Origin of the sequence: Asticcacaulis solisilvae, assembly GCF_017875235.1 — a bacterium.
GTDB lineage: Bacteria > Pseudomonadota > Alphaproteobacteria > Caulobacterales > Caulobacteraceae > Asticcacaulis > Asticcacaulis solisilvae_A.
Map to the genome: position 1 here is coordinate 57,672 of NZ_JAGGMI010000003.1, position 113,655 is coordinate 171,326.

Below are 113,655 nucleotides of genomic sequence, written 5' to 3' on the forward strand. Positions count from 1 at the left end.
CGCCGAGACCAGGTCGAACCCTTCGTTGACCGCCGCGTTCTCAAACACCCGGTCGCCGACGTGATCGACCGAATAGTGGTCATTGCCCTTGCCGCCGTACATGACGTCGTTCCCTTCGCCGCCATAGAGGGTGTCATCGCCGTCGCCGCCGTAAAGCGTATCCCAGCGCGAACCACCTTCCAGACGGTCGTTGCCTTCGTTGCCGGTAAGCAGATCCGAACCCTCGTCGCCATAGAGGGTGTCGCTGCCCCAGCTGCCGGTCACGGTGTCGTGTCCCGCGCCACCGTTTAGCGCCACGTTCCCGTCGCCGCTCGAAGTCATGCTGTCATTGCCGTCGTCACCGAAGGCGTAGGCTGACCAAGGGGTGGCAATATGGATGCTGTCGTCACCCGCGCCACCCCGCAGCCAGGTTGCCTGCCTGATGGCGTCGCTGGGCAGGCTGGTATCGCTGAAGGCCAGAAGACTGTCGTCGCCGTCGCCGCCCACCAGGGTCGCGTCATCGCCAGCCATCAGGGTGTCGTTGCCCGCGCCGCCTTCGAGAATATTGGTGCCGGGACTGACGCCGTATTCACCGCCGATATCGAACAGGACGTCATTGCCGTCGCCGCCCGTCAGCGTATCGCTGCCAAAGCCGCCCTCCAGGCTGTCGTCGCCGCCGAAGCCGGAAATGACGTCGTCGCCCGCAAAACCGGTCAGGGTGTCATTGTCCTCCGTGCCGTTGATGACCGTAGCGATCAGATTGATCATCCGGTCGTCGAAGTCCAGGTATTCGATGCCCGACACGGTCATCTGGCCTTCGTCCCAGGTAAGCACGTAGGTTTCATCGCCGGTCTGCGCGATGCCGTACTGCGTACTGTCGCCGGCCAGCACGGCCACGTCGTCACCCTCGCCGCCGATAACGGTCGAACCGTCTCCGCTCAGGAAAACCGTGCCGAAGTCCGGGGACCAGTAGGCGCTGGCGACTATGCTGTCGTTGCCCGCGCCGCCGTCCAGCAGATGCTCGTAGCCCGGCGCCGCGATCAAATCGTCGCCCTCACCGCCCAGAAGCGTCCCGAAGCCGTACAGCGTGTCATTGCCCGCGCCACCATCGCCACGGCCTGCGACATCGATATAGTCATCGCCCTCGCCGCCCGTCAGGATGCCGCCCCCCAGGTAGTCACCCAGCATGTCGTTGCCGTCACCACCGTTCAGGGTGTCAAAGCCCTCGCCGCCATACAGGCTGTCGTCACCGCCCAGACCGTTGATGATGTTGACGAAAGCATCGCCCACCAGGAAGTCGCCGTCTTCCGTGCCGTCGATGATTCCGATGCCGTCGAGCGCGATCGTGTCGTCATCGAAGGCCACGAATTCGACGCCTGAAAGGGCCGCGCCCTCTACGGTGTTTTCGCCGATGCGGAAGCTGTCGGCGCCGGTGCGTACGATGACGAAGTCCGCGCTGTTGCCCGCAACCACGAGCGTGTCACTGCCCTCACCGCCCGTCACGGTCGAGCCGATCAGACCGTTCAGGGAGACAAGATCGTCGCCCTCACCACCGTCGATCACAAAACCATCTCTCTCCACAGCGATGACGTCATTGCCATCGCCGCCCATAAGGGTGGTCGCATAGCTGGCCGACAGGGTGTCGTCGCCCGCCCCGCCCGACAGCACACCGACGCCCGACAGCGAGTCATTGCCGTCGCCGCCGCTGACGAAATTGACCTCGCTGGACTCGGTGATCCAGATACCGACCGTGTCGTCGCCAAGCCCGCCGTCCAGACTGGCCCCGCCCAGCCATGCACCCTCAATGACATCATTGCCGTCGCCGCCCAACAGGGTGTCACGGTCGGAAAAATAGACCCTGATGCTGTCATTGCCGATGCCGCCGTCGATGCGGTTGTCGCCGCCATCGGCCGACAAGGTGTCGTTCCCCGCGCCGCCACTGACGACGCTGCCACCATTCAGCCAGCCGACGGCGAAGTCGTCCCCGTCATCGCCATTCAGGACATCGCCGAGCGCCTGCCCGCGTATCGCGTCGTGACCGTCGCCGCCCGATATGCTTCCGCTGGCGTAGACGGTGTCGTTGCCGGCCCCGGCCAGCACGCAGTTGCCGCCACTGGCGTGCGTGTACAGTTCGTCATTGCCGTCGCCGCCGAACAGGGTGTCCGAGCCCGAATAGCCGCCGCTCAGCAGGTCGTCGCCACCCTTGCCATCCAGCCGGTCATTGTCCTCGCCGCCTGAGATCGTGTCATTGCCTTCGGTGCCGTCGCTGACGGTAAAGACCGCGCCGTTCAGCGCCACGGTGCGGTCAGCGAACTGAAGCGTCTCGACGCCCGATACCGGGATGACGCGTTCGCGGAACTGGACCGTATAGTCGCTGCCGTCGTTGCGGATGATGACCTCGCTGCTGTCGATCCACAGGAATTCGATCGTATCGTCGCCAAGCCCGCCATTGATCGTCGCGGGCGCGACCCAACCGGTTTCGGGGACATAGAGGATGTGGTCATTGTCATTGCCGGCATCGACCTCGGTTGGACTTTGCGAGCTCATGGTAATCGAGTCGTCGCCATCGCCACCGATCATGGTGCTGCCTGTGTCGAGCCGGTCATTGCCGGCGCCACCATCGAGCCAGCCGTGGCCGTTCAACCAGTCATTGCCTTCGCCGCCCGTAACGGTGCCGTCGGACGTACCCGAATGCCAGATCGTGTCGTCGCCCATCCCGCCGTCCAGGCTGGCGTCGTAAACGATGCCGCCAACCTCGATCCAGTCATTCCCCTCCCCGCCCAGCAAGGTAACATTCGTGACGGGGTTGTACATGCTGCTGCCGTTAAGCTTGAGCCGGTCATTGCCGTCGCCGCCGTCCAGAACATCGCCCGAGACACTGCCCCTGATGCTGTCGTCGCCGGCCAAGCCGTAAAAGCTGTCAGCCAGCGCATCGCCGTCGCCCACCAGTGTGTCGTTGCCGGGTGTGCCGTTGATATCTGCCATGGGAAATCCCCCCTGATCCATGTCGGGAAAAAGAAACGAGTTGTGCGGAAAAGCTTAGACACGCCCGAATCCGGGCTCCCGTCAGGATTGCGGAACATGGTTAACGAGAGATGACCAAGGCGGTAAAAAAAGGCCGCCGGAAACGCCGGCGGCCCTTGTTTCATCAGTGTCAGGACTATTGTCACACGAAGTGGATGTCGTCCTTCGTCACGGTCGCGCCGCCCGAAATCATGGCCAGTTCGATCGCTTCGCCCGCGCCCAGGCCGTCGCTGTCGAAATAGAGGTGGTGCGTGACATTGTCCCAGATGAACTGCGCCGCCCATCCCACGGCCGCGGTGCCGACGGTGAATTCCGCCGCGGTCAGGCTGTAGCCAGCCGTAAAGCCGTAGTTCGTACCGACGAAGACCAGCCGGTCAGTGCCGTGCTGGAAATCAACGATGTGGTCGTGGCCGTTGACGGAGAGGGTCGAAAAGACGAAGTCGTCGGCGCCTGTGCCGCCGCCCAGCACGTCATTGCCGTGGCCACCGATGAGCGTATCGTTTCCATTCCCGCCCGACAGCCGGTCGTGGTCGTTGCCGCCCGACAGGTTGTCATTGCCGTCCCAGCCATAGAGGCTGTCATTGCCAAGCCCGCCCGACAGGCCGTTATTGCCGCTGTTGCCGTTGAGGCTGTTGCTCAGGCCGTTGCCGGTGCCGTTGATATTGGCGGTGCCGGTCAGGTTCAGGACCTCGACATCGGGCGTCAGGGCGTACGATATCGACGCCTTCACGGTATCGGTGCCCTCGTCATAATATTCATAGACGCGGTCGCCGACATGGTCGACGACATAGGTGTCGTTGCCGGCGCTGCCATACATCTGGTCGTTGTCGGCGCCGCCGTCGAGGATGTCGTCGCCATGACCGCCGTCCAGCGTATCCCAGCGCCCCCCGCCGTTCAGCTGGTCGTTGCCGCTGCCGCCGTCCAGATAGTCCGAACCGTCGCCGCCCAGGACCGAGTCGTTGCCTTCGCCGCCTTCCAGTTCGTCATTACCCGCGCCGCCGTCGACCTTGTCATTGCCTTCCAGGGCCTTGAGCGAGTCGTTGCCCTCGGCGCCGGACAGGGTATTGTTGCCGCTGTTGCCGAAGAACAGGTTATCGAGCGCATTGCCATAGGCCGAGATATTGCCCGCGCCCAGATAGATGTTTTCGATATGGTCGCCCGCCTTGTAGTTGATCAGGGCGTAGACCGTGTCGATGCCCTGACCGGCCAGTTCGACGATCTTGTCGCCCGAAGCGTCGAGCGTATAGAAGTCGTCGCCCGCGCCGCCATACAGGGTGTCGTTGCCCGCGCCGCCGTCCAGTCCGTCATGGCCGCCGCCGCCGCGCAGGACGTCGTTGCCGCCCTTGCCGAACAGATGGTCCTCGCCCGTCCCGCCGTTGATCGTGTCGTTGAAACCCGCCCCCGCGATGAAGTTGCCGGCATCGGGGGCCTGGATCAGCGCGGCCGTGGACAACTTACCCGACAGGTCGGCGCCGCCGCTGCCCGCCAGCGTCAGGGAGCTTCCGGCGGCGAGGCCTATGGACGACAACGCGCTGAGTTGCGCGGCGGTGACCTTCAGGTTGCCGCCGGTGACATAGAGCTGTTCGATGCCCGCCACGGTGGCCGCGCTGAGGTCGCCGTAGCCGCTGAGGGTGTCGACGCCATGGCCGCCGTCATAGACTTCACCGGCCTCGAAGGCATGTGTTTCCGAAATCTCGTCCTGGCCGTATCCGGCTTCGATCGTGTCTATACCCGCGCCGCCGGTCAGGGTGTCATCGCCGTGCAGGCCGCGGATCCAGTCATTGCCGCCCAGGCCGTCGATGCGGTTGCTTTCCCCGATCACCATCTTGTCGAGCAGGATGTCATTGCCGGCAGTCGCCACAAGGCTGGTGAAATTGGCCGGAACCAGATCGGCGACATTGACGTTCTTCAGCCTGACGACGGGCCTGCCTCCGCCCGGCAGGCCGTCGATATCGGCCCACAGGAAGGCGTTCATGCCGTCCGCCACCCAGTACAGATGGCCCGAGGCGAACGGATCGCCGCCCGGATAGTTTTCCAGCACGGCAACCAGTTCGGACAGATCGAGCATGTCGCCGCCCGCGCCCGCCTGGAATTCCTCCACAGTGATGGCATTGCCACCAGGAGCAAAGACGGGATTAATAACCAGGGCGTCGCGCCCTTCGCCCAGGTGCATGCCGACCGGGGCCACGTCGGAGCGGATGACGTCATTGCCGAGCCCGCCCGAGATGGCGCTTCCCGCTTCCGACGCACTGGCGATGATCGTGTCGTTGCCATGCCCGCCATCGAGAGAATTGTAGCCGTTGTTAAGCAGGTAGTCGTCACCGGAACCGCCGCTTAAGGAATAGCCGTCTTCATCGCCATAGAGCGTGTCATTGCCTTCGCCCCCGATCAGCGTGTCGCCGCCGGGGCCGCCGTGAAGCACGTCGTTACCGTCGCCGCCGTCGAGGCTGTCATTGTCCGCGCCGCCGTAAAGCGTGTCGTCGCCCGCCAGTCCCTGGATAATATCGCGGCCTCCCAAGCCGTTGACCGTGTCGTTGTCCGTCCCCGCCACCATCGTGTCATTGCCTTCGGTCGCGATCGGCGGGCCGTAATGGAACATCCGGGCGTGGATACTGGAACCGTCCTTGTCGTCCAGGCTGTTGACGCCACTCCAGACGATGACGAAGCTGCCATCGGCCAGCGCGGCCACGGTGGGCCACTGCCCACCTTCACCGGCCTGGGTGGGGATTTCGAATTCGGGGGTCACCACACCGCCCGAAGCGTTGAAGACCTCCGCCTTGACCCTGCCGGTGCCCGTGTACCAGGTCACGGCATAACCGCCGCCGGCAAGAGGGGCAATGTCGGCGACACTGACATCGCGGGCCTCGAATTGCGCACGGACAGTGCCTGACGCGTTGAACACAGTCGACAGTCCGCTGGTGATGACAAATCCGCCATCGGCCAGGCCGGCCATGTTCAGGTACCAGCCCGCATCGACATTGATCTCGCTGCCTGCCTTGTTGCCGGCGGCATCAAACATCTGAACCCGGGCGCCGATGACGACGCTGCCCGACGTCGGATCCATGTCGCCGCCATAGGTGTTCCACGCGATGGCAAAACCGCCATTGGCCAGACCGGCCACCTTGGCGTAGCCCTGGTTTCCCACCGTCGTGGTGTTGACCAGGAATTCCGCGCCGACCCTGTTACCCTCGGCATCGTATCTCTGCGCTCTGGTGTCCAGGTTGTCGGTCACGCCGTTTGTGTCGTGCCAGGTGATGACGAAGCCGCCGTCCGCGAGACCGGCGACCGCCGGCAGAAGTTGGGAACCGTTCGTCTGAGTGTTGACGAGGAATTCGCTGCCGGTCTTGGCGCCCGACGCGGTAAAGACCTGCGCCTTGATGCTGGTCTCGCTGCCATCGCCCAATGTACCGCTGTTGTCCTGCCAGGTGATAACGAAACCGCCGTCCTTGAGGCCGGCCACGTTTGGACGCGTCTGGGCGCCGGTCGTGCCGGTACTCACCAGGAATTCCCCGCCGACCTTCGCGCCCGCGGCGTCGAACACCTGCCCCTTGACGTCAATGGCGACGGCGCCGCCGGACGTCCACGCATCGACCTGCCATGTCACGACGAAGCCACCGCCTTCCAGTTGCGTGACAACCGGAAACGATTGGCTGCCCGCGAACTCCGTATTGGCTAAAAACTCCGTGCCCGCCTGAAGTGTATATGCCACGATACCCCCCCTAAAATAGCTTGTGCGGCCTTAACCCCGCCTTCGACTCCCTCCTATCATTGAATTTATTGCGCCGCATCGCGGATTCATCCGGCAGGCGTTTACCTCTGCACGCCGGCGGTCAGGCCTCTACGCCCAGGTCGCGATAGGCGCCGTACATGACAATGCGGATATCGATGGCCGGGCATTGCGCGGCGTCGTCCGCCCACCGCCGCCAGGCGCACAGGACCAAGGCGATGACCGCCGTGTGTCCGGTGAACTGTTCGACGCAGACTGTGTGCCTCAGCCATCACCTTGCCGACAGGAGGAAAGACAGAGTCTGCGACATATTTATGTTCCACGGACCGTCCGTGTCGGCGCTTGATGCCTCCCCCGCACTTTCCGTGACCAAATTGGCAAATGCGGATAAATCCGCCTTAACGCGGAAATATACGCCATTTCCGCTTGACGGCGGAAACATCCGCATTTATCGTCATCTCAATACGGAGATGATCGATGAACGCCATCACTACCGCCTTTTATCAAACCGCCTCTCCCATCCGGCGCGGACACGAAAGCAGCTGGGTCAATGTCGAAGGCGGGACCGTGTCCGGCCGCGTCACCAAGATAATCGGCGTCGAGGAATATTTCGCCAGCCTGTACGACAGCGCCGCGCAATGCCGCTTCCGCATCGGCGCCGACGCCCATGACCGCCACGGCTTTGCCACTGCCGCCGAAGCCCAGGGCGCGCTCGACGCCTTCCTGCTCGATACGGCACGCGTAAGGAGGTGCGCGTGATGGCCTTCGACACGCCCCACCCCTTCCCGCTTTACCCGGGCAGCTACCTGACGCGTAACGGCGCCCGCGCCGAGGTCTTCGTCATCCGGGTCAATTATGAGGACCGGCGCATCGCCATCGGCTGCACCTACAATGCCGCGGGCGACGTCCAGTTCACCTGCGACTGGGACGCCGCCACGGGCCTGAGCCACGTCCACAGCGGACCGTGCCGCGACGACATCATCGCCATGGCGATTGGCTAGATCGGTATGAGTGGAAACATCATACCGATCTAAGATTTTGTTCTGTCGCGATATTTAAGGCGAAAACTCCAAAGACGCTTCTTGGCACTTTTCGCCAACTCGCTCAGGGGGCGAGCGAGTCTTGTGCCCGAATTGGTCCCATTGACGGGGAAACCGAGCTCGATGCAATTTCAATTGAAACTTTGAAAGTATCTTGTGCAATAAGCCTTTTGCTCCGCAATTGGCGGAATGTGTCAATCCTGCCGCACTGCACACTTTCAATACCAATTCCCACACCAAATATCGTACGCAAAAGAAACGGTTTACTTTCCGTTAAGCATCGCGGCTCTCATCTGGTCATCTTTTTGCAGTGCACAAAAGGTACACCGATGCCCTCCTCCTCCTCGCTTACCAGTGCCGTATCGCTTTCCGATATCCTTTCCCAGACGACCAAGGCCAAGACCGTCACCAGCCAAAAGGTGCGCGATATCCGTCAGGTCACATCCAAGCTCCGTATCCTCGCCCTCAACGCCCTGATCGAGGCCAAGCACGCCGGCGACAAGGGGGCTGGTTTTTCCGTTGTCGCCGACGAAGTACGCAACATCTCGGCCGAAGTCGAAGGCCTGGCCAAGGACCTCGGCAATGAAATCGTCACACTTGAAGACCTTACTCAGAAGATGGCCCAGCAGTCGCAAGGGTCGCGCCTGACCGACCTGGCGCTCAACGCCGTCGAGATCATCGACCGCAACCTTTATGAGCGAACCTGCGACGTGCGGTGGTGGGCGACGGATTCCGCCGTTGTGGACCACGCCGCGGCGCCTTCGCCCGAACGCCAGGCCCACGCTGCCCGGCGCCTTGGGGTCATTCTCGATAGCTATACCGTGTATCTCGACCTGTGGCTGTGCGATCTGGACGGCAATATCATCGCCAATGGCCGTCCCGACCGGCATTTCGTCGCCGGGCGCAACGTCCACGACGCGATCTGGTTCCAGAGGGCGATGCGCCTGCGCAGCGGCGCCGAGTTCGCGGTCGCCGACATCAGCACCGAGCCGTTGTTGCGCAATGCCCAGGTCGCTACCTACGCCACGGGCGTGCGCGCGGGCGGCCATGAACGCGGCGAACTGATCGGCGTGCTGGGCATCCATTTCGACTGGCAACCGCAGGCGAAGTCGGTCGTCGAGGGCGTGCGCATCGGCGACGACGAAAAGGATACGACGCGCGTCCTCCTGACCGACGCCACCGGGCTGATCATCGCCGCCTCGGACGGCAGGGGCATATTGAGCGAGCACTTCCGCCTGCGCACCGAAGGCAAGTTGTCCGGCCATTATGTCGATGCCTCGGGCCAAATGGTCGCCTTCCACCGCACGCCAGGCTACGAAACTTATGACGGGCTCGGCTGGTACGGCGTGATCGTGCAGACGTCCGGATAGGGGCCGCACGCCGACAACCGTCATGTTCCCAGAAAAGCCGTCCCTCCCCATCCGCGAGTCCCCGTATGTTATGTCCCACCTTCCGCTTCACCTTCATGGCCAATCCGGAAAAGCGCGTTATCGTCGTGCGCCCGATCGGCGACATGCCGGCAGACCTGTTCATGGAGCGTCTGTTCGAATCCTCCGCCACGGTCACAATGCCTTGGACCTATAACCGTCTGCTGGACCTGCGCCGTTTCGACGGCCACCTCCGCAAGGCCGACTACGACGCCATCGCCGCGCGCTGGCAAGCGATGACCGCCGGACGCGACTATGAAGCCTATGTCGCCATCGTCGGCTTCGACGCCATGGATGACCTAAGGACCCCGCACGCCGCGCCTCACCTGCCGAATGAGGTTATCTGTCATTTTTCCGATTTCCACGAAGCCATGGGCTGGCTGACGGCAGGCGACCGTGCGGGGTTTCTGGCCCGGCTGCGGCCGCTGCAACGCGTCCGCCGCGATGACGGCCGCATCCGTGTCGAATAGGCGCATCCGGGGTGATGCAAACCTAATCCAGGCCATTTCGCATCGACTTCTTATGGCCGGGTCGGTCATGTTTCGCGGATACCCATCATCCCGCAGGATACCTTCATATGGCCGACTTTGCCTATCACCTCATCGACAACAATACCGGCGAAGAAGTCTATCCGTCCGACACCTTCGACTTCACCGCCATCCCGGTGCCCGAGCACCGCATCAACGACCCTGAGCTGATGGAACGTTACGGCGGCCCGGCGGTCGTCAACCGCGTTGAACAAAGCGAAGGCGCCAATGGCGTCGAGGTCAACATCTATATCGATGGCGTCGAGGAACGGCTGAACGGTCACGAGATCGACCAGAACTACCGCCGCTCGTAAGGTACCTGCGTCCCAAGTGATCACATATCTTTTTTATGCGGCGTCGATTAGTCTCGAACCAAACCATTGGCGGCAAAAGCAGCTGGGTCATGCAGGGCAAGACGCTTAAAGACAACGACGCATTACGTTTTGAATTCATCCGGTCGGTCATCCGAAACGTGTCTGACGACCGCGACAACGGGTTCGTGCAAACCGTCCTTTTCACCTTCATCAAGGGCAGCGCCCGCTCCCCGCTCGTACCCGGCGACGAAGCGGTCCTGCACGCCTATCTGCGCGATGTGATCGATGCCTGCCTCAAGCCAGACACCGACGGCGAAGCCCTGATCCACGAGCTGGCGGCGCTGGCCAAGCATGTCGCCGATACCGAGGCCGCGCCGGTCGCGGCCTTCGTGGCGGCCTTGCGCGACAATCCGGAAAAGGTCGCGGTCAACGGCGCATCTTAAAAACGCCGCCGGAGGTTTCCGGCGGCGTTCCAGGCTGCTGACAAAGTCTGTGGACAATTTTCATGCGGTATATTGCCACCTGATTCACGGAACGTCTCGGAATCAAGCGGCGAACATATCGGAATCAAATTGTGGCAATTGGCCCTTCTCAAAAAAGATAGGGGGTTTGTCAGTAGCCTGAAACGCCGCCGGAGGTTTCCGGCGGCGTTCTGGTTACTCTTACTCGACGGTCAGCGTCTTCTTGACGGTGCCGGCGGCGTCGCCGGCGGCATCACCGACCTGCTCGGCGGCGGTAGTGACCGTATCGGCCGGCCGCGACCGCGTCTGCGTTACGAAGAAGGCGCCGATTAGCAGCGCGACCAGGATAAGGGCCACGATGATAAGTCCGGCATTGTTGCCGCTGTTGTCGACAACGGGAACCGGTTCACGAATGACTTCGCGTTCCACGACGGGAGGGTTGTTCTCGATCTTGACGTCTGCCATGGCGAAACTCCGGTAATGACATTTGAGACGGCGGCCAATCTATCGACCAGGCCACAAAAATGCGGCGCAGAAACCGGGCAACCGGCATAGTCATGGCGTTAAAGGACTGTTTTGCCGCTTGTTTTCCACCGCGCGCGCGGAATTTTGTCGCAAATTTACATATTGGCGCAATGCCGTTGCTTTTATACAGGTTTTCAGGCGTTTTCGCCTTATAGGCGAACCATATTACATTTTTATAAATTTTTAATCATGGTGCCGCCCAGCTCGCATAAGCAAATAAAAAACGAGACAATTCAGGTATTGGGATGAATTTCAATTCTAGGGGGCGCCCCGGCAGGCCATCGCGTGTCCGGGCCGTCAGGCGGTCGGTTCGACGTCTCAAATCTCAATTCTTTCGCGCGCTCGACATCATGGTGTCGGCGACGATCATCTGCTTCCTGGCTCCTGTGTTCGCCGTCCTTGCCATCGCATCCTGGCTTCAAGGCCACGACGCCGCCGCCATGGACGGCCTGCTGACGCGGCTCGGCCTTGGGCAGTTGCCGCAGCTCTTCCAGGTGTTTTCAGGCGAAATGAGCCTGTTCGACTGAGGCATTCGCGCCTGTGACGGAAGACGCCGTCAAAGCCCAAACCGCTAAAGGCCCAAATCCTCCAGCCCGGGATGATCATCCGGCCGCCGTCCCGACGGCCACAGGAATCTGCGGTCTTGCGCGGAGATCGGGTGTTCGTTGATGCTGGCGATGCGGCGCATCATCAGGCCGTCGGCATCGAACTGCCAGTTTTCATTGCCGTAGGCGCGGAACCACTGGCCGCTGTCATCGTGATATTCATAGGCGAAGCGTACGGCAATGCGGTCGCCCGCGAACGCCCACAACGCCTTGATCAGCCGGTAGTCCAGTTCGCGGTTCCATTTGCGGGTGAGAAACGCCTCGATTTCGGCGCGGCCGGTTAGGAATTCGGCGCGGTTGCGCCACTGGCTGTCAGGGGTATAGGCCAGGGCGACGCGGGCCGGATCGCGGCTGTTCCAGGCGTCTTCGGCCAACCGCACCTTCTCCGTGGCGGTATCGAAATCGAAGGGTGGCAAGGGCGGTCGTGACATTCGGGTTAGAGCGATATGCCAAAAAGTGTGCAGCGGTTTTTGGCGAAATATCGCGACAAAACAAAAACCTAGAGCATGATGGCGGTTCGACTTAAACGCATCATGCTCTAGCTCCAGGTTCCGGTTCTGAGATTATTGGGTGATATGCCGGAGGCATCGGCCTGTAGACGCAGGGCCAGTGCGCCGGGGCGCAGGACCACGCGCTCCGGCCGGAAGCGCCAGAAACGCTCGGCGCCGTTAAAGGCGTGTGCATCGGCCGACAGTTCCAGTTCCACCCGGCCCGTCATTTGCAAAAGGTCCCCCGTGGCGTCGTCGAAAAAGACCAGGCCGGCCTTCGGGGTCACCGCGAAATTGCCCAGCGTGTTGAACATACGGTTGCCGGAAAAATCCGGCACGGTCAGCCAGCCATCGTCGCCGATGCAAACAAAGCCCGGTCGCCCGCCCCGGTGCGAGACATCGACCTGCCGCCCGTGCGCCAGGTCGGCGAACGAGGCGACGAAGAAGGTATCGGCGGCGGCGATGATCGTCCGCGCGCGAACCGTCAGATCATCGCTGATTTCGGGCGCGCCCCTTACGGCATTGGGGCGCGGCAGGGCATGGCGTATCTGGATATATTTTGGACAGTTGCCGAAGGCGTGTTCCACCGCGACCACGAAGCCCGACGGCGTCCGGTGCACCGTGCCGTTCAGCCGGTTGCGCCGCCGGGTATGCAATTCGATGCCGAGGAGTCCGATCGCCCGCCCCTCCGTCAGGCCCTCGTCCGCCGGATCGTCGGCGTCGGGCGGCAGGCGTACGCTTAAAGCACGCGGGTCGGGCGACCACATAAATCCCGGCTGACCGGCACGTAGAGTGGCCCACGGCCGGCCATCGTCATCGACCGCGCCAATGACGATGAAGGGCAAGAGCGGATAGAAGTCGCGGTGCTGCTCCGGCATATGGTCGCGGATGACGACGGCGTTGAAGGCGCGCGTCTTTTCCATGACGCCGGCGGCGTCCTGAAGGCGCACCTCGCCGTCATGGAAGGGCGAGTTCATGCGGCAACAAGCCCTGCGGCGGTCTTCGGAAAGGCCAGAAAGCCCGGCAGCGCTTCGACGCGCTTCAGCCATGCGCGGATGTGGCCATAGGGCGCCAGATCGACATTCCCTTCGGGCGCCGCGGCGATGTAGGAATACAGCGCGACGTCGGCGATGGTCGGGGTCGTCGCCGCGATCCAGTCGTGACCGTTCAACTCGTTGTCGATGATAGTGAGGATGGCGTGGGCGCGCGAAATCGTGGTTTCCGGGTCGAAGGCCGCGCCAAAGACGGTGATCATGCGCGCGGCGGCCGGTCCGCTGGCGATCTGGCCGGCGGCGACCGACAGCCAGCGCTGGACGCGCGCGGTCTCGGCGGCGCCTTGCGGCAGCCAGTCGTGGCGGGAATATTTTGTCGCCAGATAGACCAGGATGGCGTTGGAGTCCTGGACGACCAAGCCGTCGTCTTCCAGCACCGGCACCTGGCCGAAGCGGTTCATGGCGATGAAATCCGGCGCCTTATGCGCACCGCCTTTAAGGTCCACTGCGACCGTCTCGGCCTGGATACCGATCAGGGAGAGAAATAATCTCACCCGGTGGCAATGGCCCGACAGGGCAAAGTCATAAAGCTTCATGGTCGGTCTCCGTGTTTATGTGTCCGCGGTCTTGCGCGACGTGAAACAAGAGGCCCCGCCCACCATCTGCTCCGCAGATGGTCCCCCCTCCCCATAAATGGGGAGGGCGAAAGGCAGTCGATCATTCACCAATTCCAACCAAAATTAGGTTCATGACGGTAATGCTCAGTTCTTCGCCCTCCCCATTCATGGGGAGGGGGGACCGCCGAAGGCGGTGGGCGGGGCCTGCTATCTCAGCAAAATAACGCGGACATGGCCGCAATGAGAACGGGCGACACACGCAAAGGACTATTGCGCATTTTGCAATAATGCTATGACGCGCCTATGGACCGGCTCCACGCTATGCAGGTATTCACCACCGTCGCCGAAACGGGCAGCTTCTCGCGCGCGGCCAATGCCCTGCACCTCAGCGCGCCGGCGGCGACCCGCGCGGTGGCGGCGCTCGAAAGCGTCGTCGGCACGCGGCTGTTCACGCGCACGACGCGGTCGGTAGTGCTGACCGAGGCCGGGCGGCGCTATTACGATGACTGCAAGCGCATCCTGGCCGAACTGGCCGAGGCCGAAGCGGCGGCGGCCGGGTCCTACAGCCTGCCCCAGGGCGAACTCAGCGTCACCGCGCCGGTGCTGTTCGGCGAAATGTACGTCCTGCCGGTGGTGACGGCGTTTCTGGACCAGCATCCACGCGTCACGGCGCGGACGGTCTTTGTCGACCGGGTGACCAACCTCGTCGACGAAGGGCTGGACGTGGCCATCCGCATCGGCGAGCTGCCGGATTCCAGCCAGTCTGCCATCCGCGTCGGCGAGGTCACGCGCGTGATCTGCGCGGCGCCGTCCTATCTTGAAGCGCACGGCGAACCGCTGACGCCCGAGGACCTCATCCGCCACCGCCTGCTGGTTTCGACCGGCAGTTCCATGCCGGTCGAATGGAGGTTCGGCGGCACCCACGCCGTCAGTCTCAAACCTGCGCTGACCTGCAATACGACGCGGGCGACGGTGCTGGCGGCGGTCGATGGCTTTGGCATTACACGGCGGCTGTCCTACCAGGTGGCGCCGGACGTCGCCGCCGGGCGGTTGCGGATCATCCTTCCCGGCTTCCAGGAACCGCCCCTGCCCGTCCACGTCATCCACACCGAAGGCCGCCGCGCCGCCGCCAAGGTCCGGGCCTTTGTCGATTTCGCCGTGGAACAGTTGCGCCGCAATCCGGCGATCAGGGGGTAGTCCTTCATACCACCCCACTCGTGGGAGGGGACGGCACAAGGCGCTGTTCGTATCGACGAGATGTGGTGGGATTAGCACCTGCGCTGTACCCCTCCACAGCTGCGCCGTCGCTTCGCGCCGCTGGCGGTCCCCCTCCCCATCTTCGCTACCGCGGCACGTTCGCGCTTTCGGCCAGTTTCGTCAGCTCAACGAACTCCGAACGGACATAGCCGCTCTGCGCGCCAGCCAGGGCCCGCGCGTCCTTCAGCGTGAAACTCCCCATGTTTGTATCGCCGCGCAGCAGCTGGCCATAGGCCGCCACCGAGGCCGCGAACGCCATGTCACCCTTCGGCGCCCCCGCGTTCGCCAGCAGGGAGGCCGGCAGCGACTGTTCGATCAGCCGCGACTGGTCCTGGTCCGGCAGCTTATAGCGCAGCTTGAGATAGACCATCTCGTCGCCGTGCGGGTCCTTGGCCTGCGCGGTGTTGCCGGCAAAGCGGCGCTCGGGCATCCAGCCCTCGGCGCCGGCGGGGATGATCTCATACAGCGCCGTCACCTGGTGGCCCGCGCCGATATCGCCGGCATCGACCTTGTCGTTGTTGAAGTCCTCTTCCGCCAGCGCCCGGTTCTCATAGCCGATCAGCCGGTACTGCGACACCTGGGCCGGATTAAACTCGACCTGGATCTTGACGTCCTTCGCGACCGTATTGAGCGTCGACTGCAGCTCTTCGTCGAGCACCTTGCGGGCCTCGAGCGCGCTGTCGATATAGGCGTAGTTGCCATTGCCGCTGTCGGCGATCTTTTCCATCATGGAGTCGTTGTAGTTGCCGGTGCCGAAGCCCAGGGCCGTCAGGGTGACGCCGCCTTCCATCTCCTTTTTCACCAGTTCGACCAGGGCCTCGTCGCGCGTCGTGCCGACATTGAAGTCGCCATCGGTCGCCAGGATGACGCGGTTGATGCCATTCCTGATGAAGCTGGCCTTCGCGGTCGCATAGGCCAGGGCGATGCCTTGGCCCCCTGCCGTCGAACCGCCCGCCGTCAGGCATTCCATCGCCTGTCTGACGTATTTGCCGTCCGAGGTCGGCTTGAGCACCAGGCCCGCCCTGCCGGCATAGACGACGATCGAGAGGCGGTCATCCGGCCGCAGATTGTCGGCCACCATGCCCAGCGCCTGCTTGACCAGGGGCAGCTTGTCCGGGGAATTCATCGAGCCCGACACGTCGACCAGAAAGACGAGATTCGCCGCCGGACGGCTTGCGTTCGGCACGTCGTAGGCGCGCAGGCCGATGCGCAGGAGGCGCGACCGGGCGTTCCACGGCGTCGCGGACACATCGGTGGTAATCGAAAACGGCTTCGTCTTGTCCTGTGGCAACGGATAATCGTAGCGGAAGTAGTTGACCAGTTCCTCGGTGCGCACGGCGGCTTCGGGCGGTTTCCTGCCGTCCTTCAGCATGCGGCGGACATTGGCGTAGGCCGCGGTATCCACATCGACGGCAAAGGTCGATACGGGCGCCTCAGCCACGCGCATGACGCCCGCGACGGGCTCGCCGTCATAGCGTTCGCGGTCGGGATCAGCCGGCGGCGGCGCGAAGCGGTTCACGGAGACGCCGGGAACGCGCGACAGCGACTCGGCCGTCGACTTGTCCGGGAACGCGCCGAAATCGCTGGCGACGACACCGTTCATCTGGCGGGGCGGTTCCCGGTATTCCTGCCTGGCTTCCTTGGGCACCGGCGACACAGGGACCGGCGGTGGAGGTGGGGGCGGCGGCGGCGGGGGAGCGTTCTGGGCGGCCGGGTTCGCGACGGCGCTTTGCTGGGCGGCGCGAACGCCCGTGACGACGACCGTATTGCCGCCAGGGCTATATCCTGGCGCGGAGGTGGTGCACAGGACCGGAGAGGCCTCTTCCGGCACGGCGGCGTAAACATAGCCAGCAGGCAGGGATGTAACGAAAACGGTCGCGGCGACGCCGGCGAACAACAGACTGCGCATGAAAACCCCCAGTTCGCGGGCGTCGGGATGCGCCCGTTATGCGAACCTGGTCCCGCATTGTGAAGAAAATATGGCGGGGAGCGCTCACTCGTCCAGCGCGAACCGGCGGCAGTGTTCGAGATAGGCCACCTCGTGCACCCCCAGCAGCGCGACGGTCGACTGCCAGAGCCACGACGGCGCATCGAGGTCGGCCGGGCGCGCCTTGCCCAACGCCTTCAGCCAGTGTCCGCGGTCGTCGCCGTGCATCTGGCGGGCGTGGGCGCGGCCGACGACGTGACCGAGATAATAGGCGGCGTGCAGCGCGTCCGCGGCCTTGGTATGCGCCATATCGAGCTTGAGGTCCTGCGGCCGCAGTTCGCGGATAAAGACCGGACAGCCGTTCAGGTCGCCCGCGACCATGCGCTCACCCAGGTACGGCGACAGATGGCGCGCGCCTTCGACCACACGCCGGCCATGATCGGCCGGCATGGCCGCCACAGTCGCAGTGATCGTATCGGGCACCCCCGCTTCCTTGATGTCCAGCAGGCACAGGGAGGGATCGTCCTCCCCAATGCTCAGCAGCGCGGCGTAGCGTGCCTTGCCGAGCGAATTGGTGCCCTTGACCCAGAAGGCCAGGTCGACAATGTCGATCTTGGCGTCATCGCGCGGCCGCAGGCTGGTGACGATGGCCTCGACCTCCGGGGCGCGCAACAGCCGGCGCAGGCCGGATGTTTCCCTGGCCGATATGTCCCAGAACTTCTTGCCGCGCGGCAGTTCGTTGTGGTTGTCGTCCAGGCGCTCCTCGGCCAGATGTTCCCATTTCTGGCCGATGGCGCTTTTCAAAGCCTGTCTGACCGCGTCCGGCGGCGTCATTTCGGTGGGCCGGTCGTGTTCGAGCGCGATCTCGTAGCCGTCGATTACGCGCTCGATGATGCGGGCGGTGACGGCGCCGGGAAAGTCCGTGCTGCGCGCCGCGCTGGCCAGCGAAAGACTGAGGCGAAGGAGGTCGAAGGCGGGGTTGCCGATAACCGCCTCGTCGAGGTCGCAGATCTGGATGTCGACATCCCCTCGGGCATTGGCCAGCGGCCCGAGATTGCCGGAGTGACAGTCGCCGCAGATCCAGATGGCCGGGCCTTCCGGAATCGCACCCGCCGGACGGTCAGCGATCCAGTCGTAGAACAGCCGCGTGCTGCCGCGCACGAAGCCGTGGGCGGACCGGGCCATCTTGATATGGCGCAGGGTGTCGAGTTTTTGCCGGCGATCCGAATTCATCGGTATTGAACCCTCTTCATTCAAGCGCCGGGTTTCCCTGACGGGCGGCAAAGAAGCAATAGGCGTTTTTTTTCGCCTCTTGACTCCGGATACCTCCTCTCATACACTGTATATCACACAGTATGTATCATACAGTGTATGAGACGAGGCATATGAGCGACGAAGACGATCTTTTTGAAAGCCTGAGGCAGGAACTGCGGCGCGGGTCGCTGGGCTTGGCCGTGCTGGCCCGTCTCAGGGTTGAACGTTACGGCTACACCCTGCGCCAGGCCCTGGCCGACGACGGGCTGGAGATGGAGGAAAGCACCCTCTATCCCCTGCTGCGCCGTCTGGAGTCCAAGGGCCTGCTGCTGAGTGAGTGGCGCGAGGAAGACAAGCGCAAGAAGCGCTTCTACGTTCTGTCGGCCACGGGCGAGGACATGCTGCGGCGCCTTGTCCAGGAATGGCGGATGATCAACGCGTCGCTGGAACGCATTATGGAAAAGGGGAGCTGACACATGGACCTGATCGAAGACTATCTGCGCGCCGTGTCGCGCCTTTTGCCCGCCGCCAAGCGCGAGGACATCGTCACCGAACTGCGCGACGAGATCCTGACGCGCATCGAGGCCCGCGAAGAGACGCTGGGCCGCGCCCTCACCCCGGATGAAACCGAGCAGGTGCTGCGCGACGTCGGCCACCCCATCGTCGTCGCGGCGCGTTACCGCGACGAGCCGCAATATGCGGTCGGCCCGGCCCTTTACCCGTTCTGGAGCTACGCCGTCCGGCTGGCCATCCTGATCCAGCTGGCGATCTGCGTGCTGGTCTTCGCCGGTCGCATCATCGGCGGCGGCGATGTCGCCCAGGCGTTCGGCGCGGCTATCGGCACAGGCGTCACCGGCATCATGACCCTGATCGGGTTTGCGACGGTGGCGGCATGGCTGGTCGAACGCAAGACCGTCAAGATCGACTACCTGACCAACTGGCGCGTCCGCGACCTCACCTTTATCGATTTCACAGCATGGGATTGGAATGACATGAGCGACTGGTTCAAATCCGGCGGTTATCCCGCCACCTCCCCGTCCACGGCCTACGTCAAGGAGGCGCCGCCGCGCGATCGCGAATGGCGCTTACGTCGTTCCGCCGCCAGTGAAGCCATAGGCGTCATCGTCGGCTCGGTATTTGCCCTGCTATGGTGGACCGGCATCATTCGCTTTGGCTTTACCGCCATCGATCCGGCGTCCGTGCCCGTCCTCTATTTCGGCGGTCTTGCAGATATCGATTGGGTGGCGCTGAAGGATATGCTGTTCGCGCCAGTCATTGTCTACCTGGCCGCCGCCATCGCCCTTGCCGGCCTGACCCTGGCCATGCCCGGCGCGTTCCGGCTGCACGGGGTGATCGCCATCGCCACTGGCGTGGCCACGATCGCCATCGCCGCCTGGATCTGGTACCTGTCACCCCTGGCGCCGATCGTCAGCATCTCATCGGCAGGTGAATTCGCCGACCGGGTGCGCGACGTAATCGGCCTGCCCATCCACCTGCCGGCGATCTTTACCTTTGCCGCGATGATCAACGTCATCGAAGGCCTGTTCCGCATCCTGTCGGGCGTGACGACCGTCGTGACCGGCCAGCGCCATGACAAGGTACAGCGCTAAACCGGGGCCTGGACGGGATGGGCGCCACGCCAATCATAGGCTGAGGATGTGTTGCCGATCACCGGCGAGGCATGAATCAGGGCTCCGGTTTCCGCCGGAGCCTTTTTTGTGAGGATCCGCCGGTACAGGTCGATATAGTCATGAGCCATCCGGTCGACGGAGAAGCGGCGCATCACCGTCCGCGATGTCTCAAGACGGCTGATCGTCCCGATCCGGCCGACCGCGACAACGGCTTCATCGGCGTCCCTGACCAGGAAGCCGGTGCGGCCATGGTCGACGATTTCGGGCATTGAGCCGCGCCGCACGGCGATGACCGGCGTGCCGCAGGCCATGGCTTCGATGACCGAAAGCCCGAATGGCTCGTCGAAATTGATCAGGTGCAGCAGCGCATAAGCCTGCCCCAAGGCCCTCTGTCGCGCCGGACCGCCGACGGCGCCGTGATAGATCACCCGATCCTTGTCGATATACGGCTGAACCTCGCGCTCGAAATAGCCCTGGTCCTGAACGATGCCGTAGATGTGCAGCCGGCGGCCGGTCGCAGAGGCGACCCGGATGGCTTCCGCCGTGCCCTTGTCCGGATGAATGCGCCCGAAATAAAGCAGGTCCTGGCTGCCGGTCTCGTCAAACGGAAAGTCGTGCGGGACGATGCCGTGGTGAATGGTGGCGGCATATTTGAGATCGGGATGCCGGTCGGCGTCGCTGATCGCCACATAGTGAATGCGGTCTTCGAACGGCTTGTACATCGGCAGGATGCGTTCGGACGAAAAGCCGTGGATCGTTGTCACCATGGGCGTATCGACCAGGCCTGAAAAGGCATGCGCCGGGAAATCCGCCTGGTTATGGATGATGTCGAAGCGGTCTGCCTGGCCGAAAACGTGGCTGAGGTGGCGGAATTCCCATACCTTGGCGTCGATTGACGGGTCTTCGCTGTAGGGCGCCGGCACCACGCCGTCGAGCCGCGCAGAGGTCAGGCTGTCCTGCGTCGCAAACAGGGTCACGTCGATACCGCGCGCCACCAGCGCCTCCGTCAGCAGGCTGGTGACCAGTTCCCAGGGACCGTAGTGGCGCGGCGGGGTGCGCCAGGCGATCGGGGCAATCATGGCAATGCGCATATCACTTACTCTCCAGGCGCAGGACCACGCCTTCGTTAGGGGCGAGAACACCCTCGCCGCCAATGGACGTCAGGGTCGACAGCAGCCGTTCGGCCACGGTGGCGTCCGCCGGGATGATCAGCTTGCGTGGCTGGTCCGTCAGGTTGAGCGCGATCAGCAGGCGTTGGCCATCTTCGCGGCGTTCATAGGTCAGGACGTCGTGATCGCCCGGCAGAAGCGCGAAGTCTCCACAGTTCAACGCCTTGCAGTCCCGGCGCAGGCGCAGCAGGCAGCGGTAGAAGTTCAGCATGGACGACGGGTCGGCACCTTGCGCCGCCACATTGCGCGCCTGCCAGTCGTCATTGAGCGGCAACCATGGCTCCGTGGCGCTGAAGCCCGCATTGAGGCTGTCATCCCACGGCATGGGGGTGCGCGAGCCATCGCGGCCAAGGCCAAGCCCCGGCTGGCGCAGGTCCTGGGTATCGCGGATGCGGTCGGGCGGGATGGTCACGCGGCCGATGCCCAGCTCATCGCCCTGATAAAGGGTCGGCGTGCCGCGCAAGGTCAGGACCAGCATAGCGGCCACCCGCGCCTGCGCCTCCCCCAGCCGGCCGGCGATGCGCGGCGCATCGTGGCTGCCGATCACCCAGTTGGGCCAGCCGCCCGGCGGCAGCGCGGCTTCGTAGTCGGTGATAATCCGCGCCAGCGCCTGGGCATTCCACGGCGCGTCGAGAAGCTGGAAGTTGAACGGCAGGTGGACGCCGGGCGTATCCGGATCGCCGTAATAGCGTACCAGCTGTTCGACGGGCAGGCATATTTCTCCGACCAGCAGCCGTTGGCCGTATTCATCGGCGATCTGGCGGAAGCTGTGGGCGACCTGATGGACTTCAGGCTGGTTGGCGGAATGGTGTTGAAGGACCATGAACTTCTCGCCCATTTCCGGGCGGAAATCGGGATTGACGGGGTTGTCCGGCAGGCCGTCAGCCTTGATGCAGTGCCACATCACATCGATGCGGAAGCCATCGACACCGCGGTCGAACCAGAAGCGCAGCACGTCGGTCATCGCCTTGCGGACCTCAGGGTTGCGCCAGTTGAGGTCGGCCTGTTCGGTCAGGAAGGTGTGCAGATAATACTGGCCCGTATGCGCATCGAACGCCCAGGCCGGACCGCCCATATCGCTGGTCCAGTTGTTCGGCAGGCCGCCGTCCGGCGCCGGATCGCGCCAGATGTACCAGTCGCGCTTTGGATTGTCGCGCGATGAGCGGCTCTCAATGAACCACGGGTGCTCGGTGGAGCTATGGTTCGGCACGAAGTCGAGCAGCAGCTTCAGGCCGCGCTCATGCACCGCCTCCAGCAGGGCATCGAATTGATCGAGATCACCGAAGATGTCAGCTACGCCGCAGTAGTCGGCGACGTCGTAGCCGAAATCGGCCATGGGCGACGGGAAGATGGGTGACAGCCAGATGGCATCCACGCCCAGATCAGCGACATGATCCAGTCTTTGCCGGATGCCTTCGAGATCGCCGACGCCATCGCCGTTGCCGTCCTGAAACGACCGGGGATAGATCTGATAGACCACCCCGCTTTCCCACCAGGGCCGCGTGGCGTGCGGTACGGATGTATGTGCGTTCATGGCGGTCTACCAACGGTATCCGGCCATAAAAAAACAATCGCTTTGCCACGACATCGACCGCCTGAAACGTCCTCGCCTGCACGGCAGGACGACTTCAGCGTGAGGCACAGCGCATGACTCCCCGGCGGTCCCGCAATTTGCGTCCGCCTCACATTCAGGAGCTCCATGCCCCCGCACGTCCTCATCCATGTCGTCACCGGCGGCATAGCCGTCCTGGCCGGCGCCATAGCCCTCACCGCCCCCAAGGGCCGTCCATGGCATATCGGCGCCGGCCGCACCTTCGTCATAACCATGCTGATATCGGCGGGCGTTGGGGCCGTCATGGGACTGCTCACCTATCACAAGCACCTGATCGCCTTTCATGCCGGCGTGCTGGCCTGCTATCTGGTGCTCAGCAGTTGGGTCAGCGCACGCCGCCGCGCACCGTCAAGTTATCGCGGACCGCCCGTTATCCTGCTTGCCATCGTCAATCTCCTTAACATGGCGGGTCTTATTGCCGCCGGCGTCACGGCCCGGTCCGCCGACGACGGCATGCTGTTTACCTACCACTCCGACGCCTACCTCTTCATGGCGGGACTGGCCCTGGCCGGCGTCATTGGCGACCTCCACATCCTGATTCGCCAAACCTTAAGCGCCAGGTCTCGCATCGCGCGGCACCTGTGGCGGATGTGCGTCGCCCTGGTCCTCGCCGCCGGCTCGCTGTTCACCGGTCCGGGCGCCAAGGCCTTCCCCGACGCCGTGCGCGCATCGGGTATTCTGTCCATACCCGAGCCGGTCATTCTGCTCGTCATGGTGTTCTGGCTGGCGCGGACTTTCTGGCCCTCACGCCGTCGGGCCTAGAGCGATATGGCGAAAAGTGTAAGCGGTTTTCGCCTTAAATATCGCGACAAAACAAAAACTTAGATCGGTATGATGTTTCCACTTAAAATCATACCGATCTAGCAGGCTGGAGCGACCAGGTGTCTGTCGAAGCCGGCCGCGACCAGTCGCCGGAACGCCGCCAGCACCGCATCAGGAACATGTTGCGGCGTTTGAAAACCACGCGCCGGATACTCGAGAATACGCTGAAAGTCTCCGACGACCAGATTCAGCATGCGTTCGGGCGCCCAGCGGCCGAGATAGTCGGCAAGCGCCACCGCCTCCGCCTGTGAATTGCGCTGGACGTCCGGCCATTCGATTTCCGCCGTCGCCCGTCCGCGCCGCATCATATGCGGCCGAGAGACGATAATGACGCTTTCAAGCCGGCGGCCCAGCGCAGCCTCGATGAGCGGGCGCGACAGGCGGAAGTTCTCACCGGTATTGGTCGCCCACTCTTCCAGTATCAAGGCGCTGTCCGGTACGCCGCAGCCCTTCGCGGCGTCGGCGAATACGCGGGCCTCGCTCCGGTCCCAGCCCGTTCCTGCCAGGTCATGCAGATGCGCGATGCCGCCGGTCATGACCAAAAGCGGCGCCAGCTCCTTGCGCCACAGCCGGGCGCCATGGACCGGCACGTGTCGGTCATTGCTGCCCAGGCACAGGATGACGTCGGCCGGTGCCTCGGGCTCTCGGCACTGCATGAAGTCCCACAGGATTTCCGCGTCGCAAAGCACCTCAGGCGTCATCGGCGCGTTCATCGTCAGAACCCCAGGGCGTGGCGCGCCGCCTCCAGCGACACCGCCTGGTGGTGCGCCAGGAACTCAACGCTGGGCGCCATGTCCGGCACCTGGACGACGGTACGGATACCGGCGGCGACGGCGGCGCGCACGCCCGGGTCGCTGTCGTCGAGCGCCGCGCATTGCCGGGGTTCAAGGCCCAGGCGGCGGGCGGCTTCGACATAGAGATCGGGCGCGGGCTTGCCCTGCCGGACCTGGTCGCGGCCGACAACGGGCCCGACGCGGCCCAACAGGCCAACGCTGCCAAGCTTCCATTCGGCGCGCTCGGTCAGGCTGTTGGTGGCGATGGCGCGCGGCAGCCCCTTCGCATCCAACGCGTCGAGAAAAGCGTCGACGCCGGGGCGCAACGGGATCGGATGCCCGGCCTGCATCATCGCGTCCTTCCACACCCGGTCGACGAAGTCGGGTGAGACCGGGCGGCCGGCGGCCTCGCTCATGCGGCGGGCGCCTTCGACGTCGGTCAGGCCGATCAGGCTATGAAAGAAGGCGGTTGAAAAGCCGAGGCCGTGCGCCCCGAACAGGTCCGGCCCGCGCGCCACCGCCCAGCGCTCGGTATCGAGCAGCAGGCCGTCGAGATCGAGGATGACGCCCGCAAACGGCGCGGTGCCGGCACTGTCCATATTCCCTGCCCCTTAAATGCAACGACGACCTGCCCATAGCGGTTCCGCGGGCGCCCTGCCCGTCAACAAAGGCAACGGTTCGTTTCAGGCCCCAGGCATTTCCCGGCGAAGCATTGACCTTCGCGCCCCGAAGCGGCAAGCATGGGTCATGATCAGAGACATTCTTAAGATGGGCGATCCGCGCCTGCTGCGCGTGGCCCGGCCGGTCGAGGACATCGCCGCGCCGGACCTCAAGGCCATAATCAACGACATGTATGAGACCATGTACGCCGCCAATGGCGTGGGACTGGCGGCGCCGCAGATCGGCGTCGACCTGCGCCTGATGATCTTCGGCTTCGACGCCAATCCGCGCTATCCAGACGCCGAACCGGTGCCGGTAACGACCCTGATCAATCCGTGGCTGGGAATCCTGACCGAAGAGACCGAGGATGGCTGGGAAGGCTGTTTGTCGGTGCCGGGCATGCGTGGAATGGTGCCGCGCGCCACGCGCATCCGTTATGGTGGGACGCTTGAGGACGGCACGACGATTACGCGCGAGGCCGAGGGCTTCCACGCCCGCGTCTTCCAGCACGAGTTCGACCATCTCGACGGCAAGCTCTATCCGATGCGCATCAAGGACATGACGCAGTTCGGCTTTATCGAGGCGCTCTTCCCCGATAGCCCTTTGGCGGGACTGGAGGAATAGACGTGCACATCGTCACTCAGGAAAACTACGAAGAGGCGACCGATGCCATCAGGGACATTTTCATGATGTACCATGACATGACCGGCTATAGCGGTTTTGGTCATTCGAACACCGTTTATCTGCGATTTGACCCGCTCAGGTTTATCGACGCCCAAAGTGATGAAAAGGCCTTCTATGTCGATATGGATTTGTTGAGGACAGGTTCAGCCATCGCCTTTCTGAGCCATCTTTTCGACACCTGGCTGGGGGGCGAGATTACCTTTGCATCGAAGGCGCAGCGCCAGGCGCTCGAGGCAGGCAGGCTCGCAGCCTTCCCCGACATAGAGGCTGTTGCCAGGGAAGCGCTGACGCGGGGGCACATGCCTTTGGAAGACGGGTGGTTTGATGAGGCCTTGCAGCCGATATATCGCAAATACGTGCTCGCGTTTTTCAAAGATTTGTCGGAGTGCGACCGGCCTAGGCTCCCCTCACCCCACTCTTAGCCAGATGGCTGTGGCGTCGTCGCTGACCTTGAAACGCGGATAGCGCAGGCAGCCGGCGTCGTCGTGCTCGATGCCGCGCAGTTCGCCCGCCAGTGCCGCGAGGCCGCCGTCCAGCATCGCCTGGATGAGGCTGTCCTTGTCATAGGCGTCATAGGTTTCGATCAGCGCCGCGAAACCGTCGGTCATCAGCAGGATGTCGTCGCCCGGCGCCACGGCGGCATAAGCATACTGGACCGCCGCCCTGGCCCTGTCCGCATCGACGCTCAAGACCTGGCGCGGCCGTTCGCGCGCCGCCCGCCGGTCGGCCAGCACGGCTTCGGAACGGACGCTAGCCGCCCCCGCGCCCGGCCCCAGCGCCTCGGCCTCGGTCCGCTCACTGACCCGGTCCGGCGCCGGCGTCAGATAGGCCACGCCGTTCGCGCTGCGGTGAATGACCGTGCAGTCGAACAAAAAGGCGCAAGCGAGCCGGTCGCCTTCCAGCGCCACGGCCGCCAGCGCGGCGCTGGGCAGTTCCCAGTCGGCCAACACGTCGCGTTGCCGGTCGTGTTCGAACCGCACCGCAACCGTGTCGAACACGCCCGCGCAAATCTCGGCCAAGGGGCCCGAAGCCGCCTGAAATGCCTGATGCGCCGTGGCCGCCAACCAGGCCGCGCCGCCGCGCGCGCCGACCAGCCCCGGTGGGCCAAGATCGGTCGCGCCGTCGATCACCCAGGCGTGCCGGTCGCCACAGCCCGCGCGATCGTCATTGGGTACGCCGGGCTTGCCGTTGAGGCTTATGGATTGAATCATGTCGAAATGCATAACGCACCGTTTAGAGCGATATGGCGAAAAGTGCCAAGAAGCGTCTTTGGGGTTTTCGCCTTAAATATCGCGACAAAACAAAAAACTTAGATCGGTATGATGTTTCCACTTAAAATCATACCGATCTAGCCCATGGCCCGGCGCCCGCCCGTCAACAAAGGCAACGGTTCGTTTCAAGGCAAGCGACGATCGTCCGGGCACGGACGGGCGCGGCGACTCATGCTATGTGTAATACGGAACCAGAAGGAGGCGGACATGGGTGTCACCGGCGTCGGCGGCTTTTTCTTTCGCGCAAACGATCCTGAGGCCTTGCGCGCCTGGTATGCCGAGAACTTAGGCGTCGGCACCGGGCCTTACGGTATGTGGGACCAGCACGCCGGCCCGACCGTCTTTTCGCCGTTCAAGGCCGATACCGATTATTTTCCCGCCGACCGGCAATACATGCTGAACCTGAGGGTCGATGGCCTCGATGGCCTGTGCGACACGTTGCGCACGGCCGGGATCGAGGTCATAACCAAGCCCGAATGGGACATGCCGGGCGTCGGCCGCTTCGCCCGCATCCACGATCCGGAAGGTAATCCGATCGAATTGTGGGAACCGGAAGCGGCGGAGTGAGGGCAAGGGCCGCAAAAAACGCGTTCGCCGTTTAATTCCCCCTGACTGTGCATCGAATGAGAAACATTCACCTGTTCCAATCTATGAATGGTAGCAAAGTCGTTATTGTCAAAAACTGTCCGGACGGCGTGAATTTATGAGCATTCAGGACGGCAGAATTTTTTTCTTAGGAGCTGGCTTCTCTGCCGGCGGCGGAGTTCCCCTAACAAACACGCTTTTGCCCAAGGCCTCGGAATTTTTTAAGTGGGAAGCTGAGGGGCTGTTCGAAAGAGTAGCGGACTACGCAAATCAAGTGGACGTAAATCTAAACGGCTCACCAGATGCCGAAGATTTTGCTCGCTTATGCACTCACCTGGAGTTTGTAGAACTACGCGAACATGCCGGGGGGGAGCGGTGGAGTTCCGCTGGTTGTCGAGAAAAAGTCGCGCTAAAATTTTTCCTATCCAAAGCAATTGCGCAATCAACACCATACGACCAAGACATTCCGCAGCAATACATTAAATTTGCTCAGGCACTTACATCCGATGATACCGTCGTTACATTTAACTGGGATTTGCTTCTCGAAAGAGCAATTAATCTCGTGGGCAAACAATATTCATATAACTGGGAAGATGGAAAAATCCAAATTACTAAACTCCACGGCTCAATTAATTGGATAAACAATGAACCGCGCTCCTATGGTACAAATCGCAGGAATTTTGAATACGTTCCCATCGGGCTAAAAACCGATATGATTGACAATGAAGTCTACCACTCTAGACTCTTAGAACAAAAAAGTAACTGGTGGAATGTAAGTCCGCTGCTTGGAGAGGTTAGGCCGTTAATTGTTTTGCCGGGATTTGGCAAAGCATATGACGTCCGCACATTATCGACCCTTTGGTATAAAATTGAATTTTTAAACATACACCAAGGTGGGGTATCTATTATTGGTCTTAATGTATCCCAAGATGATTTTATCATGGAGAGTTTATTCCGGTATCTGTTCAGGGGAATTTTCAGCGACGACCGCAGTGTAAGGATTTTGAATCCGGATCAGAACGCCTATTCTCGCTTCGATAGTTTCTGCGATGGATTGAAATTAGATTTCAAATGCGAGCGCTTCGATAGCGACACACTAACTTTTGCTCTGCATACAGATTAACGCGCAGATAAACAGGTCTTGAGGCGGTCTATTGAAATTCATGACAGGCTGATCGTCCCAGCAAATCTAAACTCCATATTACCGCCACTTGCGGCGCGGTATCTTTTATGAGGTCAGATCACCCCCGTGATCTTCAGCGCCACGCCGATATCGTGGTGCGCCGCCTCAGGCAACGTCACGTGCAGCCCCTTGGCGTCCTGGCGGAAGCTCAGCGGTGCGTCGCGGCCCACGGCCTCGACGCGGCGGACGTGGCCCGCCTTGCCCTTGGCCAATGACGCGACCGACACGGAGCCATTGGGCCGCCCAAGCGTAATGGCGTAGAGCGTCTTGCCCTTGGTGGTAAAGCGGATGTCGGCGGCGGTGAATGGCTTCTGCCGCCCTTCGCCAAACATGCCGGCGCCGACCTCGGTCGGGCCTTCGCCGAAGACGCGCCACGGCCGCGTGCCGTAGATAGCCTCGGAAAACCGGCCCATCCATTCGCCGATGCCTTCGACGATGCGGCGCTCTTCGCTGTCGATCGAGCCGTCGCCGCGCACCGGAATGCTCAGCAGCAGGTTGCCGTTCTTGGAGACGATGTCGCACAGGCGGTGAATGACCGCCGCGGCCGGCAGATAGCGCTTTTCTTCATAGACCCTGCGGTTGTAGTGCCAATCACCGATGCAGGTATCGGTCTGCCACGGCTGATCGCTGATGCCGGCTCGGAAGCCGCGTTCGACATCGGCGACGTAGCCGCCGCCCGGCGTGCCCTGTGGCTTGATGTTGATGACGCCGTCCAGCTTACCGTGGCGCTTGATCGAGGCATTGTAGTAATGCGCGGCGATATCGAGCCCCGCCTGCCCCAGCGGCAGGTCGAAATTGTCGAAATAGACCAGGTCCGGATCGTAGCTGTCGATCAGGTCCTTGCAGCGCAGGTACCATTGCCGCGTGAAGGCGGGATTGTTGAGTGGTGCAGCCTCGTTCCAGACGCGGTCGTTTTTCTCGTGCCAGTCATAAGCCTCGGCCTTGGTCTTGATCCCCGCGGGCAGGGGCATGGTCGCCCCGGTATAAAGCTCCTGCGGGTCCAGCCCTTCCCACCACTGGCCCTTGCCATCAATCTTGTAACGGCGCCAGGCGTCGTAGCGCTCGCCGGCGCGCGGACCTTCGGGGTCATACCCATAGGCGGTCTGATACCAGTGCCAGGCGTGCGCCGAATGGTTCGAAACGCCGAACCTCAGGCCGTGCTTGCGCGCAGCCTTGGCCCAGCCGCCGATAATATCCTTCTTCGGCCCGATGCGCGTCGAATTCCAGTCGTGGAACTTCGAAGCGTACATGTCGAAATTGTCGTGGTGGTTGGCCATGGCGACGAAATACTTCGCCCCGGCCCTGGCATAGAGGTCCAACAGACCGTCCGGATCCCAGTTTTCCGCCTTCCAGCGCGGATAGAAGTCCATGAAGCCAAAGTCGGCCGGGTGACCATAGGTCTTCACGTGATGCTCGTAGACCGGGTTGCCCTGCAGGTACATGCTGCGGGCATACCAGTCACCGAACTCAGGCACGCATTGCGGCCCCCAGTGCGCCCACAGGCCGAACTTGGCGTCACGGAACCAGTCGGGCGCGCGGTAATTCGCGGCCAGCGACGCCCAGTCCGGTTTGAACGGTCCGTCCGCAATGTCGGCGAAGCCCGGCTCCGCCAGGTCGGCGGCATGGGCGGACGCGGCGGAAGCGAGCGTAAGGCCCGCCGTCGCCTGCAGGAGGTGGCGTTTGGTCAGCATGATTTCCGTTCCTGTCGGCAATTTATAGCCATATTTAAAAACATGTTTCCTATATGGAAACATGCCTGTCAAGGACCGGCGGGCTTCTCGAACGTCCAGATGCGGATCATGGCGCGGCCGACATGGCGAATCCAGTCGCGATTCAGCCCGGCCAGGGCTTCGCCGCCGAAGACGTCGGTATGGGTGAGCAGCCGCAAGCCCGCTTGGCTCGCAGTTGCACGAATGTCGGCCTCGCTGTGGGCAAAGCTTTGCAGCTTGACGGCCCGACCGTCGCGATCGACAAAGTTTGCTTGCGTTCCGCCAGCGATCCGGTCGGGGTGAATTTCCGAAATGTAGAAGCCGCCGCCGGGCGTGAGCAGGTCCGCGACGCGAGCAAAGAAAACAGCAGGATCGTTGATATGCTCCAGCACCAGCGCGGTCACCACGGCGTCGAATGGCCCCGGCGGCGGCGCCGTCAGGATATCGCCTTCGATCAACGCGACATCGAGGCTGGAAAGCTTCTCCCGCGCCACCGCCAGCATGCCGGGCGACAGGTCGATGCCGGTGACGCGATTGCCTGCCCTGGCCAGCCGGATGGTGTGGCGGCCGGTGCCACAGCCGATATCGAGGACGCGCAGGCCTGATAGATGCGCATAGACCGGCGGAAAATACAGGTCGTCGATGGCAACGGTCGAGTTGACATAGCCGTCATAGAGCTCCGCCCAGCGGTCATAGCTTTCGCGGTTCGTGGTCGAAATGGGAGATTCGGATTGCGTCATGGCAATGGCTCCATAGCACAGGCCGGGCTTACCCGCCGGCCGGTCTGGAGCGTGAATTATGTGACCGGATACCGGACCGCAGCGCCACTGCACGGGGTGTGTTTAGCGGGATGAAGAGTGCCTGTCCATACTGAACTCGCGCGTGCCGGACACTGTCATCAGTATCCGGCACGTCGACAAACATTACATGAAGTACAGGTCGTCCTTGGTTACACTACCGACGATCAGTGCGATATCGATGGCCGCGCCCGCCCCGGTGCCGTCGGCATCCCAGTAGAGCTGCCCCGTGGTGTCGTCCCAAATGAACTGAGCGTCCGTGCCCACCGACGCAGTCCCGATGGTGAACTCCGAAGCCGACAGGGTGTGGCTGGCCGCGAAGCCGTAATCCGCGCCCGTGAACACCAGCCGGTCGGTGTCCTGTTCGAAGTCAGTGATCGTGTCGGTGCCGTTGGCTGCCGCGTCCGAGAAAACGAAGTCATCGGTATCGCCACCGCCGGTCAGGCTGTCATCGCCCACCCCGCCGGTCAGAATGTTGGCACCCGACGTACCGGTGATGGCGTTGTCGAGACCGTTCCCGGTGCCATTAGTTGCACCGCCGGTCAGAATGATGTTTTCGACATCGGCCGTCAGGGAGTAGTCCACCGAAGCGGTTACCGTGTCCGTCCCTTCGCTCGCAGCTTCGACCACCACGTCGCCAGCGTCATCGACGACATAACTGTCGTCGCCATCGCCACCGGTGAGCGTGTCTGCACCTGCGCCGCCATCCAGGACATTGTTGCCGTTGGTGCCGGTAATGGCGTTGTCGAGCGCATTGCCCGTGCCGTTGGCCGCCAACCCCGTCAGGATCAGGTTTTCGACGTTGGCCGTCAGGGCGTAATCCACCGAAGCTGATACCGCATCCGTGCCTTCGCCGGACGCTTCGGTCACCACGTCGCCAGCGTCATCGACGACATAGCTGTCGTCGCCGCCGCCACCGGTTAGCGTGTCCGCACCCGCGCTGCCATCCAGCGTGTCATTGCCGTCCCCGCCCGACAGGCTGTTGTTGCCCGCCGTCCCTATGATGGTGTTGGCCTGGCTGTTGCCCGTGCCGGACAACGCCGCGCCGGTCAGGATCAGGTGTTCGACCTCGGCTGTCAGGCCATAGTCGATGCCGGCTGAGACCGTGTCCGTGCCCTGGCCGGCTATTTCCACGACAACATCGCCGGCATCGTCAACGACGTAAGCGTCATTGCCCGCGCCGCCGCTGAGGCTGTCCGCGCCGACGCCGCCATCGAGACTGTCCTGGCCATTGCCGCCCGAAAGCGTGTCATTGCCATCGCCGCCCGAGAGGCTGTTATTGCCGCCATTGCCTGTCAGCGTGTTGTCGAGGGCGTTGCCGGTCGCCGATGTGTTGCCCGATCCCGACAGGATGACGGTTTCGATATTGGCCGTGGCGGTGTAGCTGATCGACGACGACACCGTATCCGCGCCTTCGCCGAGGGCTTCGACGACAGAGTCCGAAGCGCTGTCGACAGAGTAGAAGTCGTTTCCGAGCCCGCCGATCATGCTGTCGCTGCTTCCGCCACCGTTCAGCGTGTCGTTACCGTCACCGCCGATCAGCGTATCGTTGCCGCCTCCGCCGGACAGACTGTTGTCGCCGCTGTTGCCGGTGAGCGTGTTGGCTTGGCTGTTGCCTGTGCTCGATATATTACCGGAGCCGGTCAGCACGACGTTTTCGACGTTCGCCGCCGCATTGAAGCTGACCGAGGCATGGATCGTATCGGTACCTTCGCTGGCGTTTTCGACCACCACTTCGCCAGCATCATCAACATAATAGGTATCGTTGCCCGCACCACCGTTCAGCGTATCCGCTCCCGCAGCCCCGTCCAGCGTGTTGGCCGAGGCATTGCCGGTGATGGCATTGGCCCCGGCATTGCCGGTGCCGTCGCTGGCCGAACCCAGCAGGGTCAGATGCTCGAAATCGGCCGCGAGGGTGTGGCTCAGGTGGGAGCGGACCATGTCAGTGCCTTCGCCTGCGTTTTCAACGATGACGTCGCTACCGTTGTCGATGACGTAGGTGTCGTCGCCAAGTCCGCCGCTCAGGCTATCCGAGCCCAGGCCACCGTCCAGCGTATCATTGCCGTCACCGCCGTTGAGCGTATTGTCGCCGTCATTGCCGGTGAGGACGTTGTCTGCGCTGTTGCCGGTTCCGGTCAGCGCCGCCGCACCGGTCAGCGTCAGGTTTTCGAAATTGGCGCCCAGGGCGTGCGAGGCATTGATAACGACCGTATCAGTGCCCGCGTTGGAGCCTTCGGTGAAGACATCGCCGGCGTCGTCGACGATATATGTGTCGTCGCCCAGCCCGCCTGTGAGCGTATCGGCACCTGCGCCGCCGTCGAGAATATTATTCCCGCTGTTGCCATTGAGCACATTGCCGTTGTCATTTCCGGTGACATCGATGTTGCCGGAGCCCGTCAGATTCAGCGCTTCGATATTGTCTACGCCGGCCAGCGAATAGGAGGCGGTCGCCTCGATGGTGTCGTTGCCCTCACCCGCCAATTCGGTGACGATATCGCCGGTATTATCGACGCGGTAAAGATCGTCGCCGACTCCGCCAATCAGCGTGTCCACACCGCCGCCGCCATCGACCGTATCGTTGCCGTCATGGCTTGTCAAAACGTTGGCGGCGACATTGCCTACCATGTCGTTGGCGACGCTGTTGCCTGTGCCGTTGATGGTGTCGGCACCCGTCAGGGTCAGGTTTTCGAAGTTGGTCGCCAGGGTCCACGTGATGGAGGAACGGATACGATCGATGCCCTGCCCGGCCGTTTCTGTCAGCAGGTCAGCGATATTATCGACGCCGTACGTGTCATTGCCGGTGCTGCCGGTCAGGGTATCAACGCCGCCACCGCCATCCAGCCAGTCATTGCCGTCATACCCCAGCAGCGAGCTGTTGCCGGAATTGCCGAGGATGACGTTGTCGAGGACGTTACCGTAGCCATGGATATTGGCCGTACCTGTCTGTGTCAGGTTCTCAACATTGGCTTCGAGCGTATACCCCCTGTGGACATACACAAGGTCGGTGCCCCCATTGGGGTCCTCGAAGGTGCGATCGTTGAGATCGACCAAGGTCACATCAACGACAAAGGTGTCGTCACCCAGGCCGCCGTACATTGAGTCATAGCCGGTGCCGCCGTCGATGTAATCGTTGCCGCCGTTGCCAAACAGGAAGTCCCTGTCGCCGCCGTAGCCCATCAATATGTTATTGCCGCTGTTGCCATTAAGCTGGTTGTTGATGGCATTGCCGCTTGCATTGATGTCGGCGGTTCCGAGGAGAGTAATGCGGTCCAGGTTTGCGTCGGCCACAAGACTGAAATAGGTATAGGCGTGGTCTGCGCCCGCGCCACCGATTACCACATCACCAATATTATCGACCATATAGGCATCCTGACCGCCGCCGCCGACCATGGTGTCGGCGCCTTCGCCGCCGTCAAGATCATCGTCCCCGGTCCCACCTTCCAGGCGGTCGGCACCCTCATAGCCGAAAAGTGTGTCGTTTCCTTCGTTGCCGTACAGCGTGTTGTCACCCGACGTTCCGCGCATGATATTGGCCGCCTTGTTGGCATGGCCGACAAGATTACCCGTGCCAGTCAGGATCAGTTCGTCGATATTGTCGCTCAGGTCGTAGGTCACCGATGAATAAACGATATCCCAACCATGGGCTGGCAAGGTTTCCTGAATAACATCGTACCAGGAGTCGACATAATAGACGTCATCCTGCGACAGGCCGATCATGGTATCATCGCCCACGCCGCCGTCCAGCGTATCGGCACCGATATAACCGTGCAGCACATCATTGCCGCCACCACCTGTGATGAGGTTGGCGCCGGAATTGCCGATGATTACGTTAGCGACGGCTGTGCCCGTGATGTCGGCGCTTATGGTATCCGTCGCCGTCAGCGTCAGGTTTTCGATATTGGCGAGGGTGTTCATATCGGTGGAGAATGAGGTGTAGACAGTGTCCGCCCCCTCACCCGCCGCTTCGACGACAACGTCACCGAGATGGTCGATATAGAAGGCATCATTGCCTGTTCCGCCCGTCATCGTATCCGCGCCGGTCCCGCCATACAGGGTGTCGTTGCCCCCGGACCCGATGAGGTTGTCCGCTCCGTCGAGGCCGTACAGCGTGTCATTGTCCGCACCTCCGTCAACAATGTCATCACCTGCATCGCCACTGATGAAGTCGGTTCCGGCCGAGCCCCACAGGGTGTCGTTGCCGCCGCCCGCGTAGATGGTGTCGTTGCCGGCCCCGCCATCAATGGTTTCGTGCGCGACCGTGCCATAGTATTTTTCGGCGCCGCCGCTGACAGTTGTATTGGTGAAGACCTGCTGGTGCACGTCACCCAGTGACTGATAATGCACCCAGGCCGCGACAAAATTGCCGTTCTCGGTCTCGGCAAAGACAGGATGAACCTGACTTCCGGTCAACTGGGTATTGACCAGGGTCTCAAAGCCCACCGTATTCCCGTCAGCGTCGTAACGCTGCATATAGGTGCCGTAGGGCAGGCTGGAGACGACGTCCTGGTTCTTACTGGTCCAACCTATGACGAAACCTCCGTCGGCCAGGGCCGTGACCCGGCCGTAATTCTGGTTTTCTGCCGTGTAGGTATTGACCCGGAACTCTGCTCCCAGCGCGTTGTCGGCCGAGTCGAAACGTTGCGCATAAACACCCAGATCGCTACCGTCCTGCCCGTAGCTGCTCCAGGTGATGACGTAGGTGTCGTTGTTCAGCACCGCGACAAATGGAATCCCCTGATCGCTGGTGGTATAGGTGTTGATACGCCTTTCGGATCCCACCGCAACGCCGCTGGCATTAAACCGCTGGGCATAAACGCCCCAGGTCGAGCCGTCCTGAAGGTAGCTGGCCCAGGTGATGACATAGCTGCCGTCGCTGAAGGCAGCGACGGACTGGTTGGTTTGGGCATTGGCCGTGGTGGTGTTAATTCGGGTCTCCCCTCCGGCCGCAGCGCCCGACAGCTCGTAACGCTGAGCGAAGATGCCGGAGGAATCGACCTGGCCGGTCTGCGCGCCGTTGCCTTCCCAGGTGACGATAAAGCCGTTCGCGCCCAGATCACTGATCTGCAAACCCAGCAGCGGCTCGGTCGTTGCCAGCCCCTGATTGCCGGCTGTAGTCGTGTTGACGCGGAACTCCGAGCCCTGCGTCGTGCCATCCGAATTGAACCGCTGGGCGTAAATCCCTGCCCCTGGCCCGTCCTGACCATTGCTGACCCAGGCAACCACGTAGTCGCCGTCGTCCAGGCGCGCGACCGTCGGCGTCGTCTGCTCACCCGCGGTCGTGGTGTTGACGCGGGTTTCGGCGCCAACCTTGGTTCCGGCATTGTCAAAGCGTTGCTGGTAAATGCCATGGCCGGATCCGTCCTGGCCGCTGCTCTGCCATATGAGCGTATAGCCGCCCCCCGGATGCGTGACGATCTTGTGATCGAACTGGTTGCTTGTCACGTAGGTGTTGGCGGTTGTGACCGCACCGGCCGTATAGGCAGTGACCATTTAAAATTCCCCTGTAAGCAAGCGCGAGCGCTTCATTGCCTCGCCCGTTGGGGAATACGGTAACACCGGTTTGCGACGGTTACTTGCTGAAAATCGCGTTAAGGACGAAGTTTCCACATACAAGTCATGCGGATTGATAACGATCGTTATCCGTGCCTACCTCACCCTCAGTTGCGTGTCCGGCGTGACGCGCCAGACCGTATTGCCGGCGTCATCCGCCACCAAAAGCGCGCCGTCGATATCCTGAGCCACGCCGACCGGCCGGCCGCGCGCCTTGCCGTCGGGCCCTAAAAACCCGGTCAGCACGTCCTGCGGCATGCCCGAAGGCTGGCCGCCCGAAAACGGCACGAATATCACCTTGTAACCCGACGGCGGATTGCGGTTCCACGATCCGTGCTGGCCGACAAAGGCCCCGTTCTTGTAGCCTTCCGACAACAGCCCACCCGTATAGAAGGTCAGGCCCAATGAGGCCGTATGCGCGCCCAAGGCAAAGTCCGGCTTGATGGCGGACGCCACCTTGGCCGGGTCCTGCGGCTTCACCCGCGTATCGACGATCTGGCCATAATAGCTGTAGGGCCAGCCGTAGAACCCGCCCGGCTTCACCGAGGTCATGTAATCGGGCACCAGATCCGAGCCGATCTCGTCGCGCTCATTGACCACGGTCCACAATGCGCCGGTTTCCGGGTTCCACGCCATGCCGACCGGATTGCGCAGGCCGCTGGCGAACAGCCGTGTCGCCCCTGTGGCCGCGTCGATTTCCAGGATCGCGGCGCGGTTGGATTCCGCCGCCATGCCGTTTTCGGCGACGTTGGAGTTCGAGCCCACCGACACATAGAGCTTGCCGCCGTCCTTCGACGCAATCAGCCCCTTGGTCCAGTGATGGTTGATCGGCCCGCCCGGCAGGTCGGCGACCTTGGTGGCCGGACCGGTGATGGCCGTATCGCCTTCGTGATAGGTATAGCGGACAAGGCTGTCGGTATTGGCGACATAGAGCTGGTCGCCGATCAGCGCCATGCCGAACGGCGAGTTGAGATTCTGCAGGAAGACGACCTGAAGCTCGGCCGCGCCGTCGTGATTGGCATCGCGCAAGAGCGTGATACGGTTGGGGCTGCCGCGATTGGAGCCCGCCTTCTTCATCAGCATCTTCATGAAAAAGCCGCGGATGCTGTTGTCTTCCTTTGGCTTGGGCGGGGCGTCGCTTTCGGCCACCAGCACGTCGCCGTTCGGCAGGACATGGAGCCAGCGCGGGTGGGTCAGGTTGCGCGCGAAGGCTTCGACCTGCAGGCCAGGCGCGGGCGTCGGCGCCTGGTCGATCGTCCAGCCGGCGACCTCGGCGATCTTGACCGTCGGCACCAGGGTTTTCACGGGCTTGGGCAGTTTCGGATTGACGCCCATGCCATCTTCGGGACGCAGGGTCGCGGTTTCGCCGCAGCCGGTGAGCACGAGCGCGACACCGAGCAGCAGAAGCTTTTTCATGGGCCGGTTCATGGGGCCTGATCCTATGTAAGCGCCGCCACCTTCGCGTGGCTCATCTCCCTGCATACGTGGCCGCAGCGCTGGCAGATCTCGGCGCAGGCCAGCATTTCCGCACCCCCGACGGTTTCGCAGGAGATGGCGCAGGCGTCGCAGACGTCGGCGCAGGCCAGGCACGTCGCCATGTGCAGCTCAGAGCCGCGCGTCAGGAAGTCGGCGCAGGTCTGGCACATCTGGATGCAGTCGGCCATGATCTTCACATGGGCGGGCGCGGCGTGGGCGCCGCCCATCTGAAGGCAATGATTATAAAGGGTTGTCTGGCACGTGTCGCGGCATTGCCAGCACAGCTCGATACAGGCCCGGGACGCGTTGGGATCGTGATGCATGGCGGGGCCCTCTCACCGGCGGTTTTCCTCCGCGTAGCGTGTTCCGTCATGAGGATACAGTCACAATTGCATGGCTGGCGATAAGAAAGGCGTAAGTGTTCACAGGCGGCCGCCACTGTGCGCTGTGAAAATTTTTCATTCTCCCCGGCCTTGCCCTCTTGAAGACCGGCCGTGACGCTTCCCATATCTTGCCCGAGCGCGGTTTCCGCTCTCATTTGTCCTTCCAAACTCTTGTTCCGATGAGGATTTGCAATGACAGCACAACTTTTCCCCAACTCGCTTTTCGGCAGCACGATCGGCTTCGAACGCCTGAACGACCTGTTCACGCAGCTGAGCCAGGGCGATAATGACGGCTATCCGCCATACGATATCGAAAAGGCCGGAGACGACCAGTACCGCATCACCATCGCCGTCGCCGGCTTCAGCGAGGCAGAACTCCAGCTCAGCGCCAAGGACGACGAACTGGTCGTCACCGGCCGCAAGGAGACGTCGAACGACAACGGCACCTACCTGCATCGCGGCATCGCCGCCCGCCAGTTCGAGCGCCATTTCCGTCTGGCCAGCTATATGGTCGTCAAAGGCGCGGAACTGAAGGATGGCCTGCTGCGCATCGACCTGGCCCGCGAGCTGCCGGAGACGCTAAAGCCGCGCCGCATCGAAATCCGGTCCGGCGAAAATGGCCTGGCCGCGCCGGAACGGCAGAAGAAGCTGGCCTGACGTTCACCCCGTCTTGATGACCTGTTTCAATAAGGAGGTTCATGTCATGGACATCAAGAAACTCAATCCGTGGAACTGGTTCAGCCGTGAAGAACCGGCACACCACAATCTTCCGGTCACGGCTTCGCAAAACGCGGTCGCGATCCATCCCGCCGATGCGATGACGCGCTTTCATCAGGAGCTGGACCAAAGCTTCGCCAACCTGTTCCGCAATTTCGGCATGGGGCCGCTTGCCGCCTGGCCAGACGCCGTGGGCGCTGGTACGTGGCGGCCATCGGTCGATGTCGTCTCGCGCGACAAGGACTATGTCGTCAGCGTCGAAGTCCCCGGCGCCGACGCGCAGGACGTCCATCTGGAAGTGACGCCCGACGGCGCCTTGATCGTCAGCGGCGAGAAGCGGCAGGAGAATAGCAGCAAGGATGGCGGCGTCCACCGCATCGAACGGTCGTACGGCGCCTTCCGGCGGGTATTGTCCTTGCCGGATGACATCGACCGCGACGCCATTGATGCCCAGTTCCGGGATGGTGTTCTGACCATCACCTGCCCGAAGACCGCCGTGGCGACTACGCCCGGCCGCAAGATCGACATCCGCAAGGCGGCGTAAGCCTATGGACGGTTCAAAAGGTGGTCATCATGAGCGAAACCGCAACCGATATCCGCACAACCGATCCGCAGGTGGCGGACACCGGCGAATCCGCCGCGTCCGCCCAACCCGCCTTTACGCCGTCCGGTCGCGCCACGTTCCGCCGCAGCGTTCTCTTGACACCTGAGGAAGAACGGGTCTGCGACATGGCAACGGATTAAGGCCGGCACATTGTCGAAACTTGGCGAAGCCGGCGCCCCGGCTTCGCCTCTTACGCCACCCTGAGCAGCCTCGCCGCCGGGCCGTTGTCCTGCCAGCGCAGCGCCGGCACCGCGTCCAGCATCGGCCGCAGTTGCGCCAGCGAGGCCGGCTTGACCATATAGCCCGCCGCGCCCAGCCTACGCGCCTGTTCCTGGTCGCTGTCCTGGGTCGAGCCCGTGCACATCACCACCGTCATGTCGGCGAAGTCGCCTTCGCGGCGCAGGGCCTCCAGCGTCTCGAAGCCGTCCATGCCCGGCATGTTGATATCAAGCAGGATCAGGTCGAAGCGCTCACCGCTCACCCGCGCCTTGCGCAGCACATCCAGCGCCTCGCGGCCCGAGCGCGCCACGGTCAGGTCGAACTCGGCCTTGTCGCGGTCGCGCAAAAGGACGCGTGTCAGTTCGATATCGGCTTCGCGGTCGTCGACCAGCAGCACATGCGCCAGGCCCGCGGCCTGTCCCGCCGGAGCGGCGCTCTTTACCGCGCGCGCGCCCGCCGCGCGCGCCGTATCGGCCGCCTTGGGAAGGGTAAAATGGAAGGTCGCGCCCTCGCCTTCACGGCTTTCGCACCAGATGCGGCCACCGTGCATGGCGATGATTTTGGCGCAGATGGCCAGGCCGAGGCCCGCGCCCTCCTCGCTGAGCCTCAGGCGCTTGAACGGCTGGAAGATGCGCTGCAGGTCGCTTTCCGCGATCCCCGGCCCGTTGTCGGCGACGGTGAAATGCCAGTGCGCGCCGTCGTCCTTCGCATTGATGCGGACACGGGCTGGGCCGTTCGCATGCTTGATGGCATTGCCGATCAGGTTCTGAAAGACCTGGAGCAGCTGCGCGGCATTGGCGTCCACGGTCGGCAGCGGACCGGCCTCGATCGTCGCGCCGGACGATGTGATGAGCTGGCGCAGGCTGTCCTGGGCGCCGCTGAGGACGTCTCCAGCATCCGTCGCCGCCTTGACGGCGCGTGACGGGTCGTGCAGCCGCGTGTAGGAATAGACCGTTTCGACCAGCATGCCCATGCGGTCGGCGGCCTTGCGGATAAAGTCGAAATAGAGCGGCCCGCTGTCGCCGACATCGCCTTCGGCGATCAGGTCGGAAAAGGCCCGCACCGTGCGCACCGGCTCCTTCAGGTCGTGCGCCAGGGCGTGGGTGAAGACCTCAAGCGATTCATGCTGCTGCTGGATGCGGGCGCTCTGGGTCTCCAGCATGCCCACCTTCTGGCGCAGCTCCTCGATCAGCCGGACGTTTTCCAGCGCCACCGAGGTGGTGTTCGCCAGGGCCTGCAGCACCCGCAACTGCTCATCAGTCGGATGGTAGTTGGTCGCCCAGTAATTGCCGATGGCGCCCACCGGCGACTCCGTGCGGATCGGCACCATGGCCAGGGACTTCACGAAGGTCGGGCGGTAGGCCTCGGCCGGCACGCGCGCGTCATTATAGATGTCTTCGATGACCACGGATTGCGCGTGGTTCATCACCCAGCCCGAGACGCACATCTCCATCGGAAAGCGCTTGCCCTTCCACAAGGGCGCGATGGCGTTCTCGTCGGCATAGTAGCACTGATCGCCATCCCTGAGCACGAAGGTCGCCCCGTCGGCGCCGGTCAGCTCACGCGCGGCATCGCGGGCGATTCGCGTTATGGTGGCAACATCGCGCGCCTGCGACAGCGCCTGGACGACGCCAACCAGGCGTTCCATCGCCTCAAGATAGGTCGGAAACCGTTGTTTTTCTTCACCCGCCTGGGTGTGCTGGCCGGACAAGGAGGTGGTCATGCGAGGAATCCCTAACCTGCTGCCAAAGAACGCCGGCAGTCCGCACTACCTGTACTATGAATTGAGTGAACGAAAATCTAATAACAATTTTGTGCCTTAAAGCTTTGGTCACACGGCCTTTCTACACTCTGGCGAACCAGTTCCGGGGGAGTGCCATGATCACGGTGTTTCATACGACGGGTGGAAGGGTTGCCGAACTGCAACTCGACCCGACGCATAATGTGCCGGACGAACCCATGTGGATCGACCTGCTCAACCCGACCAATGACGAACTGCGCCTCCTGCCCCAGACGCTGAACCTGGCCCTGCCCAGCCGCGAGGAGATCTGGCGCAACCATGCGCTTAACCGCATGTACACGCGCGACGGCACCTCCTACATGACCGCGGCGCTGACCGTCGGCGGTGAAGGACAGCCAAAAACCTCCACGGTCACCTTCATCCTGACGCCGGATTTCCTCATCACCATCCGCGATATCGATCCGGAGCCCTTCCTGAGCTTTCAGCAGGACCTGCTTTTGAACGGCAAGCGCTTCCGCACCAGCGCCGATGTCCTGGAAGGCCTGCTGGAAGAGGTGATCCTGCGCGTCGCCGCCGACCACGCCCAGGTCGTCCAGGGGCTGGACGGCCTGTCGCGGCGCATCTTCGCCGATCACGCGTTCGACGGCCGCAAGGGCAATCCGTCGCTGATCATGGGCGGGGTGCTGAAGGAACTGGGCCACATCGCCGACCTCAATTCCAAGATCAACGAAAGCACGCACAGCCTGATGCGCCTGCTGACCTATATCCGCGAAGACCACAGCCCGGACAATGCCGCCATCTGCCATGATGCCGCCCGCCTGATCAAGGACGCGAAGTCGCTGGCCGACCAGTCGGCGTTCCTGAACGACAAGATCAATTTCCAGCTCGAAAGCGCGCTCGGCATGATCAATGTCGAACAGAACCTGATCGCCAAGATCTTCTCGGTGGTGGCGCTGATTTTCCTGCCGCCGACTCTTGTGGCGGGCTTCTACGGCATGAACTTCGCCCATATGCCCGAGCTGACCTGGGCATACGGCTATCCCATGGCGATCATCCTGATGGCGCTGTTCGCCGTGCTGCCGTATGTGTACTTCCGGCATAAGCGGTGGCTATAAGTCGCACATGAACCGCTTATGTCCGTAGCGCCTTACCATGCCACGGCCTTACGTATCAGGCGCTATCCTCAACTGCCGCCACGCAGTCCCAGGAGGATGAAATGCCAGACAACAACTTCCAGAACCAAGGTCAGGGCCAGTCGCAAGGTCAGCAGGGCGACCTCGGGAACGACGCCATCGACAAGGGTATCGATACCGAAAACGACGGCGATATGGGCACGGGCAACGATGTCGTCGGCGTCGATGGCAGCGTGCTGAACCCGGACGGCTCGCCGGAAGGCACCGATCTGAACGGAAATGAAGACCTTACGCCCAACGTCGAAGCCGAAGACGACCCGCAAGCCAACCGAAACGAGCAGGCCGCGACCTGACCGACCAAACCACCATTAAAGAAGGCGCACTCCGGTGCGCCTTTTCGTTTACCACGGACGACAAATGACGCCACACGACCAGTTCGCCAGCGATCTTGAAGCCATCCTCGAAAGCATCAAACAGCAACGCATGGAGCTGATGAACGGCAGCTATGACAAAGAGACGCGCGCGCTCGTCTGCGAGCGCCTTCGCTATCTGGCCAATGAGGCGAAAACGCTCCTTACGGAACTGGACCGGATCGACGAGGCGGCGAAGTAGCGGCACTGCGCAGCACATCACTGATGATACGCGCCGCTGGCCCAGGCGCATAATCGCCGCGGTGCGCAAGATATGCGGTGAGCATGCTTTCGCCGCCTGCCCCCAGTGCCGGAGCGTCCAGCCTTACCAGCCGTCCCGCCGCCAAATCCGCTTCGATCAGCCACAGTGGCAACCGCCCCCAACCAACGCCTTCGACAATAAGGGCGTGTTTGGCGGCCTGGCTCTGGACGCGCCACGTTTCCGGCGACAGCACGCCATAATCGCTGCCTTCGCTCCAGGTCGTGGGATCGCTGATGACGATCTGCAGATGGCCGGCCATGTCGGCGACCGTCACCGCCGCCTTGCCAAACCGGACCGAAACGTCGATAACCTGCTGGTACAAAAGAGAGAGAAACAGCAAAGACAATGGGTGTCTTTATTATCGACGTTGAGTCCGACGGCCCGGCCGCCGGCATATATTCCATGGTATCCATCGGCATCGTAAAGCTTGACCGGGACCTGAAAACCACCTTCACAGCGCGGTTCGCGCCGATATCCGAGCGTTGGATTCCCGAAGCCCTGGCCATATCGGGCATCACGCGCGAACAGCATCTGGCCCGATGCTGAGATCGGTACGCGCGCCATGATCGCTTTCCTGGCTGAGCATTCCACCGACCGGCCGTCCTTTGTGTCGGACAATCCAGCCTTCGATTTCCAGTGGCCGAGCCATTACTGCGCCCGCATCGATGCGCCTAACCCGTTCGGTCATTCGGGCCGGCGGATAGGCGACCTCTATGCGGGCCTGACGCGCAAATGGTCGGCAGCTTCCGACTGGAAGAAGTTCCGCAAGACCGCCCATACCCACGATCCGGTCGATGATGCCTTAGGCAATGCCGAGGCACTGATCTATCTGGCGGATCATTACGGCCTGAAAATCAAGGGGCTGTCCTAGCCTATCGCTGTGCGGAACGTCCCCTGCTCGCCGTAGTCTGGGAGGGCATTCGTGTGACTTCAGACACCATGGCGAGCCAGCATCCACACCGCCATGGCGACCATCATAAGGTTTTCGGTCAGCGACACGAAGCCAAGCGGCACATTGCTGTCGCCGCCGACGCAGGCGCATTTCAGCTCGCGCCTGTCGATATAGACAGCCTTATAGACCGACGCGGCGCCGATGGTGCCGATGACCAGCGCCACCGGGATCGACAGCCAGTTGAGCACGCCGGCGATCATCAGCACGCCCGCGCCAAATTCCGCGAACGGATAGATATAGCCGTAGGGCACCCAGCGTTTGGCCAGCAGGTCGTAGTTCAGGAACATGGTCGAGAACTTTTCGACATTCTGCAGCTTCAGCACCGCCAGCACGACCATGGTGAAGGCGATGAACAGCTCGGCGGCGTGGAGCGTCAGCGGCGCTCCGCCAAGGAGGTAGCTGACCGCCATGGCCATCAGCGCCGTGCCGGCGAATACCGCCAGCACCGGCGTATAGCTGGGCGTCTTCGGGTCGGGCACCTTTTGGCCGAAATGACGGCGCAGGTCGTCATAACCGCCGATGCGCCGGCCATCGATAAAGACCTGTGGCGTCGTGGCGACACCGTGCTCAGCCTTGAACGCGTCGGTCTCCCCGCGCGTTGTCAGCCAGTGGTCGTTGACCGCAAAGCCTTTGGATTTCAGCAGGTGCAGGGCCTTCAGGCCATAGGGGCAGGTGTGGCTGGCCATCACCATGCGATGGATTTCAGCGGTTTTTGGGGGCTGGGTCATGGGTGCAATCCTCTCGATTGCTCCCTATATGGGGTCTGTACCATAGTACGGAGTCAAGCCTGTGGATCACAATATGACGATCGGCGCCCTGGCGCGCGAAGGCGGCGTGGGGGTCGAGACCGTGCGCTACTACCAAAGGCGCGGCCTGCTGGACACGCCCGATCGCAGCGGCGGCAACGCCCTGTCGGGCGGGGTGCGGCGCTATGGCCCGGGCGACCTGCGCCGCCTGCGCTTTATCCGTCAGGCGCAGGCCTCGGGCTTTACGCTCGAGGAAATAGGCGAATTGCTGGCGTTGGACGCGGGACATGACCGGCCGCGCGCCCAGGCCTTGGCAACCGCGCGCATCAAGGCGCTGGACGCCAAAATCGCGGAGTTACAGGCGGCGCGGACGGCGTTGCAGAAGCTGGCGCAGGACTGCGCGCATTCCGACGGCCCCTGCCCGATCATTTCAGCGTTTGAGGCCTAGGCGCGCATGCCCATCGCCGGCGGAAAGACACCATCGGGTGGCGTTTCCACCGGCACCGGCGCGTAGTGGGCGAATCCCGAGACGTAACGGGCGCGGCCACCGGACATGGCTGTCAGGACGTTGCGGTACCCAAGCAGGCCAGCCAGGGGAATCTCGGCGAGGATGTCCATGGCGCCCCCGCGCATGGGCTTGTCTCGCACCACGCCGCGACGGTCGCCAAGATCGGCGATGATCGCAGGCAGGCAATCCGGTGGCGCTTGGATCCTGACCGTCATGATAGGTTCGAGCAATGCCACCACGTCCTTGTCGCGCAATTTTTCGAAGGCTTCACGTGCCGCGATCTCGAAGGCCTCAGGCGACGAGTCCAGATCGTGATAGGCGCCGTCGAACAGCGTCGCCTTGAATGCGACCACCGGAAAGCCAGCGATCAGCCCGTCATAGCGGGCGGCGTCCAGCCCCTTGAAAACCGCCGGGATATAATCTCCGGGCACCGCTCCGCGCATGATGGCATTTTCGAACGTGAAGCCGGTGCCAGTCTTGCACGGTTCGAAAGCCAGCACGACGCGGGCGAATACGCCTCCGCCACCGATAAGCTTCCTGTAGGTGTGATCGATGACAATCCGGCGCGTAAGGGTCTCACGATAGGCGACCTGCGGCGCACCAAAATCGGCTTCGACCTTGCCCTGCCCCTTCAGTGCCGTGATTACCCGGTCGAGGTCCGCTTCGTCATCGCCTTCGAGGACCGCCTCGCCAGTCTGGTCGTCCAGAGCGAGGAAAAAGCTCGCCTCCACGTCCAGCCTTACCTTCAGCACCTCCGCCAGTTTTTCCGCATCCGCAGGTGATTTCGGCCGGATCGTTACGGTCAGCAATGGCCAGACGAAGGCGTCCAGGGTCGGTTCGAGCGGGATTTCGGTCATGTCCGTTCTCCGGTTTCCTGTCGGCAAGGAATTAGCCGCCCCTCATGCATCACAAGGATATAGCACCTGCTGCCGCTTTTTCGCGACTCAAAGCATGATAAGGCGGCATGGACTATTACTACGCCCATATCGACACGCCCGTGGGCCGGGCGGCGCTCACCGCCAATAGTGACGGCGCATTGGTCGAATTCTACTTCCTCAATGAGGACAGTCTTAAACCGAAATTGGGCGTGCCGGGCGTGGCTGTGCTTGCGCCCGACCGCTTGCGCGATGCCGAACACCAGATAACCGAATATTTCGCCGGCAAGCGCAGGACGTTTGATTTGCCGGTTAAACCTGCGGGCACACTTTTCCAGCAGAAGGTGTGGCGGGCCCTGTGCGACATTCCGTTCGGCCAAACCATCTCCTATCAGCAGTTGGCGATCACCGTCGGCGACATCAACGCCATGCGCGCGGTGGGCGCCGCCAACGGCAAAAACCCGGTGTCCCTGGTCATTCCGTGCCACCGCGTCATCGGCAAGAACGGCAGCCTGACCGGCTATGGCGGTGGTCTGCCGCTCAAGAAATGGCTGCTGGCATTTGAATCGCCGCAATCCACCTTGTTGTAGCTGCGGCAATTTAGCCGTCGTAAAACGCATCTGGCTGGCTTAGAAGGTGTCAACGACATCGGGGCCGATCATGTTGAAATCCTGGAAAGCCGTTTGTTTCCTGCCCGTCCTGGCCTTAACCGCCTGTGGGCCGCGCGGCGCCGACAATGACGGCGGCGAAGCGATCCAGCTGGCCGCGCCCATCGTCTATACGGACGCCGAAAAGGCCGAAATCCTGAAGACGTTTCCCGCGCCCTACGACACCGCCGACCTCGCCGCCGGCGAAAAGCAGTTCAACAAGTGCCGCGCCTGCCATACCATCACGCCCGACGGCATGAACATGTCCGGCCCGCACCTGTTCGGCGTCTTTGGCCGCAAGGCCGCGACGGCAGCGGGCTATCCCTATTCCGAAGCCATGCGCAAGCATGCGGTGGTGTGGGATTATGCGACTTTGGACACTTTCCTCACGGCGCCTCAGGCGACGGTCAAGGGCACCAAGATGGGCTATCCTGGCATCAAGGACGACACCGACCGCCGCAACCTGATCGCCTATATCCGGCTGATGTCCGCGCCGAAGGCAGGCGCTCCGGTGTCCGCCGAGAGCGCTTCGGCTGCGGAATAGTTTGTCCACAGCCTCAAAATCCAGCCTGGATCTGCCGGGCAACCGCCGGATAAGCGCCGTATGATCACGCCTTCGGCTTTGGTGGGTCGCGCTCGAAAATGTCCTCGATCTTGCAACCGAACGCATCGGCGATGGCAAAGGCCAGCGACAGCGAAGGGTCGAAGTGGCCATTCTCAATCGAGATGATGGAGTTGCGGGAGACGCCGACCTGTGCCGCCAGTTCCGCCTGGCTCCATCGGCGCTCCGCGCGCAGCACCCGGATCCTGTTTTTCATGCGAGGTCGCGGGGGCCGCGCGACTTCCAGGCCGTCCACGCGACGCTGAGCACGGCGGTGCAGACGAGCTGCGCGACAACCGTCGCCATGAAGCCAAAGGTAAACGTAATCAGCACCAGCGTCGGGTCCGGATCCGGCACCTTGGTCCAGCTCGCAACCCAGACGGTGATCAGATCCCGGATGGGCGGCACGGCAAGAAGCAGCGCCACGAGGCTTGCGCCGGCGGTCCAGCCCCATTGGCTGGAAAAGCGCGCATTGCTCCGGTTCCATTCGTCGACGCCGCGGTCGTGGAGAATGGCAAGGATAAAGCTGGCCACGACCGTAAGCGCCGCGGCAATGCCCGTGAGCAGGAACACCACTGCGTCCGGTTGCTCGGCGAGCCACGGCATGGTTGCGACAACGCAGATCGGCGGAATGATCATAAGCCCGAAAAGCAGCGCCTTGGGCAAACTGGATTGGCGTTGGGTAGACATTCGCGTGCCTCCTGAATGATGGCGCCCTGAAACAGGATCGCACAGTATGTTTGGCATAATGCAAAGTTAACTTTGCATATTGGAGAAAGACTGTCAAGCGGTGTGCAGGACCTATGATGCAGTCCGGCAGGCAGCAGGCACTATGATGCGCTACTTATCGACTGAAGGGAGCACTCCAGTGGCAAGCGAGCGCGTGCCGGAGTGCAGTGAAATTTTAGACCGCGTACCCCGGCATTTCGCGGTCCAGCCGCCGGATCAGACCCGGCCAGACCAGCACACCGACAAAGCCCACGCCCGCGGCCAATGGCGCGACCTTGTCCTGCACCTCTTGTCCGACTTCCAGCACACGGTCACGGCCGGCGCTCAGGGCCGCGATCTGCTGGCGGCAGGCCTGTTCGAGGAAATAGATGGCGGTGAACGCTTCTCCCGCCGTCCCGCCCCAGGCCAGCGCGCCATGATTGCGTAGCATCAGGAAGCGCTTTGTGCCGATATCGGCCACCAGCCGCTCGCGCTCATCCAGTTCCAGCGCCACCCCTTCATAGTCGTGATAGGCCAGTTGCGGCCGGATCAGCAGCGCGTTCTGGGTCAGCGGCAACAGGCCTTCGGTCTGCGCCGACACGCCGGTCATGGCGTCAGTGTGCAGGTGAATGACGCAGTGCGCGTCCTTGATGGCGCCGTGAATGGCGCTGTGGATCGTGAAGCCCGCCGGATTGACCATGGCGCCTGAGCCATCGACCACGCGGCCATCGCCGTCGATCTTGACCAGGCTTGATGCCGTCATCTCGGCGAAGAAGACGCCGTAGGGATTGATCAGGAAGTGGTCGGTCTCGGACGGCGCAAAGCTGCCGTCGGCCTGTTTGACCAGCGAATCCCTGGCCGGCACGCGCGACGAAATGTGGGTGAAGATCAGATCGTCCCAGCCATAGAGCGCCACGGCCCGATAGAGCGCCGCCAGGTCGCAGCGCAGCTTCCATTCGGCTTCGGACACGCCGGGGCGCGTGGGGGTCTGGGTATCGGGCATGGCGTTTCCTTTTTTGGCATTAGGCGCGCGATTTTACCCCCGCGCAAATCATTTCTGCGCGTAAATCCTTTTGACGTAAGGGAAGGCGGGCTCTCTTCTTATACCTATCCGCGCTACGGGGAGGTATAGTTTGCCTTAGTTCACCGGCGTCACGAACAGGCGGCCTTCCTGGACCTCATCGATGACCACGCGGTCGGCCTTTTTGAGCACGGCGTCCCCTGCCCCCGCCTTGAGCACGGCCGGCCACTCGACACCTTCGAAGCTGACCCGGCCGGTGCGCTCACCGCCCGCGACGATTTCGAAGCCGCTCAACACCTCAGCCTGCTTGCCCAGCAGCCGGTCATTGGGCGCATTGACGTCGGGCCCGGCACCGGGGACCTTCATGAACTTGCGCGTCATCAGCGACATGACGAGGCTTAAAGTGGCAAAGGTGATGACCTGCGCGACGATGCCGAACGGCAGGCCGGTCAGGCAGACGACCGCCACCACGCCGGCCGAGGCCGCCGACCACAGAAGCCATTGCGTGCCTAAGAACACCTCGACGCCCAGCAGCAGGATGCCCAGGGTCAGCCAGATCCAGAAGGCCTGGGTGCCCATCGGTCCCATCAGGAAGATCGTGACCATATCCATCTCGGGTCTCCCGTCAGGTCGTCGGAACGCTGGTCTTGCGCGGCGGCTGGGCCGGCTGCAGTTTCGGTCCGCCGCTGCCCCCCGATTGGATCAGTTCGGTGACGCCGGTAATGGCGCCGGCCAATGACGACAGGTCGGCCGGCACGATCAGCGTCTTGGTGTTGTTCGACTCGGCGAACTTGCCGAAGGCCTCGACGTATTTCTGCGCCACGAAGTAGTTGATGGCGTTGACGTCGCCCTTGGCGATGGCCTGCGACACCAGGTCGGTGGCGGTCGCCTCGGCCTGGGCGGCGCGTTCGCGGGCTTCGGCGTCTCTAAAGGCGGCTTCGCGGCGGCCTTCGGCTTCGAGGACAGTCGCCTGCTTCAGCCCCTCGGCGCGGGCGATCGCCGCCTGCTTTTCGCCGTCGGCCTCGATGATCAGGGCGCGGCGCTCGCGCTCGGCCTTCATCTGGCGCGCCATGGCGTCGGTGATATCCGCCGGCGGCTTGAGGTCCTTGATCTCGATGCGGTTGACCTTGATGCCCCACGGCGAGGTGGCGTGGTCGATGACGTTCAGGAGGCGCGAATTGATCGAGTCGCGCTGCGACAGCACCTCGTCCAGTTCCATCGAACCTACGACGGTGCGCAGGTTGGTCATGGCCAGTTGAGTGATGGCGTTGTCGAGATTGTCGACGCGATAGGCGGCTTCGGCGGCGTTCATCACCTGGACGAAGACGATGCCGTCGACGCGGACATTGACGTTGTCCTTGGTGATCACGTCCTGCTGCGGCACGTCGAAAACGCGCTCCATCATGTTGACGCGGCGGCCTATGGTTTCGATGAAAGGCGTCAGGAAGCTGATGCCGGGCTTGAGCGTGCGCATGTAGCGGCCGAACCGCTCGACGGTGAATTCGTAGCCCTGCGGCACGATCTTCACGATCGAAAAGACGATAAACAGCGCCAGGACGAACAGGATACCGATGAAAATGCTGACAACCATCTTTAGCCCCCGTAAACGGCCACGGGTCTGATGCCCGTCCGTGCCCGGATTATAACGGGAATCGGGACGCAGGCCACGATGATTTTCGTGTGGAGGACTGCACGCGACAGCGGCATAGTCACACGCACCGCGCAATACCCCTCCACCGCCTTCGGCGGTTCTCCTTCCTGTGCGCAGCATGGGGTATAGCGCCAGCGAAAGTATAGCTTTCGCCAGCGCCGTCTTAGCTCCGCCACATGTTAGAGGAAACCGACTACGCCGTCTTCGCCATCGGCGCGGGCGCCGCGCCCTGCTCCGTATCGATATGCAGCAGCGAGGTCACCGTATCGATCAGCTTGTCCATGATGATCGGCTTGGAGATGTGCGCGTCCATGCCCGCCGCCAGGCAGGCGTCGATCTGCTCGGGCATGGCGTCAGCCGTCAGCGCGACAATCGGCACGTGATGGCCGGCCGCTTCAGTCTCGCGGAACAGCCGCGTGGCGTCGATCCCGCCCAGGCGCGGCATGTTGATGTCCATCAAGACCAGGTCGAAGTTTTCCATGTGGGCGTCCAGCGCCTCCTGGCCGTCGACCGCCTCGGTGATCTCGAAGCCGAACGGCTCCAGGAACAGGCGAGCGACCTTGCGGTTCACCGGGTGGTCGTCGACCAGCAGGATGCGGTAGCCGCGCGTGTGGTCCGACTGGGCTTCCGGCTCAGGCTCGGGCGCGCGGGCCGGCGTGTTGACGACCTCGCCGGCGTGGAATGTCATGACGAAGATCGAGCCCACGCCCTCCTCGCTGGTGACGCTGAGCGTGCCCTGCATCAGTTCGGTCAGGCGGCGGCTGATGCTGAGGCCCAAGCCCGATCCGCCATACTTGCGCGCCGTGCCGGCGTCGGCCTGGGCATAGGCTTCGAACAGCTTGTCGACCGTGGCGCGGCTCATGCCGATGCCGGTGTCGCGAACCTCGACGCGCACCAGGTAACCCGGGCGGTCCTCATATGGCGTGGCCGAGGCGACGACACGGATCGTCCCGCGTTCGGTGAACTTGGTGGCGTTGGACACCAGGTTCGACAGGCACTGATAGACGCGCAGCACGTCGAACATCATCGGCGCCTGCGCGCTGTCGTCGATGTCGTAGCGCAGCGCCACCGGCTTGTCCTCGACGGTCGGGATATAGGTGTTGATGACGCGCTCGATCATGTCCTTCATCGATGCGGCCGTCGGCGCCAGCTCGACCTTGCCGGCCTCGATGCGCGACATGTCGAGCACGTCATTGAGCAGGACCATCAGGGTCTCGCCCGACTCGATCAGGATATCGACCTGGCCGTGCTGCTCGTCGTTGAGCTTGCCCTTGCGCAGGGCCTGGGCCATGCCCAGCACGCCATTCAGCGGCGTGCGCAGTTCATGGCTCATCACCGCCAGGAAGCGCGACTTGGCAGCATTGGCGGCCTGGGCATGTTCGTGGGCGTCCCTGAGCTGCCATTGCATGCGGCGCATGCGCATGACCCAGACGATGCTGACCGCGGCCAGCGCCGTCAGCAGCAGGCCGATGGCCACCGCAAGCACCAGCATGATCCGCTGCATCTCGACCTGCTTGTTGAGCAGGCGGCTTTCGGCGGTCTTGCTGTCGAGCTGCTTGCGCAGGGTGCGGTACATGTCCTGGATCGCGGCGATGCGGCGCTGATCGGCCTGGCGCTGCATCGGCAGGGTCAGGTCGCCGAGCGCCTGGAAGGCCGCATCCGAATGCCCCTCCGCCGACTTCAGATAGGCTTCGATGTAACGCGTGAACAGCGGATCCGGCGAGATCATGGTTGCCGGCAAGGCATTCAGACGATCCAGCGACTGACGCGCCTGAAGGACGCGGCCCTCGCGGGCATAGGCCTTTGTGAGAAGCCTGAGCTGAAAGGCATCATAGCCCGTGGCGATCAGGCCCCGCGCCACCGATGTGCCGCTCAGGCAATCGATCACGGCGCGGTAATGTTCGGCCTTGTCCTCGACGATCGCGCACAGCTGCTGGCTCCACGGCTTCAGCTCGCTAATATCGTGTTTTGCCACTTCGTCAGCATAAAGCTTCTGCAGTGACGATGCGAGGGTGATGTTGTTGTCCTGCGCCGCGAAGTAGGCCAGGTCGTAGACCAGGTCTATCTGCTGCTGATAAAAGGCGTTGTGTTGCGCCAGCCGCGCCGCTGCGAGCATGTGGGACGCGTATGCGGTGTTGTCGCCGACCCGGAGCATGTTGTAGGCCATGGCCTGCTGCGCGGCCATCATCAGGCCCTGCGCCTTGCTGCCCTCGCTCGGGAGGCGCAGGACAAGGGCGTCGCCAACATCGATGGCTTCGGCCCAGTTGCCCTGATATTGCAGCGTCCGCTGGCGCTCCAGCATGACGATATTTTGCAAGGCGACACTGGAGGCCGATTGATAGTCCCGCCAGTCGGCGTCCTTCAGCAGCGTATAGCCGCCGATCTCGTTCTGGTAGGCCTGGTACATGAACCGCGCCAGCAGGTCGAGGCGGCTGTCGCGCTCCTTTTGCGCCAGACCCAGCAGGCGATTGTGCCAGGCCTGCATCTTGGCTTCGTTCTGGAAGGTCTTATAAGCGAAAAGGACGCGCCACAGGGCATAGAGGCGCTCATCGCCCGACATGCTCATGGCCTTGACGCCATAGTTTTCGATTTCGTTTTCGCTGTAGGCAAAAGGCAGGCTGGCGACCTGGGCCTGGATGCCATTCAGACTCTGCACATAAGCCTGGCTGTCCTCCGCGACCACGGGAGCAGCATGTACCTGTGCTGGCTGCGCCACGCAGAGTCCAACCGCCAGTGGCAGTATAAAACCGCGTAAACCCTTCACCCAACCACCGTCTCTATATGAGCGACTCATGTCGCCTCCTGAGTACCATCAGGGGCGTGTTAAATCACAAAGACATTAGGATTGGCTTAAACCGCGTCGGGACTTCCGGATTTCCGGAGATAAAGTGACGGGTAAGAGCAAATGCGTCTTACCCGTTGGGCATTACTTACCAGCCACCGCAGGCCTTCACGGTGCAGACCGGCGGAACGGCAGCAGCTTGACCAGCAGCCGCGGCGACACCCAGGACGGAAACCAGAGCGGCGACCGTGATAACAAACTTCTTCATGACTGTACTCCTGATAATAGACTCACCAAAACCCGGAGGTTCAACTTGCTGTTGACCTCCTTCTTTCCTTGCGGACGCCAATTCCCAATGCCGGCCGAGGCCGTTGTCATAAAAAATTCGCACCGAATGGTAACCTTAAGCAAAGGTTTGCATATATGGTTACCATTAACGGAACTTTAACCACAAAATAAAAAATCCATCAAGACGAGAATCTGAATCGGTGTAAAAATTTGCGTGAGGCGGGGCGGGACACGAATTCTGTTGCAGAATGAACCACTCGCCCGGCTGAAAATTGCCGTCAGGACATATCGCGCGTTCGGCGAATTATGGTCCGCGATTTTTGCAAAACATCAATGATATCATCGCGGCTGACCGTTAACAGCGCATCATTAATGGGAACGAAGCGCGCCTCGTCGGCGTCGTCGCCGGCCCTGGGCTCTCCCGCCACCCAATGCGCGGCATAGTCGATCAACACATAATGGAATTCGGCCTCAAGGATTTCATACACTTCAACCAGGCCGGCCATCTCCGCCGTCACGCCGGTCTCCTCCAGGAGTTCGCGCAAGGCCGCGTCCGCCAGGGCCTCGCCCAACTCCACCTTGCCGCCGGGGATCGACCATTCGCCCTGGCGTGGCGCCCTGCCCCGCTTGATCAAGAGCACCTCATCGCCGCGCCAGCACACGACGCCGACGCAGGGAATGGGATATGAACGCTGCTGGGTTTCTTTAGGTTTTGTGGCTTGCAAAGGACGACTCGCTGATTTAACGCGACGTCACTGTTAATGGAGAGCCCCCGGATGTCCACCGCCACCGCCTTTGCCGAAGCGCCTGCCGTCGCAGCCGAAGTCATCGCGCAGATCAAGGCCGTCGTGGGCGATGCCGGCTGGAGCCAGGATCCGGGTCGCGTCGACCCCAAGCTGACCGAATGGCGCGGCAAGTGGAAAGGCCATACTCCCCTCCTCGTCCTGCCCAAGTCGACCGAAGAAGTCTCGAAGGTCGTCAAGATCTGCTACGACAATGGCGTGGCGATCACCCCCCAGGGCGGCAATACCGGGCTTGTGGGCGGCCAGATCCCGTTCGGTGAAATCCTCATTTCCCTTGAGCGCATGAAGACCGTGCGCGATGTCGCCCCGACCGACGACACCATGGTGCTGGAAAGCGGCCTGACGCTTCTGGAAGCCCAACAGATTGCCGAAGGCGCCAACCGCTATTTCCCGCTGTCGCTGGCGGCCGAAGGCACGGCCACGGTCGGCGGCGTCATCTCGACCAATGCCGGTGGCACGGCCGTGCTGCGCTATGGCGTGACGCGCGACCTGGTCTCCGGCCTCGAGGTTGTCCTGCCGACTGGTGAAATCTTCAATGGCCTGAAGCGCCTGCGCAAGGACAATACCGGCTATGACTTGAAGCAGATGTTCATCGGCGCCGAAGGGACGCTGGGCATCATCACCGCGGCGTCGCTGAAACTCTTCCCCATCATGAATTCGCGCAGTGTGGCGATCGTCGGCTTTGAGTCCTCCCAGAAAGCCATCGACCTGCTGGTCCGCGCCAAGCAGGAAACCGGCGGCACGGTCGAGGCCTTCGAACTTATGGGCCGCTATGGCCTGTCTCTTGTCCTCAAGCACATCCCCGATACGCGTGAGCCCTTGAGCGCCGAATATCCGTGGTACGCCCTGATCGAAGTCGCTTCGGGCGACCCAGAGGGTGCATCGGCGGCGATGGAACGCCTGCTGGAAGCGGCCTTCGAAGAAGAGCTGGTGCTCGACGCCGCCATCGCCCAGAACGAGACGCAGGCCGCCGAATTCTGGCGCCTGCGCGAAGACCACTCCGCCGCCGAAAAGGCCGAAGGCGCCGCCTGGAAACACGACGTGTCGGTGCCTTTGTCGCGCATGGCCGAATATATGGAAGAAGGCGATAAGGCGATCCAGGCGTTTCTGCCGGGCGCGCGCCTGGTGGCGTTCGGTCACGTCGGCGACGGCAATGTGCACTTCAATGTCATCCTGCCGGAAGGCATGGACGCGGGCGAATTCAACGCCATGCGCGATGCGGGTTCCAAGGTCGTCCACGACCTGGCGCACGCCTATGAAGGCTCGATCTCTGCGGAACACGGCCTCGGCCGCATGAAGACGCAGGAAGCCTTGCAATACAAGGACCCGGTGGCTGTCGCCGCGATGCAGGCGGTGCGTCAGGCATTGGACCCGAAGCGCATCATGAACCCGCACGTGTTGTTCTAAATTCTGTACCGCGCTTCGGTTCTTGTTTTGCGCCCTGAGCGGAATGTAAAAAGACCGCCCCGCACGAATGCGGGGCGGACAAGGTTCCGGAAAAGGCCTGGACGATGCGAGCCCCAAGGCTTGGGAGACTTGCGACATTGTAAGTCGCCTTGTCGCTCGCGGAGGCAGCCTTCTCCGGCAGGAAGCCTGCCTCTTAGAACTTACCCTTTAAGCCGAACGTGAAGTAACGGCCCATGTCGTCATGGAACGCAGCCGTTGGATAGGTGAGACCTGGGACACCAGCGCCTGGCATGAGTGGTGCGCGTGTGTCGCCAAGGTTGCTGATATTGATGAAGGCTTCGCTGCGGCCGCCCCGGAATGAGAAGGCCTTGCTGATCGTCAGGTCGACGACATTCATCGAAGGCAGGTAAGGGATGACATAGTTTTGATTATTGCTGGCCACTGAGGGGTCACTGGTGGCCTTTCTTGCCTTACCGATATATTGGTCCTGAACGGCCACCGTCCAGTCGCCGTCGACATAGGCCAGGAAGGTCGTCTGCCTGAACTCAGGTTGGAATGCCCATTGCTCGGCGGTTCCAGGGATATTGACCGTCGTGTTGGTGGGTTGGACGCTTATCAAGGTTCGCGCAGTAAAGCGACCTGGCAACCAGGACACGATATCTTCCATGCTCCATGCATAGTTTGCCTCGATATCATAACCACTGATCGTCGAGCTCGCCGCATTGAGAGGTGCACTGAAGATTTTCGTCGGGAAGTTCGCCGCGGTCTTGTAATTCGGATCCGATGGATCGGTAATCGGGCGAACGGCCAAAGAACAGAAGTTCGACGAGTAGGTCGGCGCGCTGGCGAGACACAGGTTTTGGATCGCCGCATTATTGTAGCTGATGTTCGTGATAGCGTCCTTCATATCCGTTTTGTAGTAATCAAACGACACGTTAAAGTTACGGATAAAGCTTGGCGTAAAGACGACACCAAGAGTTGTCGTGCGCGCGATTTCAGGCGTTAGGTTCGGATTACCCGAGACTTGAAACTGTGTATTTTGATTCAGCCCCGTCAAGAAATCCGAGAAGGTCGAAGCCGAAATACCCGCCGGTTGATAAAGGTCGTTCAGGTTGGGCGCCCGGATGTCGACCGACTGCGTGCCACGAACGTGGAACATCGAATTCAGATGCCAATCAAGACCCAGCTTCCAGGAATGAACGGCATCAAAGGTCGAATACTTGGTGTAACGACCAGCAGCTGCCAAGGTCAGATCATCAACAAGCGGCAAATCCTTCAACAAGGGAATGTTGAACTCAAGAGCGGCTTCGACGACGTCGTTCTTGGCATCCACCGGGTTGTTGACGTTTTGAATCCACAGGGCCGGCGCTGCACCCACGCCTGCCGAATTGCCGGTGGCCAGGCACAAGCGAAGACCGGTACAATTGACAAAATCCGTCGCCAGCGCATTGGTGGTCATCTCGTAGGTTGCGGTACGGGCATCGACCGAAATGTTGCCCCGGATGTTACCCGCCGGAAGACCGAAACCCAGGTCGCCGCCGATGGAGGCCCCGAAGTTCTGCATGGTCTGTTTCAGGGTCCAGTGCGTTTCCTGAACAAGATAATCATATGACGCCGCCGACGGGCCGTTCGGATCGACGATATTGGTCGGCACGCAGCCTGGATAGAGCGAGGCAAAGGCGGCCTGGGTCGAGACCCAGCACACGATTGTGCCGCTGACATTTACGCCATTTATCATCGTGCCCGAAGGCGCGATAACCGCGTCAAGCGAAGCCAGGAACCTGTCGTTGCGCTGGTTGTTCGGGTTCGAGACCGTCAGCTCGCTGGAGCTGTTGCTATAGAAGACATCCCAGTCAAAATTACCCAGCGTTCCCCTTAGACCGGTTTCAAAGTTGAAGCTTTTTTGATTCGACAGGGTCTTGTAGACGCGGCCTTGCGGACCGGCGTCCTGGCCGTCGATCTTGTTCCAGATATAGGAGGGAACAGAAAGATAAGGTGTCGAAGGCGGCGGTGGCGTGGTCGCGCCCGGCATGAGCGTGCCGTCGTAGCTATACCTGTCCTGGGCTGTCAGCGGGGGATTTGGCAGGCAGCGATAGCCGGCTGCCGCAGGGGTGCCGCAGGTTATGCCGGCACCCAGGGCCGCTTGAGATGCGGGTGACAGATACGGATTGTTGGCAAAGATCGTGCTTGGACGTCCTGAGCCGGACGAGCTCACAACCGTATTGACCCAATCCGACGAGACGTCGGCTTCAGCCAGGCTGATCTGGGCATAACCATGGACATTATCAGAAAAATCATAGTCAAACCGGCTGAAGGATTCCTTCATCTCAAGACCTGAGCGGAAGGTGCCGAATTTGACGTAACCACCGTTGCCGCCGCTATCAATGGTGCCGCTTCCCGTAGGCGTGCCGCGCGTCAGCGGGCCAAAATTGCCGGGCGAAGTGACGGTGTAGCCATTGAGCGCGCAGGCTGAGCCGCAGTTTACAATGCCGGTCATCGGCTGGTTGTTGACGCGCGCATAGGGCGTATTGGTAAATGGATTCGAGGCCGATCCGTTACCCGTCAGAAACCAAACCTGTCCATCCTTGGCGTAAGGACGATCCGTATTGAGGATCTTGTCCTGGTGGCGGTAGCGGAAGGAGGTCTCAAAATGCCCACGCCCGTCAAGAAGTTCCGTACCCCAAGCGGCTGCGATGGAATGTTGACGTCCATCACCATAGCCGGAAATGCCGGTATCGACCTTATATTTGAAGCCGTTAAAGTTTTCGTCGATGACAAAGTTGACCACACCAGAGACGGCATCCGAACCATAGACGGCCGAGGCGCCGCCAGTAACGATGTCAACACGCTTCATCAGGATTTGCGGCAGGACGTCGATATTGACCGTACCGTCCTGATTGTTCGGCGCGACGCGGTGACCGTTGAACAGCACAAGCGTGCGCGAAGGGCCGAAATTGCGCAACGCCAGGACGTTGCCGCCGTTGTTATTGGCGCCGTTGCCCTGGTTGCGCGGCGTGCGCCCGCCAATGATCTGCGGCAGCTTGTTCAGCGCATCCGGAATGTCGCTGGGTGTCGTCTGGCTAAGTTGTTCCGTGGTGACCGCGGTGATCGGCGTCGGTGATTTTTCGTTCGTCCGGATAACGCGCGAACCGGTCACCACGACGACCTCAGAGTCATTACCCGGTTGCGTCTCCGCCGAGACAGCGCCGGCCGTAGTCTCCTGGGAGAACGCGACCAGAGGGAATGCGCAACCGCAAATGATGGCGGCGCCCGATGCGCCGTAAAGCATGGCCTTTAGAGTTTTCATGGTTTCCCCTGCATTTTATGCGTGGTTTGCTTTGGGGATTTGGCGCATCCCGGCCATATACTTATTTTATTTTTCACAAATAAGTATAACACCAACTTTAATTGGCAAAATCCCGTTCTTTGTACGCTTTTTACTAACAGACTCAGGCGCGCATTTTCGGCAGGTGCTGGCGCCACACAGCCTGGGCCATCAGACACACGCTTCGTTGTGATGTCCGACTTGCAAAAATCCGCTCATAAAGTCTGACTGTATATATGATCCATAACCATGATATTCGTCAACGTGAAATCTTTTTCCATGGATGGAATCTGAAAAATTTGGCAGATACAGTGATATTTATCAGGTAACTATATGAAATTAAACGATAAAATATTTTAATACCAGAGACTACGCGACGAGTGACATTGGAAATATATGTTGGCTTTTAGAGAGGATGGAATTAATAGTCTGCCTTTAATGTGCAAATAGTCTGATCTTTTTCAACGGACATCAGAAAATCACGGGCGGATTCAACGCCATCATGCCAAGGCAACGCTGTTCTGTATTTTTCTTCCGAATACATGCTGCGCTGCGAAAGATTTGTCGATCAGCTTAAACCTGCGCCCCCGCGCGCAGGCAACCGCGCGGCGTGGCAGTGAGGCGCACGCGATTCGGCGGCCCTGAAGTCCAAGCGTGCATATGGCTTTTGCCCCTGCGGAGACAGGTTATCGATCCAGGTGTCAACGATGCAGATAACAACAGATAAGCTCGACAAACGCCGCCAGGCCGTCATCTGGGACAGGGCGCCGGGCAAGCGGGCCGAGCCGGGCCCCCGCGCCGCTTCACCGCTTCACATGCTGCTGGCACAGAAGCTCGCGCACGAAATCGTCTCCGGGCAGCGCCTGCCGGGAGATGTCCTGCCGACCGAGCTCGACATGTCGATTTCCCTGGCGATATCGCGGACCGCGGTGCGCGAGGCCATACGCATTCTTTCGGCAAAGGGCCTTGTCGAACCCCGGCCAAAGCGGGGAACCTGCGTAACCGAAAAGACCAGCTGGAACCTGCTTGATCCGGACGTCATCGGCTGGATGTTCGCCGACACGCCCGAAGACCGCCTGGTTCGCAACCTGTTCGAACTGCGGCTCATTATCGAGCCGGCGGCCGCCAGTCTCGCGGCGCAGAGGCGCACCGTCACGCATCTCGCCGCCATGTCCAACGCGCTGGACGTCATGGCCCAGGCTACGCTTTTTACCGAAGCGGGGCGGCAGGCCGACAAGGACTTTCACGCGGCATTACTGGCGGCGGCGGACAACGATCAGCTGGCGTCGCTGAATGCGTCTATCGGCGCGTCGGTGGCCTTGTCCACCCGCTACAAGATCGCGCAGGACGTCCTTGGGCCCAATCCGGTTCTGGCCCACAGAGTCGTCTACGACGCCATAGCGTGCGGAGACGCGGCCGAAGCGCGCTGGTGCATGGAATCCCTTATCCGCCAGGCAATGAAGGATATCGTCAAACGCCCGCAATATGGAGCGATGGATAGTTTTAGCCCTTGACCGCCGCCTCGATCCTGGCGACGTCGATCTTGCGCATCTCCATCATGGCTTCGAACGCGCGTTTGGCGACGTCGCCGCCCTTGGCCATGGCGTCGGTCAGGACGCGCGGCGTGATCTGCCAGGACAGGCCCCACTTGTCCTTGCACCAGCCGCAAGCGCTTTCCTTGCCGCCGTTGCCGACGATGGCGTTCCAGTAGCGGTCGGTCTCTTCCTGGTCCTCGGTGGCGATCTGGAAGGAAAACGCTTCGCTGTGGTGGAAGGTGTCGCCGCCGTTCAGCCCGAAGCACGGAATGCCGCAGACGGTGAATTCGACGGTCAGGACCTGGCCGGCCTTGCCGCTCGGAAAGTCGGAGGGCGCGCGGTTGACCGAAGTGACTTCGCTGTCGGGAAAGGTCTCGGCGTAAAAGCGCGCGGCCTCTTCCGCGTCCTTGTCGTACCACAGGCAGATCGTGTTCTTGTTCTTGGGGTTCATGGCGGCGCTCCTCTGGGTTTCACGGCGGGATAGACCAGGCTGGCATAAAAACCCAATGCGTGCCACCACATGTCAGTGGCCTTGCCCGGTTCGGTACTGACTGATAGAGCAGCGCAGCCAGAAGACCGCGGTTAAGGAGCCAATATGATCGTCCCCAAAGGCCTGTCCGCCTTTCCGATTACGCCGTGCACCCCTGACGGCCAGGTCATCGAAACCGATCTGCGCCGCATCCTCGGCCGATTGACGGCGGCGCGCGTCCAGTCGATCGGCCTGCTCGGCAGCACCGGCACCTACATGTATCTGACGCCACAGGAACGCAGACGGACGCTCGATATCGGCCTGGACGCGGCGGGCGACATACCGGTCGTGGCCGGCATAGGGGCGCTCAGGACCGATGCGGCCGTGGGTTACGCCAGGGATGCGAAGGCGGCGGGCGCGAAAGCGGGTCTGCTGGCCGCCGTTTCCTACGCGCCGCTTAACCCGGACGAAGTGTTCGAACACTTCGCAGCGGTGGCGCGGGAGAGCGGCCTGCCCATCGTTATCTACGACAATCCGGCCGCCAGCCATTTCCACTTTTCGCCGGAGCTGATCGCGCGGCTGGCCCAGGTGCCGGGAATCAAAGCCATCAAGAATCCCGGCGGTGACGCCATCGCGCCGCACCTGGCCACGCAACGCTCAAGCCTGCCTGCGGATTTCTCAATCGGCTATAGCGGCGACTGGTTCTGCGCCGAGGCCATGATCGCAGGCGCCGACACCTGGTTCAGCGTGCTGGGCGGGATTTTGCCCGAGGCCTGCTTGAAGATCACCACCGCCGCCAGAACCGATCCGGGCGAAGCGCGCCGATTGAACGCGGCACTGGAACCGCTGTGGGTGCAGTTCCGCAAACATGGCGGGCTTCGGGTCGTCTATGCCATCGCCAATATGCTTGGCCTGACCGACGCTGCGCCACCGCGCCCAATCCTGCCCATTCCCGAGGCGGACCGCCAGACCCTGGCGACGGTTCTGGCCGGGCTATAAAAAAAACGCCGGCGGATGGGGTGATCCGACGGCGCTTCAAGTTGTCTTTGGTCAGTCTATCAATTCGTCTTGCCGGCCTTGGCTGAGGCATTGCCGCTGGCCGAGCCTGACGCCGTCGCCGTCACGGGCGAACCCGGAACGGAGACACTGTTGCGGGCGCTGTCGGCCAGGCCACGCGCACGGCCGGCGGCATTCCGCGCCGCTCCGGTGGCCGAGCCCACGACATTTTCCGTCCCCGTGACACCCAGATTGCCGCTGCCCTGGCCGGCCCCCGTCAGGCCCTTGTCGAGCGAAGCCGAGCCGGAGCCCGCGACATCGCCCGCCGCTTCGACGCCCTTGGCGGCGCCGGCGACGCCACGCGCATCGGCGCCGGTGGCCTCGATGACGCCGCGCGCCTGACCGGCGGTCGAGCGGGCACCTTGCGCGGTTGACTTCAGAGCGCCGGTCGCGCCGGAACTGTCGAGCGTAGCGTTACCAGCGGCATTGCCGGCCGCATTGCCAGCGACGTCCTGGCCCAGCAGGCCACCGGTCAGGCCGCCATTGGCGCCTGCCTGGCCACCGGCGCTGACCGGCTGCTGCGCGGTGCGGGCGGTGTCGCGGACCGTATCCCTGGCCCGATCGGTTTGCTGGCGCGCTTCGCGGGTGGCGCGATCCACCGTGCCGGTCACGTCACCGCCAAAGGCGCCCTGGCCCTGACCCGCGATCGAACCACCCAGGCTGCCCGCGCCGCCGCCGAGACCGCCGGTCAACCCACCGGTCAGCCCGCCCGAACCGCCCAGCAGTTGTGCGTTCGCCGAAAAAGCCACCAGCGAAGCCACGGCAGCCGTCGTAAAGAGTGTCTTGAGGTTCATTTTCGTCTCTCCTGTTGTTCATGGCCGTCTCTCACCGGCTCCACATCAGGATCAACGCCTGCCCTCCGGAATTTTCTCCATGGCGGACAACATTTTTTGAGAAATTTTTGTTATTTCTTCTTTTTCAATGATTTAAGATCAGGCCGAACGGTGCCGCCGACCAATCCCGCGCCATAAATATTGTCGCGGCCACGGGCGCCCAGGTCCAGTGCCTCGGCCACCAGCGCGGCGGCTGCGGCGCCCGCGCGCGCCGGATCCGGCCGGTCGTACTTGCGCGCCAGCAGGCCCGCCGCGATCGGCGCGGCAAAGGACGTCCCGCGCACACCGGCAAAGCCACCGCCGGGCGCGGCCGCGGCAATATCGGAGCCGGGCGCCGCCAGATCGACCTGCGCGCCCCTGCCCGCCTCCAGCAAGACCTTGTTGCGGCGGTCGACGCCGGTGACGCCGATGACGCCGTCGAACGACGCCGGATAGAGCGGTTTCGCGGCCGGGCCTTCATTGCCGACCGCCGCGACGATCAGATGGCCGCGCCTGACCATGGCCGCGACCGCCGCCTTCAAGGGCGCATTGGCCGGCCCGGTCAGGCTGATATTGATGACGCCCACGCGCTCCTTCGACAGCCAGTCGAGCGCCTGGATGATGGCCGAGGTCGAGCCGCCGGTGGGCTGATTGCAATAGACGTCGGCGACGATCAGTTCGGCGCCGGGGGCCGCGCCTGCAAAACCGTCCGAGCGCCCGACCAGCAGCGATCCCGTCGCCGTGCCGTGCGGGCTTGGAGCCGCTGTTCCCGCAAAGCCCTTCTGGATCACCTTCGCGCCGCGAAAGGCGGGATGTCCGGTATCGACGCCGCCGTCGATCAGCCCGACCCGGCCGCCGCCCGCGCCCGCCGCTGCGCCACCACCGCCGCTCCCCGATTGCGAGCCCAAATATATGTCGTTGAAATCGTAGGTGCCGTCGGGATCGAGCTTTTGCAGCGTCTGCAGAGCCTTCCTTGTGGAAAGCCCGCGCGGCGCAGCCAACACCACCAGCCGCGTGTCGAGCCCTTCCAGCACCTGTTCGCCGCCAACCGTGAAGCCGGCCTTTTCGGCCGCCGCCAGGGCTTCGGGCGTCGGCGCATAGGCCACGACCTGGTTGCGGACGATCAGGTCGCCGTCGGGATCGAGCTCCAGCACGTCGCGATGGCGGCGCAACAGGTCCTGGACCTGCTGGGCGCGCGGCAGGATGGCGCCGTCGAGCACGCCGCGCGTCGTATCCGTCACGCCGTCGAGCGTCCGCTCGACGGTTCCCGGCAGGTTGCGCACCACCGGAAGCGACGGCGACGGCAGGCCGCCAAGAAGCTGCGCCGAGGCGGGCGTGGCGGCGAAAACAGACAGCAGGATCAGGGTCGTGCGCATGGGCATCTCCGGTCTTTGCCAGTCTAACGCCTGACGCCCGCCTATTGCTGCAAAAAATTTTCGGGCGTAGGGAGAAAAATCACCCTAGGCTGCGTTGACCCCACAGGGAGCCAGATCATAGGCATCAACGACACCCGTTCAGAGATCGTCGCGCTGCTGCCGCGCCTGCGCCGGTTCGCGCGCGCCCTGACGGGCAATGTCAGCGACGCCGACGATGTGGTGCAGATCGCCATCGAGCGCGGTTTGCGCAATCTTTCGCAGTACCAGCCGGGCACGCGCCTCGACAGCTGGCTGTTCAAGGTGGTGAAGAACGCCTGGATCGACGAGGTCCGCTCCCGCCAGCGCCGCGACCGGATCTTCGCCCCGGCCGAGGACGGCGACCATGTGGGCGATGATGCGGCCGGCGCCATGGATCAGCGCCGCCAACTGGCAGAAGTGGAGGCCGTCATGCTTGAACTTCCCGAAGACCAGAGGCTGGCTATCGCCCTGATCTGCGTCGAAGGCCTGTCCTATACAGAAGCGTCCGAGGTGCTGGACGTACCCGTGGGCACCCTGTCGAGCCGGCTGACGCGCGGTCGCGAGACGCTGATGGCCAGACTGGGAGGCCGCGCATGATTACGGCTGAAAAGGTCGTCGCCTATGTCGATGGCGAACTGGACGAGGCTGGTCGTGCCGAGGTCGAAGCCGCCGCCAAAGCCGATCCGGCCGTGGCCGCCGATATCGCCGCGCACCGGAGCCTGCGCGCAAAACTGGCCGCTGCGTTTGGCCCCATCATTGACGAACCGGTACCGGAGGCCCTGACTCGAAGTGCATCCACACCCTCCCTCCCCCGTGCATCGTGGGGAGGTGGCAGCGCCGCGCGCGGCGCTGACGGAGGGGTACGCCACCAGCGCCTTACTCGCCCACTGATCACCCAGATCACTGCCATGGCGGCGTGCCTGGTGGCGGGCATCCTGCTGACCTTCGCCGTCACCGCCCCGCGCGGTGATTTTACAGACGGATCAGGCGGCCTGATCGCGCGCGGCGCCCTCAAACAGGCGTTGGAAAAGCAACTGGCCGCCGACACGACCGAAGGCCGGCCACGTATAGGCATGACCTTCCGCGATGGCACGGGCGCGGTCTGCCGCACGTTTGCGACCGCTTCAAACGAAGGCCTGGCTTGCCGTAGTGGCAGCGACTGGCGCGTCGAAGTCGCTGCTCGCGCCGAGGCTAAAACCGAATTCACGCAGGCCTCGTCGCCCCTGATCACCCAAGCCGTCGAAGCGCGTATCTCTGGCGACGTCTTCGATGCCGACGCCGAGAAAATGGCCCGCGATGGCGGGTGGCTGCCTGATAGCCGTTAGCCTTTCAACCGATATTCAGTCGGCGTCAGGCCGGTCTCCTTGCGGAAGGCGCGGTAAAATGACGAGCGCGCATTGAAGCCGTGGTCAAAGGCGATATCGAGTACTCCCTTGCTGCCGTTTATGACATCAGCGGTGGCCGATTGCACCCGCCAGCGATTGACATAGTCGAAGAAGGACAGTCCGATAGATGTATTGAGCGCCTGTGAAATATGGTTGGCGGGCACGCGGATATGGCGCGACAGCTTGGGCAGGGACAGGTTCGGATCAAGATAGAGGCGGTCTTGCGCCATGGCCGCCTCAAGCTTCGCGGCGATGCGTGCCGTCTGCTCGCTTCCAAGCCCGGACTTCTGGTACTTGGTCGCCGGCCCTTCCGGCGCTTCGAAACCGGTCTCGACCCGCTGCAATCCCGGCCTCTGGTTCAGCCCCCAGAGCCCAAGCGACCAAACCAGCACCAACAGCAGGACCGCACCCAGCCATTCGGGCAGGATATCGATGTCCAATACATTGCGCAGGATGACGAAGACCAGTACGCCGACCCACAAGACCGCGATTACCGCGCCCACGCCTTCCAGGCCGCGCAAATCGGCGTGGTCGGTATTAGAAACCAGCATGCTCAGGCGGACACGATAGGCCGGCAGCCGGCGCATCAGGTCGCGCACCAGAAAGACGGCCTGGGCGATCCAGGCGACGAGCGTAACGCCCCATAGCCCCGCGACCGCCACGACATAGGCCTGCTTCCCCAGCGCCGCCGCCGGCGTCGTAACCGCGAAGTCCGGCACGTTAATATCGAACAGCACCAGGACAAGGCTCAAACCCGCCGGCAGCAGGTGGCCCAGATGGCGGCGCTCGATCCGCCAGGGTGCTTCGGCCGTCATGCCCTCGATCCAGATGCAAAGGGCCGGCCCCATGATGAGATAAGCCGGGACCGACAGTTCGAAAAAGGCCGGTTGTAGGTGCGGCGCGAACAGCGCGACCAGCGGCCCGCCCCCGGCGAGGCACAACGCAACAAACACCGCCGCCAGAAGCCCGCTGGCCGGTGTCTCGCGCGATCGCACCGCCAGGATTGCCGTGCAGAACAGTGCCTGCGCCACCATGCCCGCCGTCACGACCAGCAACAGGCTGTTCGTCATCTTTCGCTCCCCGATCTTTTTTCCCACGATTAGCCGCAGTCGCGTGCGCCAACAAGCGTCCGGCTGTCCCATCCCACACGCCGGGACATCGGGACACGTCCCAGCCAGCTCTACGGGACGACAGGCGTGGTCATGGCTGCCACGCTTGCCGCACCTCAAATGGGAGACACAACATGCAAAACTGGAAGACCAGACACCCCCTTGTCCTGACCCTGCTGTTCGCCGCGCTGGCCTATGGCTGGTCCTATCTGTGCTGGCGGCCGATACTCAATGACATCAAGCCCAACCTGTTCGGCATGGCGCCGCAATCGCTGGCCCTGATGCTGCTGGGCGGGTTCGGGCCGACGGCGGCCGCCATCATCCTGTCACTGGTCAGCGGCGGCCCGCGTGAGGTCGGCGCGCTTCTTGGGCGAGCCACACGCTGGCGCGTCAATGGCTTCTGGTACCTCCTCGCCTTCCTGTTTCCGCTTCTCGCTATCGGCGGCGGCGTCGCCATCTATGCCACCCTCGGCCACAATCCGGGTCCGGTGCGCTGGGATCACTGGTGGATCATCGCGGCCTTCTATGGCGTCGCTATTTTCCTAGGGCCACTGCTGGAAGAGACTGGCTGGCGCGGCTTTGCCCAGCCCGTCCTGTTCAATCGCTATGGCATCTTCGTTACCGGCATGATCACCGGCACGCTGTGGACCTTCTGGCATACGCCTTTGTGGTTCGCCGCCGAGGGCTCAAGTCTGTCGGGCGGCGGCTTGAACGCGGTCAGTCTGGGTTGCTACTGGCTGTTCCTGACCGGCCAATCGGTCGCGGCAGCGTGGATGATGTCCAAGGCGCGCGGCAGCGTCATCATCGCCATGATCCTGCACCAGGGGATGAATGCCGGCGCCATGGGCTGGCTGTTCTACGACATCCCGGCGGCCGACAAGCCGTGGGTCTTCGAACAGCTTCCCGTCATCGCCATCTGGGCCCTGGTCGGCCTGGGGCTGATGTTCGGCGCCATGCGCGGCCGAGTAATGGCCGCCGACCAAGATTAGTTACAGGGCTTGACGGCCGCGTACCGCCGCTGGAAGTCCGCGGCGATATCGGCCAGACTGACCGCGCTGAACTTCGCGAACAACAACGCCCTGGCTTCGGTCAGGGCGTCTTCCAGCCTGTCATTGACCGCCTGCTCGACTAAGCAGCGCGGATGGTCGTCGGCCATACCAAGGGCGAAGACCGCCGGACTGCCGATGGCGGCGTAAACGTCGTAAAGGGTCATGTGTTCAAGCGCCGTCACCAGCCGCCAGCCGCCGCCGTGCCCTTTTTCCGAGGTGACGTAGCCCTTGTCGCGCAGGCCCGCCATGGTGCGGCGGACCACGACGGCATTGGTCGCCAGCACCCGGGCAATATCGTCTGAAGTCATCGGCGTGTCGCGCTCGGCCATGTGAATCAGCACATGCAGCATGCGGGACAGGCGGTTGTCGCTGGCCATCATAAACTCCTCAGAATCGAAAGGGTTTCTAGCACAATCCGGCTTTCGTAACAATTAATGTTGCGTGAGCGCGTAAACGTGCTATCATGTAACAATGAAAGATACGAAAGGACATTACCATGCGTCTCTTCCTCTCCCATTCGGTGCGCTCATGATCGGCGCCCGCTCTCATGAACCGACATTCGACGTCGCCATCGTCGGCGGCAGTTTCGCCGGGGTCTCTGCCGCCATGCAGTTGGCCCGCGCCCGCCGCCGTGTCCTGCTGATCGATGCCGGCAAGCCACGCAACCGTTTCGCCGCGCACTCTCACGGCTTTCTAGGCCAGGACGGCCGACCGCCCGGCGCCATCATAGGCACGGCGCGCGACCAGGTCCTGGCCTATCCGACCGCGCGCTATTTTCACGGCGAAGCGGTCAATGCGCGCCCGGCCCGCGACGGTTTCGATCTCGACTTAAGCGATGGCCGCAGCGTGACGGCGCAACGCCTGATCCTGGCCACCGGCGTGCGCGACGAACTGCCGGACATAGCCGGTATCCAGGCGCGGTGGGGCGCATCGGTCTTTCACTGTCCGTACTGCCACGGCTTTGAAGTCGCTGACCGCCAACTGGCCGTCATCGCCAACCACGCCATGTCGGCGCATCAGGCGATCCTGATCGCCGACTGGGGGCCGGTCACCTATTTCACGCAAGGGCGCTTTGCGCCCGACGCAGCCGAACGGGCCCTGATGCAGGCGCGCGGCGTGGCAGTGATTGACACCCCGGTGGTCGAGTTGCTGGGCGCGGGCACCACCGTCGAAGCCGTCCGACTGGCGGACGGCGAGGTCATCGCCATCGACGCCATTTTCACCGCGCCCAAGACCCACATGGCAAGCGATCTGGCCGAGGCGCTCGGCTGCGGCCTCGACGACGGTCCCGTGGGGCCGTTGATCCGCACCGACGACATGAAGCAGACGACGGTCGAAGGCGTCTTTGCCGCCGGCGACGCCGCCGCCGCCATGTCAAACGCCACCATGGCCTCGGCCGCCGGCGTCATGGCTGGGGTCGCTGCCCATCGCTCGCTGATCTTCAGTCCTTCTTGATCAACATCGTCTCGTCGCCCAGGCCGATCATCTGCTTGTTGGCGGAGACGTGGAAGAAGTGGCTTTCGCGCCGGCCACTGTCGAAGGTGAGCACCAGTTCGTAGCCTTCGATGCGGTAGGTGCCCTGCAGGTCGGCGTCGGTTACGCCGGTCTTGCGGGAGCCGCCGCCGCGCATGGCGGCGCCAGGACCCGTAATGGTCGTCGCCGATCCCTTGTCGTCCCAGGTGTTACCGGCGACCACCGCCGCGTCGCCAAAGCCCGTTGAGCCACCGACAAAGCCGTGGCTGGAGCGGGTAAAGCGGCCGTCGCCGCGCAGGGCCAGCGAGCGGAAGCTGAAAGATCCGGCGCCGCCGATGATCTGGTAGCCCGAGGAGGCATGATAGCTGTTGTCGAGCCTGAGCCCGGCCGGCGAACGCGCCTCGACCTGGTCGTTTTCCGGCGTCGTAAACTTGCTGTCGCCCGGGAAGCGGAAAGCGTAGCGCGTGCCGGTCTTTTGCCACTGCCCCCACAGATTCGGCTCGGCGGCGCGGTCGGCAGCGAGGTCGAAATCGCCCGGCCCAACCTCGGGCAGCCCCTTGCGTACGCTTCCATCCTTCAGCACGAGGTAGCTTTTTTCGAACAGCGTGAATTGCGTTCCGTAATAGCCCTGGTACCACGACGAAACGACGGCCTCGATCTGCGCTTCCTTAAGCCCATTTCCGGGTTTCACGGCAGGTGTTTTTACCGTAGGGACAGGGGCCTTGGCTGCAGGCGCAGAGGCCTGGGCCACCTGACCGGCCGGATAGGCCCTGGGATAGTTGGCGCGGACATTGAAGCTGGTTTGCGTCCAGGTCGCCGGCGCCTGCGCACAGACCGTATCCGGCGCCCCCAATCCGGCCATGGTCTGCCACATGGATTCGCGCTTTGGAGCTATGGCCGCCTCGATCCTGGCCACGCCTTCGGACCCCAGGTCCGCCCGGACCGCGTCGACCTGCGCTTCGGTCCGCCATTTGCGGTAGGCGGCCTCGACGGCTGCCGTCTTGGCCGGTGCGGTTTCGCGGCAATAGTCGACCGTAACCGCGCTGAGGACATCGGTCCCCACCACGCCCATCCGGTCATTGAGAACCCCGGCATCTCCACCCGGCGCGGCAGCAAGGGCCGCAATGAGGCCCGCGGCATTCAGAATCATGACGTCATCCCGTTCGACGCCCCCGCCGGTCATTCTGGCATGAAGACATGACAAAGCGTTGTCAATCCATATGCAGTCTCTATCGGCGCTTAAGGAATATTTCGAGCGACATCAACGCCTTCCTAAGCATTGCCCGTTATGATCCATGCTTCTTCCGCACGCCGGAAGGCAAAGAATTTTGCCGCAGCCGAGTAAAAAAGTGTCCCCGACCACACCCAAGCCGACGTCCCGCTCCTCATCCGCCCAGTGGCTCCGCTTCAGCAACCTGAAGCTCGAAGCCACCGTCTTCATGCTGATCGCCCTGACCTTCGCCGCCGTGCTGGGCCAGGAAGCGATCACCAGCCGGCAACTCGACCTGCACGCCCGGGCGGCGCAGTACTATGCGTTCGTGTACGGCGACTACCAGGAAGGCGGAAAGTCGACGGCGACCTTCGATCAGGCGACGCCGCTCAAATGGTCGTGCGACCTTAAAGCCGGTGTGCAGTACGCCTATTGCGGCTACGGTCTGCATCTCGACGTCACCAATACCAATACGGGCGTCGATTTTTCCAAGTTCCAGAATATCAAGCTGCGCCTGAACTACCAGGGCGTCGGCGATCATCTGCGCATCGCCGTCCAGACGGCAGTGCCGAAGGAGCTGGTTCCTGACGCCAAGCCGGGCGACACCATCCCGCTGGTGGCCGAATTCACTGTCAAGCAGGGCGACAATGACATCGACCTGACCATGGAACAGTTCACCGTCGAAGCCTGGTGGCTGGCGGCGCATAACCTGACGCCCGACAAGGTCAAGCCGCCGCTCGACAAGGTCATGTCTGTCGGCTTCAGTTCCGGCTCCGCGACGCCCCACGGCCAGTTCACCGCCACCGTCACCGGCCTGGAATTCGAAGGCACCTCGCTGACGACCGCCCAATGGTACCTGGTCATCCTGGGCGCCTGGCTGGTACTCACCGGCGGCTTCCTGGTCTACCGCTTCCTCGGCATGCGCAGCGCCTATGAGACCCGCCAGCGCCGCCTGGCCGAACAGAAGGCTGTCCTGGCCAAGGCCCACGCCGCCGCCGAAAGCGCCTCGGCCGCCAAGTCGCAATTCCTGGCCAACATGAGCCACGAACTGCGCACGCCGCTGAACGCGATCATCGGCTATGCGCAACTGCTGAAGACGCGAAACCTCGATGACACCGAAATGTCGGCCGTTCGCACCATCCACCATTCCGGCGAACACCTGCTGACCATGATCACCGATATCCTCGATATCGCCAAGGTGGAGGCCGGCAAGCTGGAACTGCTGCCCGCCGCCTTCGATATCCAGGCATGCGTCACAAATGTCGGCCAGATGGTCCGGTTGCGTGCCGAGGAAAAGGGACTGAAGATATCGGTCGATATCGCCGACGGCGTGCCGCACACCGTCATGGCCGACCAGAAGCGCCTGCGCCAGGTGCTGATCAACCTTCTGGGCAACGCCATCAAGTTCACGAATGCGGGCGAGGTCCGCCTCGAGATCTCCGTCGTTGCGCTCGCCGAGGCCGAGGCCCGCCTGCGCTTCGACGTGGTCGACACAGGCCTGGGCATTCCGCCCGAGGATATCGGCCGCATCTTCCGGCCGTTCGAACAGACGGGCAATGCCGTGTCGCGCAGCGGCGGCACCGGCCTGGGTCTGAGCATCACGCACCAGATCGTCGAGATGATGGGTGGTACGATCGGCGTCGAAAGCACGCTGGGCCAGGGCAGCCGCTTCAGCGTCGAGCTGCCCCTGCCCCTGTCCGCGGCGAACGATGGTGACGCGCCCGCCGTCGAGAACAGCCACCGCTACGACATCCTGATCGCCGACGATACCGACAGCAACCGCACGCTGCTGCGTTCCGCGCTCGAAGCCCAGGGCTTCCGCGTCCGCGAGGCCTGCAACGGTGCCGAGGCCATTACCCTGATGCGGGCTGTCCGGCCGGATCTGGTGCTGATGGATCTGCGCATGCCGGTCATGGACGGGCTCGAAGCCATCCGCCACATCCGCGCCGACAAGGGCCTGTCGGTCGTGCCGGTCATCGCCCTGTCAGCCAACCCGTCACCGGAAAAGGACGTCCTGGCGTGCGAGGCCGGCGCCGACCGCATGCTGCCCAAGCCCGTCGAACTGGCCGCTCTCAGCGCCATGGTCGCGGAATTGCTGAAAGCCGAACGTACCGAAGCCCCCGAGGAACAGGCCGTCATCGCCCCGCCAGCCGAGGTGCTGGAACGCTTGCTGGGCCTGGCGCGGACGGGCAATCTGCGCGCCATCCGCAAGGAACTGCCGGCGGTGACGCAAACGCATCCGGACAGCGCTGGCTTTGCCGAGCGACTCGATGGCCTGTGCGCCGCCTATCAGTCGCCCGCCGTCCTGCGCCTGATCGAACAGTATTCGGACAAGGCGGCTGCATAAAAAAGGACTGCCGGGGCGACCCAGGCAGTCCAGTTGCAAGCAACTTCCACGGGGAGCGGAGGCGCTTTTCCTAATCCTGTGGCCAACCGGCGAAGAAGGTCCTGCGTACGGCGTGGATGCCCGCGCCGTCCTTCCAGGTGATGCCGATATCGCGGTGCGCCGCGCCCGGCCCGTGCGAACCTGTCTCATAAAACCGTGAGTCCTGCGGCCTGAAGACGGCCGTCTTGGTGCCATCGCGCGCCGTGCCGTTCATCGTCGTCCAGTGATCCGGGTGGATGTGCCTGTCCATGAAGCAGTCGATGAAGCTGGCCTGCCCTACCGCATTCGGATCGGCATAACGGCCATCGGCAAAGGTCGTCGTCGGGTGCCACGGCCGTCCCAGCGCCACCGAGGCATCGGGCACGCCCGCCTCACGCGTCAGCTTTGAACGATAGATGACGATGCCGATGGGCTGTGAAAGCTGGGTCGACGGCGCGGTGATAAAGGAATGGAACTCGCCGGGCGCCAAGGTTGCCGCGCGATTGCGGGTGATGATCTCGCTGTCCTCGATCAGCACCTGGCCATTGCCGAAGATGAAGTCGATACTGCCCGAGATGGCGCTATCTTTAATGAAGACGCGCTTGCCATTGGCAAACAGGGTGTCCTGATTGCCGGTGAGCTCCGATTTCAGCACCTTGACGCGGTCGCTGTGGATGTCGAGCAGCAGCGTCACGCCCTGACTGTTGCCGATCTTCTTCGGGTCTCCGTCGGGTAAACCGTCATTGGCGAGGTAATCGAAGGTGTTCTCGACGGTCAGGCCCTCGACCGTGACGTCTTCGGCATCGATGGTCAGGGTGGCGGAACCCGGCGTGCCCCAGTTGTTGCGATGGTACTTGCCGGCGGTCTGGGCCACGGCGTCGAAATGCAGCCGGGTCTTGCCTGCGCCCTTGCCGCGCAGGGTCAGTTTCGGGCGGCTGATCGTGACCTTTTCATAATAGGCGCCGGCAGCGACATCGATGGTGAGCCATTGGCCCGAAGCGTCACGCCCGGCGGCGTCGACGGCCGACTGAATGGTTGCAAAGCAGTTGGCGCGCCCATCGCAGTCGCTCTTGACGGTGTAGGTGTGACTTGCGTCCGGCAGCGACGCGCAACCCGTCAGGGCAAGCAAAGCAAGGAGATAGAGCTTCATTTTACGGCCTTCAGAAAGCTGTCCATCTTGTCGACGATCTGCGTCTGCCACGGATCGAACAGCCAGACATCGTGCGGCGCATTGGCGAATTCGAGATAGTCATGAGCGATGCCAAAACGGTCGAGCGCGGCCTCGACCTTCTGCCGGCCGACGGTAAAACGCATAAGGCCGCTGGAGATGATAAGCGTCGGCGGAGACTTGGCGCCGACGTGGGTCGCGGCGCTGGCTTCGGCCCAGGTATCGCCGGCCTTTTCCCATGAACCGCCGAGCCACAGTCCGGCCGCCGAGGTATCGCCCCTGGCGTTTTCGAACTTCAAGGCTTCCGGGTCGGTGAAGTCGAGCACGCCGTCAAGGTCGATCACGGCATTGACGCTGGTGTCGCTGCCGGGCTGTTTGAAGAGGTCCTGATCGGCCGTATAGGCCAGAAGCGCCGCCATCTGGCCGCCCGATGAGGCGCCGCCCAGAGCGAGCTTGGCGAAGCCAAAGTCTTTGGCGTTGGATTTCGCCCACAGGATGGCGTCATTGACGTCGATCAGGCTGGTGGGATAGCGGGCTTCGGCCGACAGGCGGAACTCCGGCAGGATCACGGTGTAGCCGCGCTGGGAGAGACGGTTGGCCAGGGCGTAGAAGTGCGACTTGTCGCCCGAGCGCCACCCACCGCCGTGGATGAGAACGATCCCCTGCCCGTTGGGTTTTGCCGGCAGGAAGACATCGGCATGCAGTTCGCGTTCACCGTCACGTTTGTAGCGCTGGTCGAAGAGGATTTTCTGGCCGGTTTGCGGCTCGACGGCAGGCCAGGCAATGCCAGGGTATTTGTCCTTATAGCCGTCGAAGCGCTGGGAGATGGTGTAGCCATCGTCGATCGGGCGCAGGTCGGCTGCGGTGGCCGCGCATGAAACCAGCATGAGAGCAGCAATCGCCGCAAATGTCTTCATCATCCCGCTCCAACTTAAATCCCCTCTCCCCGCTTGCGGGGAGAGGGTTAGGGTGAGGGGCAAACGGACATTGCGGCGCTCTCTTGGCGTCTAAAGGCCCCTCACCCGATCGCCTTCGCCTTGCTCGGCTCTCGTCCTCTCCCCGCAAGCAGGGAGAGGTAAGATTTAAAGGCTCTTCTCCCCGTGAAACGGGGAGAGGAGAAGAAAGCACGAGCCTAGTACTTGTACCTTACCCCAACAACCCACTGGCTGCCGGTATGAGTGTATTCGCGCGTCAGGTCCATCACGCCCGTATCGCCGGTACCGTAGATGCGCTCGACTTCATCCGTGATGTTGATCCCTTCCAGCGTCAGGGTCAGGTTGTCATTGATCTTGTAGAAAGACGCAAAGTCGACATGGGTCGGACCGTACTTGCGTTCCTGGACGTGGCCATTGCCGCCCGGCTCGCTGATCAGGTAGTCGTCACGCTTGTTGACCGATACCCGCGCCCCCAGTTGCTCGGTGTCATAATAGAGCGTGAAGTTGTACGAATTCGGCGACAGGCCGGTCGAATCCTTGGCTTCGACATGCGTATAGTTCGACGCCACGCCCAGGTTCGACCACAGGCCCGGCAGGAAGGTCAGCGGCTGGTTATAGGTCAGCTCGAAGCCCTTGACGCTGTTGCCGTCATCGCTGTTGACAGGGATGGTAAAGGTATAGGGCACAGTCGCCGGATCGGCGTTGTAGGATGTGTCATACAATGGATCGGCATAGATGGCCGGCCACAGCGACGGATCGATCATCTGGGTCACGACGTCGGTCTTGAGCGACCTCACGATGTCCTTGTTGAACACCGCCAGCGACAGCAGGCCTTCGCGGCCAAAGTACCATTCAACGCTCAGGTCGGTATCGTTCGACTCGTAGGGCTTCAACGACGGATTGCCGACATTGCCGACCGTGCGCGTCGTATAGCCGAAGACCGGCCCGGCGATATTGAGCGTCGACAATCCCGGACGCGTCATGCTGCGTCCGTAGGCGGCGCGCACCACCAGGTCGGAACGGACATCCAGCGCCAGGTTGATCGACGGCAGGTAGTTGTCGTACGACACCTTGGTTTCGACAGGCGTACCCTTGACCACCGCCGACGAGGTCACATTGGTGCGGACAAAACGAAGACCGGTATTGGTCCGCAGGCGCATGCCGGCCACGTCGTATTCGCCGTTCATTTCGGCATAGGCGCCGATCGTTTCTTCGCCGACCTTCCAGCCGGCGCCGACGTTGTCGGTATAGCCCGGCGCGACGATCCCCGCCGCCGCGATAGCGTCGAAGTCGGCGACGCGGAACTTTTGCAACTCGCCGTCCAGCCCCTTGCCGAAGTTATCGATCGGGAAGGCCATGGTATAGGCCGACGGGTTGAAGGTCGGCGCGGCGCCCAGACCTTCGGAATAGGCAACCGTGCGGTCGTTGTAGTTCAGGCCCGCCTTGATATTGAAGCTGTCGGCCTGATAGGTCGCGTCGAACTTCGACGTCAGGTTCTGCTTTTTGACATTGTTGATGCGGTTCGACGCCGTCTGGGCGTTGATATAGTTGGACGCCAGGTTTGGATCGTAACCGCCGAAGCTGACTTCCGGAATATATTCGTTGTCGCGGTAGTCGTAAGAATAGGCGTGCGGCACCGAGCGGTAATAGAAGCGCAGTTCGGTGCGGTCGGCGTCATCCGTCGCCTGGCCGATCATGGCATCCAGGGCCAGCCTGTCGGTGACCTGGAACTTGCCGGACAGCACGACCTGATCGAAGGACGACTTCGATTCCTGATGGCGGCTTTCGTACCAGGAGGTCACGTCGTTGAAGCTGGCGGCCACCAGCGTCTTGCCGTCGGCGCCGATGGTGAACGACACCGGCGTCTGGCCGGTAAAGTTGCCGGCCGGACCGTGGGTCAGCAGCCACTCCATCGAGTTGTAGCTGAAGCGGTCATTGGTCAGCTCCGAATGCAGCAGGTCGAGCGTGATGACCGCGCTGTCCGAGGGCTTGTACTGTAACGCTCCCGTCAGGCCGACGCGCTTCTGGTCGTTACCGAAGAAGTCGGCGCGCGGCAGGCGCGGCGCCCACAGGCAGTCAAGCGGATCGGCAGCGCCGCACGCCGTCGACGGCGTGCCGGTAACGGTCGGATTGGTGTCGGCCCACGAGTCGCCATTGGCCCTGGGCGAGGTCCAGCGTACGCTGGAATAGCCTTCCTGATGGACAGTGCGGTTCGACACCGCGGCCGAGAACAGTGTCCCCAGCTTGCCGTCCATGAACTTTTTGCTGACCAGGAAGGCCAGGCGCGGATCGGCCTTTTCGGTCAGGGAATTGTAGTTGGCCTGGGCCGAGGCCGTCAGGGTGAAGTCGTCACGGAAATCGAACGGACGCGCCGAATAAAGACCGACCGTGCCGGCGATGCCGCCCTCTTCGGTCGAGGCCTTCTGCGTCTTTTCGATGTCGATGCGGTTGAACAGTTCCGACGCGAACAGATGGAAGTCAAAGGCGCGCCCGGCATTGAGCGTCACGCCGCCGGTGTCGAGGCCGTCAGAGCTGGCCGGCACCTCCATGCCGTTCAGCGTGGTGCGGGTAAAGTCGGGCCCGAAGCCGCGCAGGGTAATGTTGCGCCCCTCCCCGCCTTCGCGCGTCATGGCGACGCCCGGCACGCGCTGGAGGGATTCCGCCAGGTTGAGGTCCGGCATCTTGCCGATGTCCTCGGCGACGATGCTTTCGATGCTGTTGGCGGCCTTGCGCTTGATGCCGCGCGCCTTGTTGAGCGATCCGCGGATGCCGGTGACGACGACCTCTTCCGACTCGACCGCTTCCGAAGCGGCCTCGCCGGCCGGCAGGGCCGCGCTGGCCGGGATGATCTGCGCCGGTTGCGCGCCTTGCGCCGCGGCCAGGACGATAACGCCGTTCGACTGCGTCACCGGTGTCATGTTCGTGCCGTTCAGCAGGCGCGACAGGCCTTCGCGCACCGGCATGGTGCCCTGCACGGCCGAGGTGCGCTGGCCCGCGACGAGCTTTTCAGGCGCCACCAGTTGCAGGTCGGCCTGCTCGGCGAATTGTTGGATGCCCTTTTGCGCCGCCTGGGCGGGGACATTGAACGTCTTGACCTGCGCGACCGCAGGCATGGCGGAGACCATCAGCAGGGTGGTTCCCGCCAAAAGCCAGTGTCCGGAAAGCACGCGTGCGTTCCTCATGAAGTTCCTCCTGTTTCGTGCTGGTACCTTTTTGGGCACCTTATTATCGAGGGCGTATCCGCCTCTCTTATTGTCCGATGCCTGAGGTTTCGGCTTCCGTAGACCCATCGTTAATTTTTTTGACGCCGATGTAGATTGTCGTATCGGTGCGCGTCACTTCGGCATCGAAGGCCTGCGCCACGGCATTGGAAAAGCCTTCGGGATCATCGGTGGAAAACCGGCCGAACAGGCGCTCGCCGCCAAGCGCCGCGTCCCTGATGACGATCTGTGTCCGGTTATAGCGGTTATAATCCGACGCCACGTCCGCCAGCGTCTTGCCGGCCAGGGCGATCTTGCCTTCGCGCCACGCCAGCGCGTTATCGACGACTTCGGGCGCGTGATAAACCGCCGCCTCGGCCTCGCCGATAAAGGTGCGATCGCCGGCCTTCAGGATCACGGCCGGACGGTCGGCGCCATTAAACCAGGCCTTGACCGTGCCTTCGGTAACCAGGACTTCGGCGCCATTGTCGCGGCGGCGGACCGAAAAGGCCGTGCCGACCGCCTGGACGCGTGCATCGCCCGCCGCCACGACGAAGGGGCGTTCAGGATTTTTGGCGACCTTGAACCAGACCTCGCCCTTGACCAGTTCGACATGGCGCTGCTTTTCCGTCATGGCGACGCGGATGGCGCTTTGGGTATTGATGGCGGCGATCGAGCCGTCGCTCATCGGCAGGCGGCGGATTTCACCGGTTCGCGTGGCCGTTTCCTCGCCGCGCAGGGTGACGAACAGCCCTGCCCCACACGCGGCCATCAGCCCGGCGGCGATCCCGCCACTGGTCAGCACCTTGCGCCGCGACACGGCATCGCGCACCGCCGGCCAGGCCGTGGACGGCCCAAGCGCCTTGGCGCGCGACAGCGACGACCACGCCGCCTGCGCACGCAGCAATGCGCCGCGCCGGCGTGGGTCGCCGGCCAGCCAAGTGCCTAGCGCCGCCTCGTCCTCGGGGCTCAAGGGGCGATCCTTGACGGCCCACAGGCTGGCGGCCACCTCTATCTGTTCACTGGTTTCGGGCGGCGTCACGCTTCAACTCCTTTTGCGATCCCTGGCCCTGATCCTCCGAGGCCATGGACCGCATGATCAGCCGCAGACCCTTTGCGGCTTCATTTTCAACCGTGGTTTCGCTCAGGCCCAGCACCCTGGCGATTTCCTTCTGCGGCATGCCCTGCACTTTCCGCATCTCGAACACCTGTCTGCAGCGCGACGGCAGGGCCGCGATCAGCCGCATAACGCGCTTGAGTTCATGGCGCGCCGCGGTTTCGCGTTCGGGCGACGGCGCGTCGCTCATGACGTCGAGGCGATCGATCTCGTCGACGCTGTCTATGCGGACGATCCGCGCCCGGCGGATGCGCATGAAGGCTATGTTCTTGGCGACCGTGAAGAAATAGGCGCGCGGTGACAGGATGTGCTCGACGGTGGAAAGCTCCGCGATCTTGCAATAGGCTTCCTGGATAATGTCCTCGACGTCCTCGCGGCCCAACCGCGCCCGCCGCAACCAGGCGCGCAGATCCGCTTCGTGCGGCAGGATGTTTGCTCCCACCCAGCGGATAATATGGTCCGGCGCCGATTCCATAGACATGCTCCTGATCTATTAGATGCCTGAGGATCACGCTTCCGTAAAACAACATCACAAATTTATGTATTTGCCACTTTTGTGCTCCGAAACCGGCCACTTCGCGGCTCAAAGCGCCATTTTTCGGACCTTATTTGCCGATTACAGTGAACCAACAAGGCTAGGTAATGGGCGACTCCTTGTTGAAAAGGCTCTCGATGAAAACGTTTAAAACCGGTGCTCTGCTGCTCGCGCTTCCCCTGATGCTCACGGTTTCGGCTTGCGCCAGCCACAAATATGTCGATGAAAAAGTCGGTGTCGTAAATGGCCGCGTCGATCAGCACGACGCTCATCTGACCCAGCTCGACCAGACGACGCAGGAGGCGCTCAACCGCGCCACCGCCGCCGGCAAGCTGGCCGAAGGCAAGTTCAACTATTCGATCGTGCTCAGCGACGACAGCATCAAGTTCGACACCGAAAAGGCCAACCTGTCCGACGCCGCCAAGGCGACCCTGACCGATCTCGCCACGCGGCTGAAGAGCGACAACCGCAATGTTTATCTGGAAATCCAGGGCTATACGGACTCGACCGGCACTGACGCCGTCAACTATCGCCTGGGCGCGGAACGGGCCGACAGCGTCCGCCGCTTCCTGAACAGCCAGGGCGTATCGCTCAATCGCATGGCGTCGATCTCGTACGGCTCCGAACAACCCGTGGCGAGCAACAGCAACGCGTCCGGCCGCGCCGCCAACCGCCGCGTCGTCATCGTGGTTCTGTCGTAAGACTTTTCCTTCCTACTCCTCCCCACATTGTGGGGAGGGGGGCCATCTGCGGAGCAGATGGTGGTGGGGCCTTCTTTCCAAGCCCCTAAAAGGTGCCTTCAGCCCTACCCCGCCTTCGCGGCCGGGACTTCCTCGGCGGGTGCCTCATCCTTGCCCAGCACCTTGGCGACCAGGTGGATCAGGTCGCGCATATCGAAGGGCTTCGGCAATTGCTCGACCGCGCCGACGTGGCGGGACGCCGCCAGCACCTGCTTGGGATCGACCTTGTTCTCGATCCCGGCCGACATGGCGATGATATTGATGTGCGGCCACTCGCTGCGGATCTTCATGATGCCTTCGATCCCGCCCATGCCCGGCATGAAGATGTCGGCGATGACCACGTCGACCATGTCGAGATTGGTCTTGGCAAACGCCTGCTCCATCGTCTCGGCGACCGAGATCTGATAGCCCATCTCAGCCAGCACGGTCGAGATCAGGGTGCGCAGATTGGCGTTGTCCTCGACCACCAGCAGGTGCTTCTTGGCCTTGCGGTCGCGGTGATACTTGGTCGTGTCGTTCAGAAGCGTCTTCAGCCGCTCGGGCGAAAACGGCTTGGGCATGATGAATTCGGCGCCCAGCGCGCGGGCCTGGTCGAAGGTCTGCTGCACGCCCTGGCGGCCATAGACGGTATCGGCCATGATGGCCAGCGGCGTCGCCGGCGCGCGTTCGCGGATCTGGTCCATGATCTTGAAGGTACTGTCCGGGCCGACATAAGCCTCGAACATCAGCAGATGGAACTTGGTGGCGCGCATCATCGACAGCGCCATCTTCTGGTCGAACGCCAGGATGGCGGACCACTTTTCCTTCTCCAGCATCTTTGAAATGTACTGGGCCTGGCCGCCGTGGCTGTCCAGTACAAGTACGCTACCCCTACTCATAACCGCTCTCCTCGAGGCAGGTTGTCCGAGTGATTTTGACGCGAGTGTAAATTAGGAGGGATTAACAAGCCGGAAACGGCGTTATTCGTTACGCCGCCAGCGATTTTTCGCTCAAAACCGCTTCAACCAGAAACGTCAGGTCGGTCGCGGTAAACGGTTTCGGCAAAAGCGCATGGGCGCCGATATGCTTCGCGGCTGACAGGACCTGCGTGCTTTCGACCTTCGCTTCCGCGCCGGCCGACATGGCGACGATCGACACTTCGGGCCAGGTCGACTTGATAATGCTGATCCCTTCGATCCCGCCCATCCCCGGCATGAAGATGTCGGTGATGACGATGTCGACGTGAGCGATGTCGATCCGTTCGAACGCCTCTTCCATAGAGCGCGCCTCGGAAATACGGTAGCCCTTTTCGGCCAGGGCCATGGTCGTCAGCTTGCGCACCACGCGGCAGTCGTCGACGACCAGGATATGTTTCGGCGGCACCGGCGCACGGCGCATCTTGATCGCCTCGTCGAGGATGATCTCAAGCTGTTCCGGCGAAAACGGCTTGGGCAGGACGAAGTCGGCCTGGGCCTGGCGGGCGGCGTTCAACGTTGCATTGAGCGCGGCGCCGCCTGCCCCGCCGGCGGTCATGATGGCGATCGGCACATTGCGCGCCATCTCGCGGACCTCGGGCAGGTGCATCAGCGTATTGCCGCCTTCGACATAGACGTCGAACAGCATCAGGTCGACGCGGTTGACCTTGAGCTGGGCAAAGGCGGTCTTGTGGTCAAAGCTCAACACCGCCGACCACCCCAGGTTGGTCAGCATGCGGGAAATCAGTTGGGCCTGAACGCGGCTGTCTTCGAGTACTAAGACTGTGCCTTTCGACATCTCGTCCCCCTATATGACAGTGCGCAGACTTTAGCATAAAGCCGTTATGCCAAGGTAAACGGAACTGTCACATTCGCTAAAAAACCTTTGCGTTGAAACGGTTACGATGTCACCGGTGTCGTGCTTGCGCTTCACCGCCGAACGCCTCTATGAATGCGGCCATGTTTGCCCTCATCTCGCCCGCCAAATCGCTGGACCTGACGCCCCATGACGTCGCGCAGCCGACGCAACCGCGCTTCCCCGCTGAGACCGAAAAGCTGATCAAGGCGCTGAAAAAGCTGAAGCCCAAGGCCATCGCCGAGCTGATGGACATCTCGAAGGCGTTGAGCGAGCTCAACCACGGCCGCTTCCAGGGCTTCGAGGACCAGGCCGCCATGCCCGCCGTGTTCATGTTCGACGGCGATGTCTATACCGGCCTTCAGGCGCGCACCCTGGATGCGGACCGGATCAAGTGGGCGCAGGATCATTTGCGCATTCTGTCAGGGCTTTACGGCGTGCTGAGGCCGCTGGACGCCATCCGCCCCTACCGCCTGGAAATGGGCTCAAGCCTCAAGGTCGGCCGGGCAAATTCGCTCTATCAGTTCTGGGGTGACGCGATCGCCAAAAGCCTTGTCACGGAAGCGAAGGACGCCGGCACCGACACGCTGGTCAACCTGGCCAGCACAGAATATTCGCGCGCGGCCCTGACGCCGGCGCTCAGGCTCAAGGTGGTCAGCCCGCGCTTTCTCGAAATCAAGGGCAACGAAGCGAAGATCGTGTCCTTCTTCGCCAAGAAGGCGCGCGGCCTGATGGCGCGCTACATGATCGACCACCGCATCGACCGGGCGGACGGCCTGAAGGACTTCGACAGCGAAGGCTACAGCTTCCGGCCCGACCTGTCGAAAGACGGCGACTGGGTCTTCACCCGTCCGCAACCCGAGCCAGTGTCAGCGAAGAAAAGCTAAGCGCGGTTCCGCCCGCCCCCTCCAATTAAGAAACGTCCGCTTTCGTTCACTCCGAACAGTTCCTCGGACACTCCACGTACGCGGACACGCCTTTTCTTCAAATTGTCAGACAGTTAGGCGCCCTTCCCAAACCACCGTACAATTGCCCGCAAAGCGAAATAAAAAACTGCCGGGGATTGGTACGCTGCCTAACTACAATGCACCCGCCCTCCAGAAGGGACTGGATATCCTTGAGCACCTGGCCTCTAGCGCCACGCCCCTGTCCATGACGCAACTGGCGGAGCAAATGGACCGGTCGGTATCCCAAATCTACCGTATGATCCTCGTCCTTTGCGATCGTGGCTACGTCCAGGCGCGGGACCATGGCTTTACGGTGACGTCCAAGGCATTCTGTCTGGCGCTCGACCGCCCGGAGGTGGATGCCCTGCTGACCATTGCCGAGCCGGAAATGCAGCGCCTCGCGCGCGCCACCCGGCGGACCTGCTACCTCAGCGCCGCCCACGACAAGGTCGTCATCGTGGTCGCCGTCCAGCCCTGGCTGGGGAAGTCCGGACTGGATGTCCGCGTCGGCATGCGTCAGCCGCTTATCAATACCGCCTCCGGCCAGGTGCATTTCGGCTTTCAGTCCGATGCCGGTAAGGAGAAGTGGCGGCAGGCATTGGCTGAAACCGAGGACCAGGCAACGCTTGCCCAATTCGTGAAGGACGCTGACCGCGCCGCCGCCTTGGGCCAGGCCGAGCGCACGCATCGCCATATGGATTGCCTGACGGAAATATCGAGCCCCGTGACGCTGCGGAAAGACCAGGTGTTCGCGCTTTCGCTGTTGTACCTGCACCGCCCCGGCAGCGACGATTTCACGCTTTGCCGCACCGAACTGTCACAGGCCGCCTGGCAGATCACGCAGGCCTTGCGCGTTCAGCAGGCGTGGCCGGATCGTAGTGGCCATCAGAGCCAGTCCGTAGAGATGGACGGAAGGAACTTAATAGCGGGTTAGCACACAGTGTAATCCGAAGAACGTCAGTATTGAGTGCTAATTACTGATTTCTTTCACGCCACGGTGAAAACTTCGAGGTGTCATAAACCCACACCTCTGGCGGTAGCACCTCGCCATTGGCCAGCCTCGCTGCGCTCCATCTAGATGTCCAGTCGTCAATAGCTTTTCTCTGACTACCATCTAAACCGCCCCAAGCGCCAATATAGATAGCCTTGGCTTTAACTTTGCTTTCGCCCAGAATATTGAATAGATGAGAGTCGCGCTCGTTTAAGCTGTGTCCATATGTGAAGAGAACGCATTCCGTTCCCCTGAGACCACTTTTAAGTAGTTTAGATGCCTTCTTGAGATAAGCACTTCTTTGGATTCGTTCGGATTTGGCGACACTCGTCCCTTCAGCCACGATGACGGGAAATTCACCTTGATTAAGTCGCTCGCGCATCTGATCAATTAGCCTACCCCCTCCGGGATAGTGCAGCTTAATCTGCTGGTTATCGCGCTCGAATAAGTGCAATGCGCCATGCAAGTAGACAAGCCCAGGGTCTATTTTTTCAGGCTGCCAAGCGCCACCTGAACCTTCGTGGTTGTCATAACACCATAGTCTTCGCTTCTTACGCACAACCACCCAATAGAGTAATAAATCGTAGTTGGTCGTATAGACCCGCCCTCTAAGCTGACGGCGACTAATTCCGACAAAATGCTCAAGGAAGCGCGTGCAATGATCCGCCTCGTCATCTGTCACGTTAACCGAACTGTGCGGATGCACCTTCGACAAAGCGCGAAGAAATGCGGAATTTATTTCATCTTTGTGTAACTGGCTCTGCGCATTCTCTAATGCCAATTCAAAATCATTCGCGCCTTGCTCTTGAAAAATTCGTGCGACCTCAGAACTGAATGGCTTCCCGCTTTCGAAAAGTGAGTCGTAGTTGAACGATTTTCGTGCATTTATACTAAAGCCGTTGCCTAGCAGTAGATGTCTTTGGCATTTGTCTGTTTGAGCAATAGCCTTTTCAAATGTAATTTCTTGCGGGCCAGATTGGATGCTCACGGAATCTCCGTTACGACACATTGCATATAAGCTTCACGCCACGAATAACTACCGTAAGACGATTCTCACGAAGCCCATGCAATTTCGACGTTCAGTGATTTTGGGTGTCGAGTCAGAATGTGCGGTAGTCTCCTTGCGCATGCCGGACATGGTACGCCCACGTGCTGGGGCTCCCGCACCTCCACGCTTTCGGCGACATGCCTTTTTCGACTGTGGCGGCACGCGGCTCCTGCTGTCGCCGGCCGAGGACGAGGGCCAGTCCCTCCTCTACATCACCTGCAGCGATATCCACGCCACGCAAAAGCGGCTGGAGGCGCGCGGCGTGACATTCATCAATGCGCCGCACATGATCCACCGCCATGACAACGGCGTCGAGGAATGGATGGCCTTTTTCAACGACAATGAAGGCCGGCCACTGGCGCTTATGGAGCAGGTTGCGCCGTCCGCATAAAAAAGTTCGGCCTGACCGAAACCTTCGCGGACAATCGGGCGTAAACATGAGCAAGACCGCAATCCAGCGGCTCGAATCCCTGAAGCTGACGGAGCAAAACAATGATGAGCGTCAAGCGTACCTTCACCACCCTGATCGCAGCCACCTTTGTCCTGGCGGCGGGTTCGGCCTTCGCCGGCCTGCCCGAAGGCGCCAAGGCCCCCGACTTCACGCTGCAGGCCGCCCTGGCCGGCAAGCCGACGACCTTCACGCTGAAAAACGCGCTGAAAAAGGGCCCGGTCGTCCTCTACTTCTTCCCGGCCGCCTTTACCGCCGGCTGCACGCTGGAATCGCACAAGTTCGCCGAGGCCAATGACGACTTCAACAAATTAGGCGCCACCGTCGTCGGCGTAACCGCCGGCAATGTCGACCGCGTCGCCGAGTTCTCCAAGACCGAGTGCCGCGACAAGTTCGCCGTCGCCGCCGATCCGGGCGCCAAGGTCGCCGCGCAATATCAATCCACCATGGAAGGCAAACAGATCTCCGACCGCACCTCCTACGTCATCGCGCCGTCGGGCAAGATCCTCTTGAGCTATACCGACCGCAACCCCGAAGCGCACATCACCAAGACCATGGAAGCCGTGCGCACCTACAAGGCCAAGAAGGGCTAGGACGCCATGCTCGCCGCGATTGCCGCCGCCCTCATCGGAGGCGTGATCCTCAACCTGATGCCGTGCGTCTTTCCAGTTATCTCGCTGAAGGCGCTCAGCCTCCTCAGGCACGGCGACAGCCCGGCGGCGGCGCGTAAAGACGGCGCGGCCTTCGCCGCCGGTGTCGTCGCGACCATGCTTTTGCTCGCGGGCGTGCTGATTGCGGCGCGCGCCGGCGGGGCCGCCATCGGCTGGGGCTTTCAGCTCCAGTCGCCGGTGGTCATCGCCGTGCTGGCGCTTGTCATGCTGGGTTCGGCGCTGAACCTGGCCGGTCTGTTCGAAGTCGGCGCCTCGGTCCAGGGCGTGGCGGGCGGCATCCAGGTCAAAAGCGGGCCAATGGGTTCGGCCTTGACAGGCGCCCTGGCCATCGTCGTCGCCACGCCCTGCACCGCGCCCTTCATGGCCGGGGCCGTGGGTTACGCCCTCGTCCAGCCGCCGCTTGTCGCGCTCGCCGTCTTCCTGGCTTTGGCGATTGGCTTTGCCGCGCCGTTCACGCTCATCGCCTTTGTTCCGGCGCTGGCGCGGATGATGCCCAAGCCCGGCGCGTGGATGGAGACGCTCAAAAAAGCCCTCGCCTTTCCGATGTTCGGCGCCGCAGCGTGGCTCGCCTGGGTGCTGGCGCAACAGGCGGGCACAGATGCCCTGGCAGGCTTGTTTATCTCCGCCGTGGTGTTGAGCCTCGCCTGCTGGCTTTACGGGATGGCTCAGCGCCGCCGTCTGATGGGGCAAAAATCCGTGGCCCTGTTCGCCGTCACCGCCGCCTTGGGCGCCCTGCTCATCGTGCCGGTGGTCCATCTGGCCGGCGCCGCGCCTGTGGCGGCCAAGGCCCCGAAAGGCAGCGAGACGATCGCCTGGTCGCCGCAGGCCATCGCCGAACATCAGGGCAAGGGCCGGCCAATCCTGGTGAACTTCACCGCGTCCTGGTGTATTACCTGTCAGGTCAATGAGCGCACCACGCTGTCGACCCCGGCCGTCAAGGCGGCCCTGGAACGCACCGGAAGCCTGTACATGATCGCCGATTCGACCAACTACAATCCGGATATCGAAAATGCCCTGGCGGCTTTGGGGCGCGGCGGCATGCCGGTCTATGTGGTCTATCCGGCCGACGGCGGCGCGCCGAAACTGCTGCCCGAGGTCTTGAGCCCCGACATCGTCATTACCGCTTTGAACGAGGCCTCTTGACGGAACAGCGCAAGGACAGCGACGCATCGCGCGCCGAATGGCCGGCATGGATGCAGCGCGCCCAGGACGGCGACCAGGCGGCCTATAACCGCCTGCTCAAGGCCATGGTGCCGCTGATCCGCAAGGTCGTGCGCCGCAAGATCGATGACGCGATCCTGGTCGAGGATGTGGTTCAGGACACGCTTTTGACCATCCACCGCGTGCGCGCGACCTACGATCCCTCACGGCCCATCCTGCCGTGGGTGTCCGCGATCGCCAGTTCGCGCGCCATTGACGCCTTGCGTAAGCGCGGCCGCCACCGGTCGCGCGAGGTCCACGATGACGACGCGCTCAATACCTATGCCGACGACGCAGTGCCGGCGGATGACGCGGGCCACGCCCAGGATATCCGGGAGCGCCTGAGCCACCTGCCGGACCGGCAAAGGGAAATGGTCGAGATGGTTCACTTACGCGAAATGAGCCTGAACGACGCCGCCAAACACAGCCAACTGTCCATCGGGGCGGTCAAGTCGCTGCTGCATCGCGCGCTTGTCCGCCTCCGCCAAACCGGAGCCGACGATCATGGATGATCACGATGCGCTCATCGATACCCTAAGCCGCGAGGCCGCGCCCGTGAAACGCCCGCCCGCCCCGGCCGTCCGCGCTGCCGTGTGGATCGCCCTGGCCCTGCCATGCGGCGCGATCGTGGGCCTGTGGCTGAGCCGCCGGTTCGCCGACTGGTCGATGCCGGCCGCCGCCTGGGCGCTTATCGGGCTGGCGGCGGCGTTCGCGCTGGGTGCGATCGCCATGCTGTCGGCGTTCAACCTGACGATCGCGGGCCGCAAACCCGTCACATGGCCGTGGTTCGCCGCCATCGGCGCCGTCTGGCTGGCGTCCGGTCTCGTCGGTGTATCACAGGCCGCCGATCCATGGGGCCATGTTGGCAGCGGCTGGGGCTGTTATCTGTTCATGGTGACCGTCAGCGTGCCCATGATCGCCTTGTCGATCGTGGGTCTAAACCGGACGCGGACGCTCTATCCGCTGCGGTGCCTGAGCATTGCGGGGCTTGGAACGGCCTTCATGACGGCGGCGCTTCTGGCGCTCTGCCATCCGCCGACCGGCGACCTGCCGGACCTGGTCATGCACCTGCTGGCCGGGGCGACCATCATTGCCGTCACGGTCGTACTGGGCCGGAAATGGGTAGCTGTTTAGGACGCGACGGCGACCGAGGCGTGGCCCTGCCAATAGGCGTCGACGTCCCCGCAGATCTGCTTGACGTCATCGAAATAGAAGGGCTTGGGCAGCAGGAAGGTGACACGGCCGCGGCGGGCCTTGTTGAGTGCATCGGCGCCCGATTCAGGGTCGTTGACCCGGCCGGCGGTCATGATGGCAATCGGCGCGCCGCGCGACAGCTCGCGATAAGCAGGCAGTTCGTCGAGCGTATTGTGGCCTTCCATGAAGACATCGAGCACCAGCAGGTCGAACCGGGCGGCGCGCAGGGCCTCATGGGCGGCTTCCGGGGTTTCGACCCAGATGGCGTCGTATCCCGCCTTCTGGAACATCTTGGAAATAATGGTTCCCTGGGTACGGCTATCTTCGAGGACGAGCGCGCGTTTGGCCATCGGATGGTTTCCAGTTTTTTCTGGGAACCTACAATATATCCACAGCCCCTAAGATTAGGTTACCTGCGCTATTTTACCGGGCTCACCCGACAAAACCCGCCGCACGGCGGATGCGGTCATTGATCGCCTCGCCTATGCCGTCTTCCGGAATGGGCGCGATTTCGATGACCGGCGGGTTGAGCCGGTCGGCTTCGCGAAGGGCGCGGAACAGCCGGGCAGCAGCTTCGGAGAGGTTGCGGTCCGCGCTCAACTGCACCACCGGGCCGTCGTGTTCAACCGGCCCGAACGCCAGGTAGGCCGCGCCGGGCGATGGTGTGGCGACATTGATCCTGACCGGCGCATCGGGCGCGTAGTGCAGGCTCAGACGGCCGGGTGAGCGGTGACCTTCGGAGGCGTCGGCGGCCAGTGGCCCGATGACGGCTTCAATATCGGCACGGGTGACGGCCCCTGCTCTCAGGTAGCGTGCGTCTTTCAGCAGGCTGACAACGCTTGATTCGACGCCGATGCCACAGTCGCCGCCATCGGGCGATGCGGCGACAAATGCGCCGGTCTCGTCGAAGGCGTCGGCCTGTGTCGTCGGGCTTGGACGCCCTGAACGGTTGGCCGACGGCGCGACAACGCCGAAATCGACGCTGTTCAGAATCTCAAGCGCCATCGGATGATCGGGCATCCGGATCGCGACGCTGTCGAGACCGGCGCGCGCCAGGTCACAGGCGGCATCAAAGTCGCGCACCGGCAGCACAAGCGTCAGCGGCCCCGGCCAGAACTTCGCGGCAAGCGCCTCGGCGCGATCATCGAAGACGCCAATCCTCCGTGCCAGCGCAACTGAGCCGACATGGACGATCAAGGGATTGAAGCGCGGTCGCCCCTTGGCCTCGAAGACCTTGACGACGGCGTCTGCGTCGTCCGCCCGCGCGCCGAGACCATACACGGTCTCAGTCGGCAGGTGGATCAGATCTCCGTTCGTCAACGCCTGGACAGCGGCCACAATGCTCACTTAGATTTGGCCTTCAACGTGATATCGACCTTGATCTTCGCCGGAATTTCGTCGGTCGAAGCCCATTCGCCCGAGCCAACGCCATGGGCGATGCGGTCAACATTCGTGCTGCCTTTCATCTGCGCCACACCGTCCTTGATGGTCAGCGTAAACGGCAGGTCGACAGCCTTGGTAACGCCGTGCAGGGTCAGGCGGCCATGAGCGACGTACTTATCCCCGCCGGTCTTTTCGAACTTGCGCGCATCGAACACCGCCTTGGCAAAGTTGGCCGTATCGAAGAAAGACGCGCCCTTCAGGCTGTCGGCGTAGTCGTTGTTGCTGGCGGTGACGGACGCCAGGTCGATGGTGACCTTGACGCGTGACTTGTCCAGTTGCTCGGGATCGAACGCGATGTCGGCCGTATAGCCTGGAAATGCGCCCGTGACGGTCTCTCCCTGAAAGACGGTCGAGAAGCTGATCTTCGTGACCGACTTGTCGACCGTCCATCGCGCCACCGGCATGGCCGAGGCGGTCTCGGACACCGATGCGGACGCCGCTACCGACACGGACGCCTCCGCCACCGGATCGCCGGTTTCGGCTTCGGCGGAAGCGACGGCTTCCGCGGCTGGCTGCGGCGCGGGCGCGGTCTTAGGCTTGCCGTTATAAACGCCGTAGCCGATGCCGACCGCCAGCAGGATGACACCCAGCGGCACGATCCAGCGCCAGTTGGCGATGGGACGCGATTTCAGCCCCGGCACCATGTGCTCAAGCAGATTGTCCTTATCGACCAGTTGATGCTTCAGCGCCGCCAGCACATGCAGCGGGATCATGCCGTAGATCAAAAGCTTGGCGACCAGATTGTGGATGGCCTCGAAAGTCTCATGGATCGCCTTGGCATTCGGCGCATCGCCCTGCGGCACCGGCAGGTGAAACCATTCCATGAAGAAGAAGGGAATCGGCCGCGCGCTGGTCGAAACCATCAGCCAACCCGACAGCGGCATGGCGATCATGACGACGTAGAAGCCAAGGTGCAGCGTCTTGGCGGCCAGGGCCTGCCACTTCGGCATCGGCGGTTCCGGCGGCGCCTTATAGGCCAGACGAACCGCGATGCGGACAAAGGTCAGCAGCAGGATCGATATGCCGATCGACTTGTGCAGGTTGATGATCGAACGGAACCACGGCGATTCCGCATCCAGCCGCCAGCCGAGAAACACGTTCAGCAGGATCAGGAAGGCGATCAGCCAGTGCAGCCAGCGGCTGTAGCGATTGTAGGACGCGGTTTCCATAAGCCCTCTCCGACCCAAGGTTTTACGCACATACACCGGTTTCCCGGCGTTCGTCATGCGTCAATCCATATGTAACTGATACTATTTCATATCAAGACGCAATAGGATTTTGCGGCACGCAAAAAGTTGACGTTCACGTAAAATCAACTTGCCTGCCCCAAGGTCAATAATAATAATGAGAAAGAAAAACAGGGACCGCGGACATGACCTATCGCCCTTCCGTCAAGGACATCGCCTTCTGCCTCGACCACGTCTTCGGCATGGAGCGTCACTATGGCAGCGCGGCCTTCCCCGATTTCGACAGGAGCTTGCGCGACGCCGTGCTGGAGGCGGCCGGACAATTGGCCGGCGATGTGCTGGCGCCGCTGAACCGCGTCGGCGATCTCAACCCGTCGAAGCTGGATGGCGATCGGGTAATCGTGGCGCCCGGTTTTCTCGACGCCATCAAGGCCTATGCCGAAGGCGGCTGGTACGGCGTGGCCGCCGATCCGGCCTATGGCGGCCAGGGCTTGCCCAAGATGCTGGAGCAGGCGTGCTTCGATATATTCCACGGCGCGAATATGGCCTTTACGCTGTTGCCGACGCTCAGCCAGGGCGCCATCGAGGCCATCCACGCCCATGGCACGCAAGCGCAGAAGGACCTGTTCCTGCCGAGGCTGATCGCCGGCCAATGGTCAGGGACGATGAACCTGACCGAGCCGCAGGCCGGTTCGGATCTGGCGGCACTGACGACCAAGGCCGAGCCAAACGACGACGGCACCTATCGCATTACCGGCCAGAAGATCTTCATCACCTGGGGCGAGCACGACGGGGCGGAAAACATCGTCCATCTGGTGCTGGCGCGCCTGCCCGATGCCCCAAAGGGCACGCGCGGCATTTCGCTGTTCCTGTGTCCGAAATTCCTGCTCGACAGTGATGGCAATCCGGGCGCGCGCAACAGCGTTAAATGCGTCGGCCTTGAACATAAGCTAGGCATTCACGCTTCGCCGACCTGCGTCATGGCGTTCGAAGACGCAACGGCCGAGCTGATTGGCGCACCGCACGGCGGGTTGGCGGCCATGTTCACCATGATGAATGCCGCGCGCCTGGCGGTCGGCTTCGAAGGCGTTGGCGTCGCCGATGCCGCCTGGCAAAAGGCGCGCGCATACGCCGCCGAACGCCGCCAGGGCCGGTCCTTGATCACGGGCCAAGACAGCGCCTTTATCTATGACCACCCCGATGTGCGGCTGATGCTGGCGGTGTCAAAAGCCAAGATCGAAGCGGCGCGCGCCATCTGCATGGCGACCGCCGCGGCCATCGACGAAGGCCAGTTGGGCGGTAGCGACCGCGCCAAGCGCCGCGAGGACTTTCTGGTGCCGATCGCCAAGGCCTGGGCGACCGACGTCGCCTGTGAGGTGGCGTCCAAGGGCGTGCAGGTTCACGGCGGCATGGGCTTTATCGAAGAGACAGGCGCGGCGCAATTCTATCGCGATGCCCGCATCGCGCCGATCTACGAAGGCACCAACGGCATCCAGGCGGCCGATCTGGTCGGCCGCAAGCTTGGGAGCGACGGCACGGCCGCCAGTGAATTGGCAGCAGATATCGAAGGCTTTATCGCAGGGGTGTCGGGTGCCTTCTCCGCCGAAAGCGCCGCGCTGACCGAAGCCCTGACGGCCTTCCGCCAGGCCAGCGACTTCCTTGTGACGCAAAAGACCGCCGCCCCGTTGGACGTCGCATCTGGCGCTACGAGCTACTTGACGCTAAGTGGCGACCTGATCGGCGGCTGGCTGCTGCTGAAAGGCGCTCTCGCGGCTGAAAAGCTTCTCGCCGATGGCCAGGGCGACACAGTGTGGCTGAAAGATCGTATTCTGCTGACCCGCCTCTACTTTACGCAGGTCTTGCCCCATGCCTCCGCGCATCTGGCGGCGATCAAGGCCGGCTTCAGTGCCCTGGATGGCCTGGAACTGAGCCTGGACTAGCCTACGCTTTGAGCCACGGAAATCACTGAGCGCTAACACGGAATTCGAGTGTGGCAGCTAACTTTAAGAGTAACACCATCTTCGCCCTCCCCATTTATGGCGAGGGGGGACCATCTGCGGAGCAGATGGTGGGCGGGGCCTGCCACAGCTCCATAGCCAGCGCAATTACGCCGTTAGCAGCCTCATCTGGATCGGCCAACAGTTCACTTGCAGCGATGCGGCATACAAAGATACCTTGTTGTGAAAGCCATTGGTCACGTTTCTCATCGTGAGCTCGCTGACGGTCTCGCGTGTGCACCTCACCATCTACCTCGATGCATAGTTTTGCTTTCGGGCAATAGAAATCGAGCACATACGTGCCAATTGGATGCTGATTACGAAAAACGAGTTCGCCGGTTCGCTCTTTCAACCGTAGCCAAAGCCACAGTTCGGGCTTGGTAAGTTGCTTTCGCAGCCGCCGAGCCGTTTTGTTCGTTGCTCCCTCCCGCAGTGTTCGTTTCATCTTTCTTATGGCCCCGCCCACCGCCTTCGGCGGTCCCCCCTCCCCATAAATGGGGAGGGCGAAGACTACAGCCATGTAAAACGCAGGCGTTTCGTATCGGATTTCATATTATCCATGGCTCCCTAACCGGAGACGCCAAGACCCTCACTGCGTCTCGGCCAGACCCTCGCCCGTGATCGGCTTGGCAGCCGCGCCGGCAGTGCCGGAATTGCCAGCGCCCGTCATATCCGACGTGTCGGTTGTGGCGCCACCCGGCGTGCCCTTGGCGGTCGGCGGCGCGACCTTCAAAGCTGGAACCGGCGCTACGCCCTTTGCCTGCGCCTTCAACAGAATATCGATCGTCTGGCGGACAAACACAGCCTCGGTCACGACGCCCAATTCCAGGCGCTGGTTCTCGTCCTCGACCTGCTTGATCAGCACGCCGGCGACAAAGCCGCCCGCCTTGCTGGTGGCGGACTTCATAAACACCGGCCCGCCCGAATTACCCGGCACGGCGGTCAGATCGATCAAAAACGTCGGATAGGTCGCCGACGGCGCCACCGGATACGACGCCAGACGCCCGGCGCGCAGGATCGGGAAGCCCGACACATTGGCCGACAGGCCGTGCGGATAGCCCAGGGTCATCATCTCCTGGCCGGCCGTGACCTTCATGGCCTCGAACGTGCCCTCGTCCGCCAGAAGGCTGTACGGAATGACCTGGTCCTTGATGCTTTCCGGCATCTTGATGGGGATAACGGCAATGTCCTGGCCCGGATGCTGGGTATAGGTCGGCGCACCCGCAGGCGTGCGGATGGCGATGGTCGACGGCATGTAGGACCAGGTGCCCTTGGCTGACGGCACGCGCCAGCCGACTCGGACGTCCTTTTGCGGCATCTTTTCAAGAACGTGGGCCGCGGTCACCAGAACCGTCTGGGTCTGGCCGCCCGGCATGGGCACCGACACCAGGAACCCGGTGCCGACCATGCGCTTGGCCTCATTGATCGGCTGGTCGATCTGCACCGTCGCCTTGATCAGCGCCACTGTCAGGTCAGCATCCATCATGCCCGAAGGTCCCCCATGATACGCGCGAAACTCATAATCTCTACCCTGCGAAATATCATGTTATCGGCTCCATATGGGACCAACATGCGAAAACGCACGGATTTCCGGAAACTTATTTGACGCCCTTTGGCGAATGGGTCAAACGGTTTCGTTAATCACTGTGACCCAGCCCGGCCGATCTGAAAAGCTGCTTTGCGAAGAATAGTCGCGTTTGCGGCCAAGTCTGGCTTTAACATCACAGGTATCCGGATAAGCCCCTCGCCTTCGAGAGACACGCCTTGACCAAAACCCTTCCCCTAGCCCCTCGCCCCGCCCAGATCCCGTTCGAGATCGAACAGCTCGGTGAAAAGCGCGTCGACAATTACCGCTGGATGAAGGACGACAACTGGCAGGCGGTTCTGCGCGATCCCGGCCTGATCAAACCCGAGATCAAGGCGACGCTTGAAGAAGAAAACGCCTATTCGGCCGCACTGCTCGACGGCACCAAGGACCTGCAGGACGCCATCTTCGCCGAGATGAAGGGACGCATCAAGGAGGACGATTCAAGCGTCCCCGGCCCCGACGGCGCATGGGAATACTATAGCCGCTACAATATCGGCGCCCAGCACCCGATCGTGGCGCGCCGCCCGCGCACCGAAGGCAGCCCGCTCACGCCCATCCCGAGCGTCGAGGAAACCGCCGCCAGCGAACAGATTCTCCTCGACGAAGAAGCGAGAGCGCAAGCCGCGAAGGCGCAGGGCAACGATTTCTATGAGACGTCCGATGCCCAGCACAGCCCCGACCACAAGCTGTTTGCCTGGGGCGAGGACACGCAAGGCTCGGAATATTTCACCATCTTCGTCCGCGACCTGGCAACCGGCGAAATCCTCCCCGACCCGATCCAGAGCAGCAATGGCGGCTTCACCTTCTCGCCGGATTCGCAATATATCTTCTGGGTGTGGCGCGATGAAAACTCCCGTCCCGCCAAGATTTTCCGCCGGCCGGCGCGCGGCGGCGAAGATGTGATTATCTACGAAGAGCCCGACGAAGGTTTCTTCCTGCATATCGGCACGCTGTCGTCGGACGCCTTTATCTCGATCGGCACGGGCAACCATGAAACGTCGGAGACCTGGCTGATCGACGCCCGCGATCCGACATCTTCGCCCTTCTGCGTAGAGCCGCGTTCCGAAGGCATCCAGTACGATATCGACCACTGGGACGACCGCTTCATCATCCGCACCAATGCCGACGGCGCCATCGACTTCAAGCTGATGGAATCAACCGTTGATCGACCGTCGCGCGACACCTGGCGCGATCTGGTCCCCTACCGCCCCGGCATCTACATCACAGGCGCAGGCGTCTTCAAACGCCACATGGTCCGCACCGAACGCCAGAATGCCAATACGCGCATCGTCATCACGCGCAAGTCGGACATGTCCGAGCACATCATCGCCGTCGACGAAGAGGCCTACAGCCTCGGCATGTCGGGCGGCTATGAGTACGACACCAACATCCTGCGTTATGGTTATACATCGCCGACCACACCCGCCCAGACTTTCGATTACGACATGGAGACGCGCGAACGTATCCTGCGCAAGACCCAGGTCATCCCGTCGGGCCACAATCCGGCCGACTATGTCGCGCGCCGGCTCTATGCCACCGCACAAGACGGCGAGCAGGTGCCGGTGACCGTGCTGATGAAGGCTGGCACGCCGCTGGACGGCAAGGCGCCGCTCCTGCTCTACGGCTATGGTTCCTACGGCATGTCGATGGACCCAGGCTTCTCGATCCGTTCTCTAAGCCTCGTCAATCGCGGCTGGATCTACGCCATCGCCCATATCCGCGGCGGGTCCGAAAAAGGCTACGGCTGGTTCCTCGATGGCCGCAAGGACAAGAAGGCCAATACCTTCAGTGACTTTATCGCCTGTGCGGAATCGCTGACGGACGCAGGTTACGGCTCGAAAGGCCGGATCGTCGCCTATGGCGGATCGGCCGGCGGCATGCTGATGGGGGCGGTCGCCAATATGCGCCCGGACCTGTGGGCCGGCGTGATTGGTGCCGTCCCCTTCATCGACGTCCTGAACACCATGAGCGACACCTCGCTGCCCCTCACCCCGCCGGAATGGCCGGAATGGGGTAATCCGCTGGAAGACAAGACGGCCTACGACTACATCAAGTCCTACAGCCCCTACGACAATATCGACGCCAAGCCCTATCCGCCCGTGCTGGCGACGGGCGGCTTAAGCGATACGCGCGTCACCTACTGGGAGCCGATGAAATGGATCGCGAAACTGCGTGAAAAATCGACCTCTGGGGCGCCCATGCTGCTGAAGATCAATATGGATGCCGGTCATGGTGGCGCATCGGGACGCTTTGACTTCCTGAAGGAAATCGCCTTCGACTACGCCTTTGCCATCTGGGCTATGGACAAGTCATGGCAATCCTGATCCGCGCGGCAACCGACGGCGATTTCGCCGCCATCACCGCCATCTATGCCTGGAACGTTCTGAACGGCACCGGCACGTTTGCTTTGGAACCACCTTCGGAAGCTGACATGCTGGCCAGTTTCCACAGCATCCAGTCTCTGCGCCTGCCCTATCTGGTAGCGGTCGACGGCGATGAGGTGGTGGGCTATGCCTATGCATCGCAGTTCCGGCCCCGGCCGGCCTACAGATACGGCGTCGAAGACAGTCTCTATCTGGCGCCCGGCCACGTCGGCAAAGGCATCGGCAAGGCCCTGCTCAATGAACTGATTACGCAGTGCACCGCACGCGGGCTCTACACCATGATTGCCGTCATCGGTGATCGCGACAATGGCCCCTCCATCGGCGTCCACCGCGCTTGTGGGTTTACCGAGACCGGGACACTGCCGCGCGCCGGCTTCAAGTTCGGCCGCTGGCTTGATGTCGTCTTTATGACGCGCGACCTGCTGCCTCAGACCGACAGCCCGGAAGGTGACGGCTGGGCGGGATAATCGGTATCAGCCGTACGCCTTTTGCATCCGGCGCTTGAAAGCTTCCGGGCCGAAGCGCTGCGGTGCTCCGCTGTTTTCTGCTTCAATCAATGCGGCGCGTATGCTCTTGGGCCGGGATTTAACCTGGACGACTTGCTGGCAGGCTGTTGGGAGCGTCTGGCGCATGGAACCTACGATGCCTTGCGGGGCAAACAGGTCTGAATTGTTAGGAAGAGAAAAGTGGCTGGGGAACTAGGACTCGAACCTAGAATGACGGTACCAAAAACCGGAGTGTTACCATTACACCATTCCCCAGCAAAAGCTGGCCTCACCGGCTGAACCACAAGGGCTTGCGCCGGGAGAGGCGGTGAGATAGCGCAAGGTTTCCGCCAACGCAATCCCTTGATTGTGTTTTCCGGCAACTTTTTCAACAGCCTTTTGCACCGGACCCCATGCCCGCCCCTGCCCTGTCGAAATGCGTTCTCCTTCCCGGCCTCGACGGCAGCGGGATATTCTTCGCCGAATTGACCGAAGCCTTGCACGGTAAGGCCGAGACACTTGTCCTCACCTATCCCGAACACGGCCCACAGTCCTACACGGCGCTGGCCGACCACCTCAGGCGCCAGATGCCGGACGAGGACTACGTCATCGTGGCCGAATCGTTCGCTGGTCCGTTGGCAATACTCCTGGCCGCCCAGGCGCCGGTGAAGCCTAAAAGTCTGATCCTGGCCGCCAGCTTTGCCCGCAATCCGTTTCCGCTGTTCGGCGGCATGTTCGGCAACGCCCTGCCCGGCCTCATCAACGACAAGGCCCTGCCGGTCATGGAGGCCGTGCTGCTGCGCCCCGGTGACCACGAAATGACCTGGAAGGTGTTCCAGACCGTGTCCAGGCTCGATCCGAACGTCTTGCGGGACCGCATCAAGGCCGTCACGACCTGCGATGTCACAAAGCCTCTGGCGCAACTCGACTTGCCGATCCTTTACCTGCAAGGCACTGAGGACAAGCTGGTCTCCGCCGCCCACGGCGCGTTGGTTGCCAGGACCGGCAAGCACGTGACCTTGGCCCGCGTGGCCACGCCGCATTTCGTCTTGCAGTACGATGTGGACGCGACGGTCCGCGACCATATCCTGCCCTTCCTCGAGGCGTGCGCATGAGCCTCCATCTCACGCCCGAAGTCGCGGCCTACAACCAATGGATGGCCTTCAGTTTTTACCACTTCGTGGGAGAAGACATCGTCGCCGGTGCGCGCCAGCTCCGCACCACGGATCTGGCCCAGGCCATGTTTGACGCGCCGGTCGCCATCGTCTCGCACGGCACCGAGGCCGATCCGATCTTCCGCTACGCCAATGCGAAGGCGCTCGATCTTTGGGAGATGGACTGGGAGACCTTTACCCGACTGCCCTCGCGGCTCAGCGCCGAGCCGGAAAGCGGCGTCCAGGGTGACCGCGACCGATCGCTGAAATCCGTACTCGAAACGGGCTTTGTCGACCACTATTCCGCGATCCGCATTTCCAGCCGGGGCCGGCGCTTCGAAATCCACGATACGGTTCTGTGGAATGTCATCGATCGGAACGGCGTCCGCCACGGCCAGGCGGCGTTTATCCGCGATTGGCGCTATTTGTAATTTATGCTATCTGCCGGCCATGTTCGAGCAAGGTTCCCCGCCGCAGCCATTCGTCATTGCTGCCTTTTATCACTTCTTCCCGTTTCCGCAGTTCGAGGCCATGCAGGCCCCGATGCTCGACCGCCTGAAGGCCTTGGATATCAAGGGTTCGGTGCTGGTCACGCGCGAAGGCGTCAACTCGACCATTTCCGGTACGCGCGGCGCAATCGACAGCTTTCTGACCTATCTCCAGGACGACATCGTCGGCGGGCCGATCCAGTGGAAGGAGTCCTACGCGGCCTTCCAGCCCTTCGGCAAGGCGCGGGTGCGGCTCAAGAAGGAGACGATTTCGCTGGGTGAACCGGTCTCGATGGACCGCTTCGGCCAGTACGTCAAACCCGCCGACTGGAACGCCCTCATCAGCCGAGATGACGTCGTCATCATCGACACACGCAACGATTACGAGGTCAATCTCGGCACCTTCAAAAACGCCATCGATCCGCAAATTCCGAACTTCAAGCACCTGCCCGCCTGGACGCGCGAACAGGCGGAAACCCTTAAGGGTAAAAAGATCGCCACATTCTGCACCGGCGGCATCCGCTGCGAGAAGTTCACCTCTTGGCTGATCGATAACGGCCACGACGACGTCTACCACCTGCAGGGCGGCATCTTGCAATATCTCGAAGACGTCCCGCAGTCCGAGTCGCTTTGGCAGGGCGAATGCTTCGTCTTCGATGAGCGAATCGCCGTCGACCACGACCTGAAGCCATCGCAAACAGCGGTGCTTTGCCTGTACTGCGATCATGCCCTGACGGCTGAGGACCAGCAGAGCCCATTTTACGTTAAAGGCCGCTCCTGCCCCCACTGCCACGGCCGCGACGAACACGCGCACGATCAGCCGAAACGCCATGCTTTCCCCGGACGCACGAAATTTTAGCGTCTCCGTGCTAAAAGGTGTGGTGTAGCGTGGTCACAATCGCTGCTTTTGGCGGCCTTTTCGGCCAAAATGACAGCGACTTCATTTGACCTTCGCGCATTAACGATTATTGTATTAACCGGATGCGCCGTTTCGGCGTGACGGGGGAGTCGCGGGTCTTAGGGCCCCGGCAAGATACCAAGGGGACACCGGGTTCGCATGAAGCAGTTTTTCATCACCTTGACCGCTGCGATCACGGCCTTGATCATCGTTCTGGTCGGCCTGCCCATCGTCCTTGTCGCCGTTATCGCCGGCGCCTCCAAGCCGCAGACCACGGGCGACATCGTCCTGTCGCTGGACCTGCGCGAAAAGATGACCGACCAGGCGCGGTCGCAACCCTTCGACTTCCTGACCGGAAAGTCGCTTTCGACGCTTGAGACAGTGCAGATACTGCACCGCGCCGCCGACGACGTTCACGTCAAGGCCGTCTTTGTGCGCCTGCCCGAAGGCGGCATGTCACCCGCCGCGGCCGAAGAAATCCGCGACGCCATCATCTATGTCCGCCGCGCCTCGAAGCCGGTCATCGCCCACAGCCAGGGCCTCTATCCCGACACCATGGTGATCTCGTCCTACATGGTCGGGTCGGCCGCCAGCGAGCTGTGGATGCAGCCGCGCTCGTCCTTCCAGGTTACCGGCATCGCCACCTCGACCATGTTCATGAAGCGCGCCTTCGACAAGTTCGGCGTCAACGCCCAGTATGAGCAGCGCTCGGAATTCAAGAACGCCGTCAATCCCTACCTCTACGACGACTATACGCCGGCGCACCGCGAGGCCCAGCTGTCGTGGATGGGCAGCATCTACGACACGACGCTGAAGACCATCGCCCACGACCGGCGCATGGACGCCGTCAAGCTGAAGGAAACCATCGAAGCCGGCCCCTACGGCGCCGAGCAAGCCCTGCAACTGGGCCTGGTCAGCCACCTCGGCCAGGTCAACGACGCGCAAGGCGCGGCGCTCAAGCGCGGCGAAAACGCCAAGGTCATGGAGCTGCGTGAATATCAGCGCACGCTTTCGCCCGACACCAAGGGCGAGGTGATCGCGGTCATCGACGGCGAAGGCGCCATCATGACCGGCAAGAAGCCCGGCGGTTTCGGCAGCGATCCGAACATGATGTCCGACGAAGTCTCCGAAGCCTTCTTTAAGGCGGCCAAGGACAAGAAGGTCAAGGCCATCGTCTTCCGCGTCTCCTCGCCGGGCGGTTCCGATACCGCCTCCGAACAGATCGCCACGGCCATGCAGTCGGCCAAGGAAGCCGGCAAGCCGGTCGTCGTCTCGATGGGCGATTACGCGGCTTCGGGCGGCTATTGGGTGTCGGCCGGCGCTTCGTCGATCGTCGCCAATCCCTCGACCCTGACCGGCTCGATCGGCGTCTTCGGCGGCAAGTTCGCCATTGGCGACGGGCTGAGCAAGCTGGGCATCGACGTCCGCGACATTGCCGTCGGCGGCGACTACAGCTCGGCCTTCAGCGAAGCCAAGGGCTTCACGCCGGCTCAGCGCGCCGCGCTGTCGTCGTGGATCGACCAGATCTATAACGGCTTCATCGTCCACGTTGCCTCAAACCGCAAGATCCCCGTCGAGCAGGTCCAGGAAATCGCCAAGGGCCGCGTCTGGACCGGCGAACAGGCCAAGGGCATCCACCTTGTCGACAAGACCGGCGGTTTCTACACCGCCGTCGACGAAGCCAAGACCTTGGCCAAGCTCGACCGTTCGGCCGATATCCGCTTGGTCGAGTACACTGGGTCTGGCCGGGCAGGCGCCGCCGGCAGCCTGACGGCCAGCCTGGAATCGGCGGCGACAGGCCTGCGTACCCTCTCCTTCCTGGGCTGGGCGATGAGCGACCCCAAGGCGGAAGCCGTCATGGACCGCGTCGCCGACCAGCGCCTGCGCGAAGAAGGCGCTACCGTACTGGCGCCCAAGGCCTACGAAGACAGCACGCGCTGATCACAGGTCACGGCTTCCCAAACAAAAAGGGGGCGTTTCGACTGAAACGCACCCTTTTTGTTTGGGAAGCCGCATCATTTAGAGCGATATGGCGAAAAGTGCCAAGAAGCGTCTTTGGGGTTTTCGCCTTAAATATCGCGACAAAACAAAAACTTAGATCGGCATGATGTTTCCATTTAAAATCATACCGATCTAAGTTGCCGCGATCCGCGAAAAGGACCAGTCCGCGGCAAGGCATTCAAAAGTCCCGTCCTTGAAATAGAAGAGAAAGTGGCGCCTTCCGGCACCGCCGATCTGCCGCCAGTCCGTCGGGCCGCATAGCGGATCGCCATCCATGACCTCATAAAACTCACCCCATGCCGGCGCCAGGCGGCTATAGCGGCATTGGCCATAATACCACCCTTCGTCGTTGGTCGCGCCAAGACGCCACACCTGACAGTCCAGGAAGGTCAGTTGGCCCCTCTGCCGTTCCTCAGCCCTGTACGCCATGTCGTTAAGATAAAAGCTCAACCGCAAGGTGCCGCTCGTCACGGCAACCCCTGGCTCCGGCGCATTCGGGTCGGCGTTCCAGTCGCGATTAAGCTTCAGAAATGATGGAATTTTCACCATGCCCCCATTTTAGATCGGCATGATTTTAGACGCAGACATCATTCAAGTCTAAGCATTTGCTTTATCGCCAATGCTCAACGAAAAGCGGCGGAAGGTTGCCCTTCCGCCGCTCTTTCTTATCAGGAGTACTGGTACTTAGAACTTGTACTTGGCGCCCAGACGGACGGTACGCGGCATCTGGTAGCTGGACGGCAGACCGTACATGTCAGACAGGGTGCCCACGCCACCGACTTCACCATTTTCATGGAACTGATCGGCGCCCTTGGCGTCGAACAGGTTGAAGATTTCGGCCGACAGGGCAACCGCACCGACGGTCAGCGGGATCTCATAGGTCGCCGAAACGTCGAGCTTGTTGATCCAGTCACCGTCGAACGACTTACCGCGCGGCGTCAGCTTGCCATTGCAGTACCAGGCGGTCGCCGTGGTAGCGACAGCGCGGCCGTCGTTGAGCGGATAGTAGCCGATACAGCCGTACTTGCGCGGCGACAGCATGGATGCCGAAGCGCCGACCAGCAGGCGGTCGTTAACCTGATAGGCGCCATAGGCCTTCAGCGAGAAGCCGTGGTGGTTCGGCAGCAGGCCGAACGAGCCATCGGTCCAGCCGGGTTCGTCGAAGTCCTGCGTCAGGCCGGTGTCGTCCTGACCGTTGTCCGACTTAACGCCGCCTTCGATGTTGCCTTCCGACTTGGAGAGCACCAGCGAGCCCGAGGCGAACCACTTGCCATCCCACGGACGCGACAGGGTGAAGCTCAGGGCTTCATAGACGCGTTCCGCCTTCGGGAAGCCAAGGACTTCCGCCGGGAGGGTGACCGTCTTGCCGGCGGCGTCATCGAAGCTGTCGCCCAGGGTGACGACAACGTCCTTGCCCGGGTTGATCAGGACGTAACCCGAACCACCGAACGAACCGCAGTCGTCGCTATCGATTTCGCCTTCGGATTCCAGATAGTCACAGGCGAAACCGCCAACGTCCAGGTCGGCGTCTTCCATGACCGCGCCGAGGCTGCGGTACATGTAGTTGACGCTGGCCGTCAGGCCGTTCGAGAAGCGCTTTTCCAGGCCGAGCATGTATTCGTCGGTGTACTGGGGCTCCAGGTTGTGGCTGACGACGGTGTCCGGCAGCGGCGCGATGCCGTTGGACAGAACCGAGTGAACCAGCTGGGTGCCGAGCGTCGGGACCAGGGTCGTCGCGTCGCGACCGGTATAGGTGTAGTAGTCTTCGATGAAGTTTTCAGCACCGGCCAGGCGGATGTTGGTGTTGCCGGCGATCGGCAGGTAGTAGCGGCCGACGAAGGCGGTCAGCTTGGTCGTCTTGTCGCCGAAGACGTCATACGACACGCCGATACGCGGAGCGACCTGGTTTTCCGAGTTCAGGAACGCGGCGCCGTTGGCGTTGTAGTTCGTGAACGTGTCGCTGCGGACGCCGATGTTCAGTTGCAGGCGATCGTTGATCGTCCAGGCGTCCTGAATATAGAAGGCCGTGTTCTTGATGTCGAAGACACCGCCCGAGAACAGGGTGCGCACGCGGACGCAGGAGTCGGTGACGGTGCCCGACGAACCGCAGTTCGTGCCCGGACCGTAGTAGCGGTAGTAGATGCCGCCCGAGTACTGCGAGGTGTTGTTCGCGGTCAGCTTTTCCTGATCGCCACCGATCTTCAGGTGGTGGCGGCCGGCGAGGTTGAAGTAGAAGTCCGCGTCGAGACGCAGGTTTTCGCGCAGGTCGTTGCCGACTTCGACGAGCAGGGCCGGGTTACCGCGGACGACCGTACCGTTTTCAAAGACGGCGGCGACCGAATCGAGCGCCGAAGCGGTCGTCTGGTTGAAGGACGAGCGGCCGTACAGGGCCGACAGGGTAAACCAGTCGGTCATCTTGCCGGTGTACTTGACGATGCGGGTCAGACCGCCTTCGCCGGTATAGACCGGATCGACGACGCCCGTGTCGTACTCGTAGTTGTCGGTGCGGGTCTGGTCGTCGACGAAATAAGTGAACTCGACGCGGTGGTCGGGGTTCAGCACGAAGTCGAGGCGGCCGCCGTAGAACGGATCTTCGCGGTTTTCAACGACGCGGCGATAGACGGTGCCGTCTTCGTACGACTGCTCGCTCCACTCTTCGAAATCACGCTGGTTGTAGAAGGCGAAGAAGTAGATGTGGTCCTTCATCAGCGGACCGGACAGGTAGACGGTCGAATCGACGTTGTTCACGCCGCCCCAGCCACGCGTATAGGTCGGGTTGGACGGATCGCTGTCGAAATCGAGCGCGGCGCGCGGCGATTGCGAAGCCAGCGAGTCCGGCGTGATGTAGGTCTGGATGCCGCCGTGGAATTCGTTCGAGCCACCGCGGGTCGTGGCGATGAAAGCGCCGCCGGTCGAACGGCCGAATTCGGCCTGATAACCGCCGGTCTTGACTTCGACCTGCTCATAGAAGTCGAACGGGATGGTCGTGCCACCCAGGAACGTACGGAAGTTCGTGACGTTCATACCGTTGACGTAATAGATGTTTTCAGCCGGGGACGAACCCGAGATCGACGGAGGACCGAAAACGTCGTTGACCGAGATGCCAGGAACCAGGTCGGCCAGGGCTTCGATGGAGCGGCCAACCGGGACGCGCGAAGCAACGGTCTGGACGTCGAGGACCGCGCCGGTCGTGGTGCGGTCGAAGTCGAGGTTACGACGAGCCTTGCTGCGGACGACAACTTCGCCCGTCGTCTGGCCGGCAGCTGCCAGGGTAAAGTCATAGTTCGAAGCCGAACCCAGGGTGACGGTGACGCTATCGGTCGTCTTGGTGCCGTCCGTGCCCGTGATCGTTACGGTATACGAACCGACCGGGATCTGGGAGATCTGGAAACGGCCGGCGCTGTCGGCCGTCGCCGTCTGGGTAACACCATTGGTAGCACCAACGATGGTCACGGTCGCGCCGGCGGCGGCTGCGCCGCTTTCAGTCTTGACGTTGCCGACCAGCGTACCGCTGGTCAAGTCCTGGGCGTAGGCGCCCGACGGCATCAGCATTGCGGCGCCGGCCAGCACGGCGGTGCCGGCAAGCACGGGGAAAACCGCATTGCAGATTGTCGTCGTGGCCAGGAGGCCACTTCGCAAAGTAAGTTTTTTCACTCTTGTTTCTCCGGGTTACATTAGAGGGTGTAGGCGCACCCGCCGCAGTCCAGCATTACACGCTGTTAATGAAGTTAAATCGTGCTGTCGCAATTCCGTCAATCGCGTGTCACGGATTTGTCTATATCAATTGAAACGTGTTTCAATAAAGTCACAGACGCAACCTTCCCTTACGGAAATCTGATAATTTTTAGGGGCGTTTATGCCCTCAAAATCATCGGCTATTCCACGGGCGACTCTTATAAAAAAATAATAAAAATCCGATTACTATTTAAAATATCAGCGTTCTAGCGGTTGGGTAAAATTGACCCTTTACTGTGGAAAATCCTGAAAAATATGTCTGAGCGTTTTTTTAAAATTCTCTGCAAAAGCGTATATTTAGGCGCGAATTCAACCAAATTTACGTCTCAAAAGCGCGGCCGGAAGGCCCGAAATTATTTGTGATGACAAATAACTTCGCTGCGCTGCACAATTTCAGGCGCGGCTATTCAACGATAATGCGCGCCGTCGCCAGCGGAGAGACCGGCTCAGGCGTACAGCTGGCCATGATCACGTGTATCAGGACAAGACTTAGAACGGCCGCGACGATGCGTTGCGAGCGTTTTGAAACGAAAACGAGTATGCCGGACGCCATTTTACCACTTCCTGACCTGGATTCAGGCGGCGGGGAGCAAGGGGCATGCCAGGCAAGCCGTCCGGAAAGGGATCAAAGGGCGCGGATCAGCTTGGCCAGGCGCGCGACCCGGCGGCAATTGCTCCCGAGGTCCGGCATGTCGTAGCGGCCGACCGAACGGATATCGATGCGATGATTCCCCAGGCGCACCGCGACATCGGAACGGAAGCCGTAGAAGGTGTCCGTATGCGTCGCCTCGACCTGCTCAGCCGTCTCGCTGACGATCGTATAGTGCTCGGCCCTTAGCATGGCGGCGATCTGGGACGCGGTCACCGCCTTGTTGAAGACGGGCTTCGCGGCCGGGCAGGTCAATTGGTTGATGTCAGCAACGGTCTTGCCGCCCCAAGCCATCGATTCGTTGCGCGGCACGCGCGGCAGGTCCTCGACGCGCAGAGACTCCGCGCCGCGCGCCAGCAGCAGCTTTTCGGAGAAGACGATCGGATTGTCCCAGTCGGTGGCGACGTCGGCGATGGGCGGAAAGGCCTTCAGCGCCTTCTGGTAGCCGAAGAAGCCGGCCACCAGGCTGCCCGACAGGATGACGGCGGCCAGCGCCCAGAAGGCCATCCGGCCTGGACACTTGAATATGGAGATCAGCATGGACAAAACCGCGACGGCGACCGCGGCCAGGGCTAGCTTGGGCCCCACCCCAAGCGTCAGGGTGCGAAAGCCGAGGTCGGCCTCGATATAACCCAGCCGGGTGGCGAACATGATGGCCAGCAGGTACAGGCCCACCAATACCGCCAGGATGACGGCGAGATGCGCGAACGCAAGGCCCTTCCGGGCTTTGGAGGTGTCTTGGGTCAAGGTGTTACTGCGTCCCGCACGCTATAACTTTACTGATACTCGCGACGGTCCGTGTTGGATCACGACCGCTGGATTTTTGTTGTCATAGAAACGATTGGGGAAACGATCGGCAAAGACATAATCACGATCCCAAATGATCAGATTATGCCCATCATCACCCCGGCCCCTATGTTTGATTAAGAATTTGCCACGAAATTGCCGCAGGTTCAACGGCTTCTTGCGCCCCGGCGACATCCGGTGTGGCGTCGGAAACGTCCCGCGTGCGTGCACTCACCCTATGCTTGCGTGTTTCGCGGTCGACCTCCAGCCACACCCCGTCAAAAGCCGCCACCGCCGTCGCTTCGGCCTGGTCGCGCCAGTGCGCCTCGCGGAAGGTGGCGTCGAGGATGACCGACTGCCCTGCCCTGGCCACGGTCTGCCCCAAGGCGAACAGATGGTGGTAGGTCCTCTGGCTCTGTTCGGGCCCGTAGGCTTCCGGCGGCAGGCGTTCGAGCGACGGCCAGTTCCACAGGCGTTTGCGCAGTTCGTCGCTGCGCAAGGCGACGGCGCCCGGCGCCCGGCCCTTGCCGGCGGCAACAGCGCGGGCATAGGTGCTCTTGCCGGAGCCCGAAAGGCCGCCGACCGCCGTCACGGTGACGGCGACCGGCGCGAGGAAGCGGCGCGCGGCGTCCAGGTACATCCGCGCCTGGTCCAATTCGCCATTATTGGCGCTGACGTGGCACCGCACACCAGCGCGCACCGACATGAACAAGGGCAGCAGAGCCAGGCCTTCGTACAGTCCCGCCTCGCCGTCCTCGCGCGCCGCCCGGTCCAGCCACGCGTTCATGACGCGGTTGGCCGCGGTGTCAAACCCTCGCACCCACAGGTCCATCAAGAGGAAGCCGAGGTCATAGAGGACATCGATCCAGCTCAGGCGTTCGTTGAACTCGATGCAGTCGAACAGGACCGGCCGCCCCCCCTCGATCAGGATATTGCCGAGGTGCAGGTCGCCATGGCAGCGCCGCACCTTGCCGTCCGCAAATCTGCGCCGCGCCAGCTCCGCGACTTCATTATATATAGCGTTGATTTCGCGGCTGTAGGCGGCGACGTCGGCGGCGCCCAGGGCATCGCTGAACCGGCCGATATTGGCGTCGTTCGAATCGATAACGTACTTGATGTTGTCGATGTGCTGCGGGTCGCGGCAGATCTCGGCCCGGGCATGGAAGCAGGCGATGTTTTCGCCCAGTTCCTGCATCAGGTCGAGGTCCGGCGTCCAGCCTGGCTGCGCGCTCTGTTCGGCCAGCACCGCGCCCGTGTCGAAGCGGCGCATGACCAGCACCGCCTCGCCGTCGATCTCGGTGACGTCTCTATATATGTCGGCGGCCGTGCGGCGGTTGAACTCCAGTTCGCGTCCGAGCGCCTCGCGCCGCTTGTCCACCGAGGTAAAGTCGAGAAAGCCGAAATCGACGCTTTTTTTGAGCTTGTAGGCAGTGTCACCCTTGAGGATGACGGTGGCGCACGAGGTTTCAATCACCTGGTCGGCGCCCTCGGACAGGGACTGTAACGCGTTTGGCAAGGACATGGCCCACGCCGCTAAGCTCTTTTCCGCGCTTTGGCAACAGCCGCTTGACCGGCAAAACGCAGGCTGGCAAGGACGGGCCATGGCCCTTCCCCCTCCCCCTGTAATCGCGGACGATGTTCAGGCCCTGATCTTCGACTGCGACGGCACGCTCGCCGACACCTTCGCCGCCCATTACCGCACCTTCAAATCGGCGCTTGTGCCCTACGGCATCGAATTCACCACCGCCTTCTATGCGGCGCGCCTCGGCCTGTCGCGGCGCCAGATGCTGGAGGCGCTGAACGCCGAGACCGGTATAGCCTTTGATGATGCCGATGTCGCGGCGCGCACTCCGGCCATGTTCCTGGAGCACCTCGGCGCCGTCAAGGCCGTGCCGTTTTCCGAAGATCTGGTTCGTCAGCACCACGGGCGGCTGAAATTGGCCGTGGCGTCGGCGGGCGTCCGCCATATCGTCACCGCCTCGCTGGACGCCATCGGGCTGACCGGCTTCTTCGACACCATCGTGACCATAGAGGACACGGGCGTCGGCAAGCCCGCGCCCGACCTGTTCCTCAAGGCCGCCGAGCGATTGCAGGTCGCGCCGGCGCTCTGCCACGTTTTCGAAGACAGCAATGAAGGCGTCGAAGCCGCCCGCCGCGCCGGCATGACGTGCACCGATATCCGCCCCTACTACACCAGCGATCCGGCGGCGTGGGACACCTAGCTGTCGAAGTCCCTTCCGTCAGGTCCTAAGGATATAACTTCGCCCGCGACCAGCCGTCCGTCACAGCCGCCCGGCTGAATTGCACCCGGTCGTGCAGGCGGAAGGCACGGTCGCGCCAGAATTCCATCCATAGGGGCGCCACGCGGAAACCCGTCCAGTGCGGCGGCCGCGCGATCTTGCCCAGACCGAACTTCAGCCCGTATTCGGCAACGCGTTTCTCCAGCGCGAAGCGATCCGGCAGAGGCTGTGACTGATCCGACGCCCAGGCGCCGATCTGGCTCTGGCGGGCGCGGCTCTGGAAATAGGCGTCGGCCTCGGCGTCCGACACGACCGACACCTCGCCACGAACACGAACCTGGCGGCGCAGCGACTTCCAATGAAACAGAAGCGCGGCCTTGCGGCTGCCCAGCAACTGCCGCCCCTTGGCGCTGGTCGTGTTGGTATAGAAGACGAAACCCTGGTCGTCGAAATCCTTGAGCAGCACCATGCGCACGTCCGGCATGCCGTCTTCATCGACCGTCGACAGCGCCATGGCGTTGCCGTCGTTGGGCTCCTTCGCCACCGCCTCCTTCAGCCATTCGCCGAACAGGGCGAACGGCTCGTGGCTTGCGATCTCCGCCTCGTGGGCGGCATGGGCGGCGGCATAGTCGTCGGCGCTGGGGCTGGCGGGAATGAGAGGCGTCTCGGACATGGTTAGCGGCCCTTTAAGACTTTGCAAACGGTCGGCAGGCCATAACCTTTTTCGACAGCCAACGTAAAGATGTTCCGCCCGCCATGTCCACTGAGAGCCAGAACGAGATCGTCGACCGCAATCGCCTGAATGGCCGCGACAGTGAGGCGCGCCAGGCCGCCCTCAGCGAACTGGGCCTGGCGCCGGGTTCCAGCGATGAAATCATCCGCAAGGCCTTCAGGGCGCGCCTGAAGGAAAACCACCCGGATCTTACCGGCGGCTCCGACGCGGCGCTGCGCCGCCTCATCCTGGCGCGCGACCTGCTGATGAATGACAACCGCAACGGCGCCGTGAATGCCCGCTGGTTGAAGGACCTGGCCGAAGCCGGCGCCGACAGCGACGGCGCGCAACTGCTGAACATCACGCTCGAACAGGCCATCTATGGCGGCGAAGCCGTCCAGGACGTCCACGCCCTGGAAATTTCGCAGGCACATGAGGAAGTCACCTCGCTCAGCCAGATGAAGACCCTGCGCATCACCCTGCCCGCGGGCCTGCGCGAAGGCGACAAGCTGCGGCTGACGACCGAAGGCGCGCCACGTCCCGAGCAGTTGTTCCGCATCCACGTCGTCACCGAAAACGGCACGCGCATCGACGGCGACGACATCCACGTCGTGGCCAGGGTCGACAGCCGCCTCTTGTTCGGCGGTGGACCTGCCGTGATCGATACGCCGCACGGCCCGCGCGAAGTGCATATTCCGCGCGGTGACAGCCAACTGACGCTTAAGGGCCTGGGTCTGCCGGCGACGGGCAAGCGCGGCTGCGGCGACCTTTATGTCCGCCTGGAAGCCTCGGCCGTGCCAAGCCGCGCGTGGAGCGACGCCATGGTCGATTTCCGCCGCAAGTGGGCCAGCTAAAATCTTAAAGCTCTGAAACATCCAAAATAAAAGCGCCGGTCGCATCGACCGGCGCTTTTCGTATCTGGATGTCAAGCGGCCTACTGGATCGCGACCAGCTTGCCGTTTTCCGTCACGACAAACAGCTTGTCGCCGACGACTATGGGAGCGATGTAGGCCGCGCCGCCAATATTGATCGATTCGACCTTGTCGCCGGTCAAGGGGTCCAGCGCGACTGCCTGGCCTTCCGAATTGACCAGGACCAGGCGGCTGTTAGCCATGACCGGACCCGACCATTGCGGCAGCTTGCGGGCGTCCTTCTTGCCCTTGCCGATGCCGAAGAAGCCCTTGCTTTCCTTGGCGGCCTTGCCGTCGTTCAGTTCCTTGACCCAATAGACCAGGCCGCTGTCGCGGTTGGCGGTCAAAAGCTCGCCCTGGACGGTGAGCAGGAAGACGACGTCGCCCGCAACCCACGGCGAATTGACGCTGTCGGCGGCGACCGACCACACCGGCTCACCGGTGCGGGCATTCATCGCCTGGAAGACGCCCGAATGGCTGGCGGCGAAGATGGTGCCGTTGTAGAGGACCGGACGGCCCGAAATGTCGCGGATTTCCGAGATGGCGTTGGTGCGCGTCGACTTGGCCAGGACCTGGGTCCATTGCGGTTGGCCGTTGCTGGTGTTCAGCGCTACCAGCTCGCCCGACGAGAACGGCGCATAGACGGTTTCACCCGACAGGATCGGCGACGCGGTCTTCAGCAGGCGCGCCGGCTCGGCGATGGCCTGATAGGTCCAGTCCATGTCGCCGGTTTCGCGGTTGAAGGCGAATATCTGGTTATCGACGTCGGTCGCCATCACGTACTTGTCGTTGACCACCGGAGCAGCATGAAGTTGGGTATCGACCGACTTCTGCCACAGGGTGGCGCCGGACGAAGCGTCCAAAGCCGCGATGAAGCGGAAGCCCGAGGTGACGTACAGCTTGCCGTCCTGGCTCAGGGCCAGGCCGCCGCCGAAGCCCAGCTTGTCGCGCTTGATCTTGGGGTTGAGGTCGACCGACCAGGCCTGCGAACCCGAATTGACGTCAAACGCGGAAACGCGCGCCTCGCCGTCCAGCGTATAGATCAGGCGGCCGTCCGATACCGGCTGGGCCAGAACCTGGTTTTCGCCCTTGCCGCCCGCGCCGATCGACTTCGACCAGGCGACGCGGAAGGACTTGGCGGCGTCGGCGTTCTGGATAATCGCGTCCTGGGGACCACCGGCCATCATCCAGTTGGCCACCGGCTGCACCGGCGGGATGTAGTAGCCCACGCCCTTGAGGCTCTTGGCGGGCTCGACCTTCTGCTCGAA

The 113,655-nt window shown here is 62.3% G+C and carries 107 protein-coding genes and 1 tRNA gene (2 of these 108 running past the window's edge); 51 read left to right on the forward strand and 57 right to left on the reverse strand.

Features of this window, described 5'->3' with window-relative positions; translation table 11 throughout:
• Together J2X24_RS22710 and J2X24_RS22715 are read right to left on the reverse strand one after the other, a co-directional pair.
• Positions 1-2,964, reverse strand: the 5' portion of a protein-coding gene (locus J2X24_RS22710) for a beta strand repeat-containing protein (protein WP_209718461.1). The gene continues 891 nt to the left of window position 1, outside the view; the window shows 2,964 of its 3,855 coding nt (coding positions 1-2,964); the start codon lies at positions 2,962-2,964; its stop codon lies off the left edge, out of view.
• A gap of 181 nt (positions 2,965-3,145) precedes the next feature.
• Positions 3,146-6,712: a calcium-binding protein gene (locus tag J2X24_RS22715; RefSeq protein ID WP_209718464.1), complete on the reverse strand. Its 3,567-nt coding sequence runs from the start codon at positions 6,710-6,712 to the stop codon at positions 3,146-3,148.
• Between the two features lie 495 nt (positions 6,713-7,207).
• Between J2X24_RS22715 and J2X24_RS06550 the strand changes: the two genes are divergently transcribed.
• The 6 genes from J2X24_RS06550 (at position 7,208) to J2X24_RS06575 (ending at position 10,481) form a co-directional block, all read left to right on the forward strand.
• Positions 7,208-7,489: a hypothetical protein gene (locus J2X24_RS06550; RefSeq protein ID WP_209718467.1), complete on the forward strand. Its 282-nt coding sequence runs from the start codon at positions 7,208-7,210 to the stop codon at positions 7,487-7,489.
• On the forward strand, positions 7,486-7,731 hold the full coding sequence (locus J2X24_RS06555; RefSeq protein WP_209718470.1) for a hypothetical protein: 246 nt from the start codon (positions 7,486-7,488) through the stop codon (positions 7,729-7,731). Before J2X24_RS06550 ends, J2X24_RS06555 begins: the two co-directional genes overlap by 4 nt.
• Positions 7,732-8,099: 368 nt before the next feature.
• The gene (locus tag J2X24_RS06560; RefSeq protein WP_209718472.1) at positions 8,100-9,140 is read left to right on the forward strand and encodes a methyl-accepting chemotaxis protein; all 1,041 of its coding nucleotides are present in this window, start codon (positions 8,100-8,102) and stop codon (positions 9,138-9,140) included.
• A gap of 65 nt (positions 9,141-9,205) precedes the next feature.
• A complete protein-coding gene (locus J2X24_RS06565) occupies positions 9,206-9,667 on the forward strand; it encodes a hypothetical protein (RefSeq protein ID WP_209718475.1) in 462 nt (153 codons plus the stop codon).
• A 107-nt stretch (positions 9,668-9,774) separates the two neighbouring features.
• Complete coding sequence (locus J2X24_RS06570; protein ID WP_209718478.1) at positions 9,775-10,038, forward strand: hypothetical protein; 264 nt, start codon at positions 9,775-9,777, stop codon at positions 10,036-10,038.
• A gap of 89 nt (positions 10,039-10,127) precedes the next feature.
• Positions 10,128-10,481: a hypothetical protein gene (locus J2X24_RS06575; RefSeq protein WP_209718480.1), complete on the forward strand. Its 354-nt coding sequence runs from the start codon at positions 10,128-10,130 to the stop codon at positions 10,479-10,481.
• Positions 10,482-10,700: 219 nt separating this feature from the next.
• Here the strand turns inward: J2X24_RS06575 and J2X24_RS06580 are convergent, their stop codons facing one another.
• The gene (locus J2X24_RS06580) at positions 10,701-10,964 is read right to left on the reverse strand and encodes a hypothetical protein (protein ID WP_209718484.1); all 264 of its coding nucleotides are present in this window, start codon (positions 10,962-10,964) and stop codon (positions 10,701-10,703) included.
• 410 nt (positions 10,965-11,374) lie between these two features.
• On the opposite strand from J2X24_RS06580, the gene J2X24_RS06585 reads away from it, so the two are divergent.
• On the forward strand, positions 11,375-11,551 hold the full coding sequence (locus tag J2X24_RS06585) for a hypothetical protein (protein ID WP_209718486.1): 177 nt from the start codon (positions 11,375-11,377) through the stop codon (positions 11,549-11,551).
• Between the two features lie 44 nt (positions 11,552-11,595).
• Here the strand turns inward: J2X24_RS06585 and J2X24_RS06590 are convergent, their stop codons facing one another.
• From J2X24_RS06590 to J2X24_RS06600, 3 genes are all read right to left on the reverse strand, one after another.
• A complete protein-coding gene (locus J2X24_RS06590) occupies positions 11,596-12,045 on the reverse strand; it encodes a nuclear transport factor 2 family protein (RefSeq protein ID WP_245344502.1) in 450 nt (149 codons plus the stop codon).
• A gap of 122 nt (positions 12,046-12,167) precedes the next feature.
• On the reverse strand, positions 12,168-13,094 hold the full coding sequence (locus tag J2X24_RS06595) for a pyridoxamine 5'-phosphate oxidase family protein (protein WP_209718492.1): 927 nt from the start codon (positions 13,092-13,094) through the stop codon (positions 12,168-12,170).
• Positions 13,091-13,705 (reverse strand): glutathione S-transferase family protein, encoded by a 615-nt coding sequence (locus J2X24_RS06600; protein ID WP_209718494.1) that lies wholly within the window; start codon positions 13,703-13,705, stop codon positions 13,091-13,093. Before J2X24_RS06600 ends, J2X24_RS06595 begins: the two co-directional genes overlap by 4 nt.
• 324 nt (positions 13,706-14,029) lie before the next feature.
• On the opposite strand from J2X24_RS06600, the gene J2X24_RS06605 reads away from it, so the two are divergent.
• Positions 14,030-14,923, forward strand: a complete 894-nt coding sequence (locus tag J2X24_RS06605) for a LysR family transcriptional regulator (RefSeq protein ID WP_209718497.1) — start codon at positions 14,030-14,032, stop codon at positions 14,921-14,923.
• Between the two features lie 145 nt (positions 14,924-15,068).
• Here the strand turns inward: J2X24_RS06605 and J2X24_RS06610 are convergent, their stop codons facing one another.
• Both J2X24_RS06610 and J2X24_RS06615 read right to left on the reverse strand, forming a co-directional pair.
• Positions 15,069-16,892 (reverse strand): vWA domain-containing protein, encoded by a 1,824-nt coding sequence (locus tag J2X24_RS06610; RefSeq protein WP_209718500.1) that lies wholly within the window; start codon positions 16,890-16,892, stop codon positions 15,069-15,071.
• Between the two features lie 84 nt (positions 16,893-16,976).
• Positions 16,977-18,143, reverse strand: coding sequence for a DUF2252 family protein (locus tag J2X24_RS06615; protein WP_209718503.1), 1,167 nt, complete (start codon positions 18,141-18,143; stop codon positions 16,977-16,979).
• A gap of 152 nt (positions 18,144-18,295) precedes the next feature.
• Here J2X24_RS06615 and J2X24_RS06620 point away from each other — a divergent pair, with 152 nt between their 5' ends.
• Positions 18,296-18,637: a PadR family transcriptional regulator gene (locus J2X24_RS06620; RefSeq protein WP_209718506.1), complete on the forward strand. Its 342-nt coding sequence runs from the start codon at positions 18,296-18,298 to the stop codon at positions 18,635-18,637.
• Positions 18,638-18,640: 3 nt separating this feature from the next.
• Positions 18,641-19,774 (forward strand): HAAS signaling domain-containing protein, encoded by a 1,134-nt coding sequence (locus tag J2X24_RS06625; protein ID WP_209718509.1) that lies wholly within the window; start codon positions 18,641-18,643, stop codon positions 19,772-19,774.
• On the opposite strand, the gene J2X24_RS06630 is transcribed toward J2X24_RS06625, so the two are convergent.
• Both J2X24_RS06630 and J2X24_RS06635 read right to left on the reverse strand, forming a co-directional pair.
• Positions 19,771-20,886: a glycosyltransferase family 4 protein gene (locus tag J2X24_RS06630; RefSeq protein WP_209718511.1), complete on the reverse strand. Its 1,116-nt coding sequence runs from the start codon at positions 20,884-20,886 to the stop codon at positions 19,771-19,773. The two genes, J2X24_RS06625 and J2X24_RS06630, sit on opposite strands and share 4 nt — an antisense overlap.
• Position 20,887: 1 nt before the next feature.
• Positions 20,888-22,498 carry an alpha-amylase family glycosyl hydrolase gene (locus J2X24_RS06635; protein WP_245344503.1) on the reverse strand — a complete coding sequence of 537 codons (1,611 nt, stop codon included), beginning with the start codon at positions 22,496-22,498 and terminating at the stop codon, positions 20,888-20,890.
• Between the two features lie 165 nt (positions 22,499-22,663).
• Here J2X24_RS06635 and J2X24_RS06640 point away from each other — a divergent pair, with 165 nt between their 5' ends.
• On the forward strand, positions 22,664-23,338 hold the full coding sequence (locus J2X24_RS06640) for a DUF2306 domain-containing protein (RefSeq protein WP_209718513.1): 675 nt from the start codon (positions 22,664-22,666) through the stop codon (positions 23,336-23,338).
• A 98-nt stretch (positions 23,339-23,436) separates the two neighbouring features.
• On the opposite strand, the gene J2X24_RS06645 is transcribed toward J2X24_RS06640, so the two are convergent.
• Positions 23,437-24,111 (reverse strand): YdcF family protein, encoded by a 675-nt coding sequence (locus tag J2X24_RS06645; protein ID WP_209718515.1) that lies wholly within the window; start codon positions 24,109-24,111, stop codon positions 23,437-23,439.
• A 2-nt stretch (positions 24,112-24,113) separates the two neighbouring features.
• The gene (locus J2X24_RS06650; protein ID WP_209718517.1) at positions 24,114-24,770 is read right to left on the reverse strand and encodes an HAD family hydrolase; all 657 of its coding nucleotides are present in this window, start codon (positions 24,768-24,770) and stop codon (positions 24,114-24,116) included.
• 148 nt (positions 24,771-24,918) lie between these two features.
• Between J2X24_RS06650 and def the strand changes: the two genes are divergently transcribed.
• Together def and J2X24_RS06660 are read left to right on the forward strand one after the other, a co-directional pair.
• On the forward strand, positions 24,919-25,455 hold the full coding sequence (def, locus tag J2X24_RS06655; RefSeq protein WP_209718519.1) for a peptide deformylase: 537 nt from the start codon (positions 24,919-24,921) through the stop codon (positions 25,453-25,455).
• Positions 25,456-25,457: 2 nt separating this feature from the next.
• Positions 25,458-25,937, forward strand: coding sequence for a hypothetical protein (locus J2X24_RS06660; protein WP_209718521.1), 480 nt, complete (start codon positions 25,458-25,460; stop codon positions 25,935-25,937).
• Here J2X24_RS06660 and J2X24_RS06665 read toward each other — a convergent pair.
• The gene (locus tag J2X24_RS06665; RefSeq protein ID WP_209718524.1) at positions 25,923-26,726 is read right to left on the reverse strand and encodes a protein phosphatase 2C domain-containing protein; all 804 of its coding nucleotides are present in this window, start codon (positions 26,724-26,726) and stop codon (positions 25,923-25,925) included. The two genes, J2X24_RS06660 and J2X24_RS06665, sit on opposite strands and share 15 nt — an antisense overlap.
• Positions 26,727-26,993: 267 nt before the next feature.
• On the opposite strand from J2X24_RS06665, the gene J2X24_RS06670 reads away from it, so the two are divergent.
• Positions 26,994-27,353, forward strand: coding sequence for a VOC family protein (locus J2X24_RS06670; RefSeq protein WP_209718527.1), 360 nt, complete (start codon positions 26,994-26,996; stop codon positions 27,351-27,353).
• 136 nt (positions 27,354-27,489) lie between these two features.
• Positions 27,490-28,494, forward strand: coding sequence for an SIR2 family protein (locus tag J2X24_RS06675; protein WP_209718530.1), 1,005 nt, complete (start codon positions 27,490-27,492; stop codon positions 28,492-28,494).
• 113 nt (positions 28,495-28,607) lie between these two features.
• Here the strand turns inward: J2X24_RS06675 and J2X24_RS06680 are convergent, their stop codons facing one another.
• From J2X24_RS06680 to J2X24_RS06700, 5 genes are all read right to left on the reverse strand, one after another.
• The gene (locus J2X24_RS06680) at positions 28,608-30,245 is read right to left on the reverse strand and encodes an alpha-L-fucosidase (protein ID WP_209718533.1); all 1,638 of its coding nucleotides are present in this window, start codon (positions 30,243-30,245) and stop codon (positions 28,608-28,610) included.
• Positions 30,246-30,313: 68 nt separating this feature from the next.
• Positions 30,314-31,003, reverse strand: a complete 690-nt coding sequence (locus J2X24_RS06685; RefSeq protein ID WP_209718536.1) for a class I SAM-dependent DNA methyltransferase — start codon at positions 31,001-31,003, stop codon at positions 30,314-30,316.
• 183 nt (positions 31,004-31,186) lie between these two features.
• Positions 31,187-36,550: a beta strand repeat-containing protein gene (locus J2X24_RS06690; protein WP_209718539.1), complete on the reverse strand. Its 5,364-nt coding sequence runs from the start codon at positions 36,548-36,550 to the stop codon at positions 31,187-31,189.
• A gap of 156 nt (positions 36,551-36,706) precedes the next feature.
• On the reverse strand, positions 36,707-38,026 hold the full coding sequence (locus J2X24_RS06695; RefSeq protein ID WP_245344504.1) for a PQQ-dependent sugar dehydrogenase: 1,320 nt from the start codon (positions 38,024-38,026) through the stop codon (positions 36,707-36,709).
• A 23-nt stretch (positions 38,027-38,049) separates the two neighbouring features.
• Positions 38,050-38,409 carry a four-helix bundle copper-binding protein gene (locus tag J2X24_RS06700; RefSeq protein ID WP_209718546.1) on the reverse strand — a complete coding sequence of 120 codons (360 nt, stop codon included), beginning with the start codon at positions 38,407-38,409 and terminating at the stop codon, positions 38,050-38,052.
• Between the two features lie 252 nt (positions 38,410-38,661).
• On the opposite strand from J2X24_RS06700, the gene J2X24_RS06705 reads away from it, so the two are divergent.
• The 3 genes from J2X24_RS06705 to J2X24_RS06715 are packed head-to-tail and all read left to right on the forward strand — an operon-like array spanning position 38,662 to position 39,930.
• The gene (locus J2X24_RS06705) at positions 38,662-39,126 is read left to right on the forward strand and encodes an Hsp20 family protein (protein WP_209718549.1); all 465 of its coding nucleotides are present in this window, start codon (positions 38,662-38,664) and stop codon (positions 39,124-39,126) included.
• A gap of 46 nt (positions 39,127-39,172) precedes the next feature.
• On the forward strand, positions 39,173-39,730 hold the full coding sequence (locus tag J2X24_RS06710) for an Hsp20/alpha crystallin family protein (RefSeq protein ID WP_209718551.1): 558 nt from the start codon (positions 39,173-39,175) through the stop codon (positions 39,728-39,730).
• A 29-nt stretch (positions 39,731-39,759) separates the two neighbouring features.
• Positions 39,760-39,930 (forward strand): hypothetical protein, encoded by a 171-nt coding sequence (locus tag J2X24_RS06715; RefSeq protein ID WP_209718553.1) that lies wholly within the window; start codon positions 39,760-39,762, stop codon positions 39,928-39,930.
• 50 nt (positions 39,931-39,980) lie between these two features.
• Here the strand turns inward: J2X24_RS06715 and J2X24_RS06720 are convergent, their stop codons facing one another.
• Complete coding sequence (locus J2X24_RS06720) at positions 39,981-41,732, reverse strand: ATP-binding protein (protein WP_209718555.1); 1,752 nt, start codon at positions 41,730-41,732, stop codon at positions 39,981-39,983.
• Between the two features lie 155 nt (positions 41,733-41,887).
• Between J2X24_RS06720 and J2X24_RS06725 the strand changes: the two genes are divergently transcribed.
• From J2X24_RS06725 to J2X24_RS06735, 3 genes are all read left to right on the forward strand, one after another.
• Complete coding sequence (locus J2X24_RS06725; protein WP_209718557.1) at positions 41,888-42,865, forward strand: magnesium transporter CorA family protein; 978 nt, start codon at positions 41,888-41,890, stop codon at positions 42,863-42,865.
• Between the two features lie 101 nt (positions 42,866-42,966).
• Positions 42,967-43,236 carry a hypothetical protein gene (locus tag J2X24_RS06730; protein ID WP_209718560.1) on the forward strand — a complete coding sequence of 90 codons (270 nt, stop codon included), beginning with the start codon at positions 42,967-42,969 and terminating at the stop codon, positions 43,234-43,236.
• 64 nt (positions 43,237-43,300) lie between these two features.
• Complete coding sequence (locus J2X24_RS06735; RefSeq protein WP_209718562.1) at positions 43,301-43,495, forward strand: hypothetical protein; 195 nt, start codon at positions 43,301-43,303, stop codon at positions 43,493-43,495.
• Here J2X24_RS06735 and J2X24_RS06740 read toward each other — a convergent pair.
• The gene (locus J2X24_RS06740) at positions 43,458-43,895 is read right to left on the reverse strand and encodes a LysR substrate-binding domain-containing protein (protein ID WP_209718564.1); all 438 of its coding nucleotides are present in this window, start codon (positions 43,893-43,895) and stop codon (positions 43,458-43,460) included. The genes J2X24_RS06735 and J2X24_RS06740 overlap by 38 nt on opposite strands.
• Before the next feature lie 5 nt (positions 43,896-43,900).
• On the opposite strand from J2X24_RS06740, the gene J2X24_RS06745 reads away from it, so the two are divergent.
• Both J2X24_RS06745 and J2X24_RS06750 read left to right on the forward strand, forming a co-directional pair.
• On the forward strand, positions 43,901-44,101 hold the full coding sequence (locus J2X24_RS06745; RefSeq protein ID WP_209718566.1) for a hypothetical protein: 201 nt from the start codon (positions 43,901-43,903) through the stop codon (positions 44,099-44,101).
• A gap of 16 nt (positions 44,102-44,117) precedes the next feature.
• Entirely contained in the window at positions 44,118-44,426 is a 309-nt protein-coding gene (locus J2X24_RS06750) for a hypothetical protein (RefSeq protein ID WP_209718568.1), read from the forward strand.
• Positions 44,427-44,485: 59 nt separating this feature from the next.
• Here J2X24_RS06750 and J2X24_RS22720 read toward each other — a convergent pair whose 3' ends face one another.
• Positions 44,486-45,235, reverse strand: a complete 750-nt coding sequence (locus tag J2X24_RS22720) for a glutaredoxin family protein (RefSeq protein WP_209718570.1) — start codon at positions 45,233-45,235, stop codon at positions 44,486-44,488.
• Positions 45,236-45,296: 61 nt separating this feature from the next.
• Between J2X24_RS22720 and J2X24_RS06760 the strand changes: the two genes are divergently transcribed.
• Positions 45,297-45,701 carry a MerR family transcriptional regulator gene (locus tag J2X24_RS06760; protein WP_209718572.1) on the forward strand — a complete coding sequence of 135 codons (405 nt, stop codon included), beginning with the start codon at positions 45,297-45,299 and terminating at the stop codon, positions 45,699-45,701.
• Here J2X24_RS06760 and J2X24_RS06765 read toward each other — a convergent pair.
• The gene (locus tag J2X24_RS06765; RefSeq protein ID WP_209718575.1) at positions 45,698-46,618 is read right to left on the reverse strand and encodes a translation factor GTPase family protein; all 921 of its coding nucleotides are present in this window, start codon (positions 46,616-46,618) and stop codon (positions 45,698-45,700) included. The genes J2X24_RS06760 and J2X24_RS06765 overlap by 4 nt on opposite strands.
• A gap of 107 nt (positions 46,619-46,725) precedes the next feature.
• Between J2X24_RS06765 and J2X24_RS06770 the strand changes: the two genes are divergently transcribed.
• Positions 46,726-47,226 carry a methylated-DNA--[protein]-cysteine S-methyltransferase gene (locus J2X24_RS06770; protein ID WP_209718577.1) on the forward strand — a complete coding sequence of 167 codons (501 nt, stop codon included), beginning with the start codon at positions 46,726-46,728 and terminating at the stop codon, positions 47,224-47,226.
• 70 nt (positions 47,227-47,296) lie between these two features.
• Positions 47,297-47,827, forward strand: coding sequence for a c-type cytochrome (locus J2X24_RS06775; protein WP_209718579.1), 531 nt, complete (start codon positions 47,297-47,299; stop codon positions 47,825-47,827).
• A 64-nt stretch (positions 47,828-47,891) separates the two neighbouring features.
• On the opposite strand, the gene J2X24_RS06780 is transcribed toward J2X24_RS06775, so the two are convergent.
• The 7 genes from J2X24_RS06780 to J2X24_RS06810 all read right to left on the reverse strand — a co-directional run bounded on the left by J2X24_RS06780 (position 47,892) and on the right by J2X24_RS06810 (position 55,059).
• Positions 47,892-48,101 carry a helix-turn-helix transcriptional regulator gene (locus J2X24_RS06780; protein ID WP_209718581.1) on the reverse strand — a complete coding sequence of 70 codons (210 nt, stop codon included), beginning with the start codon at positions 48,099-48,101 and terminating at the stop codon, positions 47,892-47,894.
• Entirely contained in the window at positions 48,098-48,574 is a 477-nt protein-coding gene (locus J2X24_RS06785) for a hypothetical protein (protein ID WP_209718583.1), read from the reverse strand. Before J2X24_RS06785 ends, J2X24_RS06780 begins: the two co-directional genes overlap by 4 nt.
• Before the next feature lie 214 nt (positions 48,575-48,788).
• On the reverse strand, positions 48,789-49,595 hold the full coding sequence (locus tag J2X24_RS06790) for a class II aldolase/adducin family protein (protein WP_209718586.1): 807 nt from the start codon (positions 49,593-49,595) through the stop codon (positions 48,789-48,791).
• A gap of 135 nt (positions 49,596-49,730) precedes the next feature.
• On the reverse strand, positions 49,731-50,225 hold the full coding sequence (locus J2X24_RS06795; RefSeq protein WP_245344505.1) for an NfeD family protein: 495 nt from the start codon (positions 50,223-50,225) through the stop codon (positions 49,731-49,733).
• 13 nt (positions 50,226-50,238) lie between these two features.
• A complete protein-coding gene (locus tag J2X24_RS06800; protein WP_209718588.1) occupies positions 50,239-51,204 on the reverse strand; it encodes an SPFH domain-containing protein in 966 nt (321 codons plus the stop codon).
• Positions 51,205-51,457: 253 nt separating this feature from the next.
• Positions 51,458-53,980 (reverse strand): hybrid sensor histidine kinase/response regulator, encoded by a 2,523-nt coding sequence (locus tag J2X24_RS06805; RefSeq protein WP_310002660.1) that lies wholly within the window; start codon positions 53,978-53,980, stop codon positions 51,458-51,460.
• Positions 53,981-54,612: 632 nt separating this feature from the next.
• Complete coding sequence (locus J2X24_RS06810) at positions 54,613-55,059, reverse strand: NUDIX hydrolase (RefSeq protein ID WP_209718595.1); 447 nt, start codon at positions 55,057-55,059, stop codon at positions 54,613-54,615.
• 51 nt (positions 55,060-55,110) lie between these two features.
• Here J2X24_RS06810 and J2X24_RS06815 point away from each other — a divergent pair, with 51 nt between their 5' ends.
• Positions 55,111-56,544, forward strand: coding sequence for an FAD-binding oxidoreductase (locus J2X24_RS06815; RefSeq protein ID WP_209718598.1), 1,434 nt, complete (start codon positions 55,111-55,113; stop codon positions 56,542-56,544).
• A 193-nt stretch (positions 56,545-56,737) separates the two neighbouring features.
• Here the strand turns inward: J2X24_RS06815 and J2X24_RS06820 are convergent, their stop codons facing one another.
• The gene (locus J2X24_RS06820; RefSeq protein ID WP_209718601.1) at positions 56,738-59,851 is read right to left on the reverse strand and encodes a TonB-dependent receptor domain-containing protein; all 3,114 of its coding nucleotides are present in this window, start codon (positions 59,849-59,851) and stop codon (positions 56,738-56,740) included.
• 725 nt (positions 59,852-60,576) lie between these two features.
• On the opposite strand from J2X24_RS06820, the gene J2X24_RS06825 reads away from it, so the two are divergent.
• A complete protein-coding gene (locus J2X24_RS06825; protein ID WP_209718604.1) occupies positions 60,577-61,383 on the forward strand; it encodes a FadR/GntR family transcriptional regulator in 807 nt (268 codons plus the stop codon).
• Here the strand turns inward: J2X24_RS06825 and J2X24_RS06830 are convergent.
• On the reverse strand, positions 61,373-61,855 hold the full coding sequence (locus J2X24_RS06830; protein WP_209718607.1) for a VOC family protein: 483 nt from the start codon (positions 61,853-61,855) through the stop codon (positions 61,373-61,375). The genes J2X24_RS06825 and J2X24_RS06830 overlap by 11 nt on opposite strands.
• A 144-nt stretch (positions 61,856-61,999) precedes the next feature.
• Here J2X24_RS06830 and J2X24_RS06835 point away from each other — a divergent pair, with 144 nt between their 5' ends.
• A complete protein-coding gene (locus tag J2X24_RS06835) occupies positions 62,000-62,872 on the forward strand; it encodes a dihydrodipicolinate synthase family protein (RefSeq protein ID WP_209718610.1) in 873 nt (290 codons plus the stop codon).
• Between the two features lie 59 nt (positions 62,873-62,931).
• On the opposite strand, the gene J2X24_RS06840 is transcribed toward J2X24_RS06835, so the two are convergent.
• Entirely contained in the window at positions 62,932-63,723 is a 792-nt protein-coding gene (locus J2X24_RS06840; protein ID WP_209718612.1) for a hypothetical protein, read from the reverse strand.
• A gap of 110 nt (positions 63,724-63,833) precedes the next feature.
• The gene (locus J2X24_RS06845; RefSeq protein ID WP_245344507.1) at positions 63,834-65,117 is read right to left on the reverse strand and encodes a S8 family serine peptidase; all 1,284 of its coding nucleotides are present in this window, start codon (positions 65,115-65,117) and stop codon (positions 63,834-63,836) included.
• Positions 65,118-65,273: 156 nt separating this feature from the next.
• On the opposite strand from J2X24_RS06845, the gene J2X24_RS06850 reads away from it, so the two are divergent.
• Together J2X24_RS06850 and J2X24_RS06855 are read left to right on the forward strand one after the other, a co-directional pair.
• Positions 65,274-65,732, forward strand: coding sequence for an RNA polymerase sigma factor (locus tag J2X24_RS06850; RefSeq protein WP_281064935.1), 459 nt, complete (start codon positions 65,274-65,276; stop codon positions 65,730-65,732).
• Entirely contained in the window at positions 65,729-66,460 is a 732-nt protein-coding gene (locus J2X24_RS06855) for an anti-sigma factor family protein (protein ID WP_209718617.1), read from the forward strand. The genes J2X24_RS06850 and J2X24_RS06855 overlap by 4 nt, the downstream gene beginning before the upstream one ends.
• Here the strand turns inward: J2X24_RS06855 and J2X24_RS06860 are convergent.
• A complete protein-coding gene (locus tag J2X24_RS06860) occupies positions 66,457-67,590 on the reverse strand; it encodes a helix-turn-helix domain-containing protein (protein WP_209718619.1) in 1,134 nt (377 codons plus the stop codon). The genes J2X24_RS06855 and J2X24_RS06860 overlap by 4 nt on opposite strands.
• Positions 67,591-67,763: 173 nt before the next feature.
• Here J2X24_RS06860 and J2X24_RS06865 point away from each other — a divergent pair, with 173 nt between their 5' ends.
• Positions 67,764-68,618 (forward strand): CPBP family intramembrane glutamic endopeptidase, encoded by an 855-nt coding sequence (locus tag J2X24_RS06865; protein WP_209718622.1) that lies wholly within the window; start codon positions 67,764-67,766, stop codon positions 68,616-68,618.
• On the opposite strand, the gene J2X24_RS06870 is transcribed toward J2X24_RS06865, so the two are convergent.
• Entirely contained in the window at positions 68,615-69,055 is a 441-nt protein-coding gene (locus J2X24_RS06870) for an Rrf2 family transcriptional regulator (RefSeq protein ID WP_209718625.1), read from the reverse strand. The genes J2X24_RS06865 and J2X24_RS06870 overlap by 4 nt on opposite strands.
• Positions 69,056-69,206: 151 nt before the next feature.
• Between J2X24_RS06870 and J2X24_RS06875 the strand changes: the two genes are divergently transcribed.
• Entirely contained in the window at positions 69,207-70,133 is a 927-nt protein-coding gene (locus J2X24_RS06875) for an NAD(P)/FAD-dependent oxidoreductase (protein ID WP_209718629.1), read from the forward strand.
• On the opposite strand, the gene J2X24_RS06880 is transcribed toward J2X24_RS06875, so the two are convergent.
• Positions 70,120-71,301 carry a hypothetical protein gene (locus tag J2X24_RS06880; RefSeq protein WP_209718632.1) on the reverse strand — a complete coding sequence of 394 codons (1,182 nt, stop codon included), beginning with the start codon at positions 71,299-71,301 and terminating at the stop codon, positions 70,120-70,122. The two genes, J2X24_RS06875 and J2X24_RS06880, sit on opposite strands and share 14 nt — an antisense overlap.
• 199 nt (positions 71,302-71,500) lie before the next feature.
• Here J2X24_RS06880 and J2X24_RS22830 point away from each other — a divergent pair, with 199 nt between their 5' ends.
• Positions 71,501-73,708, forward strand: a complete 2,208-nt coding sequence (locus J2X24_RS22830; RefSeq protein WP_209718635.1) for an ATP-binding protein — start codon at positions 71,501-71,503, stop codon at positions 73,706-73,708.
• A gap of 70 nt (positions 73,709-73,778) precedes the next feature.
• Here the strand turns inward: J2X24_RS22830 and J2X24_RS06890 are convergent, their stop codons facing one another.
• The 5 genes from J2X24_RS06890 to J2X24_RS06910 form a co-directional block, all read right to left on the reverse strand.
• The gene (locus tag J2X24_RS06890) at positions 73,779-74,876 is read right to left on the reverse strand and encodes a pectinesterase family protein (RefSeq protein WP_209718638.1); all 1,098 of its coding nucleotides are present in this window, start codon (positions 74,874-74,876) and stop codon (positions 73,779-73,781) included.
• Positions 74,873-75,814, reverse strand: coding sequence for an alpha/beta hydrolase (locus J2X24_RS06895; RefSeq protein WP_245344508.1), 942 nt, complete (start codon positions 75,812-75,814; stop codon positions 74,873-74,875). Before J2X24_RS06895 ends, J2X24_RS06890 begins: the two co-directional genes overlap by 4 nt.
• Positions 75,815-76,026: 212 nt before the next feature.
• Positions 76,027-79,011 carry a TonB-dependent receptor gene (locus tag J2X24_RS06900; RefSeq protein WP_209718642.1) on the reverse strand — a complete coding sequence of 995 codons (2,985 nt, stop codon included), beginning with the start codon at positions 79,009-79,011 and terminating at the stop codon, positions 76,027-76,029.
• A 67-nt stretch (positions 79,012-79,078) separates the two neighbouring features.
• Positions 79,079-80,071, reverse strand: coding sequence for a FecR family protein (locus J2X24_RS06905; RefSeq protein ID WP_209718645.1), 993 nt, complete (start codon positions 80,069-80,071; stop codon positions 79,079-79,081).
• Positions 80,049-80,621, reverse strand: coding sequence for an RNA polymerase sigma factor (locus J2X24_RS06910; RefSeq protein ID WP_209718647.1), 573 nt, complete (start codon positions 80,619-80,621; stop codon positions 80,049-80,051). The genes J2X24_RS06905 and J2X24_RS06910 overlap by 23 nt, the downstream gene beginning before the upstream one ends.
• A gap of 197 nt (positions 80,622-80,818) precedes the next feature.
• Between J2X24_RS06910 and J2X24_RS06915 the strand changes: the two genes are divergently transcribed.
• Complete coding sequence (locus J2X24_RS06915) at positions 80,819-81,382, forward strand: OmpA family protein (protein WP_209718650.1); 564 nt, start codon at positions 80,819-80,821, stop codon at positions 81,380-81,382.
• Between the two features lie 104 nt (positions 81,383-81,486).
• On the opposite strand, the gene J2X24_RS06920 is transcribed toward J2X24_RS06915, so the two are convergent.
• Positions 81,487-82,299, reverse strand: a complete 813-nt coding sequence (locus J2X24_RS06920) for a response regulator (RefSeq protein ID WP_209718653.1) — start codon at positions 82,297-82,299, stop codon at positions 81,487-81,489.
• A gap of 88 nt (positions 82,300-82,387) precedes the next feature.
• A complete protein-coding gene (locus tag J2X24_RS06925; RefSeq protein ID WP_209718656.1) occupies positions 82,388-83,173 on the reverse strand; it encodes a response regulator in 786 nt (261 codons plus the stop codon).
• Positions 83,174-83,334: 161 nt separating this feature from the next.
• Between J2X24_RS06925 and yaaA the strand changes: the two genes are divergently transcribed.
• Positions 83,335-84,117, forward strand: coding sequence for a peroxide stress protein YaaA (gene yaaA / locus J2X24_RS06930; RefSeq protein WP_209718659.1), 783 nt, complete (start codon positions 83,335-83,337; stop codon positions 84,115-84,117).
• Positions 84,118-84,259: 142 nt separating this feature from the next.
• Positions 84,260-85,111, forward strand: a complete 852-nt coding sequence (locus tag J2X24_RS06935; protein WP_209718662.1) for an IclR family transcriptional regulator — start codon at positions 84,260-84,262, stop codon at positions 85,109-85,111.
• Between the two features lie 40 nt (positions 85,112-85,151).
• Here the strand turns inward: J2X24_RS06935 and J2X24_RS06940 are convergent, their stop codons facing one another.
• Entirely contained in the window at positions 85,152-86,156 is a 1,005-nt protein-coding gene (locus tag J2X24_RS06940; RefSeq protein ID WP_209718664.1) for a DUF4917 family protein, read from the reverse strand.
• Positions 86,157-86,304: 148 nt separating this feature from the next.
• Between J2X24_RS06940 and J2X24_RS06945 the strand changes: the two genes are divergently transcribed.
• From J2X24_RS06945 to J2X24_RS06965, 5 genes are all read left to right on the forward strand, one after another.
• Positions 86,305-86,607, forward strand: a complete 303-nt coding sequence (locus J2X24_RS06945; protein ID WP_209718667.1) for a VOC family protein — start codon at positions 86,305-86,307, stop codon at positions 86,605-86,607.
• A gap of 101 nt (positions 86,608-86,708) precedes the next feature.
• Entirely contained in the window at positions 86,709-87,257 is a 549-nt protein-coding gene (locus J2X24_RS06950) for a peroxiredoxin (protein WP_245344511.1), read from the forward strand.
• Positions 87,258-87,263: 6 nt separating this feature from the next.
• Entirely contained in the window at positions 87,264-88,478 is a 1,215-nt protein-coding gene (locus tag J2X24_RS06955) for a protein-disulfide reductase DsbD family protein (protein ID WP_209718670.1), read from the forward strand.
• Positions 88,475-89,047 carry a sigma-70 family RNA polymerase sigma factor gene (locus tag J2X24_RS06960; RefSeq protein ID WP_209718671.1) on the forward strand — a complete coding sequence of 191 codons (573 nt, stop codon included), beginning with the start codon at positions 88,475-88,477 and terminating at the stop codon, positions 89,045-89,047. The genes J2X24_RS06955 and J2X24_RS06960 overlap by 4 nt, the downstream gene beginning before the upstream one ends.
• Entirely contained in the window at positions 89,040-89,669 is a 630-nt protein-coding gene (locus J2X24_RS06965; RefSeq protein WP_209718674.1) for an NrsF family protein, read from the forward strand. Before J2X24_RS06960 ends, J2X24_RS06965 begins: the two co-directional genes overlap by 8 nt.
• Here the strand turns inward: J2X24_RS06965 and J2X24_RS06970 are convergent.
• The 3 genes from J2X24_RS06970 to J2X24_RS06980 form a co-directional block, all read right to left on the reverse strand.
• Complete coding sequence (locus J2X24_RS06970) at positions 89,666-90,079, reverse strand: response regulator (protein ID WP_209718677.1); 414 nt, start codon at positions 90,077-90,079, stop codon at positions 89,666-89,668. The two genes, J2X24_RS06965 and J2X24_RS06970, sit on opposite strands and share 4 nt — an antisense overlap.
• An 82-nt stretch (positions 90,080-90,161) precedes the next feature.
• The gene (locus tag J2X24_RS06975) at positions 90,162-91,076 is read right to left on the reverse strand and encodes an L-threonylcarbamoyladenylate synthase (protein WP_209718680.1); all 915 of its coding nucleotides are present in this window, start codon (positions 91,074-91,076) and stop codon (positions 90,162-90,164) included.
• The gene (locus J2X24_RS06980) at positions 91,073-92,341 is read right to left on the reverse strand and encodes a cytochrome b/b6 domain-containing protein (RefSeq protein ID WP_209718683.1); all 1,269 of its coding nucleotides are present in this window, start codon (positions 92,339-92,341) and stop codon (positions 91,073-91,075) included. The genes J2X24_RS06975 and J2X24_RS06980 overlap by 4 nt, the downstream gene beginning before the upstream one ends.
• Positions 92,342-92,544: 203 nt before the next feature.
• Between J2X24_RS06980 and J2X24_RS06985 the strand changes: the two genes are divergently transcribed.
• Positions 92,545-94,299: an acyl-CoA dehydrogenase family protein gene (locus tag J2X24_RS06985; RefSeq protein WP_209718686.1), complete on the forward strand. Its 1,755-nt coding sequence runs from the start codon at positions 92,545-92,547 to the stop codon at positions 94,297-94,299.
• Positions 94,300-94,393: 94 nt separating this feature from the next.
• On the opposite strand, the gene J2X24_RS06990 is transcribed toward J2X24_RS06985, so the two are convergent.
• Complete coding sequence (locus J2X24_RS06990) at positions 94,394-94,801, reverse strand: endonuclease domain-containing protein (protein WP_209718689.1); 408 nt, start codon at positions 94,799-94,801, stop codon at positions 94,394-94,396.
• 144 nt (positions 94,802-94,945) lie between these two features.
• On the reverse strand, positions 94,946-95,842 hold the full coding sequence (locus J2X24_RS06995; RefSeq protein ID WP_245344512.1) for a trypsin-like serine peptidase: 897 nt from the start codon (positions 95,840-95,842) through the stop codon (positions 94,946-94,948).
• 278 nt (positions 95,843-96,120) lie between these two features.
• Between J2X24_RS06995 and J2X24_RS07000 the strand changes: the two genes are divergently transcribed.
• Both J2X24_RS07000 and J2X24_RS07005 read left to right on the forward strand, forming a co-directional pair.
• On the forward strand, positions 96,121-98,268 hold the full coding sequence (locus tag J2X24_RS07000; protein ID WP_245344513.1) for a S9 family peptidase: 2,148 nt from the start codon (positions 96,121-96,123) through the stop codon (positions 98,266-98,268).
• Entirely contained in the window at positions 98,256-98,795 is a 540-nt protein-coding gene (locus J2X24_RS07005; protein WP_209718692.1) for a GNAT family N-acetyltransferase, read from the forward strand. Before J2X24_RS07000 ends, J2X24_RS07005 begins: the two co-directional genes overlap by 13 nt.
• Before the next feature lie 6 nt (positions 98,796-98,801).
• On the opposite strand, the gene J2X24_RS07010 is transcribed toward J2X24_RS07005, so the two are convergent.
• A complete protein-coding gene (locus tag J2X24_RS07010) occupies positions 98,802-98,960 on the reverse strand; it encodes a hypothetical protein (RefSeq protein ID WP_209718695.1) in 159 nt (52 codons plus the stop codon).
• 55 nt (positions 98,961-99,015) lie between these two features.
• Positions 99,016-99,089 (reverse strand) — tRNA-Gln (locus J2X24_RS07015).
• Between the two features lie 137 nt (positions 99,090-99,226).
• Between J2X24_RS07015 and J2X24_RS07020 the strand changes: the two genes are divergently transcribed.
• From J2X24_RS07020 to sppA, 4 genes are all read left to right on the forward strand, one after another.
• Positions 99,227-99,928, forward strand: coding sequence for an alpha/beta fold hydrolase (locus J2X24_RS07020; protein WP_209718698.1), 702 nt, complete (start codon positions 99,227-99,229; stop codon positions 99,926-99,928).
• The gene (locus tag J2X24_RS07025) at positions 99,925-100,398 is read left to right on the forward strand and encodes an MEKHLA domain-containing protein (protein ID WP_209718709.1); all 474 of its coding nucleotides are present in this window, start codon (positions 99,925-99,927) and stop codon (positions 100,396-100,398) included. Before J2X24_RS07020 ends, J2X24_RS07025 begins: the two co-directional genes overlap by 4 nt.
• A gap of 19 nt (positions 100,399-100,417) precedes the next feature.
• Complete coding sequence (gene trhO / locus J2X24_RS07030) at positions 100,418-101,314, forward strand: oxygen-dependent tRNA uridine(34) hydroxylase TrhO (protein ID WP_209718711.1); 897 nt, start codon at positions 100,418-100,420, stop codon at positions 101,312-101,314.
• 198 nt (positions 101,315-101,512) lie between these two features.
• Positions 101,513-103,294, forward strand: coding sequence for a signal peptide peptidase SppA (gene sppA / locus J2X24_RS07035; protein ID WP_209718713.1), 1,782 nt, complete (start codon positions 101,513-101,515; stop codon positions 103,292-103,294).
• Positions 103,295-103,486: 192 nt separating this feature from the next.
• Here sppA and J2X24_RS07040 read toward each other — a convergent pair whose 3' ends face one another.
• The 4 genes from J2X24_RS07040 to J2X24_RS07055 all read right to left on the reverse strand — a co-directional run bounded on the left by J2X24_RS07040 (position 103,487) and on the right by J2X24_RS07055 (position 110,046).
• A complete protein-coding gene (locus tag J2X24_RS07040) occupies positions 103,487-103,903 on the reverse strand; it encodes a hypothetical protein (RefSeq protein WP_209718715.1) in 417 nt (138 codons plus the stop codon).
• Between the two features lie 135 nt (positions 103,904-104,038).
• Positions 104,039-107,008 carry a TonB-dependent receptor gene (locus J2X24_RS07045; RefSeq protein WP_209718717.1) on the reverse strand — a complete coding sequence of 990 codons (2,970 nt, stop codon included), beginning with the start codon at positions 107,006-107,008 and terminating at the stop codon, positions 104,039-104,041.
• A gap of 706 nt (positions 107,009-107,714) precedes the next feature.
• The gene (locus J2X24_RS07050) at positions 107,715-108,485 is read right to left on the reverse strand and encodes a DUF1499 domain-containing protein (RefSeq protein WP_245344514.1); all 771 of its coding nucleotides are present in this window, start codon (positions 108,483-108,485) and stop codon (positions 107,715-107,717) included.
• 166 nt (positions 108,486-108,651) lie between these two features.
• On the reverse strand, positions 108,652-110,046 hold the full coding sequence (locus J2X24_RS07055) for a bifunctional aminoglycoside phosphotransferase/ATP-binding protein (protein ID WP_209718719.1): 1,395 nt from the start codon (positions 110,044-110,046) through the stop codon (positions 108,652-108,654).
• Between the two features lie 79 nt (positions 110,047-110,125).
• Here J2X24_RS07055 and J2X24_RS07060 point away from each other — a divergent pair, with 79 nt between their 5' ends.
• Entirely contained in the window at positions 110,126-110,746 is a 621-nt protein-coding gene (locus J2X24_RS07060) for an HAD family hydrolase (RefSeq protein ID WP_209718721.1), read from the forward strand.
• Positions 110,747-110,771: 25 nt separating this feature from the next.
• Here J2X24_RS07060 and pdxH read toward each other — a convergent pair whose 3' ends face one another.
• Positions 110,772-111,437: a pyridoxamine 5'-phosphate oxidase gene (gene pdxH / locus J2X24_RS07065; RefSeq protein WP_209718723.1), complete on the reverse strand. Its 666-nt coding sequence runs from the start codon at positions 111,435-111,437 to the stop codon at positions 110,772-110,774.
• An 83-nt stretch (positions 111,438-111,520) separates the two neighbouring features.
• On the opposite strand from pdxH, the gene J2X24_RS07070 reads away from it, so the two are divergent.
• Positions 111,521-112,330, forward strand: coding sequence for a DnaJ C-terminal domain-containing protein (locus J2X24_RS07070; protein ID WP_209718725.1), 810 nt, complete (start codon positions 111,521-111,523; stop codon positions 112,328-112,330).
• Between the two features lie 80 nt (positions 112,331-112,410).
• Here J2X24_RS07070 and J2X24_RS07075 read toward each other — a convergent pair whose 3' ends face one another.
• A protein-coding gene (locus J2X24_RS07075; RefSeq protein WP_245344515.1) for a PQQ-like beta-propeller repeat protein crosses the window boundary here: on the reverse strand, positions 112,411-113,655 show its 3' portion. It continues 147 nt past the right edge of the window; 1,245 of the gene's 1,392 nt are visible here — the last part of the coding sequence; its start codon lies beyond the right edge, outside the window; the stop codon is at positions 112,411-112,413.

Bases quoted from the DNA above. Each gene is read 5' to 3' on its own strand.
- J2X24_RS06675 (WP_209718530.1), top strand. From the start codon at position 27,490: ATGAGCATTCAGGACGGCAGAATTTTTTTCTTAGGAGCTGGCTTCTCT.
- J2X24_RS06645 (WP_209718515.1), bottom strand. From the start codon at position 24,111: ATGAACGCGCCGATGACGCCTGAGGTGCTTTGCGACGCGGAAATCCTG.
- J2X24_RS06595 (WP_209718492.1), bottom strand. From the start codon at position 13,094: ATGAACTCGCCCTTCCATGACGGCGAGGTGCGCCTTCAGGACGCCGCC.
- J2X24_RS06950 (WP_245344511.1), top strand. From the start codon at position 86,709: ATGATGAGCGTCAAGCGTACCTTCACCACCCTGATCGCAGCCACCTTT.
- J2X24_RS06750 (WP_209718568.1), top strand. From the start codon at position 44,118: ATGATCGCTTTCCTGGCTGAGCATTCCACCGACCGGCCGTCCTTTGTG.
- J2X24_RS06995 (WP_245344512.1), bottom strand. From the start codon at position 95,842: ATGATGGATGCTGACCTGACAGTGGCGCTGATCAAGGCGACGGTGCAG.
- J2X24_RS06835 (WP_209718610.1), top strand. From the start codon at position 62,000: ATGATCGTCCCCAAAGGCCTGTCCGCCTTTCCGATTACGCCGTGCACC.
- yaaA (WP_209718659.1), top strand. From the start codon at position 83,335: ATGTTTGCCCTCATCTCGCCCGCCAAATCGCTGGACCTGACGCCCCAT.
- J2X24_RS07005 (WP_209718692.1), top strand. From the start codon at position 98,256: ATGGCAATCCTGATCCGCGCGGCAACCGACGGCGATTTCGCCGCCATC.
- J2X24_RS06790 (WP_209718586.1), bottom strand. From the start codon at position 49,595: ATGCCCGATACCCAGACCCCCACGCGCCCCGGCGTGTCCGAAGCCGAA.
- J2X24_RS06890 (WP_209718638.1), bottom strand. From the start codon at position 74,876: ATGAAGCTCTATCTCCTTGCTTTGCTTGCCCTGACGGGTTGCGCGTCG.
- J2X24_RS06605 (WP_209718497.1), top strand. From the start codon at position 14,030: ATGGACCGGCTCCACGCTATGCAGGTATTCACCACCGTCGCCGAAACG.
- J2X24_RS06630 (WP_209718511.1), bottom strand. From the start codon at position 20,886: ATGCGCATTGCCATGATTGCCCCGATCGCCTGGCGCACCCCGCCGCGC.
- J2X24_RS06985 (WP_209718686.1), top strand. From the start codon at position 92,545: ATGACCTATCGCCCTTCCGTCAAGGACATCGCCTTCTGCCTCGACCAC.
- J2X24_RS06830 (WP_209718607.1), bottom strand. From the start codon at position 61,855: ATGAACCCCAAGAACAAGAACACGATCTGCCTGTGGTACGACAAGGAC.
- J2X24_RS06720 (WP_209718555.1), bottom strand. From the start codon at position 41,732: ATGACCACCTCCTTGTCCGGCCAGCACACCCAGGCGGGTGAAGAAAAA.
- J2X24_RS06925 (WP_209718656.1), bottom strand. From the start codon at position 83,173: ATGTCGAAAGGCACAGTCTTAGTACTCGAAGACAGCCGCGTTCAGGCC.
- J2X24_RS06920 (WP_209718653.1), bottom strand. From the start codon at position 82,299: ATGAGTAGGGGTAGCGTACTTGTACTGGACAGCCACGGCGGCCAGGCC.
- J2X24_RS06735 (WP_209718562.1), top strand. From the start codon at position 43,301: ATGACGCCACACGACCAGTTCGCCAGCGATCTTGAAGCCATCCTCGAA.
- J2X24_RS06700 (WP_209718546.1), bottom strand. From the start codon at position 38,409: ATGCATCACGATCCCAACGCGTCCCGGGCCTGTATCGAGCTGTGCTGG.
- J2X24_RS06695 (WP_245344504.1), bottom strand. From the start codon at position 38,026: ATGAAAAAGCTTCTGCTGCTCGGTGTCGCGCTCGTGCTCACCGGCTGC.
- J2X24_RS06550 (WP_209718467.1), top strand. From the start codon at position 7,208: ATGAACGCCATCACTACCGCCTTTTATCAAACCGCCTCTCCCATCCGG.
- J2X24_RS06800 (WP_209718588.1), bottom strand. From the start codon at position 51,204: ATGGTTGTCAGCATTTTCATCGGTATCCTGTTCGTCCTGGCGCTGTTT.
- J2X24_RS06900 (WP_209718642.1), bottom strand. From the start codon at position 79,011: ATGAGGAACGCACGCGTGCTTTCCGGACACTGGCTTTTGGCGGGAACC.
- J2X24_RS06825 (WP_209718604.1), top strand. From the start codon at position 60,577: ATGCAGATAACAACAGATAAGCTCGACAAACGCCGCCAGGCCGTCATC.
- J2X24_RS06860 (WP_209718619.1), bottom strand. From the start codon at position 67,590: ATGACGAACAGCCTGTTGCTGGTCGTGACGGCGGGCATGGTGGCGCAG.
- J2X24_RS06600 (WP_209718494.1), bottom strand. From the start codon at position 13,705: ATGAAGCTTTATGACTTTGCCCTGTCGGGCCATTGCCACCGGGTGAGA.
- J2X24_RS06665 (WP_209718524.1), bottom strand. From the start codon at position 26,726: ATGATTCAATCCATAAGCCTCAACGGCAAGCCCGGCGTACCCAATGAC.
- J2X24_RS07055 (WP_209718719.1), bottom strand. From the start codon at position 110,046: ATGTCCTTGCCAAACGCGTTACAGTCCCTGTCCGAGGGCGCCGACCAG.
- J2X24_RS06855 (WP_209718617.1), top strand. From the start codon at position 65,729: ATGATTACGGCTGAAAAGGTCGTCGCCTATGTCGATGGCGAACTGGAC.
- J2X24_RS06915 (WP_209718650.1), top strand. From the start codon at position 80,819: ATGAAAACGTTTAAAACCGGTGCTCTGCTGCTCGCGCTTCCCCTGATG.
- J2X24_RS06865 (WP_209718622.1), top strand. From the start codon at position 67,764: ATGCAAAACTGGAAGACCAGACACCCCCTTGTCCTGACCCTGCTGTTC.
- J2X24_RS06870 (WP_209718625.1), bottom strand. From the start codon at position 69,055: ATGGCCAGCGACAACCGCCTGTCCCGCATGCTGCATGTGCTGATTCAC.
- J2X24_RS06840 (WP_209718612.1), bottom strand. From the start codon at position 63,723: ATGAACCTCAAGACACTCTTTACGACGGCTGCCGTGGCTTCGCTGGTG.
- J2X24_RS06705 (WP_209718549.1), top strand. From the start codon at position 38,662: ATGACAGCACAACTTTTCCCCAACTCGCTTTTCGGCAGCACGATCGGC.
- J2X24_RS06955 (WP_209718670.1), top strand. From the start codon at position 87,264: ATGCTCGCCGCGATTGCCGCCGCCCTCATCGGAGGCGTGATCCTCAAC.
- J2X24_RS06745 (WP_209718566.1), top strand. From the start codon at position 43,901: ATGGGTGTCTTTATTATCGACGTTGAGTCCGACGGCCCGGCCGCCGGC.
- J2X24_RS06565 (WP_209718475.1), top strand. From the start codon at position 9,206: ATGTTATGTCCCACCTTCCGCTTCACCTTCATGGCCAATCCGGAAAAG.
- J2X24_RS06570 (WP_209718478.1), top strand. From the start codon at position 9,775: ATGGCCGACTTTGCCTATCACCTCATCGACAACAATACCGGCGAAGAA.
- J2X24_RS06620 (WP_209718506.1), top strand. From the start codon at position 18,296: ATGAGCGACGAAGACGATCTTTTTGAAAGCCTGAGGCAGGAACTGCGG.
- J2X24_RS06815 (WP_209718598.1), top strand. From the start codon at position 55,111: ATGTCCACCGCCACCGCCTTTGCCGAAGCGCCTGCCGTCGCAGCCGAA.
- sppA (WP_209718713.1), top strand. From the start codon at position 101,513: ATGAAGCAGTTTTTCATCACCTTGACCGCTGCGATCACGGCCTTGATC.
- J2X24_RS07025 (WP_209718709.1), top strand. From the start codon at position 99,925: ATGAGCCTCCATCTCACGCCCGAAGTCGCGGCCTACAACCAATGGATG.
- J2X24_RS06690 (WP_209718539.1), bottom strand. From the start codon at position 36,550: ATGGTCACTGCCTATACGGCCGGTGCGGTCACAACCGCCAACACCTAC.
- J2X24_RS06615 (WP_209718503.1), bottom strand. From the start codon at position 18,143: ATGAATTCGGATCGCCGGCAAAAACTCGACACCCTGCGCCATATCAAG.
- J2X24_RS07040 (WP_209718715.1), bottom strand. From the start codon at position 103,903: ATGGTGAAAATTCCATCATTTCTGAAGCTTAATCGCGACTGGAACGCC.
- J2X24_RS06910 (WP_209718647.1), bottom strand. From the start codon at position 80,621: ATGGAATCGGCGCCGGACCATATTATCCGCTGGGTGGGAGCAAACATC.
- def (WP_209718519.1), top strand. From the start codon at position 24,919: ATGATCAGAGACATTCTTAAGATGGGCGATCCGCGCCTGCTGCGCGTG.
- J2X24_RS06670 (WP_209718527.1), top strand. From the start codon at position 26,994: ATGGGTGTCACCGGCGTCGGCGGCTTTTTCTTTCGCGCAAACGATCCT.
- J2X24_RS06765 (WP_209718575.1), bottom strand. From the start codon at position 46,618: ATGACCGAAATCCCGCTCGAACCGACCCTGGACGCCTTCGTCTGGCCA.
- J2X24_RS06895 (WP_245344508.1), bottom strand. From the start codon at position 75,814: ATGATGAAGACATTTGCGGCGATTGCTGCTCTCATGCTGGTTTCATGC.
- J2X24_RS07020 (WP_209718698.1), top strand. From the start codon at position 99,227: ATGCCCGCCCCTGCCCTGTCGAAATGCGTTCTCCTTCCCGGCCTCGAC.
- J2X24_RS06715 (WP_209718553.1), top strand. From the start codon at position 39,760: ATGAGCGAAACCGCAACCGATATCCGCACAACCGATCCGCAGGTGGCG.
- J2X24_RS07060 (WP_209718721.1), top strand. From the start codon at position 110,126: ATGGCCCTTCCCCCTCCCCCTGTAATCGCGGACGATGTTCAGGCCCTG.
- trhO (WP_209718711.1), top strand. From the start codon at position 100,418: ATGTTCGAGCAAGGTTCCCCGCCGCAGCCATTCGTCATTGCTGCCTTT.
- J2X24_RS06820 (WP_209718601.1), bottom strand. From the start codon at position 59,851: ATGAAAACTCTAAAGGCCATGCTTTACGGCGCATCGGGCGCCGCCATC.
- J2X24_RS06880 (WP_209718632.1), bottom strand. From the start codon at position 71,301: ATGATTCTGAATGCCGCGGGCCTCATTGCGGCCCTTGCTGCCGCGCCG.
- J2X24_RS06710 (WP_209718551.1), top strand. From the start codon at position 39,173: ATGGACATCAAGAAACTCAATCCGTGGAACTGGTTCAGCCGTGAAGAA.
- J2X24_RS06585 (WP_209718486.1), top strand. From the start codon at position 11,375: ATGGTGTCGGCGACGATCATCTGCTTCCTGGCTCCTGTGTTCGCCGTC.
- J2X24_RS06980 (WP_209718683.1), bottom strand. From the start codon at position 92,341: ATGGAAACCGCGTCCTACAATCGCTACAGCCGCTGGCTGCACTGGCTG.
- pdxH (WP_209718723.1), bottom strand. From the start codon at position 111,437: ATGTCCGAGACGCCTCTCATTCCCGCCAGCCCCAGCGCCGACGACTAT.
- J2X24_RS06775 (WP_209718579.1), top strand. From the start codon at position 47,297: ATGTTGAAATCCTGGAAAGCCGTTTGTTTCCTGCCCGTCCTGGCCTTA.
- J2X24_RS06845 (WP_245344507.1), bottom strand. From the start codon at position 65,117: ATGCGCACGACCCTGATCCTGCTGTCTGTTTTCGCCGCCACGCCCGCC.
- J2X24_RS06575 (WP_209718480.1), top strand. From the start codon at position 10,128: ATGCAGGGCAAGACGCTTAAAGACAACGACGCATTACGTTTTGAATTC.
- J2X24_RS06625 (WP_209718509.1), top strand. From the start codon at position 18,641: ATGGACCTGATCGAAGACTATCTGCGCGCCGTGTCGCGCCTTTTGCCC.
- J2X24_RS06770 (WP_209718577.1), top strand. From the start codon at position 46,726: ATGGACTATTACTACGCCCATATCGACACGCCCGTGGGCCGGGCGGCG.
- J2X24_RS06945 (WP_209718667.1), top strand. From the start codon at position 86,305: ATGGTACGCCCACGTGCTGGGGCTCCCGCACCTCCACGCTTTCGGCGA.
- J2X24_RS06795 (WP_245344505.1), bottom strand. From the start codon at position 50,225: ATGGATATGGTCACGATCTTCCTGATGGGACCGATGGGCACCCAGGCC.
- J2X24_RS06685 (WP_209718536.1), bottom strand. From the start codon at position 31,003: ATGACGCAATCCGAATCTCCCATTTCGACCACGAACCGCGAAAGCTAT.
- J2X24_RS07010 (WP_209718695.1), bottom strand. From the start codon at position 98,960: ATGCGCCAGACGCTCCCAACAGCCTGCCAGCAAGTCGTCCAGGTTAAA.
- J2X24_RS07070 (WP_209718725.1), top strand. From the start codon at position 111,521: ATGTCCACTGAGAGCCAGAACGAGATCGTCGACCGCAATCGCCTGAAT.
- J2X24_RS06725 (WP_209718557.1), top strand. From the start codon at position 41,888: ATGATCACGGTGTTTCATACGACGGGTGGAAGGGTTGCCGAACTGCAA.
- J2X24_RS06990 (WP_209718689.1), bottom strand. From the start codon at position 94,801: ATGAAACGAACACTGCGGGAGGGAGCAACGAACAAAACGGCTCGGCGG.
- J2X24_RS06730 (WP_209718560.1), top strand. From the start codon at position 42,967: ATGCCAGACAACAACTTCCAGAACCAAGGTCAGGGCCAGTCGCAAGGT.
- J2X24_RS06780 (WP_209718581.1), bottom strand. From the start codon at position 48,101: ATGAAAAACAGGATCCGGGTGCTGCGCGCGGAGCGCCGATGGAGCCAG.
- J2X24_RS22720 (WP_209718570.1), bottom strand. From the start codon at position 45,235: ATGACCCAGCCCCCAAAAACCGCTGAAATCCATCGCATGGTGATGGCC.
- J2X24_RS06970 (WP_209718677.1), bottom strand. From the start codon at position 90,079: ATGGCCAAACGCGCGCTCGTCCTCGAAGATAGCCGTACCCAGGGAACC.
- J2X24_RS06580 (WP_209718484.1), bottom strand. From the start codon at position 10,964: ATGGCAGACGTCAAGATCGAGAACAACCCTCCCGTCGTGGAACGCGAA.
- J2X24_RS06635 (WP_245344503.1), bottom strand. From the start codon at position 22,498: ATGAACGCACATACATCCGTACCGCACGCCACGCGGCCCTGGTGGGAA.
- J2X24_RS06965 (WP_209718674.1), top strand. From the start codon at position 89,040: ATGGATGATCACGATGCGCTCATCGATACCCTAAGCCGCGAGGCCGCG.
- J2X24_RS06785 (WP_209718583.1), bottom strand. From the start codon at position 48,574: ATGTCTACCCAACGCCAATCCAGTTTGCCCAAGGCGCTGCTTTTCGGG.
- J2X24_RS06875 (WP_209718629.1), top strand. From the start codon at position 69,207: ATGATCGGCGCCCGCTCTCATGAACCGACATTCGACGTCGCCATCGTC.
- J2X24_RS06650 (WP_209718517.1), bottom strand. From the start codon at position 24,770: ATGGACAGTGCCGGCACCGCGCCGTTTGCGGGCGTCATCCTCGATCTC.
- J2X24_RS06560 (WP_209718472.1), top strand. From the start codon at position 8,100: ATGCCCTCCTCCTCCTCGCTTACCAGTGCCGTATCGCTTTCCGATATC.
- J2X24_RS06640 (WP_209718513.1), top strand. From the start codon at position 22,664: ATGCCCCCGCACGTCCTCATCCATGTCGTCACCGGCGGCATAGCCGTC.
- J2X24_RS06680 (WP_209718533.1), bottom strand. From the start codon at position 30,245: ATGCTGACCAAACGCCACCTCCTGCAGGCGACGGCGGGCCTTACGCTC.
- J2X24_RS06610 (WP_209718500.1), bottom strand. From the start codon at position 16,892: ATGCGCAGTCTGTTGTTCGCCGGCGTCGCCGCGACCGTTTTCGTTACA.